Source organism: Kluyvera sp. EC_51, assembly GCF_019584505.1.
GTDB lineage: Bacteria > Pseudomonadota > Gammaproteobacteria > Enterobacterales > Enterobacteriaceae > Kluyvera > Kluyvera sichuanensis.
The window spans coordinates 1-112,888 of the sequence record NZ_VDAG01000099.1 but is presented as its reverse complement, the minus strand read 5'-3'; the positions used below and the strand labels follow the sequence as shown (position 1 = coordinate 112,888).

Below are 112,888 nucleotides of genomic sequence, written 5' to 3'. Positions count from 1 at the left end.
GCAGGATAACCCGATAGACGCACTGCGGGTGTTCGACCTGCGTGAAAGTATGGCCAACGGCGGCGGCCCGGCCTGTCTGCGTCTGCGCGTTGTGCTTACCGAAGCTGAACGCCAGGCGGTGAATCCAGCGGTAATGATGAACGACACGCTGTTCGCCACGCTGAACGATTGGGTTGATTGCTACTACCGGGACCGGCTAACTCAGGCCGATCTTGCCGACCCGCAGCTTTTGCAAGAAGGACGAGAGGCGCTTGACCGCTTAACCCAGATACTGCGTCTGGGCTCGCTCTACCCGTTCCAGCGCTAAGGAGGCGGTATGAAACAGTTTCTGGCCTTGACGCTTGCGGGGAGGCTGCCGGAGCAGCCTGAGGGCGACACGGCGCACTTCCACTGGGAGTGGCGTGAAGCTGGCGTGCTGCAACTGACGCCGCACGAGCCCTGCTCACAGGCGCTGGTGCTGTCAGCGGGCATTCATGGCAATGAAACCGCCCCGGTGGAGATCGTCGACTATCTGCTGAAGGCGCTTTTAAATGGTGAGCTTAAGCTGCACTGGCATCTGCTGGTGGTACTGGGTAACCCACCGGCGCTGCGCGATAACAAGCGCTATTTGCACAGCGATATGAACCGCATGTTCGGTGCGCGCTGGCGGCACTTCCCCGTCAGCGACGAAACCATCCGTGCTGCCAGCCTTGAGCAGACCGTCACCGCATTTTATCAGCGCTGCCCGGCTGAAGTGCGCTGGCATCTGGATTTACATACTGCTATTCGTGGCTCGCATCATCAGCGCTTCGGCGTGCTGCCCGCGCAGGAATCGCCGTGGGAACCGTCGTTTTTACGCTGGCTGGGTTCCGCTGGTCTACAGGCGTTGGTGTTTCATCAGTCGCCCGGCGGTACCTTTACTCACTTTAGCTGTGAATATTTTGGCGCGCTGGCCTGTACTCTTGAACTGGGGAAAGCCAAACCGTTTGGGCAAAATGATCTAAATCAGTTTGCGCTGGTTACGCGGCAGCTCAGGCATTTGCTGGCGGGGGAGATGGGCGGTGGCGCCGACACGGTGCCGCTGTATTATCGTGTGGTGCAGCAGATTACCCGTCGCAGCGCCGACTTCCGGCTGTATATGTCAGCGCAGACGCTAAACTTTACCCCTTTTGCTAAGGGGACGCTGTTGGCGGAAGACGGCGATACGCGTTATGTGGTGTCATCGCCCTGCGAATATGTGCTTTTCCCTAACCCTGATGTCGCATTGGGGCTGCGGGCGGGATTGATGCTGGAACGTTGTCCACCAGCGGATTAATTAAACTGGGCCGCACGCGGGGGGCGCTGCGGCTTTGATTATTTGTGCCAGGATTTATTGCGGATTATTCTTAAGGTTGTGCTTTATTATTAATCATGGCTGCTTTATACTTCTTCAAAATCTCTTCTTAATCAGCTAGTTGATTATTTTTGTTGCAACTATCCACATTTCTTCCTTAATTTCCTCATAATTGGCACGAAATCGTTTTTTACACTTTCATTGTTTTACGCACGCTCTGATTAATTGACGATAAACCCCGTAAAGTTAATCTCGTCAACACGGCGATGCGCCGTCAGAATAACTGAAAGTAAGGATTCGATGATGAAAAAATTAACTGCTCTGTTTGTTGCCTCTACGCTGGCTCTGGGCGCGGCTAACCTGGCTCACGCTGCGGACACCACTTCAGCGACCACCACCGACGCGGCGCAGCCGAACGGTACGATGATGCATCATCACAAAGGCAAAATGGGCCCACGTCATGACATGATGTTCCAGGGGCTGAACCTGACCGATGCGCAGAAACAGCAAGTTCGCGACATCATGAAAGAGGGACGCCAGCACATGAAGCGTCCGCCGCAGGAAGAGATGCGCGAGATGCACAACCTGATCGCCAGCGACAGCTTCGACAAAGCGAAAGCTGAAGCGCAAATCAACAAGATGGAAGCACAGCATAAAGAGATGATGCTGTCTCGTCTGGAAACCCAAAACAAGATTTACAACATCTTAACGCCGGATCAGAAAAAGCAATTTAATGCCAATTTTGAGAAGCGTCTGACAGAACACAAAGCGCATGAAGGTAAAATGCCGCCTGCGCCTGCTGAATAATATCTTCAGCGCACGGTCTTAAGACCGCCGGAGTTGCCCATAAACGCCATCAGGCTATGGGCAGCTCCGGCGGTTTTTTATTGCCGGTAAATCAAGAGATTACTTTTTCCAGAAATCGTCGAACACGGTAATCGGCGTGCGACGTTTGTGCTCGGTCTTCAGATACCAGCCTTCGATAGTTTTGGCGATTTCCACCGGCAGCGTTTTGCCTTCCAGATAGTCATCAATATTGTCGTAGCTGACGCCAAGCGCGGCTTCATCCGGCAGAGAAGGTCGGTCGTCTTCAAGGTCGGCGGTTGGCGCTTTCTTATAAAGGTGCTCTGGGCAGCCAAGCTCGGCCAGCAACAGTTTTCCCTGGCGTTTGTTGAGACGGAAAATCGGGTTGATGTCGGTGCCGCCGTCGCCGTACTTGGTGAAGAAGCCGGTGATGGCTTCGGCCGCATGGTCGGTACCCACGACGACGCCGTGCGTCATGCCGGCGATGCTGTACTGGGCTTTCATACGTTCACGGGCTTTTTCATTGCCGCGAACAAAGTCGCTCAGTTCGATACCGGCCTCGCGCAGCGCCTGTTCGCTGGCGAGCACCGCGCCTTTGATATTGACGGTCAGTACGCGGTCGGGCTGGATAAAGGTAATCGCGTCCTGGCAGTCCTGTTCGTCGGCCTGCACACCGTAAGGCAGACGCACGGCGATAAACTGTAGTGCGCTGTCGCCGGTTTCGGCGCGCAGTTCGTTAATCGCCTGCTGGCACAGTTTGCCGGTAAGGGTAGAGTCCTGACCGCCGCTGATGCCAAGCACTAATGATTTGATAAACGGATAGGTTTTCAGATACGTCTTGAGAAAATCTACGCTGCGGCGGATCTCTTGTTGCGCGTTAATCTGTGGTTTTGCGCCGAGTGCCTGAATGATTTCTTGTTGTAATGCCATTTACCCCTCCGGAATGTGTGTGCCAGCCTGAAAATCGCGTGTCGTTGGCCCATCAGAACAAGGTGTTAAAACTACCTCTTTGACGCTGAAACGACAAGGATCACAATTTTGACTGCTGTATATTAGTCCGATTTACCGTGGGTTACGGTAATCAATGCGCCTTGTAATTTGATAAATAGCAATATTTATTCCAGGCTTAATGGACACCAACAAAAAAGGAGAGGGAAGATGAACAAGAATATAGCAGGGCTTCTGGGTGCAGCAGCGGTAATGACCATGCTGGCAGGCTGTACCGCCTACGACCGGACCGCCGATCAGTTCACGCAACCGGTGGTCAAAGATGTGAAAAAAGGGATGAGCCGCTCTCAGGTGCTGCAGATTGCCGGTAAGCCATCCACTGAAATTAAGATGATTCATGCTCGCGGAACCTGCCAGACCTACATTCTGGGTCAAAGAGATGGTAAAACGGAAACCTACTTTGTGGCGCTGGATGACACCGGCCACGTCATCAACTCTGGCTACCAGACCTGCGCCGAGTATGACACGGACCCTGCCGCCAAGAAGTGATCCTCGTGCATTGATAGGATTCGTACGAAAGCCCGACCCGTGTGTCGGGCTTTTTTATGAGAAATGATGCTTATTTCTTGTCGCGAATTATTTTGAGTAAAGTGTGAAGGTAGTCAAAACGAGAGGTCAATGAGAGACAATTTTTGGGTCTTGAGAATTATCCGTACACAAATTGTTGCCGTATACTCATCCCATAAACAGAAGATAACTCATCTGTTACATACGAGGGTAGTGGGCACATGGAACATCGCCCGGTGATGACAGATTTCACAAGTTGAGGAAGCGTGAATGGAAAAGAAACATATCTATCTATTTTGTTCTGCAGGCATGTCCACTTCATTACTGGTCTCCAAAATGCGAGCTCAGGCTGAGAAATACGAAGTGCCAGTTATTATTGAAGCATTCTCTGAAGCATTCGCTGCAGAAAAAGGCCCAGAAGCAGATGTGGTTCTGCTTGGCCCGCAAATCGGCTATATGCTGAACGATATTAAAAAGATTCTGCCAAACAAGCCGGTTGAAGTTATTGACTCAACTCTCTACGGCAAGGTCGATGGTTTAGGTGTGTTAAAAGCAGCTGTTGCTGCAATTAAGAAGTCAGCTGCGCAGTAATTTTATTTTTAATTTTCCCGTCAAAGAGTTATTTCATAATTAATCGCCGCAATATTGATTGCGGCCTTTTAAGGGTATTTTTCTATGAGTAAAGTGATCGATTCGCTTGAAAAGGTACTCCTTCCTTTTGCTGTTAAAATAGGAAAGCAGCCCCATATCAATGCCATTAAAAACGGTTTTATTAAATTAATGCCGCTGACCCTTGCGGGGGCCATGTTCGTCTTAATTAATAACGTTTTCCTGAGCTTTGGTGAGGGGTCATTCTTTTATTCAATGGGGGTCCGCCTGGATCCATCAACCATTGCGACCTTAGACAGCTTTAAAGCCATCGGCGGTAACGTTTATAACGGTACCTTAGGCATTATGTCGCTGATGGCACCTTTCTTTATCGGCTCTGCGTTAGCAGAAGAACGTAAAGTTGACCCAATGGCAGCAGGCCTGCTGGCGGTAGCGGCATTTATGACCGTCACCCCTTACAGCGTCGGCGATGCCTACGCCGTCGGTGCAAACTGGCTGGGTGGTCAAAACATTATTTCCGGTATGATCATCGGTCTGGTTGTGGCGGAACTGTTCACCTTCGTTATCCGTCGTAACTGGGTGATTACCCTGCCGTCGAGCGTGCCGTCTTCGGTTGCGCGCTCCTTCTCGGCGTTAATTCCGGGCTTCCTGATTCTGTCTATCTTCGGGATCATCTCCTGGATCCTGACCTCTTACGGCAGCAACTTCCACCAGATCATCATGGACTCCATCTCCAAGCCGCTGGCAGCGATGGGTGGCGTGGTAGGTTGGGCGTACGTCGTGTTCAACAGCCTGCTGTGGTTCTTCGGTGTACACGGTTCCCTGGCGCTGACGGCGCTGGATAACGGCATCATGACCCCATGGGCGCTGGAAAACATCGCGCTGTACAACCAGTACGGTTCCGTTGACGCCGCGATCGCCGCTGGCCAGCAGTTCCACTTCTGGGCGAAACCGATGCTCGACTCCTACATCCTGCTGGGTGGTTCCGGTGCGACGTTGGGTCTGATTATCGCTATCTTCATTGCATCCCGTCGCGCTGACCATCGTCAGGTGGCGAAACTGGCTCTGCCATCCGGTATCTTCCAGATTAACGAACCGATTCTGTTTGGTCTGCCGATCATCATGAACCCGGTGATGTTTATCCCGTTCGTACTGGTACAGCCAATTCTGGCAGCTATCACCCTGGCGGCCTACTCGATGGGCATCATCCCGCCGGTGACTAACCTGGCACCGTGGACCATGCCTACCGGCCTGGGGGCGTTCTTCAACAGTAACGGTAGCGTTGCCGCCCTGATTGTTGCGCTGTTCAACCTGGGTGTCTCAACGCTGGTCTACCTGCCATTCGTGATGATTTCGAACAAGGCGCAGGCCACCATTGAAGAAGAAGAAAGCGAAGAAGATATCGCTGCCTCTCTGAAATTCTAATGCCAATGCGGTATGGAGCGAGCCTCCATACCGCCCTCACAAAAGGGAATAGTTATGTTTGATCTGGATAATGTGGTTGCTGAGGACGTGCAGGAAAACGATCTCGAAGAAGTGGTGATGGGCCTGATTATCAACTCAGGGCAGGCACGCAGCCTGGCATACGCCGCGCTGAAACTGGCGAAGCAGGGTGATTTTGAAACCGCGAAAGCCACGATGGAGCAATCCCGCATTGCGCTGAGCGAAGCGCACCGCGTACAGACTCAGCTGATTGAGAGCGACGAAGGCGAAGGCAAAATGAAGGTCAGCCTGGTGCTGGTCCATGCGCAAGATCATCTTATGACGTCAATGTTAGCTCGCGAGCTGGTTGCTGAATTGATCGAACTTCACGAGAAGGTACAATAGGCTTTTCCCTATGAGGCAACCAAAGATGATCACCATGGAAATCAACACCGCCCGAGAACAACAGCTCTTTAACGGTAAAAATTTTCATGTCTTCATCTACAACAAAACGGAAAGTATCAGTGGGTTACACCAGCACGATTACTACGAGTTCACTATCGTACTGACCGGCCGCTATTATCAGGTGATAAACGGTAAACGGGTCATGCTGGAGCGAGGAGACTTTGTCTTCATCCCGATGGGGTCGCATCACCAAAGCTTTTATGAGTTCGGTGCTACGCGCATTCTCAACGTGGGGATCAGCAAAGATTTCTTCGATACGCACTATCAGTCGCTGATTCCGTTTGCGCTGGTTGCTTCGCAAGTCTATTCGATCAAAAGCACGTTTCTGAGTTACATCGAGTCGGTTATTGCCTCACTACACTTTCGCGAAACGGAATTCGACGAATTTATTGAACTGGTTTCCTTCTACGTGATTAATCGCTTACGCCATCACCGGGAAGAGCAGGCGCAGGATGTGACGCCGCCGTGGTTAAAAACCACCGTAGAAGCCATGCACGATAAATTAAAATTTGGTGAAGGCGCGCTGGAAAATATGGTCGCGTTATCCGGGAAAACCCAGGAATATTTAACCCGAGACACCCAGCGCTATTATGGCAAAACGCCGATGCAGATTATTAATGACATCCGCATTAACTTTGCCAAGAAACAACTGGAAATAACCAACTACTCGGTAACCGATATTGCGTATGAGTCAGGTTACAGCAGTCCAAGTCTGTTTATTAAAACATTCAAGAAGCTGACCTCATTCACGCCAAGTAATTATCGGAAGAAACTGACAGTTATCAAATAACGCGCTACGACATTATTTCGTAGTTCTGAAACAAAGCATTTAGCTCACCGCATATTATGCGGCGGGTAAGCCACGTTTAGCTTGTGGATCTCGAGGGAGAAAAGTATGAGCCAGAAATTGAAAGTCGTTACTATTGGTGGTGGTAGCAGCTATACGCCGGAATTACTGGAAGGTTTTCTTAAACGCTATCATGAGCTGCCGGTAACGGAACTGTGGCTGGTTGACGTCGAAGGCGGCCAGGAGAAGCTGGATATTATCCACGCACTGTGCGAGCGCATGGTGGAAAAAGCCGGCGTGCCGATGAAAGTCTATAAGACGCTGAACCGCCGTGAAGCGCTGAAAGACGCCAACTTTGTCACCACCCAGCTGCGCGTAGGCCAGCTGAAAGCCCGTGAAAAAGACGAACGTATTCCGCTGAGCCACGGTTACCTGGGCCAGGAAACTAACGGCGCGGGCGGCCTGTTTAAAGGTCTGCGCACCATTCCGGTGATTTTCGACATCATTAAAGATGTTCAGGAAGTCTGCCCGGACGCGTGGGTTATCAACTTCACTAACCCGGCCGGGATGGTGACAGAAGCGGTTTATCGCCACACTGACTTCAAACGCTTTATCGGCGTGTGCAACATTCCAATCGGCATGAAGATGTTCTTCACCGACGTGCTGCGCCTGACCGAGAAAGACGACCTCTCCATCGACCTGTTCGGCCTGAACCATATGGTGTTCGTGCGTGACGTGCTGGTGAACGGCGAGTCTCGCTTTGCTGAACTGCTGGACGGCGTTGCCTCCGGTACGCTGTCGGCGAATACCGTGAAAAACATCTTCGATATGCCGTTCAGCGAAGGGCTGCTGCGCTCCCTGAACCTGCTGCCATGCTCTTATCTGCTGTACTACTTCAAGCAAAAAGAGATGCTGGCCATCGAAATGGGCGAATACTACAAAGGCGGCGCGCGCGCCCAGGTGGTACAGAAAGTCGAGAAGCAGCTCTTCGAACTGTACAAAAACCCGGATCTGAACGTGAAGCCAAAAGAGCTGGAACTGCGCGGCGGGGCGTATTACTCCGATGCGGCGTGCGAAGTGATCAACGCTATCTACAACGATAAGCAAACTGAACACTACGTCAATATTCCACACCACGGCCACATTGATAACATCCCGGCAGACTGGTCTATTGAAGTGACCTCTATTTTGGGCCGTGATGGTGCAAAACCGCACCCACGCGTGACCCATTTTGATGAAAAAGTGTTGGGCCTTATCCACACCATCAAGGGTTTCGAAGTGGCGGCCAGCCAGGCGGCGTTGAGCGGTGAGTTTAACGACGTGCTGCTGGCGCTGAACTTAAGCCCGCTCATCCACTCTGATAAAGATGCAGAGGTGCTGGCACGCGAATTGATTCTGGCCCATGAAGAATGGCTGCCGAACTTTGCTGCTACCGTGGAGAAACTGAAACAGTGACAGGAGGCATGATGGAACGTCTGTTAATCGTCAATGCCGACGATTTCGGTCTGAGCAAAGGCCAGAACTACGGCATCCTTGATGCCTGCAAGCATGGCCTCGTCACGTCGACAACCGCGCTGGTGAACGGCGCGGCTATCGACCACGCGGCGCGCATCAGCCGCCGCACGCCGGAACTCGCCGTGGGTATGCACTTTGTGCTGACCCTGGGCGAACCGCTGTCATCCATGCCGGGGCTGACCCGCGAGGGTAAACTCGGTAAGTGGATCTGGCAGATGGCGGAAGAGGGCTCGCTGCCGATGGATGAAATTGCCCATGAGCTGGAGTGTCAGTACCGTCGCTTTATCGACCTGTTCGATGCCGAACCGACGCATTTTGACAGTCATCACCATGTGCATATGATCCCGCAAATTTTCCCTCTGGTGGCCGAATTTGCGAAATCGAAAGGCATTGCGCTGCGTATTGACCGCACCATTCCATATCCCTTTGAGATCCCGGAAGGGATACGAAGCACCGCGGCATTCAGCAGCGAGTTCTACGGCGACGCCGTGACCGAAGCGCTGTTCCTGCAGGTACTGGATGCCTCTATGGCGCGCCAGGAGCAGTCTCTGGAAGTGATGTGCCATCCGGCGTTTGTTGACCGGACGATTATGGGCAGCGCGTATTGCTACCCGCGTCTGGATGAGCTGGATGTGCTGACCTCTGAATCGCTGAAGTACGCGATTGCTGAACGAGGTTATCGTCTCGGAACCTACCGCGACGTGTAAGACGTGTCTTGTGTTACCCCCTCAACCCTTGCCCGGCAGCGTTCCTGCCGGGCTTTTTTGTGTATGACGCGCCCGGGCGATTCCTGCTATCATAAGACTTTCCTGCTTTTGCCATTAATGATTGTGAATTTAACTGCTTATGAAACCGCTTCGCCAACAAAAACGGCAGATTATCAGCTATGTACCGCGTACCGAACCCGCTCCGCCCGACCACGCCGTTAAAGTCGAAGGCTTTCGCGACGTCTGGCTTTTGCGCGGCAAGTACGTGGCGTTTGTGCTGATGGGCAACGCGTTTTGTCGCTCGCAGGCGTTCTCTATTCCGGAGTCGGCCCAGCGTTGGGCAGTGCAAATGCGGCAGGAAAGGGATATCGACGCGTAACGGCGTGATACAGATATAAAAAAACCGCGGGTGAAAACCAGCGGTTTTTTTGTTGCCCGGCGAAACGATGTGACGGCGGAGCAATCCCGGAGTCGGCGTTACACCTCGTCCGGGCTACAGGCTAGCGGTGAGCTAACTCGGCGTCTTCTTCACTATTCAGCACGTCTTTGTCGGTCTGGCGCAGCCACTGGCTGGTCAGGGTACCGGCAGTCATGGAACCGCTCACGTTCAGTGCGGTACGGCCCATGTCAATCAGCGGCTCAACGGAAATCAGCAGCGCAACCAGCGTCACCGGCAGACCCATCGCTGGCAGCACGATAAGCGCCGCGAAGGTAGCACCACCACCCACGCCTGCGACACCGGCGGAGCTGACGGTTACGATGCCGACGAGCGTAGCAATCCAGACTGGATCCAGCGGGTTAATGCCTACGGTTGGCGCAACCATCACCGCCAGCATTGCCGGGTAGAGGCCAGCACAACCGTTCTGACCAATGGTGGCACCAAAGGAAGCAGAGAAACTCGCGATAGACTCCGGCACGCCCAGACGACGGGTCTGTGCTTCCACGTTCAGTGGAATGGATGCGGCGCTGGAACGGCTGGTGAAGGCGAAGGTCAGCACCGGCCAGACTTTGCGGAAGTACTTCAGCGGGCTTACGCCGTTGGCGCCCAGCAGAAGGCCGTGTACCACGAACATAATCAGCAGGCCGAGGTAAGAGGCGATAACAAAGCTGCCCAGCTTGATGATGTCCTGCAGGTTAGAACCGGCTACCACTTTGGTCATCAGCGCCAGCACGCCGTATGGCGTGAGCTGCATGACGAGGCGAACCAGCTTCATCACCCAGCCCTGCAGGGTATCGATAGCGGTCAGAACGCGCTTGCCTTTCGGCTCGTCATCTTTCAGCAGCTTCAGCGCGGCTACGCCGAGGAAGGCGGAGAAGATAACGATGCTGATGATGGAGGTTGGGTTAGCGCCTGTCAGATCGGCAAACGGGTTTTTCGGCACGAAGGAGAGCAGCAGCTGCGGTACGGTCAGGTCAGCAAGCTTACCGACGTAGTTGCTCTGAATGGCGTTCAGACGCGCGGTTTCCGCAGAACCCTGTACCAGACCTTCAGCGGTCAGGCCGAACAGGTTGGTGACCAGCACGCCGACCAGCGCCGCAATCAGCGTGGTGAACAGCAGCGTACCGATGGTCAGGAAGCTGATTTTACCGAGCTGAGAGGCGTTATGCAGACGGGCAACGGCGCTCAGAATCGAGGCGAAGACCAGTGGCATAACAATCATCTGCAGCAGCTGTACATAGCCGTTGCCGACAATGTTGAACCACTGGATGGAATCTTTCAGCACCGGATTATCGGAACCGTAGATCAGCTGTAAGGCGAGGCCGAAGACCACACCAATGACCAGGCCAACCAGCACTTTTTTAGCCAGACTCCACTGCTTATGGCGAGTCTGCGCCAGAGCAAACAGCAGTACCACGAACACGATAATGTTCGCTATTAATGGAAAATTCATCCCCGTTCTCCTGAAGTATTATCCACGGCGTTCAGCGGCAATAGAGAAAGCCGCGACGCGTGTTTTTTTAGATCAAATCCGTAAAGATTTGTCTGGATGTGAGAAGGTTAACAGAAGTGCATTAGTCCGCTTATATCCAAATGGAATGGATTATGCCAAAAGTGTGATTTCCGCTGGATTATTGTTCAACGTGGCGACCAATAAAGCGATTGAAGTCCGTCTGCAGCATATTGATCATCGACGATGACCAGCGCACCGCGCCGTTGTCCGGCAGCGACTGGGGCATAAAGACGGCGTAGGCGAACAGCGCCATGCACAGCACGCGCTCCAGTTGGTTGCCTTTGCGCGGCGCGAGAATTGGCAAACGAAAACGCCAGCGGCATGGCCAGAGCAGCGGCACGCCCGCAGGGGTAAGCATATCGGCAAGAATATGGCTGAGATAGCCCAGCACCATGCCCTGAACCGCATCGGCCGGAACAATCCAGCTGTCGGGCACTTTCAGATAGAACAGCGTCAGCGCGCCAAAAACGGCGAGCAGGCTGTGGGTGAAACCGCGGTGGCCGCAGAGTCGCGCGATGGGTTTTGAGAGCCAGCTAAGCCGCTGCCCGAGCAGCGAGCGCGGGTGATCGATATCCGGGAGCAGACAGGTCAATATCGCCGACGGCACAATATGCCACCAGTCCCCCTGAGCGAGAACTGGCGTGAGCTCGGCATTTTTAGCAAACACCGCGCAGGCGATGGAAAAGAGCAGATGACCTTCCGCCGTCATGATAAAACCCGTTATTCTGTAAATTCATACAGTATAGGGTTTTTATACAGTAGGCGGAAGAGGTTACAGTGTAACTCTTTGTCAAAAATTAGCGCGCCAGCCAGCCACCGTCGACGGCAATGGTGTAGCCATTGATGTAATCAGAGGCGGATGAGGCGAGGAAGACCACCGGGCCTTTCAGATCGTCCGGCGAACCCCAGCGTCCCGCCGGGATGCGGTCGAGGATTTCTTTGCTGCGTTCGGCGTCTTCGCGCAGCTGCTGGGTATTGTTGGTCGCCATATATCCCGGCGCAATGGCGTTAACGTTAATCTGGTGCTGAGCCCATTCGTTAGCCAACAGGCGAGTAATGCCGAGCACGCCGCTTTTTGAGGCGGTGTAGGATGGCACACGAATGCCGCCCTGGAAAGAGAGCATCGAGGCAATATTAATAATTTTTCCGCCATCGCCCTGTTTCAAAAACTGCTTCGCAACGGCCTGGGAAAGGAAGAATACCGATTTGATATTGAGGTTCATCACCTCATCCCAGTCCTTTTCGCTAAAGGAGAGGGCATCTTCCCGGCGAATAGTCCCGGCATTGTTGACCAGAATATCGATACGCCCGGCAGCGGCTATGGCGGCAGGCACAATATCGGCGATGCTTTCAGGCTGGCTGAGATCGGCCTGAATACTGTAAAGGCGTCGGCCCAGCGCTGCGACTTTTTCCGCAGTCTCCTGCGGTATTCGGCGACTAACGCTGACAATATCGCACCCGGCTTCCGCCAGTCCCAGCGCCATGCCCTGGCCCAAACCTTTATCGCACCCGGTCACGAGCGCCACTTTACCTTGCAGATTAAAAGCGTGAAGAATCATGTCGACCCCTGTATGCGGTTTTTATCGTTATGAGATGACCTACAGGGCTAAAGCATAGAAGGGTAGAATCGAATATTCAAATAAAAATAAAACAGCGTTTCATTTTTTATGATGAAGGTATCATTTGCGGGCATAATGAATGCCCGCAAATGATTATCCGAGCAGATTTTCGCGGGTCAGAAATTCCAGCGTCGGTAGCTTGACGTCCGCCAGGCTGAAACGCGGATCGAGCTGGCTTTCAGCAGCGGGCACGACAATAGAGCGCATACGCGCCGCTTTGCTGGCAATCATACCGTTGACAGAATCTTCCAGCGCCACGCACTGCAGTGGGCTAACGCCGAGTTCGGCCGCGCAGTTGAGGTAAACCAGCGGGTGCGGTTTGCTGTAATCGAGTTTGTCGGCGGAGGCCAGCGCGTCAAACTGATGGCGCAGGTCGAACATGGTCAGTACTTTTTCCAGCATATATAGCGGGGAGGCCGACGCGAGGCCCACTTTCAGCCCCTGTGCTTTGCACAGCGCGACGGCTTCGCGGACGCCCGGCAGCAGCGGACGTTTTTCTTCCACCAGTGAAATGACGCGCGAAATAATACGTTCTACGACGGTGGCACAGTCTGGCCCCGTCCACGGCTGTTGCCCAAACCAGAGATCCACCACCAGATCGATGCGCAGACCGCGGGTATCCGGAAGCTCATGACGGCGGGTGAAATCCACGCCCAGTGCGCCGAGAATTTCGTGTTCGCTCTGTTCCCACAACGGTTCTGAATCAATCAACAAGCCATCCATATCGAAAATCGCGGCACGTATTTGACGCTCGGTGGACATAACTTCCTCTCCTTTAGGGTAACAAGTTCAGCAATGGTATATCATATCGCGCGTAAAGTCGGGCGAAAGTCACCTTCTACGGATAGACTCAATATGCACGTAGCCCGAGAACAGGCGTCTTAACAAGGGGAACCCATGACGTATCAACAAGCTGGACGCATTGCCATCCTGAAGCGGATTGCCGGGTGGGTTATCTTTATACCCGCGGTGATCTCAACGCTGATTTCCGTACTCAAATTTATGTACGAGCACAGCGCTAAACAACCGGGAATCGATGCCGTCATGATGGATTTCGTGCACGTGATGGTCGAAATGATGCGTTTCAATACGCCATTCTTAAATATCTTCTGGTACAACTCGCCGCAGCCGGATTTTAACAACGGGCTGAACATCATGTTCTGGGTTATCTATGCGCTGATTTTTGTCGCGCTGGCGCTGCAGGACTCCGGTGCGCGGATGTCGCGTCAGGCGAAATATTTGCGGGAAGGGGTGAACGATCAGCTGATTCTGGAGAAGGCGAAAGGGGCGGAAGGGCTCAGTCGTGAAGCGCTGGAAGCACGAGTCGAAGTGCCGCGTCACACGATTCTGGTGCAGTTTTTCCCACTCTATATTTTGCCGATCATCATCATCGTGATTGGCTACTTTGTTTTGAAGGTGCTGGGTTTTCTTTAACGCACGCTGCTGTTTAGCCTACCAACAACAAGCCCGGCGAGTGCCGGGCTTGTTATGTTAAGCCGCTGGAATAGCGCGTGGCTTACCCTGGGGGTCAACCGCGACGTAGATAAACAGCGCCTCTGTGGCCTTGTAGCGTTGGCCAATTGGCTCCGACGATACCTTTTTTACCCACACTTCAATATTGATAGTGACCGACGTGTTGCCACGTTTTACGCAGCGTGCGTAACAGCACACCACATCACCAACCGCAACCGGGCGCAGGAAGGTCATACCATCGACCCGAACGGTGACCACGCGACCGTGAGCCACTTCCTTCGCCATAATGGCGCCGCCAATATCCATTTGCGACATTAACCAACCGCCGAAAATATCACCGTTGGCATTGGTATCCGCAGGCATCGCTAACGTGCGTAACACCAGCTCACCCTGAGGCGCGTCATGTTGTTGTGTCATGGTTCTTCTCTGTACTTACTTATGATCGTCTTGCGGCATATGGCGATAGATGTACACGCCGCTCAGCACGGTGAACACTAGCGTCAGGGCAGTTAAGCCAAACACCTTAAAGTTTACCCAAATTTCCTGTGGTAACCAGAAAGCGATATAGATATTGGCCAGGCCGCAGAGGATAAAGAACACCGCCCAGGCCAGATTCAGCCGTGACCACACGGTTTCTGGCAGGGTGAGCTCTTTGCCCAGCATGCGCTGGATCAGCGGCTTTTTCATCACCCATTGGCTCACCAGCAGCGCGCCAGCAAAGAGGGCATAAATCACCGTCACCTTCCATTTAATAAACTCATCGTTATGGAAGAAAATAGTCAGACCGCCAAACACCGCCACCAGAATAAAGGTGATCAGCGCCATTTTTTCAACTTTGCGATAGCGCACCCAGCTATAAATCAGCACCACGGCGGTGGCCACGATCAGGGCGCTGGTGGCCGCATAGATGTCATAAATCTTGTAAAAGGCGAAGAAAACAACCAGCGGTAAGAAATCCAGAAACTGCTTCATACTTCGATTCCGTAGTTCAGCGCTGCCCACCGATGGGCAGCATCAGTTTATTGACGAATAAGCATATACACGCGGAATAAATAGATCAGCAACAGCGCGGAAACAAGGTTGCTAAGGGTATTTACCACCACGGCGCCGAGGTAAGGCGTCAGCACGGCGAAGCTGGAGGCCATCAGCAGCAGCAGCGTTTTTGCCAGCATCCAACCGATAACCGCCGGTGCGATAAGACGGATATTCGCCCAGCCCAGACGCGTACTGACGCGAACGGCAGAGAACACGCCAAGCTTATCCTGCACCATGATGATTGGCGCAAAGGCCAGCACGATAGCCAGCAGTATGCCGGGCACGATAATCAGCATCATACCCATCTGGATCAGGAAGGTACTGATAAAGATAAGTACAAACAGCTTCGGCAGCACGGGCGCGCTTGCGCCAATAGCACGTAGGGCGCTGACGCGATGCCCTGCGGAGATAAGCTGGATAAGCAGCAAAATTCCGCCCGCGAGAACCGCGTTACCGATGAGCCCCGAAAAAGTTGAAGCCGCTGAGGAACGCAGCAGAACTTGCTGCTGCTCCGGCGTCATGTTCTGTACCAGATCGAACAGACCGGTGCTGCCCGCCAGGTTATCCCCAACGGCCAGCGTCGCCAGCTGATCGTCGCTAGGTGAGAAGGCATGACCGAGCACTACGGTGATAAATGAACAGAGCAAAGCAATCAGTAAGATGGTGACAAACTGATTACGGAAAAAATTACCCGTGTCACGGTATACAGACTGCGCCGTGATAGACATGCACTCTCCTTGAGTATGGCAGGTGTTGATTAGCCGGCAATTGTACCGCAAATCGTGTAGCCGTAGCACGTCCCGCGCGAGCTGGGCTAAGTATATCTTTGTAAAGAGAAACTCACGACAAGGGAGCACGGTGAGCGTGTGCCGGTTTACGCAGTACATTGTTCCAGCGTTCTTATCATTCAATGGTTGCTGTAAAAACCATGATATGGCCGTTTTTCCTGGGAAAATCATAGAATTGATATGGGTGCAAATGACGTATTTGCAGAAAATGGCAAAAATTAATCTGGATCAATAAATGTTAAATCTAATGATTTAGTGTGATCCGTGTAGGATCAAAGGTAACTCGTTATGGGTATATTTGCCGCGCTTGAAAAACCATAATGAGGAAGTGGATATGAAAAAGTTAGCAGCGGTTGCATTAATGTTGAGTACCTTTTCCGGCGGCGTCTGGGCGCACGAAGCAGGTGAGTTTTTCATCCGCGCAGGTTCGGCGACCGTCAGGCCAACGGAAGGGTCTGATAACGTATTGGGCAGCCTCGGCAGTTTTAACGTTAGCAACAATACGCAGCTCGGCTTGACCTTTACCTACATGGCCACGGACAACATCGGTATTGAGTTGCTGGCCGCGACACCGTTCCGTCATAAGGTGGGAACCGGGCCGACGGGGAATATCGCCACCGTGCACCAGTTGCCACCGACGCTGATGGCGCAGTGGTACTTTGGCGACGCGCAGAGCAAGTTGCGCCCGTATATCGGCGCGGGTATCAACTACACCACCTTCTTTGATAACGATTTTAACGATACCGGTAAAAAAGCCGGGCTTTCTGACCTGAGCGTCGACGACTCCTGGGGAGCGGCAGGGCAGGTTGGGCTGGATTATCTGATTAACCGCGACTGGCTGCTGAACATGTCGGTCTGGTATATGGATATTGATACTAACGTTAAATTTAAAGCGGGCGGGGCCAACCAGAGCGTGAGTACGCGTCTTGACCCGTGGGTATTTATGTTCTCGGCGGGCTACCGGTTCTAACTGTCCTGACAACGCTGGTCATTCTATGGTCAGCGTCTACTCTTGCCAGGAATGTTCCGCATTTAAAGTATACATTCCTTTTTCTTAGTCACCGTAAATAAAAGCTCTTACTATTGATAACGCACTATTTTATCAATGAAGTCAGTATTAACGGTGGGTGCGAAAAAGAGAACAGGAATGGCAAACAAATACCTCAATTACAACACGCGAACGGAAGCACTTCGGCAGTTAAAAGCACCGGGGGATAGTATTCTGATAGTGCCCTATAACGATGGCGGTTTTCAGCGGGAGTCGACCAGTTTAAAAGCCGCTGCCATTAAACAGAGTATGAAGATTGAGTTGAAATCTGTGCTGTTGGTGGTAGAGGGGGAATTGCCACAGCGTTTTTTACGCGTGACCAAAGTAGCGTAATCGGTGATGTGCTACTGATGGTAATAATAAGGCTCCCTTAGGAGCCTTATTATTATTTAACGATTTGGGCATTCAACACGACGCCTTTTTCTTCCACAATTCGCAGCAGGTGGCCTGCTTTTCCCCAGTCGCCGTTAGACTGCTGGCGCCAGCCTTTTTCTACCAAAAACTCTTCAGCGGCAATGCCTTTCATACCCAGAATGGTTTCTGCCTCGCCTACGATCTGACCATACTTCTTATCCGCAGCAGTTGCTGGTTTAGGCGTCGTTTTGGCAAGCGGTTTGCCTGCATTGGCGGCGTTTTGCGCCTTGGTTTTGTTGATGTCGCAGGTGACGCCTTCCGTCATCTGCGTGCAGCCGGAACGGATGAGCTGCTCGCGGTATTTGGCATTAATCGCGTGAGCCGGAGCAGAGGCCATGACGGTGAAGACCAGCGCGGAAAGCATGAATTTTTTCATTAAGGATGATGCCTGTGTTGTGTGTTTCATTATATCCATTGCCGTTCTTATACACTAAAAACTGAAGGGTATTCTGCCAATCAGTCCGTCGTAAAATAACAGCGACAACCGTATTTCATTGGTGGCTACTTCTTTTCATCGCTATAGCGGCGAGCATTATCGTACAGGTTGATGCACATCGTATGACCTCACAAAAAATCCCCCCCATCACCAGGGGGGTTGTCTACCACAGACTAAAAATGAATGATGAACAGCTTAAAAACGTTTGAGGCACATAGTGCAACAGCGCGACTAAGGCGACGATTAGGGAGTGAACTAGCGCCTTCATCGGCATAGCCACCAGGCCCTGAGAAAGCGTCAGGGTCAGGTTTAACGTCGTTAGCGATACGGTAATCACCGCCATCGTCAATGCGAACGTAATGCCCATAATCCAACCTAGCGAACAGCAAGCGCGTAGTAATACCATTTTGAAAATCCTCTACATCAAACACGCTACTGTGCTTTAGTCAGTTGTGGCGAAAATAAAAATATCGTAAACAATACCGTTTAACCGTCGAGGTTCAATTATGTCGCTAATAAACGACATATTCCGCACACGGATAACCCGTAAAAACATCAGCGTGTTTTTATATTCTCACTTAAAAGTGATTACATTGGCCTGTCGTCAGTCGATATAAATAAAAAAGCGTATTTACTCGGTTATCTCCGGATTGTTTTCCCGATACAGCACGAGCGCTTCGGTAATAATCTGCTGCTTACTTTTTCGCGTTTGGCTTGCCACATCACGAACATATTCACAAAGCTCGTCTGCGACACGCGCACTCAGCATTGTCAGCCCCGCATTCAGGCTTTCGCCACGACGTCGGCGCTGAGCAGGATAGGTTCTGGCGTGTTTCATGCAATTCTCCACGTCACCCGAGACATTATTTTTCTGCATGAAATATGAATGCGCGTAAATGACATGTCAACGTACGAATAATGGCTTAGATATTGTATTAAAAAAGTTAAGTGTGAAGAGGATTGTCTGACATGGGTTTCGAGTGAAGGGTTCGGCCGCGCGTAATGAAGTCTCAGTTATCTTTTGATGTTCGGTGTTACATTTTGAAGCAGGATTGAACGCAGGAAAAATGTGCGGTAGACCTTGTCAGGTTCTTGCACAGAAGAAAATTCAGTCTGGGCAACGCATTACGTTATGTTAAGGAGTAGGGGAATGCTCCCTAATTTTGTATGATTTATTCATCTTCGTTGCGTCGTTATTCATTATTCAATGTGAAATTATTGGCTCTGTATCCAGGTTACTAGTACGGAAATGGTCAATTTTCTCGCAACAGTTTTTTAAAAAAAAGCGGAGGCATATCGCTTTATGGACATAAGAAAAATGATCGATATTTGATTAATATCAAAAATAGATAAGCGTCTGTAATACTTAAAACGATCGGACGATGCCAAAAAAATAATTTTAGAATTAATCATTAGCGTGGAAAGCGATAGTGTCTATGGCGTGGAACCGACGTTTTTCATTCACGTTACAGTGCGCATGGCATTTCTGCAGATTTTCTACCATGCTCAAAGTATAAAGCTTACCGCGTCGCCGCTCTCACTTATAGCCAGGTAGCGTTAATGCGCAATGTCCTTATTCCCATCATCGCCGCGGCGCTTCTGCTGATTTCCGGTATTTTTATTCTCAATGCCCAGCTCTGGTATTCGCTGCGTTCTGAACGCCTGGCGGGGGCGCACTATGCGGCGCGAAATATTGCCACTATGTTGGATGAAGCGCAGGAGGCCAGCGGGGTAGCGGACGAGGTCATTGCCAAAGGTTGTGATGCCCAGGGGCAGTATCAGTTGGGCACTGAAGCGGCGCTACAGCCGCATCTTCGCACGCTGCTTATCTTTAACGATGGCAGGGTGTGGTGCTCCTCGTTGCCGGGTAATCATGTACTGCTACTGCATGTGGCGCAGATCCCAGAGAAATCGCTGCTGTTATTGTCAAAGGCGAACACGGTTGACGATCGTCCGGTGCTCCTGTTTCAGCGCCGTTATACCGGCAAACGGATCATCATCACCGTGAGTGACCGACACATTCGCGACGTACTCAATACGCCGCTTCGCGATGCAAATTATTCACTGGTGGTCGATAACCAGGTGATGGGCCTGTATGGCGATATCTATCCGCAGCCAGGGAATCTGCCCGGTCACAGCATGGTGAGCGCGGAACGTTATCCCTTTGGTATCCAGTACAACCTCCCCGTGCTGTTCAGCGCCGGGCGACTGATTCATCAAGGGGGCGGGATCCTGATTTTCCTGCTGCTGCTTTCCGGGGTTGCCGCCTATGCGCTGTATAAATACCTCAATAAAAGCACGACGCCGGAAGAGACGCTGCGCGGCGTGGAGGTGCTGGCCCGCTGGAAGCACCCCAAAGCGGGCTTTATCTCACCCTCAGTCTTTATTCCTGCGGCTGAAAAATCGGGCTTAATTGTGCCACTAACCCGCAGCCTGATGGCACAGGTAGTGGCGCATATGAATGCCATTGAGAGCAAACTACCGGAAGGTTTTCACATCGGGATTAATTTCAGCGCGTCGCACATTATAGACTCAGGTTTTGTGGCCGAGTGTTTGGCGTACAAGCAGAATTTTTCCCGTCAGGATCTGAATCTGGTAATTGAAGTCACGGAGCGGGAACCGCTGCATGTCGATGAGCATCTGATTCAGACGCTGAACATGCTGCACGAAAATGGCTTCGCTATTGCGCTGGATGATTTCGGCACCGGCTACTCCGGGCTCTCTTACCTGCACGACCTGCATATCGACTATATCAAAATCGATCAGAGCTTTGTTGGCCGGGTAAACGCCTATGAAGACTCGACGCTGATTCTGGATTCCGTGCTGGAACTGGCGCGTAAACTCTCAATCAGCATCGTTGCTGAAGGCGTCGAGACCCAGGCGCAACTCGATTACCTCAGCCGAAATAACATCACCTACCTGCAGGGATTCTATTTTTTCAAACCCGTATCCCTGCCTGAGCTAGTCAAAATTCTGCTGTCGAAGCCCAAGGTCAGGGTGGTTGTTGAATAGCCCGGACCGCTAGCGGCGTGATTCAGTGGCAATCTTGATAGCCAACCCCGTCAATACGCCACCCATCAGCCAGCGCTGGATAGTGCCAAACGAGGGGCGACGCACCAGAAACAGCGCAATGGTTCCGGCGGAGAGCGCCACCAGTGCGTTGATCGTCACGCTAATCACAATCTGCGTCATGCCCAGCATCAACGACTGCGTCAGTACGCTGCCGCTAGCGGGGTTGATAAACTGCGGCAGTAGCGAAAGGTAGACGATGGCAATTTTAGGGTTCAGCAGATTGGTCAGAAAACCCATCAGGAACAGCTTGCGCGGGCTGTGCTGGGGCAGTTCTTTAAGCTGAAACGGCGAACGTCCGCCAGGGCGCACCGACTGCCACGCCATCCACAGTAGATAGGCCACACCGGCAATGCGCAGTGCATCATAGGCATAGGGTACCGCCATCATTAGCGCGGTTAAGCCAAAGGCGGCGCTGACCATATAGAAGATAAAGCCCAGCGCTACGCCGCCGAGCGAGACCAGCCCCGCAGTGCGCCCCTGCGAAATCGAACGTGAAATCAGGTAAATCATATTGGGGCCAGGGGTGAGCGCCATGCCCAGTGAGACGAGGGCGAACGCGAGAATGTTGTGGAACTCTGACATGGGTAACTCCAGCGAGGCGAGGAGTTTTTATACTACGACGTCTCATTCATACGGGCGAGACAATTGTTGGTAGGGAGCTGCTCCCGGCGGCGCGTCGCTTGTACGGGCTACTCAGACAAAAAAAAGCCCGCATCGAATGCGGGCAAAAATACTGGAAGCAATGTGAGCAATGTCGTACCGAATACCTGAGTGATTTGCTCAACTATTCGGTAATGAGAAAGATAATATTTCTCATTTAAGATATCAACCCTATCTTTTGTGTGAAACCGCTTTTTTTTATTCGAGGGTGAAAACCGTACGTTTCTGGCTGTCATCCAACGGCCAGGCGGTAGCAACGTTTTGCAACGCCACGGGCGTAGTCGCGATGGTAAAACCACCAGCGACTGCCGCATTCAGCATCTCGCCGGTCGCCTGCAACAGTTGCGCCATCGGCAGGCTGCCAATCCCGCTGCCCATTAGCTGCAGCGGGGCAGAACGCAGCACCGCGCCGTTAAGGGCAATATCGCTTCCCGCAAGCGACCCGACCTGTACGTAGCGAATCGGTGTGTTGCCTCGGCTATATTTCGCCAGCGCGGGCAGCAGCAGTTCCGCGCTGTGCCCCCAGAGATAATCGACGACGACATCAATACCCTGGTTGGCCTGAACGGCGAATTCCGCGCTGAGGGTGGTGTCATCGCCGGTGAGCAGAATGGTGGTATCAGCGCCCAGCATCGCGAGCGCGCTGGCGTTACGCCCGGTGGCGATCACCTTTTTGGCGCCGAGATAGCGGGCAATTTGCACCGCTAGCTGCCCGGCGCTGCCGGTAGCGCCGTTTACCAGGACGGTTTCGCCAGCCTGGAAGTGCGCGCGCTTCACCAGCGCCGCCCAGGCGGACATTCCCGGGTTGGCCATCGCAGCGGCGGTGACATCATCTAAGCCATCCGGCAGCACAAAGCAGTTCTGACGGGCGACAGGCGCGTACTGCGCCATGCTGCCCCACGGTGCGGTTGGGAAGGCAAAATAGACCCGCTCGCCGGTAGGGAGCGTGCCGGTGCCGTCGATACCGACAACAAACGGCAGCGTGCCGTCAAAGCTGTAGTGTTTACCGGAGGCGCGGCTTTTCACCACGTGGCTGATGGCGGCGGTGCGGACGCGAACCAGCGTCTGCTGCTCTCCTACCTGCGGTTCATCAAAATCGGCCCATACCGGGCCCTGGGCGAGGTCAAAGACCACGGCTGCTTTCATAAGTGTGTCTCCAAAAGGTATTTATGTGTAAAATGCACATATCAGATAACGGCACTATACTCGCCTGGAGAATATATGCAATATGCACATAATAATTATGACATCACGGAATTCCACGGCGCGCTGCTGGATATCATTGGCGTGATGAACCAGCCCGCCCGCGACGAGCAGTTGTTACAGGCGGCAGGCGTGCAACTGGAACAGCTGCTGTTTCCGCTGCTGGTGGCAATAGGACGTCGTGGGCCGATAGGGGTAGTGGAGTTAGCCGATAACCTCGGGCGGGATTACACCACCGTTAGCCGTCAGGTGAAGAAGCTTGAAGCGCAGGGGTTGGCACACAAGCAGCCGAACGCGCACGACAGGAGAATTAGCGAAGTGACGCTGAGCGAGCAGGGGCAGGCGATTTTTGCGCAGATTGCGCGTGCTCGACAGAAACTGATGAATCAGGTGCTGGCGAACTGGTCGCCGGAAGAGGTACAGGCGCTGTTTACGCTGACGCGCAAATACGCCGACAGCCTGCAACAGCAATAAGCCGCCTGACGAGCGTCAGGCGGCCTGAGGCATTACGCCGATTTGGTTGCCGCTTTCATGCTGGTGACAAAGCTTGAAAGCTCATCCAGCATCGCCTGCGGGTTCTCGACGTTACGCTCAATGATTTTGACAATCGCAGAGCCCGAGATAGCCCCGGCAGCGCCAGCGTTGATAGTCGCCGTCACCTGATCCGGCGCGGAGATACCAAAGCCCTGCAGCGGCGGAGCTGCGTTGTACTCAGCCAGTTTTTCCACCAGATGATGCAACGGCAGCGCGGCGCGGGTTTCGGTACCGGTTACCCCTGCGCGGGAGAGCAGGTAGGTATAACCCCGGCCATGCTCGGCAATCTGGCGCAGCAGCTCATCGTCGGCGTTTGGCGGGCAGATGAAGATAGGCGCGACGTTATGGCGCATCGCGGCCTGACGGAACGGCGCGGAATCTTCCACCGGCACGTCGGCAACCAGCACGGAATCGACGCCGACGCGAGCGCACTCGGCGTAGAACGCATCGATACCGCGGTTGAAGACCAGGTTGGCATACATCAGCAGGCCAATCGGAATCGTCGGGTGTTTGTGACGAATCGCTGCCAGCATCTCAAAGCACTGGGTTGGCGTGACGCCCGACGCAAAGGCGCGCAGGGTTGCGTTCTGAATAGTCGGTCCATCGGCCAGCGGGTCAGAGAACGGGATCCCCAGCTCCAGTGCGTCCGCACCGGCGGCAATCAGCGTGTCGATAATCTTCAGCGACTGCTCTGGGTTCGGGTCGCCCAGGGTGACGAAGGGAACAAACGCGCCTTCCTTGCGGGCCTTCAGTTGAGCAAACAGGTTGTCATAGCGTTCCATCAGATTTCCCCTCGCGCTTTCAGAATATCGTGTACGGTAAAGATGTCTTTGTCGCCGCGACCGGACAGGTTAACGACCAGCAGCTGCTCTTTTTCTGGGTTTTCACGCATCATTTTCAGCGCGTGCGCCAGGGCGTGAGAAGACTCCAGCGCCGGGATAATCCCTTCGTGGCGGCTGAGTTCCTTGAAGGCGTCCAGCGCTTCGTTATCGGTAATCGACACGTACTCGGCGCGACCAATGCTGTTCAGGAAGGCGTGCTGCGGCCCAACGGACGGGAAGTCCAGACCGGCAGAGATAGAGTAAGACTCTTCAATCTGGCCTTCATCGGTCTGCATCATCGGCGATTTCATGCCGAAGTAGATGCCAACACGACCGTGCTTCAGCGGCGCGCCGTGTTCGCCGGTTTCGATACCGTGACCGGCTGGCTCAACGCCAATCAGGCCGACGCTGGTTTCGTCGATAAAGTCGGCGAACATCCCGATGGCGTTAGAACCGCCGCCGACGCAGGCAATCACGGCATCCGGCAGGTGACCTTCTTTTTCGCGGATCTGCACTTTGGTCTCTTCGCCAATCATGCGCTGGAACTCACGCACGATGGTTGGGAACGGGTGCGGGCCTGCGGCGGTGCCGAGCATATAGTGCGCGGTTTCATAGCTGCCAGACCAGTCGCGCAGCGCTTCGTTACAAGCATCTTTCAGCGTAGCGGAGCCGCTGTGTACCGCGATAACCTCTGCACCCATCAGGCGCATACGGAAGACGTTTGGCGACTGACGTTCGATATCTTTCGCGCCCATATAGATGCGGCACTTCAGGCCGAGCAGGGCGCAGGCGAGTGCGGAAGCTACGCCGTGCTGACCGGCGCCGGTTTCGGCGATGATCTCAGTTTTGCCCATGCGCTTTGCCAGCAACGCCTGACCCAGCACCTGGTTGGTTTTGTGCGCGCCACCGTGCAGTAAATCTTCACGCTTAAGGTACAGCGTGGTTTTGGTGCCAGCGGTCAGGTTACGACACTTGGTCAGGGCCGTTGGACGACCGGCATAGTTTTTCAGCAGGTCAGTAAACTCTGCCTGAAACGCAGGGTCTTTCTGGGCGCTGACGAAAGCCTCTTCCAGCTGGCGCAGGGCGGGCATCAGAATCTGCGGAACGTACATCCCGCCAAATTCACCAAAATAGGGGTTCAGTAAAGTGCTCATTATTGCTCCTTAATATGCGCGCAGCGTTTGAAATGCCGAGGCCAGTTTGCTGGCATCTTTAATACCCGGCTGTGACTCTACGCCTGAATTGAAATCCAGCCCGACGCAGCCGCTTTTGGCCGCTTCTACGCAGTTATCTGCGCTTAAACCACCGGCCAGAATCACGTTGCCCAGATCCTGACCTTGTAACAGTGCCCAGTCGAAACGCTGCCCGGAACCGCCCTGACCGTTGTCGAACACGTATTTATCGACGTGGTTGAGGTCACGAGGTGGCAGCGTGTCGGCGACGCTCAGCGCTTTCCAGATTTGCACGCTGGCAGGCAGTTCGGCACGCAGGGCGTCGATATAAGCCTGGTCTTCGCTGCCGTGCAGTTGAACCGCTTTCAGCTGCAGTGTCGTTGCGCGTTCCACGACCTCGGCCGTTGGGGTATTACGGAACACGCCCACGTAGGCGAGCGGGGCGCCATTCATCACGTCACGCGCTTGCGCATCGTTTACCGCACGCGGCGAGGTGGGCACAAAAATCAGGCCGCCGTAGATAGCACCGGCTTCATAGGCCGCCTGCGCATCTTGTGGGCGGGTCAGCCCGCAGACTTTGTTTTCGCCCAGCAGCACGCGGCGGACGGCGGCGTTCAGGTCATCGTAGGCCATCATCGCCGAGCCAATCAGGAAGCCGTTGGCGTAGTGGCTCAGGTCACGCACCTGCGCGTTGGTATTGATGCCGGATTCACTGATCACCGTGACATCGTGGCCCAGACGCGGCGCCAGTTGGCGAGTGCGGTTCAAATCGATAGAGAGGTCGCGCAGGTCGCGGTTGTTGATACCCACGACCTTCGCCTTCAGCGCAATCGCGCGCTCCAGCTCTTCTTCGTTGCTGACTTCGGTCAGCACGCCCATGTTCAGGCTATGCGCGACTGCCGCCAGTTGACGATACTGCTCGTCGTCCAGCACGGAGAGCATCAGCAGGCAGGCGTCTGCCTGGTAGAAACGCGCCAGGTAGATCTGATAGGCATCGATAATAAAGTCTTTGCACAGAATCGGCTGCGGCGCGATGCCGCTGACGATAGGCAGGAAGTCAAAGCTGCCCTGGAAATACTTCTCATCGGTCAGTACGGAAATTGCCGAGGCGTAGTGCTTATAAACGTTAGCAATGCGCGCCGGGTCGAAATCATCGCGGATCACCCCTTTCGACGGAGAAGCTTTTTTGCACTCCAGAATAAAGGCGGTGCGGGTGCCGCGCAGCGCATCATAGAAGCTGCGCTGGCTTGGCTGTACGTCGTTCTGGAACGAGGCTAACGGTTGTTGCTGTTTACGGGCTTCTACCCAAATCGCTTTATCGGCAACGATTTTTGCTAATACGGTCTGCATTTCTTATCCTCTTGCCGCTAATGCGGTGACGCGGTCGTAGGCTGCACCACTGTGCAGAACATCCAGCACCTGTTGTACGTTGGCTTTCAGGTCTTCGTGACCGTACAGGCGCATCAGCATGGCGACGTTGACCGCCACCGCGGACTCATGGGCCGCTTCACCTTTACCTTGTAGCAAGCGCGTCAGAATGTCACGGTTTTCTTCCGGCGTGCCACCGGCGAGTTCGGCCTGATGATAAGGCTTGAGGCCAAAGTCATCGGCAGTCAGCTGATAGCTCTTAATTTCGCCCTCATTCAGCTCAGCGACGACCGTTGGCGCGTGCAGCGACACTTCATCCATGCCGCCGCTGTGAACCACCGCCGCACGCTGATAACCCAGTACGCGCAGGGTTTCAGCAATCGGCAGCACCAGTTCCGGGCTGTAGACGCCAATCAGCGCTAACGGCGGGTGCGCCGGGTTAATCAGCGGCCCCAGCACGTTAAACAGGGTGCGGGTTTTCAGCTGCTGGCGAACCGGCATGGCGTGGCGGAAACCGGTGTGATACTTCGGTGCAAACAGGAAGCACACCCCGAGTTCATCCAGCGCCTGACGTGATTTGTCGGCATTCATATCGAGATTAATGCCGAAAGCAGCCAGCAGGTCAGAAGAGCCAGACTTACTGGAGACGCTGCGGTTACCATGCTTGGCGACCTTCAGACCACACGCCGCGGCGACAAAGGCGCTGGCGGTGGAAATGTTGATACTGTTGCTGCCGTCGCCGCCGGTGCCAACGATATCGGCAAACGGATAGTCCGGACGCGGGAACGGCGCGGCGTTTTCCAGCAGGGCGGTGGCGGCACCGGCAATCTCATTCGGGCTTTCGCCACGAATTTTCATACTCACCAGCGCGGCGGCCAGCTGCTCCGGCTTCACTTCGCCGCGCACTACGGCGGAGAAGAGCTGATGGCTTTCCTGCTGAGTCAAGGTTTCGGCTTGATACAGTTTTTCCAGAATCGGCTGCAGCGTGTTGCTCTGCTCCAGCTTTTGCAGCGCCCATGCCAGCGTTTGTTCTAGCAGACGAGCACCCTGCGTGGTCAGAATCGATTCCGGGTGGAACTGGAAACCGCAGACGCGATCCGCGTCGTGACGTACTGCCATCACCATGCCGTTGAAATGGGCGTTGATGGTTAAACCGGCCGGAATGTTGCTGCCTACCAATGAGTGGTAGCGCGCCACCGGCAGCGGGTTGCTTAAGCCGGCAAACATCGCCTGGCCGTCGTGTTCAATGCTGGAGGCTTTGCCGTGCAGAATTTCGCCTGCCTGACCAACATAGCCGCCGTAGGCTTCAACAATCGCCTGGTGGCCGAGGCAGATGCCGATAATCGGCAGCTTGCCGCGCATGCGGGTCAGCAGCTCAGGCATACAGCCCGCTTCAGACGGGGCACCGGGGCCAGGAGAGAGCATCAATACCGGGTTATCCATGGTGCCCAGACGCTCAATTAAGGTCTGTGCTGGAACGTGGTTACGGTAAATCACCACGTTGTGCCCGTTTGCGCGCAGCTGATCTGCCAGGTTGTAAGTAAAGGAGTCGATGTTATCGAGCAGCAGAATGTCAGCCATCAGAAAATCTCCTGTGCATGATGAGCGGTGGCGATGGCGCGCAGAACCGCACGAGCTTTATTACGGGTTTCGTCGGCTTCAGACTGCGGAACGGAATCCAGAACCACCCCAGCGCCTGCCTGAACGGTCGCAATGCCGTTTTCGACGAACGCGGAGCGGATAACGATGCAGGTATCGAGGTCGCCGTGGGCGGTGAAGTAACCCACCGCGCCGCCGTAGCTACCGCGACGTTTGCCTTCAGCGGCAGCAATCAGCTGCATCGCACGCACTTTCGGCGCACCGCTCAGGGTGCCCATGTTCATGCAGGCGCGGTAGGCGTGCAGCACGTCGAGGTCTTTACGCAGCTCGCCAACCACGCGGGAGACGAGGTGCATCACAAAGGAGTAACGGTCAACTTTGGTCAGGTCTGCCACGTAGCGACTGCCCGCCGTACAGATACGTGCCAGGTCATTACGCGCCAGGTCAACCAGCATCAGATGCTCGGAGAGCTCTTTATGGTCGGTACGCATTTCCAGCTCAATGCGGCTGTCGAGGTCGCGGTCCAGCGAGCCGTCAGCGCGGCGGCCGCGTGGGCGGGTACCGGCAATCGGGTAGATCTCAATCTGGCGGTTGGTCGCGTCATACTTCAGCGAGCTTTCCGGCGACGCACCGAACAGGGTGAAGTCGTTGTCCTGCATAAAGAACATATACGGGCTTGGATTGCTCTTCTTCAGCACGTCATAGGCGGCGAGCGGAGAAGGGCAAGGCAGCGAGAAGCGGCGAGACGGTACCACCTGGAAGATTTCCCCGGCGCGAATCGCTTTTTGCATCTTACGCACCACGTCACCGTACGCTTCGTCACTTTGGTTCGTTTCGCAGCGCATGGTGCTAATTTCATGCACCGGCAGCGCTGACGGCGGCTCGTTCAGCTGCTGGCGAACCTGGGCGATACGCTGCTGCAGGCGGTCTTTTTCTGATTCTGATGGCGTAAACAGGCTGGCCTGAATACGCGTGTTTTTGGTCTGGTGATCAATCACCAGCAGCGTTTCGGCCAGATAGAAGCAGTAGTCCGGGCAGCTGGTGTCGCTTTCCAGTTGCGGCAGGTCTTCGAAACCCGCGACCAGGTCATAGGCAAACAGGCCGCCGAAGAACATCGCTTCACGTTCGTTTTGCGGAACGGTCACCAGCTCTTGTAACAGGCGGAAGGCGTCGAACACTGACAGCGAACACAGGCGAGCATCTTCATCCAGCAGCGAACTCACCGCCGGGAAGCGCAGCACGCGGCAGGTTGGCTGGCGGTTGTTTTCGACGCCCGCTGGCAGCGCGGCATCCAGCAGCGGCAACAGGGAAGCGCCGTTATCGGACAGCGCCTGAATGGTGACGGTATCGCCCAGCGCGGTGATGCGCAGTGCGCTATCGACCAGCAGCAGGCTCTTTAAATCGTTTTTGCTATCAATGTCGGCTGATTCAAGCAGCAGCGTCGCCGGGCGCGCACCGCACAGCTGATGGAACAGCGCGGTGGGATTTTCACGGTAAATCGCGTCACTGGTCAGAAGCTCGAGCATAGGTTTTTGTGTTTGCATCGTTGTTCTCGCCTGTTCTGAATAATTTTTACTTAATAAAAAGCCCGCTCATTGGCGGGCCGGGTATCTGTATGCATAACGCAGACGTGATGACTCCGCCCTACTGGGAAGTACGCCACCAACCGTCGTGCAGAGCAATGATTTTATGCGTCATTTTGAGATACCTTCTACTAAGTGAACTTGCGTACTAGTTAACTAGTTCGAGAGGGCAAAGTCAACCCCTGATTTTAGAATTTCACGCAATGCCGTTATGATAGGCCGCGAATCCTTATAGGTAGTCCAATGGGAGCTGTTTTGAGCGACAACGAATACGCCATCATTTATGACCTGCATAGCCACACGGTCGCCTCCGACGGACGGCTGACGCCGGAAGCGCTGGTGCATCGTGCGCTGGAAAACCGCGTAGGCACGCTGGCGATCACCGACCATGATTCTGTCGCTGCCATTCCTGCCGCGCGAGCGGAAATCGCCCGTGCCGGTTTGCCGCTGACGCTGATTAGCGGCGTAGAAATCTCGACCCTCTGGGAAAATCACGAGATCCATATCGTCGGCCTGAATATTGATATTGCCAATCCGGCACTCACCGCGTTTCTAAGCGCGCAGATAACGCGCCGTGAGCAGCGCGGGGTGATGATCGCCGAGCGGCTGGAAAAAGCGCATATTCCCGGAGCCTGGGAAGCGGCGCTGAAGTACGCCGAGGGTGGGGCGGTGACGCGGGCGCACTTCGCGCGTTTCCTCGTCGAGCAGGGCAAAGCGAGTAATATTGGCGACGTGTTTAAAAAGTACCTCGCGCGTGGGAAAACCGGATACGTTCCGCCACAGTGGTGTACAATAAAGGAAGCTATTGATGTCATTCATCATTCGGGTGGGGTAGCGGTATTGGCCCATCCGGGGCGGTACAATTTGTCCGCCAAGTGGCTGAAAAGACTGCTGGCACACTTTAGCGAACACGGCGGCGATGCGATGGAAGTCGCCCAGTGTCAGCAGGCGCCTCACGAGCGCACTCAGCTTGCCACCTATGCCCGCGAATACGGTTTACTGGCGTCACAAGGGTCGGATTTCCATCAGCCCTGCCCGTGGATTGAACTGGGCCGCAAACTGTGGTTACCCGCAGGCGTCGAGGGTGTCTGGCAGCGCTGGGAGCAGCCGCAGAATTCAACTGAGAGGGAAGCATGAGTCAGTTTTTTTATATCCATCCGGATAACCCGCAGGCGCGTCTGATTAACCAGGCGGTCGAGATTGTGCGTAAGGGCGGCGTCATCGTCTACCCAACCGACTCCGGCTACGCGCTGGGCTGCAAAATTGAAGACAAAGGCGCGATGGAGCGTATCTGTCGCATCCGTCATCTGCCGGACGGCCACAACTTTACGCTGATGTGCCGCGACCTGTCCGAGCTGTCGACCTATTCCTACGTCGATAACGTGGCGTTTCGCTTAATCAAAAACAACACGCCGGGCAACTACACCTTCATCCTGAAGGGGACCAAAGAGGTGCCACGTCGCCTGCTGCAGGAAAAGCGTAAAACTATCGGGATGCGCGTACCGTCAAACCCGATTGCTCAGGCGCTGCTGGAAACCTTAGGCGAGCCGATGCTGTCGACCTCTCTGATGCTGCCGGGCAGTGATTTCACCGAATCCGACCCGGAAGAGATTAAAGATCGTCTGGAGAAACTGGTGGATTTGATCATCCACGGCGGCTACCTCGGCCAACAGCCGACCACCGTTATCGACCTGACCGAAGATTCGCCGGTCGTGGTGCGTGAAGGCGTCGGCGACGTTAAACCGTTCCTCTGATCCTTCCGGACCCGGCGGCTCCTCGCCGGGTACCCCTTCTATTCCAGCTGACTTATCTGCTCCAGCATCCACTGCTGCGCTTTCGCCTGTCCGCTCGCCGGGCGGTAATACACTTTCAGGGTGTAGGGCGGAATAGGGAACGGCGGCGTGTGCAGGGTGAGCTGACGGGTATCAAAAAGCTGGTGCACCCCGCGTCGCGGCAGCGTTATCGCCAGATCCGTACGGCTGACGATAAACGGTGCCGACATCACGCTCGGCAGTTCCACCACCGTACGGCGGCTTACGTGGCGCGAGGCAAGGTAGCTGTCGATGGGACGATGGTGCTCGTTCCACGGGCTGACCACCACGTGACCCAACTGCAGATAGGTTTCTGGCGTCAGCGTTTCGTTTGCCAACGGATGACCTTTGCGCACCGCCACCACGTAGTCGTCGGTAAACAGCTCCAGCGACGCTAAGCCGTGGCGAGGCTGCACGTTCTCTTCCTCAAAACCGATGGCAAAATTGACTCTGCCGGTCAGCAGTTCTTCCAGTGCGTCATATTCCCGGGAGTAGACAATCCGCGTACGAATACCGGGCGCGCAGGCCTGAAGCCGGGCGACAAGCTCGGGGAAAAATACCGCGGCGGTGTAATCGGTGGCGGCAAAGGTGAAGGTCTGGTTGCTGGTTTCAGGCCGAAAAAGGTCAGCCTGACCCAGCTCGCCGTTTAGCGCCGATAATGCTCCGGCAATGGCGGGAAACAGCGATTCGGCACGTGGGGTCGGCTGCATCTGGCTACCCTGACGGCTGAATAACGGATCGTTGAGTGAACTACGCAGGCGACTTAATGCGTGGCTGAATGCCGAAGGGCTCATGGCGAGCTCGCTGGCGGCTTCGGCCACGCGACGATGGCGATAAAGGGCGTCGAAGACCAGCAGCAGATTAAGATCCAGCAGGCGAAGATTGCGATGCATGATATTCATTTTACCGTTGAAAAGAATGCAGCGTATTCATATCACGCTGGCGCTAGAATAGCGACCATCAACTGAAAGCCGTATCTCTGGAGGCATTGTGTCACACGCTACTTTCCGTCAGGCCACCCCGTCCGACATCGACCGTTGTTTTGAAATTGAATCCGCAGCCTACCCGGCAGATGAAGCGGCGACGCGGGAGAAAATTGCCATTCGCATCGCCCGCTATCCACAGGGCTTTCTGTGCATGGAGCAGGATGGCGATATTATCGGCTTTATCAATGCAGGCTGCGCCTGGGAGGTGGTGATGTCCGATGAAGAGTTCAAAGAGCTGGTGGGCCATGACCCGCAGGCGCCGAACGCGGTGATTATGTCGGTGGTGCTGCACCCGAACTACCAGGGTAAAGGGCTTTCCACCGCGCTGATGCAGGCGTTTATCGAACATATGCGCCAGCAGGGCAAAACGGCCATCTACCTGATGTGTAAAGCGCAGTATCTGGAGATGTATAAACGCTTTGGCTATCAGTTCCTTAAAAAGTCTGACTCGACGCACGGCGGGGAAGAGTGGTTTGAAATGGTGCAGGGGATTTAGCTCGTTATCGCGGCATCAGACTTCTTTTCGCCGCAACGGCCGATAAAGTGAAACAAAAGGGCAGGAACAAGCTGCCCTTTTCTCCTAAAATTCGTGTAGTATGTGCGGTCACCATTTTGGGTGGGTAGCCTGCGTCACGAAAAAACGCCGCTGCCTGCCTCCTTATGCAACCCGGTGCTGATTTCCCGCGTTGCTGATGAAGTCTCTAAGACGCCTGTGAAGGCGACACCGGAAGGAAGCTCTATGAGCGATAAAAGCGTTAAAAGCGATAAAAGCGAAAAACTGCAAAAAGTGCTGGCACGCGCCGGCCACGGCTCCCGTCGTGAAATTGAAACGATTATTGAAGCGGGCCGCGTTAGCGTGGACGGCAAAATCGCCAAGCTGGGCGATCGCGTTGAAGTGATCCCAGGCCTCAAAATTCGTATCGACGGGCACCTCATCTCCGTCAAAGAATCCGTAGAACAAATCTGTCGCGTTCTGGCGTACTACAAGCCGGAAGGTGAGCTGTGTACGCGTAACGACCCGGAAGGTCGCCCGACCGTATTCGACCGTCTGCCGAAACTGCGTGGCGCACGCTGGATTGCCGTTGGCCGTCTGGACGTGAACACCTGCGGCCTGCTGCTGTTCACCACCGACGGTGAGCTGGCAAACCGCCTGATGCACCCAAGCCGTGAAGTTGAACGTGAATACGCGGTGCGCGTATTTGGTGAAGTGGACGACACGAAAGTGCGTCAGCTCTCACGTGGCGTTCAGCTGGAAGATGGCCCTGCGGCATTCAAAACCATCAAATTCAGCGGCGGCGAAGGCATCAACCAGTGGTACAACGTAACCCTGACCGAAGGCCGTAACCGTGAAGTTCGTCGTCTGTGGGAAGCGGTAGGCGTGCAGGTGAGCCGTCTTATCCGCGTTCGCTACGGTGATATCCCGTTGCCAAAAGGCCTGCCGCGCGGTGGTTATACCGAACTGGATCTGGCGCAGACCAACTATCTGCGTGAGCTGGTAGAACTGCCGGCCGAAACCACCTCGAAAGTGGCGGTAGAAAAAGACCGTCGCCGCATGAAGGCGAATCAGATTCGTCGCGCCGTGAAGCGTCACACCACCACTGGTGGTAATACTGGTAACAATAATAATACTAACCGTCGTTCTAGCACCCGTAATAAACCGAAAGGCTAACGACGTCAGTTCCGGCGGGCTTCCGCCGGAATACTTTCCCCGTGTTAATCTCCTCCTGTGATGCCATTCACACTTCTTTATAAAGACAAAAAACAGGAATTCCCCGGACAAAGAACGCAAAGTGATAAAATAGCCCTCGCCATATACTGTTGCCACAGATTACTCAAACAGGTAGCCCGAAATGGATACAACTCAAAAACTCTCGGCAAGCTATGTGGTTATCGGCGTTAAAGAAAAGATTGGCTACGGCTTCGGTGACTTTGCCTCTAATTTATCCTTCGGTTTTGTCTCTCTATTTTTATTATTCTTCTATACCAACATTTACGGTATTAGCGCGGTTCAGGCGAGCCTGATCTTTGTTATTGCGCGAGTCGTGGATGCAATTTTTAATATCCTGATTGGCTTTGCTATTGATAAAACCCACAGCCGCTACGGCAAGCTGCGTCCGTGGTTATTATATGGCTCTGTGCCGCTGGGTTTACTGACCGTACTGTGTTTCCTGCCGTTTGGCGGCGAGGCCAAATTCTGGTTCGCGCTCTGTTCCTACACCATCTACTGCCTGGCGTACACCGCGGTCAATACGCCGTATTCGGCAATGACCAACCGGTTAACCCAGCACGAGGCCTCACGTTCGTCGCTGTCGGTCTACCGCTTTGTGATGGCGATTGTCGGCTACCTGATTGTCTCTACTACCGCGGATATTCTGATTTCGCCGTTTGACGACAAACAGCTGGGCTACGTCTTTGCCGTCTCCTGCTTTGCGCTGCTGGCGACGTTCCTGTTCCTTGCCTGCTTTGGCATGACTAAAGAGCGCGTGGGGGAAGAGGAGGATACGCCTGCGCCGACGCTGCGTGAAATGTTCCGCGCGGTGATGGGCAATGCGCCGCTGATTAATCTGTCGTTATTTACCGTCTTCTTTTATATCGCCTACACCGTGTGGATGGCGATCGCGATTTACTTTATTAAGTACATCATCGGCAATGAAGGTTTTACCGCCTCGTTCTTTATGATTCAGTCCGCCGCCTATATTTTGGGGACGGTGGTTTCTGAGAAAATTATTGCTACGATTGGCAAAAAGAAAATGACGCTGGTGGCGCTGTTAATTGGCGTACTGGGCGTGCTGATGCAGTATTTTGTTGCCGGTAATAATATCTGGCTGATTATGACCGGGGTGTGCCTGTTCAGTATTACGCTGGGTATGGGATTTGTCGCCATGTGGTCGATGATCGCTGACACCGTAGAATATGCCGAATGGCACCATGGCGTGCGCACCGAGGGTGCTATTTACGGCTTCTTCAACTTTATTACCAAAATAGCGATGGCCATCGGCGGTGGATGCGCCGGGTGGATGCTGGATTATTACCACTATGACGCTGCCAATATTAGCGCCGACGCGCTGAGCGGCATCAATATTCTGATGACGCTATTCCCCGGCGCGATGTTTGCGATTAGCGCCATCTTCGTGGCCAGCTATTCGCTGGACGAAAAAACCTACCGCGACATCGTGCAGAAAATCAGCCTGCGCAAGCAGAACGCGCTTTAACCTCAGGGAGCCAGAGAAATGAATCGTGATTTTAAAACGCTTATTGCGGCAATGAATGCAGAAGAAAAAGTGGCGTTGCTGACCGGCAGCGGACTGTGGCGCACGGCGAGCCTGCCGCAGCATGGTATCGACGATATCGTGATGACCGACGGCACCTACGGTGTGCGTTACAGCAGCGCGCAGATAGACGGCAACGAAAAGTGGAGCATGGATGATTTTATCTCCGTGATCACCCAAACTGCCGGCCGCGCTAACGCCGAAGAACCGGCAGCGAAAGGGGGCAGTGAAGCGCTGTTCAGCGCCTCGCTACCGGCCACCTGCTTCCCTAACGGTTCAAGCCTTGCCTGTAGCTGGGATATTGATCTGGTCTATCAGATGGGCCAGGCGCTGGGGCGCGAATGCCAGCATATGGGCGTCGGGATTTTACTGGGGCCGGGGATTAACATTCGCCGCACGCCGCTGGCGGGGCGCGGCTACGAATACTATGCCGAAGATCCAGTAGTGAGCGGCGATATTGCCGCGGCGCTCATCAACGGCTTACAGGATGAAGGCGTGGGCGCCAGCCTGAAACACTTTGCGGCCAATAACTCGGAATACCGTCGCACTGAAATGGACTCCATTATTGAAGAGCGCGCGCTGCGGGAGATCTATCTGGCGGGCTTCCAGCGGGCGATTGCTAAATCGCAGCCGTGGACGGTGATGTCTTCCTATAACCGCCTGAACGGTGTGCAGACTTCACAGGACCCATTCCTGCTGACGCAGGTGCTGCGCGATGAGTGGGGCTATGACGGCCTGGTAATGTCCGACTGGTACGGTATTAAAGATCGTCCTGCGTCGCTTGTGGCAGGGAACGATCTGGCGATGCCGGAAACTCGCCGCGATAAGCAGACGCTGTTGGCGGCCATCAACGCCGGTGAAGTGCCAATGGCGGTAGTCGATAGCGCCTGCCTGCGGATGCTGGAACTGCTGGATAAAGTGCAGCGCAATCGCCGCCCAGGCATTCAGGCCGATTTCTCCGCACATCACCGTCTTTCACAGCAGTTGGCGGCGGAATCTATCGTTCTGCTGAAAAATGACGACAATCTTCTGCCGCTGCGTCCGGAAAAAACGCCGCGTATCGCCGTGCTGGGTAAACCGGCGCAGGAGCCCGTGATTCAGGGATCCGGCTGCGCAACCACGGTGCCGTATCTGCTTGACCGTCCGCTGGATGAGATTTTCGATCTTGCCGGTGAGGCATTCAGCGTTAGCTGGGCCGTCGGTGCGCCGGACGACCTGCAGAGTGATGAAGCCGCGCTGACGCAGGCGAAGGTGGCCGCGCAAGAGGCCGATGTAGCGGTGATCTTCGTCAGTACGGCAGTAGGTGAAGACGGGGAGAACGGCGACCGTCACGATCTGAATATTCTGGCGGTACACGAGCAACTGATTCGCGAAGTGGCGTCGGTACAGTCCAACGTGGTGGTGGTGCTGGCAAACAGCGACGCGGTGGTGATGCCATGGCTTGGTGAATGCAAAGCGCTGCTGGAAACCTTCTTTGCCGGGCAGGGTATGGGGCGCGCGGTAGCGGAGATTCTGTTCGGTCAGCGTAACCCAAGCGGCAAGCTGACGGTGACCGTGCCTAACACCCTGGAAGAGACGCCGGCCTGGCTGAACTACCCTGGCGAAAACCTGCGGCACCACTACGGTGAAGGGTTGTTTGTGGGTTATCGGTACTACGATAAACGCTGTCTGACGCCGCGCTTCCCGTTTGGATTTGGCTTAAGCTATACCCAATTTAGCTACCGCAACCTGTCGTTGTCAGCGGAGACGCTTGGCGCAGAGGACACGCTCACCGTTAGCTTTGATCTGAGCAACATCGGCGCGGTAGACGGCAAAGAGATTGTGCAGCTGTACGTTTCTGCCCCAGAGGGTGAACTGATCCGTGAGGTCCGCGCACTGAAAGGGTTTGATAAAATAGCCCTTGCAGCGGGTGAGACCCAACGCGTCAGCCTGCAGCTACCGATTAGCGAACTGGCCTGCTACCATCCTGGCCTTGCTGATTGGGTGATAACGCCGGGAAACTGGCAGGTACATATTGGTGGTTCTTCCCGCGACCTGCCGCTGAACGCGACGTTTACGGTGGATTGCCCGGCGCGTTACGTGCCGCTGCGCGACGATAACTCGTTGCAGCAGCTGATTCAGCAGCCGAAAGCCTTTGCTCGCGTCGTGCAGCTGATTGCTGATAAGAGCCAGTTGCCATCAGAGCAGGTACGAGAAAAGTTGATTCGTCTGGCCCCGGATCTGTTCTGCGGCCTGCTGATTGCGCTGACCGAGTTCCTGGCACTCGATATCGACCGCGATGAGCTAAACGCCGTGCTGGCTGAACCCCAATAACGGCCCACAACAGGAGAGAGCGCGTGTTCCCATTTTCAGTGACGCATCCCCATCCGGCGACACACGCCGGGCGGCAGACGGCGAATAGCGGCTATGAGCTGATTGCTTTTGACGCGGAAAAGCTGAATGTGTTTGCCGCTGAGGTTCGCTACTGCGAGCCGCACTGGCATCCGGCACCGGAGCTGATTACGGTGCTGAACGGGCGCTTTTCCCTGACCGTCGGCCAGCAGAACGTGATGCTGCAGCAGGGCGAAATGCTCTATATCAACGCCGAAGAGGTGCATGAACTGAGCGCGGAGGAGGAGGGGAGCCAACTGGTCACAGTACAGTTCTCCCCCGGGCTTTTTGATGAGCTACATCCTGCACCGCTGCTGGAGTGGCGCACTCACGCACCTGCCATGAGCGCTGCCGACCGCGTGGTTTTCCAGCGGCTGACGGCGCTTCTGGACCGCATCATTGATAATCATGCGCCGTTTCAGCGTATCGCTGCTATCTATCTGCTCCTGGACGCGCTGGTGGCTGCCGGGCAGTCTATTGAGCGAGGGGAAAGTACGCTGCGGGAAGAGGCGATGATCAAAGAAGGGATTGAGTATATTAATCAACACTTTGATCAACCGCTGACCCTCAGCGATGTTGCTGAGCATTGCGGGATGAGCTATTCGTGGTTCTCCCGACTGTTTAAAAAGGTCAGTCGGCACAATTTCAAAGAGTATCTGACGCTGGTTAGGTTGAACAAAGCTCGCACGCTACTGCGCGACACGCGGACACCGATTACCGACATCAGCCACAGCTGCGGTTTTCAGGAGCACAAGCTGCTGATTGCCGCTTTTAATAAATACTGCGGGCTGACGCCGACGGAGTACCGCAAGCGCTTTATTTCGCGCCAGAATCTGACGGAGGTCGCTCTGGCACAGGGCGAAGACTGCCTGTGCCTGCCGCTCAATCATGCGCTTCTCGACCGATTAGCGGTCAGTAATCAATCCCAATCTGCGCCTTAATACCGGCTTCAAACGCATGCTTCACCGGCCGCAGTTCGCTGACCGTATCGGCGTATTCAAGAATATCCCGGTGGCAGCCGCGACCGGTGATAATCACCGTCTGGTGATGCGGCCGGTTTTTCAGCGCGGTTAATACCTCTTCTAACGGCAGATAGTCGTACGCCACCATATAGGTCAGCTCATCGAGCAGCACCATGTCCAGCGTATCGTCGGCCAGCATCCGTTTCGCATGTTCCCAGACGGCGAGGCAGGCTTCGGTATCGCTCTCCCGATTCTGGGTGTCCCAGGTAAAACCGGTGGCCATCACCTGAAACTCGACGCCGAGCGGCTCAAGCAGGTTGCGCTCGCCGTTAGGCCAGGTGCCTTTAATAAACTGGATCACCCCAACGTTATGACCGTGGCCAACCGCGCGGGTCGCGGTACCGAAGGCGGCGGTGGTTTTGCCTTTACCGTTGCCGGTAAAGACGATAACGATGCCACGGGTATCCTGGGCGGCGGCCACGCGGGCGGCCACGCGCTCTTTTACGCGCTGCTGGCGCTCGCGGTAACGTTCATCACTCATTGTGCAATTCCTGGTTTACGCCCTGGCTGGGCATCAAAAGTCATACCGGTTTTACGGCGGCTGTCATCACCCATCAGCCACAGATAGAGCGGCATAATATCGGCAGGCGTTTTCAACTTCAGCGCGTCTTCCGTTGGGAAGGCGCTGGCACGCATTTTGGTACGCGTACCGCCGGGATTAATACAGTTCACCCGCAGAGGACGATTTTTATACTCTTCAGCGAGTACCTGCATCATCCCTTCGGTGGCAAATTTCGACACCGCATAGGCACCCCAGTTGGCGCGTCCTTCGCGGCCGACGCTTGATGAGGTAAAGACCAGTGAACCGGATTCTGCTTTCAGCAGCAGCGGCAGCAGCGCCTGGGTGAGCATAAAGGTGCCGTTGACGTTGACCTGTATCACCTGCTGCCAAACGGTGGGGTCCTGCTGGTCCATCGGTACCACGTCACCCAGAAGCCCGGCGTTGTGCAGCACGCCGTCAAGATGCGGGTAGTGCAGACTAACCTGCTGAGCAATGTGCTGGCATTCCTGCGGCGTACAGGTGAGCAGGTCGAGGGTAAACCAGCGGGCGGGCCGTAAACCTTCATGGTCTATTTCTTGCGCAACCGCACGCAGTTTTTCATCGCTGCGGCCAAGCAAAATAACGCTGGCGCCGTAACGGGCATAGGTGATTGCCGCTTCACGACCGATACCATCGCTGGCACCGGTGACCAGAATGATACGGTTTTGCAACAAATCGAGCTGAGGTTGATAGTGCACGGTGACTCCTTTATGGCGTATACCCGCCATATTTCATGTACTTTTCATGGCTTTTGGGCTTTATGCCTGAATCTGCGCGCTATTTCAATCGGCGCACGGGAGAGACAACGAGTAATTAACAATTTGCAATGATTTCATCAGCAAAAAAGTAATCTGGAATGCGCCTCGTGGCCTGATACTGCAGTCGAGACGTACTGAACGCGGTGTTGTACACTGAGCGGTAGATTCTGTGATTTTTGTACAAGGTGGATGTGTGGAATTACTTTTTCAATATGGTCTTTTTCTGGCGAAAATCGTCACTGTCGTTGTCGCCATTGCGGTGGTTGCCGTACTGATTGTCAACGTCACGCAGCGCAAACGCCAGCGCGGTGAATTGCGAATCACTAACTTAAGCGAGCAGCACAAGGATATGCAGGAAGATTTAGCCGTGGCGCTGCTCGACGCGCCGCAGCAAAAGCTCTGGCATAAGACACAAAAGAAGAAACTGAAGCTGGAAGCCAAAGCGGCCAAAGCCAAAGCGAAGCAGGGCGACACCACGGCGGCAACCAAACCGCGCGTCTGGGTTATCGACTTTAAAGGCAGTATGGATGCGCATGAAGTCTCCTCCCTGCGTGAAGAGATTACTGCCGTTCTGACCGTTGCGACTCCGCAGGATCAGGTGGTCGTGCGTCTGGAGAGCCCCGGCGGCGTCGTTCACGGCTATGGCCTTGCGGCATCGCAGCTGCAGCGTATCCGCGATAAGCAGATCCCGCTGACGGTAGCGGTCGATAAAGTGGCGGCCAGCGGCGGCTATATGATGGCCTGCGTGGCTGACAAAATTGTGGCGGCGCCATTTGCTATTCTCGGGTCGATTGGCGTAGTGGCGCAGATCCCGAACCTCAACCGCTTCCTGAAAAATAAAGATATCGACGTCGAACTGCATACCGCTGGTCAGTACAAGCGTACACTGACCCTGCTCGGTGAAAACACCGAAGAAGGACGCCAGAAGTTTCGCGAAGAGCTGAACGAAACGCACCACCTGTTTAAAGATTTTGTAAAGCGGATGCGTCCGTCTCTGGACATCGACCAGGTTGCTACCGGTGAACACTGGTACGGTACCCAGGCGCAGGAAAAAGGGCTGGTTGATGAAGTGGGCACCAGCGATGAACTGCTGCTTGGCCTGATGGAAGGGCGTGACGTTTTCGGCGTGCGCTATGCGCAGCGTAAGAAAATGATGGACCGGTTTACCGGAAGTGCGGCTGAAAGCGCTGACAAACTGATGATGCGCTGGTGGCAGCGTGGTCAGAAACCACTGCTGTAACGGTTCCTTTCTACTCTATACCTTTCTACTACTCTATGGCCCGGTAAACCAGGTTTACCGGGCCATATCAGACTGCTCAGGCGTGAGCCCTACGTTCAGTCAACCAGGTGATACTTTTCAGACAGCTGGTGGGCGAGATACTTGAACATATTAAACACCGCCGTGCTTTTCGGCGTCGGCAGGCCCTGTTCATCCAGGTAATATTCACCGCTGAAGACCAGCACGCCGTTGCGCTGTTCCACGCCGGTGGCTTCAATACCCGCCATAGTATCTTCATGCTCACGAATGAGGCGGTTTGCTTCAATAAGCAGTGTCTGACGATCGATAGGTTGGCTATTATTTGACATATTCAACTCCTCAAAATTCCTGCGCTAGTCTACGCCGGGCGCCGTCTTCGGGCAAATTTTCCCGACGTTTACCAGGGACAAGCATTTTACCTCAGAGTTGGCATGATTGGTGATTGCATGCTAATAAAGTTGCGTAACGAATTTTATCAGGTACAGTGTGACGCTTTCGGCGATCTGGCAACAGATTTGCTTGACATTCGACCAAATATTCTTCGTGCTATAGACCCTGACGAAAAAAAGTCTGTAAACTCAGCTACCTGGCTACTTGTCTCAAAAGCCAGTCGGTAAAGGGTTGATATCCATTGGTATTGCCGCAACATACAAGGCTTGTCGCCAGTGGAATGTGGAACATGTGCGATGTATTCCTGGAAGAATCAAATTAGGTAAGGTGAATATGGGTAAAGCTCTCGTTATCGTTGAGTCCCCGGCAAAAGCCAAAACGATCAATAAGTATCTGGGTAATGACTACGTGGTTAAGTCCAGCGTCGGTCATATCCGCGATTTGCCGACAAGTGGCTCAGCCGCCAAAAAGAGCGCTGACTCTACCTCCACCAAAACGGCCAAAAAGCCTAAAAAGGATGAACGAGGCGCGCTGGTTAACCGCATGGGCGTCGACCCGTGGCATGACTGGGCTGCACACTATGAAGTGCTGCCAGGCAAAGAAAAGGTAGTATCAGAACTCAAACAGTTGGCGGAAAAAGCCGACCACATCTATCTCGCAACTGACCTTGACCGCGAAGGGGAGGCCATTGCATGGCACCTGCGGGAAGTGATCGGTGGTGATGAATCACGCTATAGCCGCGTGGTGTTTAACGAAATTACGAAAAATGCGATTCGTCAGGCGTTCGAAAAGCCGGGCGAGCTGAATATCGACCGTGTTAACGCTCAGCAGGCGCGTCGCTTTATGGACCGCGTTGTGGGCTACATGGTCTCGCCGCTGCTGTGGAAAAAGATCGCCCGCGGTTTATCCGCCGGTCGCGTTCAGTCCGTGGCGGTTCGTCTGGTGGTGGAACGCGAACGCGAAATTAAAGCGTTTGTGCCGGAAGAATTCTGGGAAATTGACGCCAGCACGACCACGCCGAGCGGCGATGCGCTGCCGCTGGAAGTCACCCACCAGGGTGATAAACCGTTCCGTCCGGTCAACCGTGACGAAACGATGGCGGCGGTCAGCCTGCTGGAAAAAGCCAGCTACAGCGTCCTTGAGCGTGAAGATAAGCCGACCAGCAGCAAGCCTGGCGCGCCGTTTATTACCTCCACGCTGCAGCAGGCGGCAAGCACCCGTCTGGGCTTTGGCGTGAAGAAAACCATGATGATGGCGCAGCGTCTGTATGAAGCGGGCTACATCACCTACATGCGTACCGACTCCACCAACCTGAGTCAAGATGCGGTAAACATGGTTCGCGACTTTATCGGCGATAACTTCGGCAAAAAATACCTGCCGGAGAACCCGAATCAGTACGCCAGCAAAGAAAACTCGCAGGAAGCGCACGAAGCGATTCGTCCTTCCGACGTTTCCGTTCAGGCGGAAGCGCTGAAAGATATGGAAGCGGACGCGCAGAAGCTGTACCAGCTGATCTGGCGCCAGTTCGTGGCCTGCCAGATGACGCCAGCGCAGTACGATTCCACCACGCTGACCGTGAAAGCGGGTGATTTCAAACTCAAAGCGCGTGGTCGTACCCTGCGCTTCGATGGCTGGACCAAAGTGATGCCAGCGCTGCGTAAAGGCGATGAAGACCGTACGCTGCCGATGGTCAATCAGGGCGATAAGCTGAGCCTAGTTGAACTGACGCCAGCACAGCACTTTACCAAACCGCCTGCTCGCTTTAGCGAAGCCTCGCTGGTTAAAGAGCTGGAAAAACGCGGCATCGGTCGCCCGTCCACCTATGCGTCGATCATCTCGACCATCCAGGATCGTGGCTATGTGCGCACCGAAAACCGTCGCTTCTATGCGGAAAAAATGGGTGAGATCGTCACCGATCGTCTGGAAGCGAACTTCCGCGAGCTGATGAACTACGACTTTACCGCACAGATGGAAGACCACCTCGACCGCGTGGCCAACCACGAAGCCGAATGGAAGCAGGTGCTGGATCTGTTCTTTGGTGATTTCACCAAGCAGCTGGAAACCGCTGAGAAACCACCAGAAGAGGGCGGCATGCAGCCGAACGAGATGGTGTTGACCAGCATCGACTGCCCGACCTGCGGTCGCAAAATGGGTATCCGTACCGCCAGCACCGGCGTGTTCCTTGGTTGTTCCGGCTATGCGCTGTCGCCAAAAGAACGCTGCAAAACCACCATTAACCTGGTGCCGGAAAACGAAGTACTGAACGTACTGGAAGGCGATGATGCGGAAACCAACGCGCTGCGCGCCAAACGTCGTTGCCAGAAGTGCGGCACGGCGATGGACAGCTATCTTATCGATCCGAAGCGTAAGCTGCACGTTTGTGGTAACAACCCGACCTGCGATGGCTACGAGATTGAAGAGGGTGAGTTCCGCATTAAGGGCTATGACGGCCCGATCGTTGAGTGCGAGAAATGTGGTTCTGAAATGCACCTGAAAATGGGGCGTTTCGGTAAGTACATGGCCTGTACTAACGAAGAGTGTAAGAACACGCGTAAAATTCTGCGTAGCGGTGAAGTGGCTCCGCCGAAGGAAGACCCGGTTCCGCTGCCAGAGCTGCCGTGCGAGAAGTCGGACGCGTATTTTGTGCTGCGTGACGGTGCGGCTGGGGTATTCCTGGCGGCCAACACCTTCCCGAAATCACGTGAAACCCGCGCGCCGCTGGTAGAAGAGCTGTTCCGCTTCCGTGATCGTCTGCCAGAAAAACTGCGTTATCTGGCCGACGCGCCTCAGCAGGACCCGGCGGGCAACAAAACGATGGTTCGTTTTAGCCGTAAAACCAAACAGCAGTACGTCGCTTCTGAGAAAGAAGGCAAGGCGACCGGCTGGTCAGCGTTCTTCGTTGACGGTAAATGGGTTGAAGCGAAAAAGTAGCGTTTTTTGCCAATAGCATCACAAAGGGCCGCATTTGCGGCCCTTTTTTATAACCTCGTTATTATTTTTTGTTTCCATCTATACACACTTGCTATAAATGATATAGTGGTTATAGCCAATGCATTTCTTATGATTAAATCGTCTTTATGACCGATTCCTGAGCGCAGACTGGATACAACCGCATGAAATTACAGCAACTCCGCTATATCGTTGAGGTGGTCAATCATAACCTTAACGTCTCCTCCACCGCTGAAGGTCTGTACACCTCGCAGCCGGGTATCAGTAAGCAGGTCAGAATGCTGGAGGATGAGCTGGGGATTCAGATTTTTGCCCGTAGCGGTAAACATCTGACGCAGGTTACACCAGCGGGTCAGGAAATCATCCGTATCGCGCGTGAAGTCCTGTCGAAAGTGGATGCGATTAAATCCGTTGCCGGTGAGCATACCTGGCCTGATAAAGGCTCGCTGTACGTGGCGACCACCCACACTCAGGCACGCTATGCGCTGCCGGGTGTAATTAAAGGCTTTATCGAGCGTTACCCACGCGTATCGCTGCACATGCATCAAGGGTCGCCTACGCAAATTGCCGAAGCGGTCTCTAAAGGCAATGCTGACTTTGCCATCGCTACCGAAGCGCTGCATCTGTATGACGATCTGGTGATGCTGCCTTGCTATCACTGGAACCGTTCGATTGTCGTCACGCCGGAGCACCCGCTGGCCTCCAAAACGTCTGTCACCATTGAGGAACTGGCGCAGTATCCGCTGGTCACTTACACCTTTGGTTTTACCGGGCGTTCCGAGCTGGACACCGCCTTTAACCGCGCCGGACTGACGCCGCGTATTGTCTTTACCGCCACCGACGCCGATGTGATTAAAACCTACGTCCGTCTGGGATTAGGGGTGGGGGTAATTGCCAGCATGGCCGTCGATCCTGTTTCTGACCCTGATCTGGTTAAGCTGGATGCAGAAGGTATTTTCAGCCACAGCACCACCAAAATTGGCTTCCGTCGCAGCACCTTCCTGCGTAGCTATATGTATGATTTTATTCAGCGATTCGCACCACACCTGACGCGTGATGTGGTCGATACCGCCGTAGCGCTGCGCTCGAATGAAGACATTGAAGCCATGTTTAAAGATATTAAGCTGCCGGAAAAATAAGTCTGATTTAATTATCCGCCTCTTCCCGGAAGAGGCGGATTCACTTATATCCTTGCTCCAGCACGCCTTTTTCCCCTTCCTCATCGCGCAAAATCCTGACTAAGAATTGTTTCTATTACTCATGACGTAGCAAAAGTAGAAATAAATTTAGGGTTAGGCAAACTTCTCTTTTCAAATATCTCATTGAGCTCAAAAGATTAAATTAATCTCCATGTAATATTCGTAAAACCTCTGGATTTTTGCTTAAAATTTACTTAGGATTTATCTCAACGATGATTAGTTGTAACAATTGATTGGTGTGAAAATGATAAGTAATATCGATTGTGAGAGGGCAGTAATGGTGTCAGAAAATAACGGTTCTCGTGTGAAACGCAAAGCCTGGCTGAGCGTATTCCTCGGCTCTGCGCTGTTCTGGGTAGCGGTAGCGCTGCTGGTCTGGAAAATCTGGGGCTAACCGTGCTTACGTCTGAACGCGTCAAGCCGGTGAAGCCCTCCGCTCCGGTAGAAAAAAAACCGCAAGATGACAAAAATAGTAAGGTCAATATTCCTGATGAATGGAATCTGACCCGCGACCAAAAAGAGTTTATCGATCTCTTCAATCAGGATGAGAATAAGAAACAATAACTTTATGGTTATTTTTTACTTTCATTTTCACGCCGCCAAACGAAATAAATCCTTTCCCTGCTATTAATTCCATCCGGATGTTATTCTTAATAACCCATTGATTGAATTTATCAATCTGAGCCCTTTTCCGGCGTTATCCACTGAATGTGTTATCTTTTAAATACACGTCATCCTTCGAGTTGCTTCTGCGTTGGCTGCGTTCATTCACCTCAGTCACGTACTTGTGTACGCTCCTGAGGATTCATTCGCTTGCCGCCTTGATGCAACTCGAATGATTTAGTGTAAGGACCATGAGGAGTGTCAGAGTACTGCAATTCCCGCCATTTAAGGAGGAGCTATGTCGTCAACACTACGAGAGACCTGCAAGGATACACTACAGGTCGATAATAAAACCTACCATTACTACAGCCTGCCGCTGGCTGCTAAGACCCTGGGTGACATCACCCGCCTGCCAAAATCACTCAAAGTTCTCCTGGAAAACCTGCTCCGTTGGCAGGATGGCGATTCGGTCACCGCTGAAGATATTCAGGCGCTGGCAGGGTGGCTTAAACAGGCCCATGCCGAGCGTGAAATTGCCTATCGTCCCGCCCGCGTCCTGATGCAGGACTTTACCGGCGTGCCGGCGGTGGTCGATCTCGCCGCCATGCGCGAAGCGGTAAAACGCCTCGGCGGGGATACCCGCAAAGTGAACCCGCTGTCGCCCGTTGACCTGGTCATTGACCACTCGGTCACGGTGGACCGTTTTGGCGATGACGAGGCGTTTGATGAGAACGTGCGCCTGGAGATGTCTCGCAACCACGAACGCTACACTTTTTTACGCTGGGGGCAGCAGGCTTTCAGTCAGTTCCGCGTCGTGCCGCCGGGCACCGGGATCTGCCACCAGGTAAACCTGGAATATCTGGGGCGCGCAGTGTGGAGCGAGCAGCAGGGCGATGAATGGGTTGCCTATCCCGATACCCTGGTCGGGACTGATTCGCATACGACGATGATTAACGGCCTTGGCGTACTGGGCTGGGGCGTGGGCGGTATTGAGGCGGAAGCCGCGATGCTGGGGCAGCCGGTATCCATGCTCATTCCTGACGTAGTCGGCTTTAAGCTCAGCGGCAAGCTACGCGAAGGGATCACCGCCACCGACCTGGTGCTGACGGTCACGCAGATGCTGCGTAAGCTTGGCGTGGTGGGTAAATTTGTCGAGTTCTACGGTGACGGGCTGGATTCTCTGCCGCTGGCCGACCGAGCCACGATTGCCAACATGGCGCCGGAATACGGCGCAACCTGCGGCTTCTTCCCGATTGATGACATTACCCTGTCGTATATGCGCCTCAGCGGACGCAGCGACGAGCAGGTAGCGCTGGTTGAAGCCTATGCGAAAGCGCAGGGGATGTGGCGACGCAAGGGTGATGAACCGGTCTTCAGCCAGACGCTGGCATTGGATATGAACGACGTTGAAGCCAGCCTCGCCGGGCCGAAACGCCCGCAGGATCGCGTCGCGCTGGCTCAGGTGCCGCAGGCGTTTAACGCCACGACCGAACTGGCGGTAAACCAGGGTTCAACGGGGAAAAACGCCGTCGACTTTACGCTTAACGGCGAAACGCATGCGCTTCCTGAAGGCGCGGTAGTGATTGCCGCAATTACCTCCTGTACCAACACCTCGAACCCTAGCGTGCTAATGGCCGCTGGCCTGCTGGCGAAAAAAGCCGTCGCGCTAGGCTTGCAGCCAAAAGCGTGGGTTAAAGCCTCGCTGGCGCCAGGGTCGAAGGTAGTCTCTGACTATCTGGCCCATGCGGGTCTTACGCCTTATCTTGACCAGCTTGGTTTTAACCTCGTCGGCTATGGCTGTACCACCTGTATCGGTAACTCCGGCCCGCTGCCGGATCCGATTGAGAATGCCATCAAGCAGGGCGATTTGACGGTTGGCGCGGTGCTTTCCGGTAACCGTAACTTTGAGGGCCGTATTCACCCACTGGTGAAAACCAACTGGCTGGCCTCGCCTCCGCTGGTGGTGGCCTACGCGCTGGCCGGGAATATGCGGGTGGATCTCACTCACGATCCGCTGGGACAGGACAGCAAAGGGAACCCGGTCTACCTGAAAGATATCTGGCCGACCAGCGCCGAGATAGCCGAATCGGTGCAGCAGGTCTCTACCGGGATGTTCCACAAAGAATATGCGGCGGTCTTTGCCGGAACGCCGGAGTGGCAGGCGATCGACATTCCTGCTTCCGACACCTATGAATGGCAGGATGATTCCACCTATATCCGACTGTCGCCGTTCTTTGATGAAATGGGGGTGACGCCCGATCCGGTACAGGATATCCACGGCGCACGCGTGCTGGCGATGCTGGGAGACTCCGTCACCACCGACCATATCTCGCCGGCAGGCAGTATCAAGGCCGACAGCCCAGCAGGCCGCTACCTGCAGGACAACGGCGTTGCCAGCCGCGATTTCAACTCCTACGGTTCCCGCCGCGGTAACCACCTGGTGATGATGCGCGGCACCTTTGCCAATATTCGTATTCGCAATGAAATGGTACCCGGCGTGGAAGGGGGCATGACGCGCCTGCTACCGGGCGACAAGGTGATGTCGATTTACGATGCCGCGATGGCCTATCAGCAGCAGGGTACGCCGCTGGCGGTGATTGCCGGGAAAGAGTACGGCTCAGGCTCCAGCCGCGACTGGGCGGCAAAAGGTCCGCGCCTGCTGGGTGTCAGGGTGGTGATCGCCGAATCGTTCGAACGTATTCACCGATCGAACCTGATTGGCATGGGCATTTTGCCGCTGGAGTTCCCGCAGGGGGAAGATCGTAAAACGCTGAAGCTAACCGGTGAAGAGCAGATCGATATCGCTGGGCTGCAGCAGTTGAAGCCGGGGGCGACCATTCCGGTGCTGATCACCCGGCCGGACGGGCAGCAGCAGACGCTGGCGTGTCGCTGCCGTATTGATACGGCGACGGAGCTAACCTACTACCAGAACGATGGCATCCTGCACTACGTTATTCGTAACATGCTGGGATAAAAAAAGGGGCCGATTTCTGGCCCCAAAACGGACGATGGCAATAACAGAAGCAAAAGAAAATGAGAGCGGCACGTTGAACAGAAACCCGCCTCTCACACCCATCCGGTGTGAGAGGTTTTCTGCTTATTTAAAGGTGTAGACCACCCCCATACGCAGACGGAACTGACGTTCGGTAGAGCGGGATGAGCGGCCAATGTCGCCAAAGGTGACGTACGGCTTCCACTCTTTTTTATCCCCGAGGGTGTAGTCGAACTGCCACTCCTGCTCGTAGTCATAATGCTGGTTCCCCCACAGAATCTCATCGCCATGCTTATAGATAAATTTGTAGGTCGTGGAGAAACGGTCGAGAGTGTAGCGCAGATAAAGGTCGCCACGGTTTACGGTACGGTGTTTATTGGTGCTACAGGATTTATCCCCGTTATATCCGCAGTCGGGATCGTTGGCATAATCAGTCATTTCAAAACGGTACATCCCGCCGACCGCCCAATTTTCATTAAACGTGTACCATGGCACAAAGCCAAATTTCCATTCCGTTCTTTCATTGTTGAATTCTGGCTGAATTAATGGCGCAATTTTGAAATTACCGAAGGTAAATGATTTCGATAGTGTTAATTCCACAGCGTTAATCACCGGGTCGTTATACCATTTATCCTGTGGGTCATCACCACCGGTTTTGTATTTGGTCTCAATCGCAAAATTGTAATTGTCCGGCAGCGCTGCAGACATGTTCAGCTTGTCGTAGTGGGTACGATCGCGAACGCGATACTCATGTCGGTAATCAAGGCTGAGTGAGCGGATCGGAGAGGTATATTCTTCAGCCAGCACAACGTTGCTGGTTAATAAAACGCAACCTGCTATAAGGTATTTACCGGATAACATAACAATTCTTCCCTCATTATTATTTGAATAATGCATTACACAATGCACTCGGTTTATCCTGCGTGAGCCTGTCGATGTATTAATTGCCACTACTGGCAAGCTTTCGCTAAATGAACGCACGTAGTTAAGCATCCGCTGCGACGTTAAAACCTTTATAAAATCACCAACTATTTTGATTTTTTGTCGGGAAAGCTAAGAAATATATTTATCGTGTTAAGAATGTGAGCATGCCTGAAATTATTCATGATAACGCTGAAACCTTAGTTATTGCGTCATCCAGTAACGGGCTTTGTCATTATTTCAAAGGTTATTGCCGATACGCCCCGGCATGCTGTGAGCTGATCCTGTCAGCTAAGACTGACGGGAGAATTTGCATCCTGAGATGCCTTTGAACCGACCCGACAACTCCTGACATTGAGGACACTATGGCAAAGGGTGATGTCACTCCACTGACGTTTACATCTGAAATTGACCCCGTCACGCACGCTCGCGTGGTCCGGCTAACCCCGCGGGATCGTATTTTTCACCGCAACTACTTCTATCAGAAGTGCTTCCTGCAGGGGGGCACGCAGCTGCTGATTGGCGGCGTCGATGATGGCAACTGGAACTACTGGCTGCTGGATCTGCAACAGCATACCCTGCGTCAACTGACGGAAGGGCCGGGTGACAACAGCTTTGACGGCTTTATCACCGAAGATGACCGCGCCCTGATCTTTATGCGCCACAACCGCCATATTGTCAGGGTTGAGTTGGATACCCTACGCGAAGAGGTGCTCTACGAGCTGCCCGCGCAGTGGGTCAGCACCAGCGCCTGGGCACCGGACAGCACCGGCAGCAAGATGATCGGCATGTCGCTGTCAGCGGATACCTGGATCCCGCTGAACGACTGGAACGATTTCCAGCGGCAATATCACCTGAACCCGACCACCCGCTGCGAGGTTATCGATCTTGCCAGCGGGCATTCGGAGGTGCTGTTTGAAGAGCCGCGCTGGCTGGGCCACCCTGGCTTTCGTCCGAATGACACCAATACCATCATGTACTGCCATGAAGGGCCGCATGACCTGATTCGCAACCGCATCTGGCTGTACGATCGCCAGACCGGCCTTTCGGCGCCGGTAAGCCAGCCGGAAGTGGAAACCTTCACCCATGAATTCTGGGTGCCTGACGGTTCACGCATCGTTTTCGTCTCGCTGAATAAAGAGACGCATCAACGCCATATCTGCCAGACGCTGGCCGGCAGCGCACAGAGCGAGAAGGTGATGGAAATGCCTGCCTGTTCGCACCTGATGAGTAATTACGACGGCTCGTTACTGGTCGGCGACGGCTGCGGCACGCCGGTTGATTTAACCGATGAGGGCGGCTACACGGCGTTAACCGATCCGTGGCTCTACCTGTTTGAGCCAGGCCAAAAGCAAACACGCAAAATTACCCGTCACGACACCTCCTGGCGCGTGATTGACGGGCAGTGCCAGGCGAGCCACCCGCATCCCTCTTTTAGCCCGGATTTAAGCCACGTGCTCTACACCTCTGACCGCGACGGCCTGCCTGCCGTCTATCTGGCAGAGATTGCCCCTTTACTGAAAGGAAGCTCGAAATGAAAAAGATTGCCTTCTCGTTAATGCTCGCCTGTAGCGGCCTGCTGTGTACGGCCCCGGCGTTTGCGGACGACAGCGACACGGTGACGCTGCGTGTGGCCTGGTGGGGAGCGAACTCCCGTCACCAGAACACCCTGAAAACCATTCGCGCCTTTGAGCAGGCGCATCCGAATATCAAGGTGAAAGCGGAGTACACCGGCTGGGATGGCTTTGTGTCACGTCTTTCCACGCAGATTGCCGGGAAGAATGAACCCGATGTGATGCAGCTCGACTGGAGCTGGATTCAGGTGTTCTCACGCTCGGGCAACGGCTTTTACGACCTTAACCAACTGAGCAAAGAGGTGGGGCTGGATAACTACGCGGGCAAGCTTGGCACCGTCACCGTCAATGGCAAAGTGCGGTGTCGCTGGTGGCTCCCATTCTTTACTACAACACGGAAACCTGGAAGAAAGCCGGACTGGCTTATCCAAAAACCTGGGATGAACTCTTCGCCGCCGGACAGGTGTTTAAAGAGAAGCTCGGCGATAACTACTACCCGGCGATCGTCACCACCTCAATGGAGCTAATCAACTCGTGGATGGTGCAGAAGTACAACCAGCCGATGCTCAATGAAAAAGGCGAGTTCACCTACAGCGAAGCCCAGTGGCTGGAATTTGTACAGATCTACCAGAAACTGGTCGCCGAGCATGTTCTGCCAAGCCAGAAGTACATCCAATCTTTTGGCAAAGCGCAGCCGTTTGAGATGAAACCGTGGATCAATGGCGAATTTGGCGGCTCGAACCTGATGAGCTCGGCGGTCGCCAAATATGAAGACACCCTGACGCCGCCGGCGAAGCTGGAAGTCGGGCCCTATCCGCTGCTGCCGGGCGCTAAAGATGCGGGGTTGTTTATTAAACCATCGATGATCTTTGCTATCAGCCGTAACACGCAACACCCGAAAGAGGCGGCCATGCTGCTTGATTTTATGGTCAACCAGCCGGAAGGCGTGCAGCTAATGGGGCTGGAACGCGGCTTCCCGGTCAGTAAAGCGGCGGCGGACTTCGTGGTGAAAACCGATATGGCGCAGCCGAACGACCCGGTGATCACCGGGCTGAAGCTGGTGGAAAGCATGCCGTCGGACAACGTCTACGTCTCGCCGTACTTCAAAAATCCGGAGATCGAACAGTACTGGCTGGATCTCACCCAGCGGATCGACTACGGCAAAATCAGCGCTGAAGATGCAGCAAAAGAGTTTGAACGCACGGCGAAACGCGCGCTGCGTAAACATGCACCGACGAAGTAAGGGGAGTTCATGGAGAGGAAACAACTGCAGTTTAGCGTCGATGAAACGGTGCTGATGACCGAAAAACTGATCGATGCGCTGGTGAATATTCGCGACGAAAACGGCGCATTTCTGATGACGCTGGCCGATGGGCGCGTGGTTGACACCAAAGGGTGGGGCGGCTGGGAATGGACCCACGGTGTGGGGCTATACGGGCTCTGGCAGTACTGGCAGCAAACCCGCGACCCGCGATGGCTGGCGATTATCGAACAGTGGTTTACGGATCGTTTCCGTGAAGGCACGCCAACCAAAAACGTCAACACCATGGCGCCAATGCTGACCCTGGCCTCAGTGTATGAAGAGAACGGCTACACCCCGTGGAAGCGCTATATCGAATGCTGGGCTAACTGGGTGATGTACGAGATGCCGCGCACCGAGCTGGGCGGGTTGCAACATATGACCTTTAACTATGCGCACCATCAGCAGCTATGGGACGACACGCTGATGATGAGCGTGATGCCGCTGGCGAAAGCGGGCCTGGTGCTGAATCGCCCGGAATGGGTTGAAGAGGCCAAACGGCAGTTCCTGCTGCATTCGCAGTATCTGTGCGATGCGCCTACGGGGCTGTGGTACCACGGCTGGAATTTCGAAGGCCGACATCACTATGCCAAAGCGCTGTGGGGGCGCGGTAATAGCTGGGTGACGGTGGCGATCCCTGACTTTATTGAGATGCTTGACCTCCCGCAGGGCGACCCAGTGCGCGAGTTCCTGTTAGGGCAGCTTTCACGTCAGGTAGCCGCGCTGGCGGAACGTCAGGATAAAGAGAGCGGGCTGTGGCATACGTTGCTGGACGATCCTACCTCCTACCTGGAATCTTCCGCCTCAGCAGGTTTTGCCTACGGCATTCTGAAGGCGGTTCGTAAGCGTTATATCGATAAACGCTTCCTGGCGACCGGGGTGGCGGCGGCGGAAGGGGTCATGCGCCAGATTACGCCGCAGGGCGAGTTGGCAAACGTCTCTTTCGGCACCGGAATGGGCAAAGATCTCGACTACTACCGCAATATCGAACGCACCTCCATGCCGTATGGGCAGGCGATGGCGATGCTGGCGTTGATCGAGTATCAGAATCTGTTTATCTAAGCTGCAACGGCTCCTGGTCTCAGGACTGGAGAGCCGTACGGTGATTTATCAGGGGGAACAGCCCGTACTTGCGTACCGTGCGCGGCGGCATGCCGAAAAAGAGTTTGAAGCGATGGGAGAAGTAGTTGCTGTCGTTAAAACCGCACAGGTAGGCGATATCGGTAATGGACTGTTCCGAAGTGACCAACAGATTCATCGCATGGCATAAGCGGACGTGGGTGATGTAATCGTTGGGCGTCAGGGCGGTAATAGATTGCACTTTTCGCTCCAGCATGCGCTTTTGAATATTAAATTTCTGTGCCAGATAATCAATGCTTAATTGATCGTTTGCATAATTGTGATGCAAATAATTCAGCAAATAGATAATTGAATCTTCCTTGGCGCAGCGATGAGAGGTTTGACTCACGTGACCACGTTGTAAAAATACGGCGAGTTGCGTAAATAACGTTTCCAGCATAATGGAGCGCCAGGCTAAATCTTTGTTTAATTCTTCATTTAATAGGTTGGTATAAAATGCACTATGTACGATGGTTTGATGGGTGGCCATAAATTGTTTATTTGGCGCGAAGTCAGCTAGCAGCGTGAGCAGCGTCTCGGTGAGAAAATCCGGATGAATGAGGATATTGAGCAGTGACAGTTTTTCAACTTTCTCAAAATAATGCTCTTCATTCGGCGAGACGATAAATACCGAACCACAGCTGATAGGCCACGAAATCCCGTCAATGACGTGCATCCCACTGCCGGATGAGACGCAAACCATTTCATAAAAGTCATGGGCGTGCAGCGGACAGACATCCTGGTCAGCGATGTGCTTAATCATCAGTGATGCATTTTCAGGAAAATAGGTGGAATGACGACGCAATGCCATAGCAATAGCCTTCAGAAGAAAGATTATTTTTCGACTATAGGTTTTAATCTTTAAAAAATGAAATGTTTTTTCATTATTCTGCTGGAGTTCACAGCTAAAATTAATCAGGCAATATTAAATGTGATAAAGATCACTATGCAAACCGTTAACGCGGGTCGTTGTGCAAGATATCTTTATTATATTAGAGGAATCTATGAACGAGAATAAGTTATTAGGGCTGGCATGGATCTCACCGTACATAATAGGGCTAGTGGTGTTTACCGCTTTTCCCTTTATTTCGTCTTTTTTATTGAGTTTTACCCAGTACGATTTAATGAGTCCACCGGAATTTAACGGCATTGAAAACTATCGCTACATGCTGACGGAAGATCCACTCTTCTGGAAATCCATGGCGGTGACCTTTGTCTACGTGTTCCTGACCATTCCCGTCAAACTGGCGTTCGCGCTGGGCATTGCCTTCGTGCTCAATTTCAAACTGCGGGGCATCGGTTTCTTTCGCACCGCGTACTACATCCCGTCGATTCTTGGCAGCTCGGTAGCTATTGCGGTCTTATGGCGAGCGCTGTTCGCCATCGACGGCCTGTTCAACAGCATGCTGGGAGCGATCGGCGTAGATCCGATCAACTGGCTGGGTGAACCCTCGCTGGCGCTGATTTCCGTTACGCTGCTGCGCGTCTGGCAGTTTGGTTCGGCGATGGTCATCTTCCTGGCGGCGCTGCAAAACGTCCCGCAGTCGCAGTATGAAGCCGCGATGATCGACGGCGCGTCGAAATGGCAGATGTTCCTCAAGGTGACGGTACCACTGATTACGCCGGTAATCTTCTTTAACTTTATTATGCAGACCAGTGGTACCTTCCAGGAATTTACCGGCCCGTATGTGATTACCGGCGGGGGCCCGACCTACTATACCTACCTGTTCTCGCTCTATATCTACGATACCGCGTTTAAATATTTCGATATGGGCTACGGCGCTGCGCTGGCGTGGGTCCTGTTCCTGGTGGTGGCTGCCTTTGCGGCCGTGGCCTTCAAATCATCGAAATACTGGGTCTTCTACTCCGCCGATAAGGGAGGCAAAAATGGCTGATCTGCAAACCATGTCTGCGACCGAGCAGGAGGCCGCACGTGAAGTGGCCCGCACGCTGCGCCGCGAAAAAGTGAGTCGGTCGCTGCGTTATACCATTCTGCTGGTGGTCGGGCTGATGATGCTCTATCCGCTGGCGTGGATGTTCTCGGCATCGTTTAAACCGAACCACGAAATTTTCACTACCCTGAACCTCTGGCCGGTTCATGCCACCTGGGATGGTTTTATCAACGGCTGGAAAACGGGGACGGAATACGACTTCGGCCACTATATGATTAACACCTTCAAGTATGTGATTCCGAAGGTGATCCTGACCATTGTCTCTTCAACCATCGTGGCCTACGGCTTTGCCCGCTTCGAGATCCCATGGAAGAAATTCTGGTTTGCCACGTTGATTGCCACCATGCTGTTGCCGAGCACGGTGCTGCTGATCCCGCAGTACCTGATGTTCCGCGAAATGGGCATGCTCAACAGCTATCTGCCGCTGTATCTGCCGACGGCGTTTGCCACACAAGGGTTCTTCGTTTTTATGCTGATTCAGTTCCTGCGCGGCGTACCGCGTGACATGGAAGAAGCGGCGCAGATTGACGGCTGCAACTCCTGGCAGGTGCTGTGGTACGTGGTGGTGCCCATCCTTAAACCGGCGATTATCTCGGTGGCGCTGTTCCAGTTTATGTGGTCGATGAACGACTTTATCGGCCCGCTGATTTACGTCTACAGCGTGGATAAATATCCGATTGCACTGGCGCTGAAAATGTCCATCGACGTGACCGAAGGCGCACCGTGGAACGAAATTCTGGCGATGGCGAGCATCTCGATTCTGCCGTCAATCATTGTCTTCTTCCTGGCGCAGCGCTACTTCGTCCAGGGTGTCTCCAGCAGCGGAATTAAAGGTTAAGAGGGAACTATCATGGCTGAAGTGATTTTCAATAAACTGGAAAAGGTCTACTCCAACGGCTTCAAAGCGGTACATGGTATCGACCTTAAGATTGCGGAAGGGGAGTTTATGGTGATTGTCGGCCCGTCCGGCTGCGCCAAATCGACTACTTTACGCATGCTGGCGGGGCTGGAAACCATTAGCGGTGGGGAAGTGCGCATTGGCGAGAAGATTGTCAACAACCTGCCGCCGAAAGAGCGTGGGATTGCGATGGTGTTCCAGAACTATGCGCTTTATCCGCACATGACGGTGCGCGAGAACCTGGCGTTTGGCCTGAAGCTGAGCAAGCTGCCGAAAGAGCAGATTGCCGCACAGGTGAATGAAGCAGCGAAAATTCTTGAACTGGAGGATTTGCTTGACCGCCTCCCGCGTCAGCTTTCCGGCGGCCAGGCGCAGCGCGTGGCGGTAGGCCGCGCGATTGTGAAAAAGCCGGACGTGTTTCTTTTCGATGAACCGCTGTCGAACCTCGATGCCAAACTGCGCGCGTCAATGCGTATTCGTATTTCCGATCTGCATAAATCGCTCAAACGCTCCGGTAAACCGGCGACCACCGTTTACGTCACCCACGACCAGACCGAAGCGATGACCATGGGTGACCGTATCTGAGTGATGAAACTCGGCCATATTATGCAAGTCGATACGCCGGATAATCTCTACCACTATCCGCAAAATATGTTCGTGGCCGGGTTTATCGGCGCGCCGGAGATGAACATCAAACCGGCCAGTATTGTGCGGAAAGATGACGGTCTGCACATCACCGTTGGCCAGGACACGCTACCGCTTAACGCGCAGCAGCAGGAGAAGGTGGCGCACTACGTCGATAAAGCGGTCTGCTTTGGGATTCGCCCCGAGTACGTTCACGTCTCAACGCAGCCGTTTGCTGAAGGCGGCGGTCGGGGCACGCTTATCCGCGTTGAGAATATGGGCCACGAGTTCTTTCTCTACCTGCAGGTGGGGGATTTTGAACTGACGGCACGTATGCCTTCCGATCAGGTGAAGTCGATTCTGGATGCCGGGCTGAATAGCCAGGTATGGTTCCGCTTTGAGATGGCGAAATGCCATATTTTTGATGCCGAGAGCGAGCTGAATATTACACTTTAAGCAGAGGGAATAAAGAGGTCGCCGTTTAGTGATAAACGGCGACTATGACCTTATTTATTGAGCAAATGCCCCATCTTGGCCGCTTTGGTATCGAGATAGTGGGCATTTTTCGGGTTACGGCCCACGATCAGCGGCACACGTTCAACGATGTTGATGCCCGCTTCGGTCAGGATCTCAACCTTTTTCGGGTTGTTGGTCAGCAGACGCACGGCGTCTACGCCCAGCAGTTTAAACATATCGGCGCACAGGGTAAAATCACGCTCGTCGGCGGCGAAACCCAGCTGGTGGTTTGCCTCAACGGTGTCATAGCCCTGATCCTGCAGCGCGTAGGCGCGGATTTTATTGAGCAGACCGATGTTACGGCCTTCCTGGCGATGGTACAGCAGGATCCCACGGCCTTCTTCCGCAATGTGCGACAGCGCGGCTTCAAGCTGGAAACCACAATCACAGCGCAGACTGAAAAGCGCATCGCCGGTCAGACACTCAGAGTGAACCCGCGACAGCACCGGGGTCTGCCCGGTAATATCACCAAAAACCAGCGCGACGTGGTCGTGCCCGGTTGCCAGTTCTTCAAAGCCCACCATCAGGAAATCGCCCCAAGGGGTTGGCAGTTTGGCTTCTGCCACTCGTTTAAGCTGCATGTGATTCTCCAGATTATCTCAGCGCGATCAGCGCCTTCTGTTTTCCTTATTTTGCCACAACGTGCTTTACTTCACCTAATTGTGCGCGGGTGACCGCTCGTAAAGCGCACAAATTTGACACTTTATCCTTAGGTTGGACGATGACATTGATGCAAGAAGGAAGAGAAATGCGCACCATCGCGGGACGAACGACCATTGCCGCCGCCCTATTGCTACTGATGCCGCTGGCGGTGTGGCTTTCCGGCTGGCAGTGGCTGCCAGCGCCGAGCGGATGGGGGCTACACGCGCTGTATGCGATAACGGAAACCGTGACCCAACCGTGGGGCATTATTACCCATTTGCTGCTGTGCGCGCTGGTTATCGTGATGTTGCGGCCTGGGCGGCGCAATGCGATTATCCTGGTTCTGGTACTCAGCGCGACCGTGCTGCTGGGCCAGGGGGCGAAATCGCTGGTAAAGGAGCAGGTGCAGGAACCACGGCCTTTTGTGGTCTGGCTGGAAAAAACGCAGCAAATTCCCGTCGCACAGTTCTACACTTTAAAGCGTAAAGAAAGGGCGGCGCTGGTGAAAGAACAGCTGGCGCAACAAAATGATATTCCCGGCTTTTTACGCCATCACTGGCAAAAAGAGACCGGATTCGCCTTTCCCTCCGGTCACACCATGTTTGCGGCGACCTGGGCGCTGCTGATGGTGGGGCTGCTGTGGCCGCGTCGTCAGGTGCTGACGGTGGCGCTGGCGATGGCCTGGGCGATAGGCGTGATGGGCAGCCGTCTGCTGTTGGGCATGCACTGGCCGCTGGATCTGATGGTGGCGACGGTGATGTCGTGGCTGCTGGCAACGGTAGCCTGTTGGCTGGTGCGCTATTGGTGTGGGCCGCTGGAAAAAACGGCATAAACGCGGGCGCGGCGAAGAGAATTCAGGGGAAAGGGTTGATTTCCATCGTGGCTAACCACAGATCTAAGCCTCTCAGTGCGCTTTTCCATTTCGTCGTCGCGGTGAAGATGTTATTTTATAAGGCTGGGTGCGGTGTCGACACTGCCAAAGCCACATAACGGGAAGTCATGTGAAATACCTACTCATTTTCTTATTGGTGTTAGCGATTTTTGTCATTTCGGTGACGCTGGGTGCACAAAACGATCAGCTGGTAACCTTCAACTACCTGCTTGCTCAGGGCGAATTCAGAATTTCTACGCTGCTGGCGGTGCTGTTTGCCGTGGGCTTCGCGATTGGCTGGCTGGTCTGCGGCCTGTTCTGGCTGCGCGTGCGCGTCTCGCTGCTGCGTGCCGAACGTAAAATCAAAAGACTCGAACATCAAATGACGCCCGACGCGACGGCACCGGTAACCCCGGCCGTTCCGGCGGCGAAGGAATAATTACATGCTGGAGTTGTTGTTTCTGCTTTTACCCGTAGCAGCAGCCTATGGCTGGTATATGGGCCGCAGAAGTGCACAACAGTCCAAACAGGACGAAGCGAACCGCTTGTCGCGTGACTACGTGGCAGGGGTGAACTTTCTTTTAAGCAACCAGCAGGATAAAGCGGTTGACCTGTTCCTCGATATGCTCAAAGAGGATACCGGCACCGTGGAAGCTCACCTGACGCTGGGCAACCTGTTCCGCTCACGCGGCGAGGTTGACCGCGCTATCCGCATCCACCAGACGCTGATGGAAAGCGCCTCTCTGACCTACGACCAGCGCCTGCTGGCGGTGCAGCAGCTGGGCCGTGACTATATGGCCGCTGGGCTGTATGACCGTGCCGAAGACATGTTTAATCAACTGGTAGACGAAACCGACTTCCGCATCAGCGCGCTGCAGCAGCTGCTGCAAATCTACCAGGCTACCAGCGACTGGCAAAAGGCTATCGATACCGCCGAGCGCCTGGTGAAGCTGGGTAAAGATAAACATCGCGGCGACATCGCTCACTTCTGGTGCGAGCTGGCGCTGCAGCAAATGGGCAATGACGATCTCGATAAAGCCATGTCGCTGCTCAAGCGCGGCGCGGCGGCCGACCCGTCAAGCGCGCGAGTGTCCATTATGATGGGGCGCGCGTGGATGGCGAAAGGCGACTACGCCAAAGCGATGGACAGCCTGCTGCGGGTGATTGACCAGGATAAAGAGCTGGTCAGCGAAACCCTGGAAATGCTGCAAACCTGCTATCACCAGCTCGGCAAAGACAAAGAGTGGGAGCATTTCCTCCAGCGCTGCGTGGAAGAGAACACCGGTGCCACGGCGGAGCTGATGCTGGCGCAGGTGATGGAACAGAGTAAAGGCGGAGAAGCGGCGCAAACCTACGTGACGCGCCAGCTGCAGCGTCACCCCACCATGCGTGTGTTCCACAAGCTGATGGACTACCACCTCAACGAGGCGGAAGAAGGGCGCGCCAAAGAGAGCCTGATGGTGCTGCGTGACATGGTCGGCGAACAGGTGCGCAGCAAGCCGCGCTATCGCTGCCAGAAGTGCGGCTTTACCGCCTATACGCTTTACTGGCACTGTCCATCCTGCCGCTCCTGGTCGACCATTAAGCCGATTCGCGGGCTGGACGGCCAATAACTTCTGAAAAATAGCCCACATAGTTACAACATACTTTAATTTCCTCCTTCGTTCATGCCCTCGGCATTGTGCCTGCCCGGTCACGCAGGTAGAATGCTGCCCGTTTACCTTTTCCGCACCCCGCGTGCCCATCAATAAGAAGGTCCAGTCATGTCCGTTGCTTCATCTTCTTCTCGTGTTGTCACCACCTCTCCCGTTGTTGTTGCCCTTGACTACAATAATCGCGACAACGCGCTCGCCTTTGTTGATCGCATTGACCCGCGTGACTGCCGCTTAAAAGTGGGCAAAGAGATGTTTACGCTGTTTGGCCCGCAGTTTGTGCGTGACCTGCAGCAGCGTGGCTTTGAGATTTTCCTGGACCTGAAATTCCACGATATTCCGAACACCACCGCCCATGCGGTTGCCGCGGCGGCAGATCTGGGCGTCTGGATGGTAAACGTACACGCATCCGGCGGGGCACGAATGATGACCGCGGCGCGTGAAGCGCTGACGGCGTTTGGCGCCGATGCGCCGCTGCTGATTGCGGTTACCGTGCTGACCAGCATGGAGTCTAGCGACCTGCAAGACCTGGGCATTGCACTGTCTCCGGCGGACTACGCCTTGAAGCTGGCAACGCTGACCAAAAACTGTGGTCTGGATGGCGTGGTGTGCTCGGCACAGGAAGCCGTTCGCTTTAAGCAGGAACTGGGCCAGGCATTTAAGCTGGTGACCCCGGGCATTCGCCCAACCGGCAGCGAAGCCGGCGATCAGCGTCGTATTATGACGCCAGAGCAGGCGCTGACCGCAGGCGTAGACTATATGGTTATCGGTCGCCCGGTTACGCAATCCGCCGACCCGGCGCAAACGCTGCGCGACATTAATGCATCGCTGAATCTGGGGGCCTAATGAGCGACAACAACAGCCGTCTGGTCTACTCGACGGAAACCGGCCGTATCGATGAGCCTAAAGCCGCCGTGGTGCGTCCGAAAGGCGACGGCGTGGTGAGAATTCAGCGCCAGACCAGCGGGCGTAAAGGGAAGGGCGTTTGTCTTATCACCGGTATCGATCTCAACGACGATGAGCTGACCAAACTTGCTGCCGAGCTGAAAAAGAAATGTGGCTGCGGCGGTGCGTTGAAAGACGGCGTGATTGAAATTCAGGGCGACAAGCGCGATTTGCTCAAAACGCTGCTGGAAGCCAAAGGGATGAAGGTCAAGCTGGCAGGGGGCTGAGCCAAAGACTCCATAATACAGTCCCCTCTCCCCTTTGGGGAGAGGGAGTAAGATGTCACCCTCACTCACGGTGAAATAAAAAGGGCCCCGATTCTCCTCGGAGCCCTGATATTCGAATTGTGGTTTATTTGCCGACCTGATGGCCGATAATACCACCTACCGCTGCGCCGCCCAGCGTACCCAGCGCGCTACCGTCCGTTAACACGGCTCCACCGATTGCACCTGCACCGGCACCCAGCGCGGTATTACGGTCACGTTTGGACCAGTTAGAACATGCACTCAGCGACATTACCAGCGTTACCGCTAAAACAGCAGCCGTCATTTTTTTCATTGAAGTCATTTTTTTCTCCTGAATATTCTATTCACGGAAAAAGCCCTTTAACTATAGCAGTTGCCACCAGTACTCAGTGCATATTCCGTGAAGCTTGTTGCGCAGGTTGTAAATTTTGTTGCTAAAAGTCACGCAAGTGATAGTTACTTCCTGTTATATCGCTAACATTAATTTTACGAATTTGTGATGTAAGTTCCAGGGAAAAAGTCTTAATTCCGGCGTAGGAAAAGTCTCATAGCGAAACGGGGCAAATGGGGGGAGATAAAACGGGAGAAAACCCGACGCCAGAACAGGCATCGGGCGGGGTGACTAAGGGCGCTTGACGATATTCACGGTAAGCCCGGTTTGCTCCAGCTGCAGCTGTTTTTCCGTGGATAAATTGTCGTCGGTAATCAAACGATTGAAGTGGCTCATCGGCCCGAGCGGATACGGATGCGTAGCGCCAAACTTCGAGCTGTCGGTCAGAACGATGGCTTCGCTGCCTTTTTCCAGCACGGCGTTAACAATATCGGCGCGCATCATGTCGCGACCGGTAAAGCCGGTCTCCGGCTGCCACCCGTCAATACCGATAAACGCTTTGCTGAAATGCACCTGCTGAATGTACTGACGCGTCAGCGGGCCAACCATGCTCTCGCTCTTCTTCTGGTAGATCCCGCCGAGCAGGATAACTTCACCCGGGGTCTCTTTCAGCAGGTGCGCGATATAGCTGCTGACGGTGATGATGGTAATATCCGGCTGCTTTGCCAGTTCGCGCGCCAGCAGCGCATTGCTGCTACCGTTCTCAATAAACACCGTTTCGCCCGGACGCACCAGCGAGGCCGCAAAGGCCGCCAGTTCACGCTTGAGCGCAAAGTTGTTCATCATGCGTGTTTCCACGTCTTCGCTGTCCAGAGGAACGGCGAAACCGTGCGTACGTCTCAGATAGCTCTGCTTTTCCAGTAGATTCAGATCCTGACGAATAGTGACTTCGGAAACGCTGGTCATTTTCGCCAAATCGGCGACGCTCATTCGGCCTTTATCAATCACCAGTTGTAATATGGTTTGCTGTCGGGAATTCATAATCAATGCATCAATGTTTAGGGCGAGGGCGGAAATTGCGATTAGGCCGCCGCTCGCAGGGCGAATGGTGTCAGATTTCCCACGGGGATTTTGGCTGACCTGTGCGGCTGTCGCGTTCGTCTGCCGCGTAGGCCAGTAATTCCGCTTTGAGTATTTCAAGATTATTGATTGCGGAATGGGTGTCGCCGCCAACCAGAATATCAAGTACGGTATCAATACGTTGGGCTACCTGACGCGCATCGAGCTCGGACATAATGGGATCCTGTTGATAAATTCGATTGAAATCAATGATGCAAAATTTACCGACAAAAGAGAAGTGAAAAAATGGCTTACCTTATAACCCCGAATGCTCACTCAGCCAGCGTTCCAGCTCGGCGACGGGCATGGGGCGCGCAAAAAGGTAGCCCTGTCGTTCATCTACGCCGTGCAGCTTCAAAAACGCATCGTCAGCCGCGTCCTCGACGCCTTCCGCAATAATGCGCAAATTCAATGCTCGGGCCACGGCAATAATCGCCACTACCAGCGATTGGGAGACCGAATGGTCATGCACGCTCTGCACAAAAATATGGTCCAGCTTAATGGTATCGATAGGGAAGCGGGCCAGCTGCGACAGCGACGAATAGCCGGTGCCGAAATCATCTAAATGGATTTGCGCTCCCAATGCGCGAAACTGTTCCATCACCGCCAGCGCCTGTTCGGCGTTATCAATAAGGCAGCTTTCGGTCAGCTCGATATCAATCGGGCACGTCTCGAATCCCTGAGCGGCCATCGCCTGTTTCAGATCGCTGAAGATGGCGTGATCGACCAGTTGCCTTGCAGAGACGTTAACCGCCACGCGCAGGTGAATACCACGGTCGCGCCACTGCGCCACCTGACGAATCGCGTCCAGCATCACCCAGCGCCCCAGCGGAACAATCAGCCCCGACTCCTCGGCGTAAGAGATAAAATCCATCGGCGGAATAAGCCCACGTTCGGGCGAGTTCCAGCGCACCAGTGCTTCGAGGCTATGTACTTCGCCGTTTAAGTCCACCTTAGGCTGATAATAGATAACCAACTGGTCGCACTGCAGGGCTTTGCGCAGGTTGGTATCCAGCCACAGATACTCAAATACCCGCAGATTCATCTCCGGTTTAAAGACGCTAAAGCGCCCGCGCCCGTTCTCTTTGGCGGTGTACATCGCCGTGTCGGCGTTGCGAATCAGGCTCTCCCGGTCTTCGCCGTGCTGCGGGGCGATAGAGATGCCCAGCGAACAGCCACTATAGACCTCAATCAGGCCGATGCGGAAAGGATCGCGCAGGCGGGTCAGCACCCTGGATGCCATCGCTTCCAGTTCGCTCTGTGAGGTGTGGGTGGCAAGGACGATAAACTCATCGCCGCCCAGACGTGCGAGGGTCTGGTTCTCTTCCAGGCAGCTTAAAATCGACAGAGCCACCGACTGTAGCAGTTGATCGCCAAAGACGTGCCCGTAGGCGTCGTTCACCTTCTTGAAGTTATCGAGATCGAAATAGACCAGACCAACTTGTTCGTCAGGCTGACGGCTTTCGATGGCACTGCCGATCAGCTCATTGATGGCATGACGGTTGGGCAAGCCGGTGATAGTGTCGGTGTTCGCCAGCACCCGCAACCGTTCTTGCGCTTTGCGCTCCTCGGTAATATCGGTGCCGGAACAGATAAGGTAGATCTCGTTCTTACCGCTACCGCTGTGGACGAAGCGGTTGCGAAACAGAAAAAGGCGTGGCCCTTTGCGGGTTTTGATCCAGCGTTCCACTTCATAGGGCCCGCCGTTGCTAAAAAAACGGCTCACGTTCTCCCGCGCGGCGGCGGCTTCCGGCGCAGACATAAAAAGCTCAAACGCGGTTTTGCCGATCACGTCCTGCTCTTTTACCCCGGTGTACTCTTCGCATAGCCGGTTGAAGCGCTGAATTTTGCCTTCCCGGTCGAGAATAACAATCACCGAATTCGCTTCTGACACCACCTGTTCGGCAAACAGTAGCCCCTGCAGCAGGTCGCGGGCGACGGAGGAGGTATCAAACCAGGAAGACGCCGTACCGGCCCATTCCGTACAGCTCACCTTGCGACCAATAAGATGAATGGGCACATCATGCCCGTTGACCTGAATATTGACCGCCAGGCTTGAGGTGGTGACGCTCATGGTATGAATGCGCTGGGCATTTTCTTCGCTGAGAGGGATGGCGAGGTCGGACCCAGCGCCGGAATCGGGGTCAATGCTTAGGTAGAGGATAGGTTCGGCACGTGACAAACGCCAGTAGAGACTGGTTTCACTGGGGGTTGGGTCGAGCAGATTTTGTGCCAGAGACTTCACCATGCGTGCTCCTCGTACACCTGCATTCGAATGCGTCCGGATCCAATACCATGGTATTCAGTGTGAACGTTTTTTGAAATTTCGCGTAGAAAAAAGAGGGTAGAGGTATAGGGGCGGGCAAAAAAAACGGCCCCCGAAGGAGCCGCTTTAGACAGCAGAGAACGCTTACGCCGCAGGGCGAGCAATCACGCTGCGAGTCTCCATGCGCACTTCCGCAATGGTGACATCAATGACGTCAGTGACCTTATAAACCACTTCACCTTTGATCTGCACGGTACCGCTCTCCTGGCTGCAAACCATCTCATCACGCACGGCGTGCAGGAATGGCGCAGGGATAAAGGCAACCGCGCCGTTATCCACCAGACGTACGCGCATGCCGCCGCGGCTAACGTCGATGATCTCCGCTGCGAAACGGGTATCTTTACCCGCCTGCGGATTCAGATAACGGGCGTACAGCCAGTCAGCCACATCGCGTTCCGCCATGCGGTTCAGGCGACGACGCTCGGCCATCTGCACGGTGACATCTTCTTTCGGACGGGAAGGGTTTTCGCCTTTGATGATCGCTTTCAGCAGACGATGGTTCACCATATCGCCGTACTTACGAATTGGTGAAGTCCAGGTCGCGTACGCTTCGAGGCCTAAACCAAAGTGCGGGCCCGGCTCGATGCTGATTTCCGCAAATGACTGGAAGCGGCGAATGCGGCTGTCGAGGAAGCCGGAAGGCTGAGCGTCAAGCTCGCGGCGCAGCTTGCAGAAACCGTCCAGGGTCAGCACTTCAACCGGGTCGACGTGAACGTCGTGGGTTTTCAGCAGCGCAGCCAGCGCTTCGGTGTTGTCTGGCGCAAAGCCGGTGTGAACGTTGTAGATACCAAAGCCCAGCTTGTCGCGCAGCACGCGAGCGGCGCAGATGTTGGCCGCAATCATTGACTCTTCAACGATGCGGTTAGCAATGCGGCGCGGTTCGGCGACGATATCCAGCACTTCGCCTTTCTCACCCAACACGAAGCGGTAGTCAGGGCGGTCTTTGAAGACCAGCGCATGGGTTTTACGCCATTCGCTACGAATCTGGCAAACGCGCTGCAGCAGGGTAATCTGACGCGCGATGGCATCGGTCTGCGGCTTCCAGTCGCCGCTGTTTTCCAGCCAGTTGGAAACGTCGTCATACACCAGTTTGGCTTTTGATTCGATGTTAGCGGCGAAGAACTCAATGTTGTCTTCGATGGTGCCGTCGGCTGACAGCGTCATGCGGCAGGCCAGTACCGGGCGCACCACTTCCGCGCGCAGCGAACAGAGGTCGTCGGACAGCTCACGCGGCAGCATCGGGATGTTGAAGCCCGGCAGATAGTTGGTGAAGGCGCGAATTTTCGCGGCGTCGTCCAGCTTGCTGCCTTCCACAATCCAGGCGGTCGGGTCGGCGATAGCCACGGTCAGCAGCAGTTTGCCGTCGGCAGCTTCTTCCACAAACAGCGCATCGTCCATATCTTCGGTGCTGGCGCTGTCGATGGTGACGAAGTCGAGGGCGGTCAGATCGCGACGCTCCAGACCTTCATCCTGCATTTCGGTCGCCACGCCGTTTGGCGCTTCTTTTTCCAGGTTATGACGGGCGAGGGTCACCCACCACGGCACAAAGTGGTCGTCACCAAAGGTGATGAATTTGGTCAGCTCAGCGTAGAAGCTACGATCGCCTTTCAGCGGATGACGGCGCATTTCAGCAACGGCCCAGTCACCCTCTTTGAAATCATGTGTGACACCGCGTTCAGCGCGGCAGGGAATGGCATCTTTTAACAGCGGATGGTCAGGAACGATAGACAGTCTGTCATCCTTGCGGTGAATCTTTCCGACAAAACGGGTCAGGAAAGGCTCAACCAATTCTTCCGGCTCGGCGCTCTCTTTCTCTTTTTCAGAGTGGATGACAGCGATAATACGGTCGCCGTGCATCACTTTTTTCATCTGCGGCGGCGGAATAAAATAGCTTTTCTGCGCGTCGACTTCGAGGAAACCGAAGCCTTTTTCCGTGGCTTTTACGACCCCTTCAGCACGAGGCGTCTGGGAGTGAAGTTGCTGTTTTAGCTGCGCGAGCAGCGGGTTGTCCTGAAGCATATTGATCTATTTTCGTGGCCAAAAGAGCGGCTGACATTGTTACGCGAATCTATAGGTTGCAGCAAGCGCTCTTTCACCCTTTTACGTAACTTGTTGCGCGTTGCCAAGGGCGATGCGCAGGCGGTTTAGCCAGCCGCTCAATGCGCTCCAGGCAAGCAGCGTGATGGCATCCGGTACCGAAAGACCTTGCTCGATGACTGGTGTTAGCTGAGCGGCGCTAAACCGGTCCGGCGCACGGGTTAAAAGCTGCGTTGCCTGCGCCATTGCCCGCTCACGCGGATAGTGGTGGCTCCAGGCCTGGATAGCGCGCTCGCCGTTGCGTACCGCCTCCGGAAGGCCGCTGGCGCCTTGCCACTGACCGCTGTAGTAATGAAAACAGCTCGTGCTACCGTTGATGCGGGCCGGGATAAGCGAGGCCAGCGGCTGAAGGGGATGGGCGAAGGCGAGGGCGTCGATAAGCTCACCCAGTCCCTCCAGCAGCGTCTCCTCGGCGACCAGTGCGTTTGCCAGAACCGTAAGTTCGGGTAGCTGCTGCCAGCGTGCCAGCGCGTCACTCTGCGGCGTATTGGCCTGGTGCTGTGCGGTACTGACAAAGTCGGTATGCCACGGCGCGCTTTCACTCTGGAAGCGTTCTGCGTCAGCATCCTCCTGCACCGGCATACCGGGTATCCAGCGCACCGGGAAACCGAGATGCGCCTGGAAAATGGCGATAACGCGCGCCTGAAAGCCGACGAAGCCGACCACCTGGTTAATCAGAATAATATCGTGTGCGGTAAGCCCTACGCCGTCCAGTTGTTGACGTTCGCGCGGTGTGATCACCGACGGTGAGCTGGCAAGCTGGCGGGCATACTGGGTGATTTGCGCCAGCCGATGGTTGCTTTCGCGCGATGAATCCGGCCCCGGCAGCGGCGCCAGACGCGCGGCGTAGTGGTTACATAGGCGCTGAACCCCGGAAACCTGCGCGACGGTGAGTGCAGTACTCAAACGGTCGTAGGCGCTGAAGGTGCGCAGGCGGTTGACGGTGACCACATCCGGGAACAGCGTTTGGGCAAACGTACGGGCAACGCGCAGCCAGCGCTGATTGGCGCTGTAGAGGGCATCAGGTAACGTGAGGTCCAGTAAAAAACGGTCGTCAACGTGTGCGGCTTCGGGAACCAGCGGCATCACGTCGCTGTGTTGGGCTCTCGACTGGGTTTCGTGATACCAGTGGCTTTTGCCGTAAACGCGGCGTGGCTCCATGGGTATTCCTTGATCTATAGGTGGCGAGCCGGCGGGTATTGAGAGGGGTTGCCGGATCGTTATAGGTAAATATCCTGGCGCATGCGTGGCGAGGGAGAAAATATTGTTCGGCGATAATTAATAACTGACTGGAATAACAGAAGGGTAAGAAGCGGTGAATCGTAGCCCGCCGAACGCAGTGACGCCGGAGAAATTCCCGGCGTCGGCGTAAACGCCTTGTCCGGGCTACTGAGTGAGGTGCGTTGTAGCCCGGCCGAACGTAGTGACGCCGGGAAATCTTAAGGCCTACAGTTCGAGTTCGTTCATCGCAGCGATGCTGAAACCGCCGTCAACGTGCACCACTTCCCCGGTTATCCCAGCGGAAAGATTAGAGCACAGGAACGCCGCTGAATTACCGACATCTTCAATGGTGACGGTGCGGCGAATCGGGGTTACCGCTTCGCAGTGTGCCAGCATTTTTCGGAAATCCTTGATGCCGGAGGCGGCAAGTGTGCGAATCGGGCCAGCCGAAATCGCATTGACGCGAACGCCCTCCGGCCCCATCGCGTTTGCCATATAGCGCACGTTGGCTTCCAGAGATGCTTTCGCCAGCCCCATCACGTTGTAGTTCGGAATTGCACGCTCGGCGCCCAGATAGGAGAGGGTTAGCAGAGCAGAGCCAGGGTTCAGCATGCTGCGGCAGGCTTTCGCCATTGCCACAAAGCTGTAGGCGCTGATGTCGTGAGCGATTTTGAAGCCTTCGCGGGTCACCGCGTTGACGTAGTCACCGTCCAGCTGATCCGCCGGTGCAAAGCCGATGGAGTGGACGAAACCGTCAAACGTCGGCCAGACCTTAGCCAGTTCGGTGAACAGGGATTCGATGCTTGCATCTTCCGCCACATCGCACGGCAGGACGATGCTGGAGTTCAGAGAAGCGGCGAACTCTTCTACGCGGCCTTTCAGTTTGTCGTTCTGATAGGTGAACGCCAGCTCGGCTCCTTCGCGCTGCATCGCCTGTGCGATACCGTAGGCGATGGAGAGCTTGCTGGCGACGCCCGTAATCAGAATACGTTTACCGGAAAGAAAACCCATGGTGTTTGATCCTTCTCTTCAGTGTTAGCGGTCTTTACGCCAGGCGTCGGCGGTCAGCGCCTCGCCAAAGTGGCCTGCAATCAGGCGCTTGGTTAAATCGTGCAGCGGGGAGGCCAGCACGTCGGCGGTGCTGCCGCGTTCTACCACTTCCCCCTGGTGCATCACCAGCACCTGATCGCTAATGTGCTTCATCATGCCTAAATGCTGGGTCACGTAGATATAGGAGATACCCTGTTTTTCCTGCAGCTCCAGCATCAGGTTCACCAGCTGCGAGCGCATCGACATATCGAGTGAAGCCAGTGCTTCATCGCAGATAATCACCTTTGGGCGCAGAATCAGCGCGCGGGCCAGGCCCAGACGCTGTTTCTGCCCCGGCGCCAGCATATGCGGATAGTAGCTGACGTGGTCCGGCAGCAGGCCGACCAGGCGCAGAGTATCGATAATCTGCTTCTGGCGCGCTTCCGGTTCGAGATCGGTGTTGAGACGCAGCGGGAAATCGAGGATCTGGGAAATACGCTGACGCGGGTTCAGCGAAGTGCTCGGATCCTGGAAGATCATGCGGATACGCTGGCTGCGGAACGAGTAGTCGCCGAACTCCAGCGGATGGTCGTCAATCAGCAGTTCGCCGGTGGTCGGTTCCACCATCCCCGCCAGCATTTTTGCCAGCGTTGATTTGCCCGAGCCGTTCTCGCCGATAATCGCCAGCGTCTGCTTTTCACGCAGGGTAAAGCTCAGCGGTTTGACCGCCTGCAGCGTCTGACGGTGGAACCATCCGGTGCGGTAGCGAAAGGTCTTACTCAGATTACGCACTTCAAGCAAGGTTTCGACCATTTCACTCTTTCTCCATGTTCAGCGGGAAATGACAGGCGAACAGGTGGTTCTTCGCACCCGTCAGGCGCGGGGTTTCAATACATTTGCGTTGGGCGTAAGGGCAGCGCGGCCCCAGACGGCAGCCCATCGGCAGCTGCTCCAGCAGCGGGATCGCGCCGGATAGCGTATTCAGGCGGCTTTTATGCGGCATGGAACGGCCAAAGTCAGGAATCGCGCGGATCAGCGCCTGGGTATACGGGTGATGCGGAATGGTCACCAGCTCTTCGCTTGGCGCACTCTCCACCGTCTGCCCGCAATACATGACGTTAATCTTATCTGCCCAGTGGGTCAGCATCTGCAAATCGTGGGAGATCAGCAAAATGGTGGTGTTGTTGTTCTGGTTAAGACCGGTCAGCAGACGGAAGATCTGCGCCTGAGTGGTCGGCTCCATGGCGTTGGTCGGTTCATCGGCAATCAGCAAACGCGGCTGATTGGCCAGCGCGATGGCGATCATCACCTTCTGACACTCCCCTTCGGTCAGCTCGTAGGGGAAGCTGCGCATCGCGTCTTTGTGGTCTTTAATCCCCACGCGGTGCAGCAGTTCGATAGCGCGGCGTTTACGCCAGCCCAGACGCTGCCACCAGTGGCCTTTAAAGGTCCAGCCTGGAATGTTCTGCATCAGCTGTTCGCCGATACGTTCAGACGGATCGAGACAGGACTGCGGCTCCTGGAAAATCATCGACACGTTATGGCCGACCAGCTTGCGGCGCTCGCGGTTGGACAGGCGCAGCAGGTCGATATCATCAAAACGCATACGGTCTGCGGTCACGCGCCAGTTATCTTTGGTCACGCCGCAAATTGCTTTGGCGATCAGGCTCTTGCCCGAACCAGACTCACCGACCAGACCGCGAATTTCGCCTTCGGCCAGCGTCATGCTGACCCGGTCCACGGCCTTCACCCAGCCTTCGTTGGTCTTAAATTCGATGGTCAGATTGCGAATATCAAGTAACGGCATTATTCCACCCCCGCGTTGATGGCGCGGCGAATACCGTCGCCCAGCAGGTTAACCAGCAGGACGCTGACCATAATGGCCGCCCCCGGCAGCATCACCGTCCACGGTGCGACGTAGATAAGCTCCAGCGCGTCGCCCAGCATCGCGCCCCATTCCGGGGAGGGCAGCTGCGCGCCCAGATCAAGGAAGCCCAGCGCGGCGATATCCAGAATCGCCATCGACAGCGCACGGGTGATTTCGGTCACCAGTCCTGCGGCAATATTCGGTAAAATCGCAAACCACAGAATGTTCAGCGTCGAAGCCCCGTCGAGGCGGGCGGCGATAACGTAGTCACGCTCCAGCTCGTCGTGCACCATGCTGTAAATCGAGCGCACCATGCGCGGCAGCAACGCCAGCCAGACGGCGAACATGGCATGCGACAGGTGCGGGCCAGCAAAGGCCACCACGATAATCGCCAGCAGCAGCGAAGGGATGGAGAGCAGGGTGTCGAGAATATGGTTCAGCACCGCCGAGCGCAGGCCGCGGGTTGAGCCGGCAAAGGCACCGAGCCCCAGACCAAAGACGGTCGCCCCCAGCGTAACCACAAACGCGCCGCCAACGGTGGGTGCCGCGCCGCTCAGCAGACGGCTTAACACATCGCGGCCCAGGTCATCGGTGCCAAGGAAGAATGACACTTCACCGTAGCGCGACCATGACGGCGGCAGCAGTTGATAGCCGAGGAACTGCTGGTCGATGCCGTACGGGGCAAACCAGCCGCCGAATACGCACACCAGCACCAGCCCGATGCAGCCGTAAAAACCAATCATTGCCGTGGTATCGCCGTAAAACTTACGCCACACGGTGCGCAGGGCACCCGGCGTACGCTTCTCGAGATAGACGCTATCGTAAGGCATACCATTCCTTATGTTTCAGTGGGTTAGCCATAGCACCCAAAATATCGGAGATCACGTTAACGATGATCACCAGCGCGCCAATCACCATCACACCGGCGGAGATCGCCGCATAGTCCTGCTGGCGAATGGCGTTAATCAGCCAGCGCCCCAGGCCCGGCCAGCTAAAGACCATTTCGGTGATCATCGCCAGCGTCAGCATGGTGGAAAACTGCAGCCCCAGACGCGGGATCACCGGCGGCAGGGCGTTATGCAGCACGTGGCGGCGCAGAATGGTCAGGCGAGAGACCCCGCGCGTCGCGGCGGCTTTCACGTAGTTGGTGTCATACACCGCGATGGTGCTGATACGCATCAGGCGCACTACCTCAGTGGTTGGTGCAACCGCCAGCGTCAGCACCGGCAGCACCATATGGCGCAGGGCGCTGATGATCATTTCATGTCGCCACGGTGAGTCGGAAAGCCAGGCGTCGATCAGCGCGAAACCGGTGACGTTTTTCACTTCATACAGTAGGTCAAAGCGCCCGGAAACCGGCAGCCAGCCCAGCGTCAGCGAGAAGAACAGGGTAAGCAGCAGCGCCAGCCAGAACACCGGAATAGAAAAGCCGAGCAGCGCGAAAAAGCTGATGACCTTATCCTGCCACTTGTTGCGGGTGATACCGGCCAGCATGCCGACGGGAATGCCGACCAGCAGGGCGAAGCCAAACGCCAGGATGCAAAGCTCCATGGTTGCCGGGAATACTTCCCGCAGCTGTTCGGATATCGGCTGGCCGTTGATGCTGGAGACGCCGAAGTCCCAGTGCATCACGCTTTCAAACCAGAACACCCACGCGTTCCAGAGTGACGCGCCCTGTAGCGGCGCATGGGGCGTGAAATAGCTCAGGCTGAAGCCGACGAAGGTCAGGAAAAAGAGCGTAACCAGCAGCAGCAACAGACAACGAAGGGTGAAAATAATCATGGTTTCTGCACCTTCTCTTCTTTTTCCCGCGACACGCCCGCAAACGAGGCGTTACCAAACGGACTCAGCACCAGCCCTTTCATATCGTAGCGATAGGCCTGCAGACGCAGCGACGAAGCCAGCGGCAGCACCGGCAGTTCGCGAGCGAGGATCTGCTGGGCCTCATCGTAGGCATCAATGCGCGATGCCAGTTGCTGGGAGTCCAGCGCTTTGCGCAGCACGCTGTCGAATTCGCGGTTACACCAGTGCGTCAGGTTGGTCTGCGAGGTGATGGCCGCACAGCTCAGCAGCGGACGGAAGAAGCTGTCCGGGTCGTTACTGTCGGTCGCCCAGCCGGAGAGCGTCAGGTCATGGTTCATGTCCATCAGCCGAGCTTCCTGGAAACGGCCCTCCACCGGCACGATCACCACTTTCACGCCAATCTGCGCCATATCGGCCTGAATCAGCTCGGCGGTTTTAAGCGGGCTAGGGTTCCAGGCCTGCGAACTGGTCGGCACCCACAGGTGCAGCGTCAGTTTCTGCAAACCTAACGCTTCAAGACGACGACGCGCTTCCTTCGGGTTGTATTCGGTAATTTTAGCTTCGTTATCGTAAGCCCAGGAGGCGCGCGGCAAAATTGAAGCCGCGGTTTCCGCCGTACCGTAGTAGATCGACTGCATCAGGCGCTGGTTGTTGATAGCCAGCGACAGGGCGTGCCGCACTTCAGGGTTATTCAGCGGTGGCTTGTCGGTGTTAAACGCCAGATAGGCGATGTTCATCCCCGGACGCAGCGTCAGGCGCAGACGCGGGTCGTCGCGCAGAATGGTCAACTGGCTGGCAGCAGGCCAGGCCAGCACGTCGCATTCGCCGGTCAGCAATTTGGACAATCGCCCGGTACCGCCGGAGCCTAAATCGACCACCACCTGCGGCATCAGCGGGGTGCCACGCCAGAATGTCGGGTGGCGCTGTAAACGGATGTACTGTCCAGCCCGATACTCATCAAGCTGGAACGGCCCGGTGCCGACCGGTTGGCGGTCGAGCAGCTCCTGGTGATCCTGTTTGGTTAGCTTGTCGGCATACTCGGCGGACATCACCGAGGCGTAGTGGGTGGCCAGATGCCAGAGGAACGAGGCGTCCGGGCGGGTCAGACGAAACTCCACGGTGTGGTTATCCAGCTTGCGCACGCTCTGCACGCTATCGGCAAACTGCAGGCTGTCAAAGTAAGGGAAAGCACCGCCGTTGACGTTATGCCAGGGATGATTGCGATCGAAAATACGTTCAAAGGTAAAGACCACATCGTCGGCGTTCAGCGCGCGCGTGGGCGTAAACCAGCGGGTGGTCTGGAACTGCACGTTGTTGCGCAGGTGGAAGCGGTAGGTCGCGCCGTTATCCAGTACTTCCCAGCTTTCGGCAAGTTCCGGCACCAGACGATAGGTGTAAGGGTCAACGTCCAGTAGACGGTCGTACAGCTGAGCCGCCAGCGTGTCGACAATTAGCCCGCTGCCCGCCTTTTGCGGGTTGAAGGTGTTGACCTGCCCGCTGACGCAGTAGACAAATCCGCTGTCGCGAATATCGCCGCGAGGGGGGGCTAGCGGTTGCGGTGCGGCAATCGCCTGGCCGCAAAAGAGCCCCAATGCGGCGAGGAAGGATGGCAAATTCAGGCGCATAGTTTCGTTATATTTTCGATTGATCTGCAAAGTGTATCGCACTTACGGCTACCAGGTACAAATCTCTACGTGCAACTGCTTTAAAAGTCATCAAATCAGTGGGGTTAACTCATATAACACCAGCGCATTGCTCTCCAGCGCGTCAACCACCTGCCAATTTTCCACTACGTCTTCTTCACGCACGCTGAGCGCCGGTCGGGTTTTGTGCGCAAGCCAGGTCCAGGTCTCCTCATCCGGGCCGCTGCTGCTGTCGATGGCTTCCAGGTGAGGGAACAGCGCCCCGTTGCGCTGATCGAACAGATGCCGCTTGATCTTCCAACGGCCATTCAGCCCTTGAAGCGCGACCGGATACTGCTGGCGAAAGCGCTGAATAAACGCCTCTTCGCTGGAGAGCCACGGGTTAAAGACCACCGGATTACGCAGCAAAAGCTGATAGCGCCCGCGATGATGCAGCAGCAGGATATTTTTATCGTTGACCAGCACATCACCCTGCAGACGCCGCCAGAGCCAGAGCACCCAGAAAATAGGCCGCGTCAGCCCATGATGGTAGTACAACGCCAGGCTTGAGGTATCAAAGGTGCCGTTGCTTCGCGCTTCACCCTGCTGGCTGGAGTTAAGCCAGAAGCCGGTAAGCTGCACCTGTTCAGCGAGGCCCAACAGGTTATTCATCAGCAGTGCGCCGCGGAAAAATTCGCCGTTGGTGCGCCGGGTTGAGCCGGTCAGGGTGTTCCACGACAGCAGCCACAGCGGTAGCGCAAGGTGGTGCTGCCGCAGCGCGCGCTGGATTTGGCGCACTTTGTCGACCGGGTAGCTCTCGGCGGCGGCCAGCCGGGCACCGTCAAAAGACTGTTGCTGAAAACGCTCGTTGGCATTTGCCGAACAGGCAAGAAAATCGGCCTCTTTTAACAGCGGCGAGCTGAGAATGACATCGTCAACGATGCCGTCTTCGGTCGGCGTAAAACGGTGCCAGACCCCGAGTAACGAATCTGGAGACAAGCTTCTGATGATGGCTTTCTGCTGAGCCCAGATTTCTGCGCTGGCCTGCGGCGACCAGTGCCAGACGAACTGCCAGCTGGCAAGCGTAGACGGCGGAAAATGCTGGGCGGCGAGGGCGAGAAACTGGCGGAGCAGGTCCGGGCGTGTCGTCAGGCTGGTATGCAGTAACACGCGCCAGCCCATGCGCGCCAGAAACGTGAACACCTGCTGTAGGTTGTACCAGCAAGCGTAACCGACCATCTGCGGGTCGTCCCAGCCTTCGCTGAACAGACGGCTACTGAGAAACGGTTCATGAATATCAATCCCGACAATCGGGATCTGCGCATGCAGCGCCAGCAAGGACTGACGCACGTCATCGCGCAGCAGATCGTCAAGCTCGCGCAGGGTAATGATGACCTGGCTATGGCGCAGCGGCACGCGGCGCAGGGGCAGCGTATTTAACGCTATCTGTCGTGACTGCGGATGATGCTGGAGCGGCGGCGGGTTATCCCATGCCTGGATACCCGTGTGGTTCAGCAGCGCGTACAGCGTTTCAGCGGCCACCGGCAGCGCCTGGTCAGGCACGTTTTCCCGCGCACGCTGGCGGCTGTTCACCGTTGGCTGCTGGCGATACTGACGGGGCGTCATGCCGTGGCGGCGCTTAAACAGGTCACTCATCACCCGCGCACTGGCAAAACCCTGCTGCTGGGCAATCCGCTGCACCGGTAGGGCGGTGGTCAGCAACTGCTCGGCGGCTTTCTCCAGGCGTAATGCGGTGATGAACTGCATGAAACTGACGCCCACCTCTTTATGAAACAGGCGGGAGAGCCAGGCCTCGGACACCCGCTCGGCGCGGGCAATTTCGGCGAGTGAAAGCCGCTGGGTGTACTGCGACTCAATCCGGGCGACCACCTGACGTATGCGATGGCTCCATGTTGCTGCACCCTGCGGGGTGACGGATTGGCGTGGTTGCTGAAAATGGGTAGCCAGCAGCAGAGCAATTTCACTCATCCAGCGGTTGGCTTCTAGCCGTGTGTGCGTTTGGTGATTGATGAGATGGGTTATCAGCAGCTGGCGCATCAGCGAGCGCAGCCGGGCTTCATGTTCTAGCGTTGCATGTGGCTGAGCGGCTATCTGGTAGTCAAAACCGAAAAAATGAGCATCCAGCCGGGTGAGCCAACTGCTGGCGATGGTTAGCGTCATCAGCGTATTGGACCGTTCGCTACCAAGCTGCCAGCGCTGGTCAGGATTGATGAGCGCGAGTGCACCATCCTGCAACCTGCGCACACCGGCGGCGGTCTCCAGCGTCACCTCGCCCTGAAGGATCCACAGCAGCGTCAGCGCGGACTGCTCCTCATGAGCCTGATGGCGGACATCCTGCACGGCGACGGAAAAGTCACTTATTTGCTGCATTGGCATCTCGTTCTCCTGAGACAAAAAACAGCTGTATATTTTTTGTCATAACCAAATCGTATGAAAAATAGTCATATCATTTTCCGTCAATATAAAACAAAAACCTGCACTTTAAAGCCCTGGCGGCGGCATAAACTCGACGTTATCACCGTGGAGCCATAAAGGGATAACAAAAATGACACATCCTATTGTTGAAGCATTGCAGAGCCGTGAGGCGGAATTTATTGCGCTACGCCGTCGCTTCCACCAACAGCCAGAGATCGGTTTTCAGGAGCATAAAACCAGCGCTGAGGTGGCGAAACTATTGGCCAGTTGGGGTTATGAAGTGGACTACGGTCTGGGCGGTACCGGCGTGGTGGGAACGTTAAAAGTGGGCAGCGGCAGTAAAACGTTGGGGTTGCGCGCGGACATGGACGCGCTACCGATGCAGGAGCGCAGCGGTAAGCCGTGGGCCAGCGAAACCGACGGTAGCTTCCACGGCTGTGGTCACGATGGTCACACCACCATGCTGCTTTACGCGGCGGAATATCTGGCGCGCACCCGTGCGTTCAACGGCACGCTGCATCTGATTTTCCAGCCCGCGGAAGAGTTGCTGTACGGCAGCCGCGTGATGCTGGAAGACGGCCTTTTTGCCAAATTTCCCTGCGACCGTATTTTTGGCCTGCACAATATGCCGGGGCAGAAGCTCGGCAAAATTGGCCTGCGCGATGGTGCCATGATGGCATCGTCCGATACGCTGCATATCGATGTTCAGGGCGTCGGTGGGCACGGCGCGGTGCCTGAACATACCGTCGATGCCACCGTCGTGGCTTGCCATATTACTTTGGCACTGCAGACGATAGTGTCGCGAAATATCAGCCCGTTCGATCCGGTGGTGGTGACCGTAGGCAGCATTCAGGCGGGGCAGGCTCCGAACATCATTAACGATAAAGTACAGATGAAGCTAACGGTGCGCACCTTGAGTGAGTCGGTGCGTAAAACCGTGCTGCAACGCATTCACGATATTGCGGTATCCCAGGCGGAGAGCTTCAACGCCACAGCCTCACTTACGCACGTTAACGGCAGCCCGGTGTTACGTAACGACCCGCAGGCGAATCAGATGGTGCGCGAGGTGGCTACCTCGCTGTTTGGTGAACAATCTATCGCCACGGTTAACCCGTTTATGGGCAGTGAAGATTTCGCCTTTATGCTCGAACAGAACCCTAACGGTGCCTATTTCACCATCGGGGCGGGTGATGAGCCGGAACGCTGTATGGTCCACAACCCGGGCTATGACTTTAACGACGATATCCTGCTGACGGGGGCGGCGCTGTGGTGCGGCCTGACGGAAGATTATCTGCGGGCCTAAGTGACGCGCAACCTGAGGGCGAGCCATGAGTACCGTTTCGTTGACTGAAACGCCGTATGTCGGTACCGACCGACTGTTGGCGGGCATTGTGCTAAGCGTGTTGACCTTCTGGCTGTTTGCCCAGTCGGTTATCAACGTGGTTCCTGTCGTAAAAAGCAGTATCGATATCTCGCTGGAGACGCTCACCCTTGCGGTCAGCCTCAGTGCGCTGTTTAGCGGCTGTTTTGTGGTCGCCAGCGGCGGCCTGGCGGATAAGTTTGGCCGGGTACGCCTGACGCTTATCGGCCTGATGCTGAGCATCGTTGGCAGCGCGCTGCTGGTGGTTTCTCAGGGGCCGATGCTGTTTCTGGCCGGGCGCGTTGTTCAGGGATTGTCTGCCGCCTGCATCATGCCAGCGACGCTGGCGCTGATTAAAACCTGGTACGAGGGACGGGCGCGACAGCGCGCGGTCAGTTTTTGGGTGATTGGCTCATGGGGCGGCAGCGGTCTGTGCTCCTTTGTCGGCGGGGCGATTGCCACCGGGCTTGGCTGGCGCTGGATTTTTGTCTTCTCCATCGCCGCCGCGCTGGCTGCCTTCCTGCTGATTCGCGGCACGCCAGAAAGCCGAAGCGCCACCGCCGCGCAGCATAAGCTGGACGTTAGCGGGCTGCTGAGCCTGGTGGCGGGCCTGGTGCTGTTTAACCTGTTTATCTCCAAGGGGCATCACTGGGGCTGGACCAGCGGCCTGTCGCTGTCGATGCTGGCAGGCGCCGTGGTGGCGATGGGCTGGTTTATCCGCAGCGGTCTGCGCAAAAAGGAGGCCGCGCTTATCGACTTCGCGTTGTTTAACAACCGTTCCTACAGCGCGGCGGTGCTGTCGAACCTGATGCTTAACGGCGCGATTGGCACCATGATGATTACCAGCATCTGGCTACAACAGGGGCGACATCTGAGTCCGTTCCAGACCGGGATGATGACGCTGGGCTATCTGGTGACCGTGCTGTTGATGATTCGGGTCGGAGAGAAACTGCTCCAGCGCTACGGCGCAAGGCTGCCGATGATGGGCGGCCCGGCCATCGCGATGGTGGGGATTTTCCTGATTTCCTGCACCTTCCTGGAGACCTGGACCTATATCGTGACCGTCTTTTTCAGCAACGTGCTGTTCGGTTTGGGGTTGGGCTGCTACGCCACACCGTCGACCGATACCGCCGTCACCAGCGCGCCAGAGAATAAAGTGGGCGTGGCTTCCGGGATCTACAAGATGGGCAGCTCGCTCGGCGGGGCGTTTGGCCTGGCGATGACCGCTTCGCTCTATGCGCTGTTCCTGCCGCACGGGATGGCGAAGGCGGCACAGTATGCGCTGTGGTTTAACTGCACGCTGTGCCTGGGGGCGATAGTGGTGAGTGCGCTACTGCTGCCGCGTCGACGTCAAAGCTGATGCTTTTTCAACAGCGCGCGCAGTTGGTGGTAGGTTAGTCCCAGCAGTTCGGCCGCCTGTTTTTGGTTGAATCGGGCCTGTTGCAGACTTTGCTGCAACAGGCCTTTTTCTTGTTCAAGCTGGAACTGGCGCAGATCCAGTGGCAGCGTCGGGCCGACGTTTTCCCCTGCAGGCTCAGCATGAACCGACGGTTGGCGGCGGAACGGGTCGATAATAATATCGTCCAGCGGTTCATCAATGGAGCCGTGGCGGTAGACCGAACGCTCCACCACGTTTTTCAGCTCACGGATATTTCCCGGCCAGCGGTAGTGCAGCAGCGTTTCTCGGGCGCGTTCGGTAAAGCCGGGAAACAGCGGCAGACCCAGTTCACGGCACATCTGAATCGCGAAGTGTTCCGCCATCAACATAATGTCGCTCTGACGTTCGCGCAGCGACGGCAGCAGCACCACGTCAAAGGCCAGCCGGTCGAGCAGGTCGGCACGGAAGGTGCCTTCCTCGACCAACTGCGGCAAATCCGCATTGGTGGCGCACACCAGGCGTACGTTGACCTGCAATGGCTGGCTGCCGCCGACGCGTTCAAGCTCGCCGTATTCAATCACGCGCAGCAGTTTTTCCTGCACCAGCATCGGCGCGGTGGCCAGTTCATCGAGAAACAGCGTGCCGCCGTCGGCGCGCTCAAAACGCCCCGGGTGACGTTTTTGCGCCCCGGTAAATGCCCCGGCTTCATGACCAAACAGCTCGGAGTCGAGCAGGTTTTCGTTTAACGCCGCACAGTTAAGCGAAATAAATGGCCCCTGCCAGCAGGAGGAGAGGTAGTGCAGGCGGTTGGCGATAAGCTCCTTGCCCGTCCCGCGCTCGCCGATAATCAGCACCGGTTTGTTCAGCGGCGCCAGTCGGGAAACCTGCTCCAGCACCTCAATAAAGCGGTTCGCTTCGCCGAGGAGAGTATCTTTGTTATCTGCCATGATGAAATTCGCCACATGTTGGTGTAATTCGCCATTTCACTGTAGGCGTTTAACGGCTGAAATTCAATCACCTCTTTGATAATCAATAAGATAAAAAGTTGGCACGGAAGTTGTAATAGTCATTACGCAGGGCTCAGCCCGATACACAGAACTAAGAGGATTGAACAATGGGTATTTTTTCTCGTTTTGCCGACATCGTGAACGCCAACATCAACTCGCTGCTTGAGAAAGCGGAAGACCCACAGAAGCTGGTCCGCTTGATGATCCAGGAGATGGAAGACACCCTGGTGGAAGTGCGCTCCACCTCTGCCCGCGCGCTGGCAGAAAAGAAAGACCTGTCCCGTCGTGTGGAACGTGCGCAGGCGCAGCAGGTTGAATGGCAGGAGAAGGCCGAACTGGCGCTGCGTAAAGAGAAAGACGATCTGGCGCGTGCGGCGCTGATTGAAAAACAGAAGCTGACCGACGTTATCGGCACGCTGGAACATGAAGTGACGCTGGTGGATGAAACCCTGGCACGCATGAAAAAAGAGATCGGTGAGCTGGAGAATAAACTCAGCGAAACCCGCGCTCGTCAGCAGTCTCTGGCGCTGCGTCATCAGGCGGCGAGTTCATCCCGCGATGTGCGTCGCCAGCTGGACAGCGGTAAACTGGATGAAGCGATGGCCCGCTTTGAGTCCTTTGAACGCCGCATTGACCATATGGAAGCGGAAGCCGAAAGCCATCGTTTTGGCAAAACGCCATCGCTGGACCAGCAGTTTGCCGAGCTGAAAGCCGATGACGAAATCAGCGAGCAGCTGGCGGCGCTGAAAGCCAAAATGAAGCAGGACAACGAATAATCATTCCGGCGGCACCGACCGTGCCGCTGCTCATAATATATAAGGAGTTTCTATGAGCGCGCTTTTCCTCGGCATTCCCCTGACGTTGTTTGTGCTGTTTGTATTGCCGATTTGGCTGTGGCTTCACTATAGCAATCGCTCCCGCTCCGGCGAGCTGTCACAGGGCGAGCAGCAGCGGCTGATGCAGTTGACCGATGACGCGAAGCGGATGCGCGAGCGTATTCAGGCGCTGGAAGCCATTCTGGATGCAGAACATCCAAACTGGAGGGACAAATAATGGCGCTGGATTTGAACAAAAAGCTGTGGCGTATCCCGCAGCGAGGCATGGTGAAAGGGGTCTGCGCCGGTATTGCCGAGTACCTCGACGTACCGGTGAAGCTGATTCGTATTATTACCGTGCTGGCGATGCTGTTTGGTCTGTTTTTCTTTGTCGTCGTCGCCTACGTGATTTTGACGTTTGCCCTCGACCCGATGCCGGAAGGGGCGATGAACAACCCGCATCAACCCTCCAGCCGCGATTTGCTGGATACGGTGGATGCTGAATTAGCCGCTGGCGAGCAGCGACTGCGTGAGATGGAACGTTACGTGACATCTGACACTTTTACCCTGCGCAGCCGGTTCCGTCAGCTCTGAGCAAGAGGTCACTGATGAATAATAAATGGCAGCGGGCAGGCCAAAAGGTGAAGCCCGGTTTGAAAATCGTTGGCAAGTTGGCGCTCCTGACGGCCCTGCGTTACGGCCCGGCAGGCGTAGCCGGATGGGCGGTGAAGTCCGTCGCCCGTCGCCCGCTGAAAATGTTTCTGGCGGTGGCGCTGGAACCGCTGTTGTCCCGCCTCGCCAAACGTTATTTCCCCATGGCAAAATAGGGCTATCGGCGTAGCGAGGAGTGTCTGATAAGCAATGAAGCGACTCAAAAATGAATTCAATGCGCTGGTCAACCGTGGCGTTGACCGGCATCTTCGTCTTGCCGTGACCGGCCTCAGCCGCAGCGGCAAGACCGCCTTTATCACCGGCCTGGTGAATCAGCTACTCAATATTCATACCGGCGCGCGCCTGCCGCTGTTGAGCGCGGTGCGCGAAGAGCGCCTGCTCGGCGTCAAACGCATTCCCCAGCGCGATCTCGGTATCCCGCGATTCACCTACGACGAAGGGCTGGCGCAGCTATACGGCCAGCCGCCGTCCTGGCCGACGCCGACGCGTGGGGTAAGCGAAATACGTCTGGCGCTGCGCTATAAATCGAACGACTCGCTGCTGCGTCACTTTAAAGAGACCTCCACGCTCTATCTGGAAATTGTCGACTACCCTGGCGAGTGGCTGCTCGACTTACCGATGCTCAACCAGGACTACCTGAGCTGGTCGCGCCAGATGACCGGGCTGTTGACCGGCCAGCGTGCCGAGTGGTCGGCAAAATGGCGGCAGCTGTGCGAAGGGCTGGATCCGTTTGCACCCGCTGACGAAAACCGGCTGGCGAAAATCGCTCAGGCGTGGACCGACTACCTGCACCAGTGCAAGCAGGAAGGGCTGCACTTTATTCAGCCGGGCCGCTTTGTGCTGCCTGGCGACCTGGCCGGTGCCCCGGCGCTGCAGTTTTTCCCGTGGCCGGACGTGGACGCCATCGGTGAGTCAAAGCTTGCTCAGGCGGACAAACACAGCAATGCCGGAATGTTGCGCGAGCGCTTCCATTACTACTGCGAAAAAGTGGTGAAGGGGTTCTACCGGGATCACTTCCTGCGCTTCGACCGCCAGATTGTGCTGGTCGATTGCTTACAGCCGCTCAACAGCGGCCCGCAGGCGTTTAACGATATGCGCCTGGCGCTGACGCAGCTGATGCACAGCTTCCATTACGGGCAGCGTACCCTGTTCCGCCGTCTGTTTTCGCCGGTTATCGACAAGCTGCTGTTTGCCGCCACCAAGGCGGATCACGTCACCGTCGATCAGCACGGCAATATGGTGTCGCTGCTGCAACAGCTGATTCAGGACGCCTGGCAGAACGCGGCCTTTGAAGGCATTACCATGGACTGTCTGGGGCTGGCTTCGGTACAGGCAACACAGAGTGGGCTGATTGAGGTTAACGGCGAGAAGATCCCGGCGTTACGCGGTCATCGCTTAAGCGACGGTCAGCCGCTCACCGTCTACCCAGGCGAAGTCCCGGCGCGTCTGCCCGGGCAGGCTTTCTGGGATAAACAAGGTTTTCAGTTTGAGGCCTTCCGTCCGCAGACGATGGACGTTGACCAGCCGCTGCCGCATATCCGTCTGGATGCCGCGCTGGAGTTTTTGATTGGAGATAAGCTGCGATGAACGACGCCTATAAACCACGCATTGATTTTGACGGCCCGCTTGAGGACGTAAAAGCAGAACAGTTTAAAACCTCGCAGGCGTTTGATGACGTTACGGCGGAAAAATTCGCCCTGGTCACGCTCGATGAAGCGCCGGAGCAGGAAGGGCAGGTGGAAGCCACCCTTGACGCCGCGCTGCGCCCGAAACGCAGCCTGTGGCGCAAAATGGTCACCGCCGGGCTTGGCCTGTTTGGCATTAGCGTCGTCGCTCAGGGCGTACAGTGGACGATGACCGCCTGGCAAACCAACGACTGGGCGGCGCTCGGTGGCTGTGCTGCCGGGGCGCTGATTGTTGGTGCGGGTGTCGGTTCGGTGGTCACCGAATGGCGCCGACTCTGGCGCTTGCGCCAGCGCGCGGAAGAACGCGATGAAGCGCGTACCCTAATGCACAGCCACAGCGTGGGCAAAGGACGCGCGTTCTGCGAGGGGCTGGCGCGTCAGGCGGGGCTGGATCAGTCGCACCCGGCGCTACAGCGCTGGTACGCCGCCATCCACGAAACCCAGAGCGACCGCGAAGTGGTCAGCCTGTACGCCCATCTGGTGCAGCCGGTGCTGGACGCACAGGCGCGGCGCGAAATCAGCCGCTCGGCGGCGGAATCGACGCTGATGATTGCCGTCAGCCCACTGGCGCTGGTGGACATGGGCTTTATTGCCTGGCGTAACCTGCGCCTGATTAACCGTATCGCGAATCTCTACGGGATTGAGCTTGGCTACTACAGCCGTCTGCGCCTGTTCCGCCTGGTGTTGATTAACATCGCCTTTGCCGGGGCCAGCGAGCTGGTGCGGGAAATCGGTATGGACTGGATGTCGCAGGATCTCGCCGCGCGTCTGTCGACCCGTGCGGCGCAGGGGATTGGTGCCGGTTTGCTGACCGCACGTTTGGGGATCAAAGCGATGGAACTGTGTCGACCGCTGCCGTGGATCGACAACGACAAGCCGCGCCTGGGTGACTTCCGCCGCGAACTTATTGGGCAACTGAAAGCGACGCTGCAGAAAGGAAAATCGGCGGCGCAGCGGGATAGTTAACGAGATAAAATATGGTTATGCGAAAATTGTATAACCTATTTCTATACTTATCTTTACTGAAAGTGACAACCAGCGCTACTTTAGCTGAATCGTCCACAACACGTTCATTTTCAGGAAGTCCCGATGACCAAAAAACTGCTGCCGTTACTCGTGCTGACCGCGCTGTCAGCTTCCGCTTATGCCGCTACGCCACCGAACACGCTGGTCGTGGCTCAGGGTCTGGACGATATTGTCAGTCTGGACCCGGCGGAGGCCAACGAGCTCTCCAGCATCCAGACGGTGCCAAGCCTCTACCAGCGTCTGGTTCAGCCTGACCGCAACGACCCGGCTAAAATCACGCCGATTCTGGCGGAAAGCTGGCAGGCGGATGCGGCGAAAAAAACGCTGACCATCAAGCTGAAAAACGACGCCAAATTTGCCTCCGGCAACCCGCTGCGCCCGGAAGATGTGATCTTCTCTTACACCCGTGCCGTCACGCTCAACAAATCTCCGGCGTTTATTCTTAACGTCCTCGGCTGGGAGCCAGGCAACATTGCCAGCCAACTCAAGAAAATTGATGACCATACGCTACAGCTAAGCTGGACCGCTGACGTCAGCCCGTCGGTGGCGCTGAATATTCTCTCCACCCCTATTGCCTCGATTGTGGATGAGAAGCTGGTGGCAGCCAACGTGAAGGGCAATGACTTCGGCAACGAATGGCTGAAAATGCACTCGGCGGGCAGCGGTGCGTTCAAAATGCGCGTCTACCAGCCGCATCAGGCTATCGTGCTGGAAGCCAACGACACTTCGCCAACCGGCGCACCGAAGCTGAAAAGCGTGATCATTAAAAACGTGCCGGATCCGGCCTCCCGCCGCCTACTGATCCAACAGGGCGATGCTGACGTGGCGCGCGACCTTGGCGCCGATCAGATTGACGCCCTGCAGGGTAAACCGGGCTTACAGGTGTTAAGCATTCCGTCTGCCGAGCAAAACTACGTGGTGTTCAACACCGCGAATACCGCCAACCCGCTGCTGGCGAACCCGGCGTTCTGGGAAGCGGCGCGCTGGTTGGTGGACTACAACGGCATTACCAAAGATCTGCTGAAAGGGCAGTACTTCGTGCATCAGAGCTTCCTGCCGGTCGGTTTCCCGGGCGCGCTGGACAACACGCCGTTTAAATTTGACCCGGCCAAAGCCAAAGAAATTCTGGCGAAAGCGGGCATCAAAGATGCCCACTTTACCCTCGACGTGGAAAACAAACCGCCGTTTATCACCATTGCGCAGTCGATGCAGGCAAGCTTTGCTCAGGGCGGCGTGAAGGTGGATCTGCTGCCAGCAGCAGGCAGCCAGGTTTACGCTCGCGTGCGCGCGAAGCAGCATCAGGCGGCGATTCGTCTGTGGATCCCGGACTACTTTGACGCGCATTCCAACGCCAGCGCCTTTGCCTTTAATGACGGTAAATCCAGCACCGTGGCGGGGCTGAACGGCTGGAAAATCCCTGAGCTGAATAAAGCCACGCTGGCGGCCGTCGCCGAACCGGACGTCGCAAAACGCCTTGACCTGTACAAAAAAATGCAGGAAGAGCTGCAGCGTAATTCGCCGTATGTCTTTATTGACCAGGGCAAAACGCAGATTGTGGTTCGCGACAACGTGAAGGGCTACCAGCAAGGGCTGAACGCCGATATGGTCTGGTACGACCGCGTGACCAAATAGTCCGTCAGATAACCCTGGCCCGGCGGCGTAAACCGTCCGGGCCATTGTCGTTTTCTCGTTGATATACGGAAATACCCATGCCCGCCGCTTTACCGAATCCCACCGCGCTGCGAACGCGTCGGTTACTGTCTGCGCTTTTTCAGGGCTTGCTAACACTCGCGCTCACGCTGCTGGGGCTGTTGCTTGTCACCTTTGCGCTCTCTGCGCTTTCACCCGTTGACCGCGTGCTGCAAATTGTTGGCGACCACGCCAGCCAGTCGACCTACGATCAGGTTCGCCATCAGTTGGGCCTTGACCGTTCTCTACCGGTACAGTTCTGGCACTATCTGGTTAACCTGTTCCATGGCGATCTCGGCACCGCCAGCGCCACCGGGCAACCGGTGCTGCACGATCTGCTGGCCGCCTTTCCTGCGACGCTTGAACTCGCCACGCTGGCGCTGGTTATCGGCGCGGTGTTCGGCGTGATTGCTGGCGTCCTCTGCGCCCGCTACGCGGGTTCCCCCTGGGATTTTGCCGTACGAACGCTGACGCTGTTGGGTAACTCGGTGCCGATTTTCTGGCTCGGGCTGCTGATGCTGGCGCTGTTCTACGCGAAGCTGCAGTGGAGCCCTGGCCCCGGTCGGCTCGACGACATCTACCAGTTCACCATCGAACCCAAAACCGGTTTTGCGCTGATTGATACCTGGCTTTCCGGCGACAAAGAGGCTTTCCGCAACGCGTTCAGCCATCTGGTGCTGCCGGTGCTGCTGCTGGCCTACTATTCGCTGGCCAGCATCACGCGCCTCACGCGTTCCGCCTGCCTGAGCGAGATGAACAAAGAGTACATCCTGCTGGCACGCGCCAAAGGGGCAGGCGAGATGAGCATTCTGCTGCGTCACGTGCTGCCGAATATCCGCGGCACGCTGCTGACGGTCATCGCGCTGGCCTATACCTCAATGCTAGAGGGCGCGGTGCTGACCGAGACGGTGTTCTCCTGGCCGGGGATTGGCCGCTACCTGACGACGGCGCTATTTGCTGGCGATACGGCGGCAATAATGGGGGGAACGCTGCTGATTGGCGTTTGTTTTGTATTGATTAATAACCTCACCGATGTGCTGGTGCGGCTGACCGACCCGAGGGTTCGCTGATGCCATCATCTCTGTTTTTGCGCCGATTACTGCGCTCGCCAGCGGCCTGCTGCGGGCTGATTATTATTGCCCTGCTGGTACTGACGGCGCTGTTGGCGCCGTGGCTCGCCCCAATGGATCCTAACTGGCAGGACGCCGCCGTGCGCTTGCAGATGCCGAGCGCGTTACACTGGCTCGGCACCGACAGTTACGGGCGCGACCTGCTCTCAAGGCTGATTTACGGTACTCGTCCGGCACTGGGGCTGGTGGCGCTGGTGACGGTGATTACGCTGCCGGTCGGGCTGTTGATTGGCATTCTTTCCGGCTATTACGGCGGCTGGCTGGAGCGCATTCTGATGCGTTTTACCGACGTGGTGATGTCGATGCCGCGCCTGATTCTGGCCTTTGCCTTCGTGGCGATGCTGGGCCCAGGGTTGGTTAACGGCGCGTTAGCGCTGGCGCTGACCACCTGGCCTGCCTATGCACGACAGGCGCGCAGTGAAATCCAGCGTCTGCGGCATAGCGACTATTTAGCCGCCGCCGAAATGATGGGGATTCGCGGCCTGCGCCTGCTGATCGGCCATATTCTGCCGCTGTGTCTGCCGTCGGCGATCGTACGTCTGGCGCTGGACCTGGCGGGGATCATTCTGGCCGCTGCGGGTTTAGGCTTCCTCGGCCTGGGCGCACGCCCGCCGATGGCGGAGTGGGGGGCGATGATTGCCGATGGCATGCAGGTGATCTTTGATCAGTGGTGGATTGCCGCCGCACCAGGTGCGGCGATTCTGATTGCCAGCCTGGCGTTTAACCTGCTGGGCGATGGTTTACGTGACGTTCTGGAGCCGCAACATGACTGAGCAACGCCTTTCCGTACAGGGGCTGAATATTGATTATCCCCGCGCGCGGGTGGTCAACAATATGAGCTTCACGCTCGGCAATGAGCGACTGGCGCTGGTGGGGGAATCCGGCTCCGGCAAGTCGATGACCGCGCGGGCGTTGATGGGGCTGGTGCGCAAGCCGGGTATCGTCAGCGCCGACCGTCTCAACGTGCTTGGCCATGATGTGCTCTCCCTGAATGCGCGCGGCTGGCGTGCGCTGCGGGGCAACGACATCGCCATGGTGCTGCAAGACCCTCGCTATGCGCTGAACCCGGTGAAAACGGTACGTGAGCAACTGGAAGAGGCGCTCACTCTCCATCAGCGGCTGAACCGCCGCGAGCGGCAGGAAAAGTGTGAGTCCGCGGTGCTGGCGATGGGGCTCGACGTGGCGGTGCTGAACCGCTATCCGGGCGAACTGTCCGGCGGCATGGGCCAGCGGGTGATGATTGCCATTGCGCTGATTAACGACCCTAAAGTCCTGATTGCCGATGAACCCACCTCGGCGCTGGATGCCCGTCTGCGTAATCAGATCCTCGAGCTGCTGGTGGCGCAGTGCGAACAGCGGCAGATGGCGATGCTGCTGATTAGCCACGATTTACCGCTGGTGGCTCAGCACTGCGACCGGGTACTGGTGATGTATCAGGGTAACGGCGTGGATGAGATGGCGGCACGCGATTTACCGCAGGCCACGCACCCTTACACCCGCACCTTGTGGACCTGCCGCCCGAACGCGCAGACCTATGGTCAGATGCTGCCGACGCTGGATCGCAGTCAGAACTTTGAGGAGACGGCGCATGGCGATCGTTGATATTCAGGCGTTACAGGTGACGTTTGGCGAGAAAACGGCGGTGTCGGCGGCCAGTTTCCACGTCAACGCTGGCGAAACCTTCAGCCTGATTGGGGAATCCGGCTGCGGGAAATCGACCATTCTGCGGGTTATCGCTGGGCTGCAGCGCGAGTGGGGCGGGCTGGTTTCGCTGTTCGATAAACCGATCACCCCCGGTGCACGCTTCCAGGGTGAACTGCGCCGCAACGTGCAGATGGTTTTCCAGGACCCGTACGCTTCGCTACATCCGAACCATACGTTGTGGCGTACGCTGGCCGAGCCGCTGAGTATTCATGGTGAAACGGACATTGAAGCACGAGTGCAGACGGCGCTGGAGCAGGTGGGGTTGCCCGCCGATGCCGCCAGCCGCTATCCGCATCAGCTTTCCGGCGGCCAGCGTCAGCGCGTGGCGATTGCCCGCGCGCTGCTGCTGCGGCCAAAAATCCTGCTGCTCGACGAACCCACCTCGGCGCTGGATATGTCGGTGCAGGCGGAGATCCTGAACCTGCTCAACCGCTTGAAGCAGGACCACGGTATGACCTATCTGCTGGTGAGTCACGATGCGGATGTGATTGCGCATATGTCCGACCGCGCGGCCTTTATGGCGGGTGGGATGATTCAGCGTTTCTTCGACCGTAACGCGCTGGAGCGTGGCGAGCATCGAATGGGGTAATTTTTAACATCCTGGCACAATCTGCCCCCTCTCCCTTTTTAAGGGAGAGGGTTGGGGTGAGGGTTAATCCACCGCCGCTACAATCATCTCATTACGGATTGGCTATCGTGCCGTCCCCTCACCCTAGCCCTCTCCCCAGAGGGGCGAGGGGACCGTTAAGTGCGGTTTATTAATTGAACGCATAACTTTACGGCACAACGCCCATTTTTCCGCCATACTGTCAATAATTGTTGACACTCATCTTCACGCCAGCGAATAAGTGTCTTATTATTCATACGTCTTTGGCTTATAAGGGTGAACACTCCCATGCGTCTTGAAGTCTTTTGTGAAGACCGTCTCGGTCTGACCCGTGAACTGCTCGATCTTCTGGTGCTGCGCGGCATTGACCTGCGCGGTATCGATATCGACCCTGTTGGCCGAATCTACCTTAATTTTGCGGAGCTGGATTTCACCAGCTTCAGCAGCCTGATGGCGGAAATCCGCCGCATTGCGGGCGTGACCGACGTTCGTACCGTCCCGTGGATGCCCTCCGAACGTGAACATCTGGCGCTGAGCGCGCTGCTGGAAGCGATGCCGGAGCCGGTATTGTCGCTGGATACGCGCAGCAAAATCGAACGCGCTAACCCGGCGAGCTGCCAGCTGTTTGGCATGAGCCAGGATAAAATGCGCAACCACAACGTGGCGCAGCTAATTAGCGGCTTTAACTTCCCGCGCTGGTTCGAAAGCGACGAAGTGGAGTCTCATGCCGAACACGTGGTGATCCACGGGCAGAACTTCCTGCTGGAAGCCACGCCGGTCTACCTGAGCGGCGAAAACGACGCCCGTGTGCTGGCCGGGGCGGTGCTAATGCTACGCTCCACGCTGCGTATGGGCCGCCAGCTGCAAACCATGACCACCCAGGACGTTAGCGCGTTCAGCCAGATTGTGGGCGTTAGCCCGCGTATGCGTCAGGTGGTGGATCAGGCGCGCAAGCTGGCGCTGCTGACTGCGCCATTGCTGATCGTCGGGGAAACCGGCACCGGTAAAGATCTGCTGGCCCACGCCTGTCACCTGGCAAGCCCGCGTGCAGCGAAGCCGTACCTGGCGCTGAATTGCGGCTCCATTCCGGAAGATGCGGTTGAGAGCGAGCTGTTCGGTGATGCCGCTGAGGGTAAAAAAGGGTTCTTCGAACAGGCTAACGGCGGCTCGGTGCTGCTGGATGAAATTGGTGAAATGTCGCCGCGCATGCAGACCAAACTGCTGCGTTTCCTCAACGATGGCACCTTCCGCCGCGTAGGTGAAGATCATGAAGTGCATGTCGACGTTCGCGTTATCTGCGCCACCCAGAAAAACCTGGTGGAGCTGGTGCAAAAAGGGCTGTTCCGCGAGGATCTCTACTATCGCCTTAACGTGTTAACCCTTAACCTGCCGCCGCTGCGCGATCGTCCACAGGACATCATGCCGCTGACCGAACTGTTTGTGGCGCGCTTTGCCGATGAGCAGGGGATCTCCCGTCCGAAACTTTCTGCCGATCTCAATACCGTACTCACCCGCTACGGCTGGCCGGGCAACGTTCGCCAGCTGAAGAACGCGGTGTACCGTGCGCTGACCCAGCTCGAAGGCTACGAACTGCGTCCGCAGGACGTACTGCTGCCGGATCACGATGTATCAAGCGCGGCGGTAGGGGAAGAGGCGATGGAAGGCTCGCTGGACGATATTACTCGTCGCTTTGAACGTTCGGTGCTGACGCAGCTTTATCGCAGCTATCCAAGCACTCGAAAACTTGCCAAGCGTCTGGGCGTATCGCACACGGCGATTGCCAATAAATTGCGGGAATATGGCCTGAGCAACAAGAAGGGCGAAGAGTCATAAAAAAACAGCCTCTGAAAAGAGGCTGTTTGTCTTTTGCGGTGCGGTGATTACGCTTTCAGGGCAGCCAGTGCCGCATCGTAGTCTGGCTCGTTGGTGATTTCGTTCACCAGCTCGCTGTAGACCACGTTGTCGTTTTCATCGATAACCACAACAGCACGTGCCGCCAGACCTTTCAGTGCGCCGTCTGCGATGCCTACGCCGTAGGTCTGCAGGAATTCTGGAGCACGCAGGGTAGACAGAGTAACTACGTTGCTCAGGCCTTCTGCGCCGCAGAAGCGAGACTGCGCGAACGGCAGGTCGGCGGAAACGCACAGCACCACGGTGTTGGCCAGCTCGCCAGCCAGTTGGTTGAATTTACGCACAGATGCCGCGCAGACGCCGGTATCGATGCTTGGGAAAATGTTCAGAACTTTACGTTTGCCCGCGAACTGGCCGAGGGTGACGTCTGACAGATCTTTTGCCACCAGCGTAAACGGTTGAGCTTTATCGCCCGCCTGTGGGATAGAACCTTGAACAGCAACGGGATTGCCCTGGAAATGTACGGTTTGCGACATGATTATCTTCCTGTTTACATATAGTTAACGTCAACCCTAGTGTATGACAACAGGCGTTAACACGGCAAACCCTATTTACGCCTGATTATAAGGAGCAAAAATGAGAAAGCTGCGAGTCTTTGAAGAAGCCTGGCCACTGCATACCCCTTTCGTTATCGCACGCGGCAGCCGCAGTGAAGCGAAGGTGGTGGTGGTTGAGCTGGAGCAGGATGGCGTAAAAGGGGTGGGCGAGTGCACGCCGTATCCGCGCTACGGCGAAAGCGTCGCTTCGGTGATGGCGCAGATCATGGCGCTGGGCGAACAGCTGGAACAGGGGTTAACCCGCGAACAGTTGGCCACGCTGCTGCCGGCCGGGGCCGCGCGAAATGCGATCGACTGTGCGCTCTGGAGTCTGGAAACCCACCTGTTGAAAAGTGACGTTGTCACGCAGCTGGGTGTTCGCCTACCTGACACCCTTACGACTGCCCAAACGGTAGTCATTGGCACCCCAGAACAAATGGCCGCTAGCGCAAAGGCCCTGTATGAAAGCGGTGCCCGATTGCTCAAAGTGAAGCTGGATAACCATTTTATTTGTGAAAGGATGGTGGCGATTCGCGCTGCCGCGCCGGATGCCACGCTGATTGTTGATGCCAATGAATCCTGGCACGGCGATGGGCTTGCCGCGCGCTGCCAGCTGCTGGCGGACTTGAACGTCGCGATGCTCGAACAACCTTTACCGGTGGGCGAAGACGAGGCGCTTAGCCACTTTATCCATCCGTTGCCGATTTGTGCCGATGAAAGCTGTCACACTCGAGAAGATTTACCCGTGCTGCGCGAGCGCTATGAGATGGTGAATATCAAGCTCGATAAAACCGGAGGTTTGACTGAAGCATTGGCGCTGGCCGCCGAGGCCAAAGCGCAGGGCTTTGCGCTGATGCTCGGCTGCATGCTGTGTACCTCGCGGGCCATTGAAGCCGCGCTACCGCTGGCACCGCAGGTTCGCTTTGCCGACCTCGACGGCCCGACCTGGCTTGCCGCCGATGCCGAGCCAGCGCTACGTTTTACCTGCGGTGAGCTTCACTTGTGATGCGTTGACTGCCAGTGCAGCAGCGCCGTCATCGCCGCCAGATACTTCTCACTGGCCTCGTCGGAGGAGACCGGAGGGAACTCGGCGGTGATGCAGTGCAGGCCGATATCGGCGCACCAGCTACCAAACGACCCTGGCGTTTCATAACCGACGCTGCTGACCAGTGGCAGGCTGAACGCCTCGGCAAGCCATTGCCCCAGCTCGCTGTGACGGCTGTCCTCAATGCAGGCCAGCGGATCGTGGAACGACACCACCCACGCTGGGTTAATCTGATGAATCAGCTGACACAGCGCCCGGCTCTCCGGTTCGGACCCGGGGCGGCTACCGGTCTGCAGCACCACGTCGCGTTGTTCCGCCGCGCTGTTCCAGCGGTACACCGTGTCGCCCGCCTTCCAGTTTGCCGACGGGAAGTTGCGGTTCAGATCCACGCCGTTTGCGTTCGCCCGCAGACCCAACTGACAGCCGTCCGGGTTTACCGCCAGCACCACGTGGTGGCGGCGAAGGTCCGGGGCCAGCGTACGTAGCGCGCAGGAAAGGGTGACGACCGAGGAATTTTCGTCGCCGTGCGTGCCGGCAATGATCAAACCGCTCTGCGGGCCTGCCAGAGGGGCGGGAAACCAGATGAGCGGAGCCCCAAGCAGAGAACGACCATAGTGTTGTGTTCCGGGCGGGAACGCGCCGCGCTGGGCGCGAGGGCGGGTGGATGACATACGCTGAGTCCTGATACGCAATGGGGATATTGAGCAGTGTTGTGCAAAAATCGCCGCGAATCAAATAGTTTCCCTGATAGATATTGCTGGTGACATATCAAGTTTATGTGACATGTTATTTGCAATTACCGCGACTGAAACAAATAATATTTTCATCAAGTTGTGTGGGTTTGCCAATTTTAAGGGGATGACATGAAGTTACCGTTCACCTTGACCTGTTGCGCCGTCTTGCTTTCAGGTCTGAGTTCTATCGCCGTCGCGGCCGACGTTCCCGCTGGGACGGTGCTGGCGAAGCAGCAGGAGCTGGTTCGTCATATTAAAGATGAACCCGCTTCATTAGACCCCGCAAAGGCGGTGGGGTTGCCGGAGATTCAGGTCATTCGCGATCTGTTTGAAGGGCTGGTGAACCAGGATGCCAACGGCAATATCATTCCAGGCGTCGCCACCCGCTGGCAGACGAACGATCAGCGTATCTGGACATTTACCCTGCGCAATGATGCAAAATGGTCCGACGGTACGCCGGTCACGGCGCAGGACTTTGTTTACAGTTGGCAGCGTCTGGTTGACCCGAAAACCACCTCGCCGTTTGCCTGGTTTGCCGCGCTGGCTGGTATCACTAACGCTCAGGATATTATCGACGGTAAAGCCAAACCGGAGACGCTGGGCGTCACCGCGGTGGATGCCCACACCCTGCGCGTTCAGCTGGATAAACCGCTGCCGTGGTTTGTGAACCTGACCGCCAACTTCTCGCTCTATCCAGTCAATAAAGCCAACGTCGAGAGTGATAAAAACTGGACGCGTCCAGGTAAGCTTATTGGCAACGGTGCCTACGTGCTGGCAGACCGCGTGGTGAATGAAAAGCTGGTAGCGGTACCGAACAAGCACTATTGGGATAACGCGAAGACGGTTATTCAGAAAGTCACCTTCATCCCGATAAACCAGGAGTCCTCCGCCACCAAACGCTACCTGGCGGGTGATATTGATATCACCGAATCCTTCCCGAAAAACCAGTATCAGAAGCTACTTAAGGAGCTGCCGGGCCAGGTCTATACGCCGGCACAGCTGGGCACTTATTACTACGCGTTCAACACCCAAAAAGGGCCAACCGCCGATGCGCGTGTGCGTCTGGCGCTGAGCATGACCATCGACCGCCGGATTATCGCTGAGAAGGTCTTAGGCACCGGTGAGAAACCGGCATGGCGCTTCACTCCTGATGTGACTGCTGGCTTTAAGCCGCAGACCTCAGAGATGGCGCAAAGCAGTCAGGCCGAACTGAACGCACAGGCGAAGATGCTGCTGCAGGCGGCAGGCTACGGCCCAAATCGCCCACTGAAGCTGACGCTGCTGTACAACACCTCGGAAAATCACCAGAAAATCGCGATTGCGGTGGCATCGATGTGGAAGAAAAACCTCGGCGTTGACGTGAAGCTGCAAAACCAGGAGTGGAAAACCTATATCGATAGCCGTAACACCGGTAATTTCGACGTGATTCGTGCTTCGTGGGTAGGGGACTACAACGAGCCGTCAACCTTCCTGTCGCTGCTGACCTCCACCAACACCGGCAACATTTCCCGTTTCAGCGACCCGGCGTATGACAAGGTGATCCGCCAGGCGACGCTGGAGAACACGGCCGAGGCGCGTAACGCGGACTACAACACCGCCGAGAAAATTCTGGCCGAGAAAGCGCCTATCGCGCCTATCTACCAGTACACCAACGGACGGTTGATCAAGCCGTGGGTAAAAGGCTACCCGATCACCAATCCGGAAGACGTGGCTTATACGCATACGATGTATATCGTGAAGCACTAGTTGAATACATGCTCCTGATAACCTTCGTTAACCTCATCTAAAACTAGAGCTGGCGCGGATTACAGCGCCAGTACCTAAAATTAATGCTGATAGCTTATAACAAATAAAATTAGCCTCAAGCCGGCTACTAAACCGAATTCAAGCCCCGTTAAGGGGCTTTTTTAAATCTCAGGCAAAGGAGGTAAAACGGGTGACCGAAGCCACCCCGAATTTTAGTAACAAGTCCCACCTTTATGGTGAGAACCTGTGCCTCCATGCGGATGTGTGCCTTTAGGGCAGGCCATCGTAGAAGCTGAGATCATGCCGAAAGCGGCAACCAGTAATAGTGCTATTATCTTTTTCATTCATTAACCTTACCGAAAAATGTAATGCGATGGTGCAGGACCGTTTTGTAACGGTTAGTTGTTATTTCAAGTAGTATTTAACTGAGAAACTGGTCTTAAATCCTCAGTGGATAGGCCATTTAAATGTTATTTTTATTTATCAAGATTTCTCATTTTTGAAAATTGAAATATAGCCCTGTATGAGAAATATTAACTAATTGCAACCATATTGATTACAATTGTGATAGTACGATTCACCTTGTGAGTTCGTTCCTGAAATAATTCGATTACCTCCACCCATATTGGTCTGTGTTTCGTTCCAACTCTCACCATTTGCGGCTGTGCCGTTAGTGTAAGTGCTATTTCCTATGGTATTGGAGGTCTGAGACCAACTGGTACCGTTCGCCGAGTTTCCATTTACTATGGTGGTATTACCCATACGATTAACAGTGTAGGTATTTCCATTGTTATCATAACAAGTCGATAACGCATCGGTGCCAATGCATTGTGCATTTGCACCATATGATGCGAAAGCGAGCAGTAAAACTAATAGTTTTTTCATTTTATTAACCTTGTTTGAAGAATAAGTCATGATTATATATCTGTTGAGAATGTGACTTAAATAATATATTGGATGTAATTATGACAGTAACTACGTATTCCTGGTATTTATCACTCGGTGCGGGAGTCATCGAATATAGCCAGATGGTACGGTCGGCCCAGTTCGGTGATGGTTATGAATAGGTATCCGAACACGGGTTGATGATGTGCACGATACTGCGATTACGCGCAACCAACGGATAGGATGAAAACATCAGACATTTGCTCAGGTTAAGCAATAAAATCGACTTTATTGCAGATAAACAGCGTTTAATCTCAAAAAACGGTAATCTTTAACCCTATTAATGGTTGGACTTTCCATCGGCAGAGTCTTATCTTGGGAGGAAACATACGAGGTTATCATCATGAAAGACGTAGTGGATAAATGCAGTACCAAAGGGTGTGCAATCGATATTGGCACCATCATTGAGAATGATAATTGTACCAGCGTTATTGAGCGTATCTTCCCATCGGAAAATGAAGCCGAGCTCGCCGTCGCTAAGATTAAGAAACTAGCCGCAGCAGCGTCATCGGATGAAGACGCTGCGGTGACTTATCAGGTTGTGAAAGCCGATAACGACGTGAAGCTGACTGCTTCAGTGACGTTCTCTTGCCAGGCTGAAATGATTATTTTCGAACTATCATTGAGATCGGCATTCTAAGCGTAGCGTTCCCGTCATTCTCATCGGGAAGCGTCTTTCAGAAAGACAGGTAAGGCGGAAACGCTTACCTGTCTTTTTGCGTTATAATTCGCTTAATTTACAGGCTGGCAGCTTGCGATAGCCCACAATAATCCAGATTACCGTCATCACCGCAGCGGCAAATGCCACCGTTCTCAAGCCCTGCGTCATGTCCGACTCCGCATTCAGAAGTAACCCAAAAATGGCTACACCGCTGACGCCCCCCATTTGCCTGGCGCAGTTAAAAAACGCTGACGCTGAACCGGCGGATTGATGAGACGCTTGCGACAGTATCAGGTTGGTCATTATCGGCATGGCAAAGGAGGTTCCGCTACCGAGGAGGACCATGGGAATAAAGAGTTGGTATGCGCTCCACGCTGGCGAAACGAACATCACAATGATAAACCCCAGCATACTGATCCCGCTGCCCAGAAGAGACAGCCTCCTGATGGAATACCATGAAGAAAACCATTTCGATGAAAAATTTATCAGCGCGGTGACGGCCATCATCGGCATAAAGGCAATCCCGGTATCCAGCGCGGACAAATGCAGCTGATTCTGGAAGAAAATACTGAAGATAAATACCGCGCCATAGAAAACCAGATTGCACAGGAAGCCGACCATGACCGCACTCGGGATATATTTACTGGAGAGCACGTCCCGGGCGATGACCGGATTCGGTGAATGTTTATCCATGCGTCTATTGGACACCAGCAGCAGTATCCCCAGCACGAGTGTGGTCAGAATAATGGGGCTGCTCCAGCCGTATTGTCCCGCTTCGGTGAGCGTAAATGTCAGCAGGGCCAGGCTTGCAGCGATAAAAGATTGGTTCAGAAAATTAATGCGTACAGGGGCAATTGGGCTAACCGGCGCCAGGGACTGAATAAGTGCGATACTGACGAGCCCCAGCGGAAAGTTAATAAGAAAAATGCTTTTCCAGCCGCAGTATTTAATTAACACACCGCCGACAACAGGGCCTGCTACCAGTGCCAGAGAGCCCGCGGCGGCCCACATGGCAATAGCCGCCGATCGCTCACGGGCATCGGCGAAATATTGCCGAAGCAGCGTCAAAGAGCTTGGCAGCAGTAACGCTGCGCCAATGCCCTGGACTCCCCGCATAAGGTCAAGCCAGTAAATCGTCGGGGATAGGACGCAGCAAACCGAGGCGAAAATGAAGATGGTGACCCCGGTGATAAAGGTTTTTTTAGAACCAAACCGATCGACCAGGCTTCCTGAACTCAGCATCAGCGCGGCGAAGACAAGGGCATAGGCATTAATGACCCACTCCAGGTCAGACACGGTGGCGTCATAGGCCACTTTAAGCGAATGCAACCCGACGTTCACGATACTGACATCAAGCTGAACAAGCACGATTCCCAGGCAGGATGCAAAGGTAAACAGGCGCTTTTGCGCCGTCGTTTGACTGGCCATATATTTCCCATTTCATTACGGTGCTGCCGGCGTTATCCGCAGACAGGGTTAAAACGACTACTGAGTATCAGGTCTTCCTGATGAAGAGCAGTAAAACTTACCGTAAAAGGGTATCGCCATCTTTCGAGATTATTAATAATCAATAATCCATATTTATTTAGTCAAAATCTTATTCTGGCCCTTTTGAATGAAAAGCATGCAGAGGATACACTGGGCCTTCGAGGTACGCCGCGCGATGCGCTGTGGGGGACTCGCCATAGATTCGCTTGAATGCGGTGCAAAACGTACTCTCAGCAGCATACCCTAATCGCCAGGCCAGTTGTTTTACCGGTTCTTTGGTCAGTCGAAGCGCTCTGCTGGCGATGTGCATCCGCCAGCGAGTCAGATAATTCAACGGTGAAGTTCCTGCCGACTCGGTAAATCGTCTGGAGAAACCTGCGCGCGACATCCCTGAAATTGCGGCTAGCTCTGCAAGCTGCCACGGCTTTTCCGGCTCGGCATGTATCGCTACCAGGGCCGCGAGGATCCGACTATCGCGTAGCGCACCCAGCCACCCGTCCAAGGCCTGCTCTTCCGATAAAATCCAACTTCGGATCCCTTCAATCATGACCAGTTGCATCAGATGGTTGCCAGCGAGTGACGCGCCCGGACGCAGTGACATATTTTCCTCGTGGAGTCGCGCCATCAGCCAGTTGAGGGTAGAGGAGGATTCTGAACCGGTATTGATGGGAATAATCACCGGGAGGGCGTCCAGCAGTTGCCCGGCACCAGTCTGGTCGATCTCCATCTTTCCGGCCAGCAATAGGCTTTCGTCGCCGCCATAGTCAGCGATACCATTGCGCTTCTGATAAGGGACCTGTTCAGAATTTATGGGCTCGAGTTCAGGGTCAGAGGCCATAATAAAAGGGGCCGAACGCGTAAGAATCACCCCGTCTCCCGCGGTGAGTTTTCGCCAGGCTGATTCACTTTCCAGCCGGAACCACAATGTACCTTTGCGCAGCGCGATAAATTTCATCCCGGAAAAACCGGGGTAGCGCATGGACCAGCACTCACCGGCTGACTGCCCGCTGGTGATATAACTGCGGGCGGAAAGAAGCTGCAGTACGTCTGATAAAGGGTCCATGACGGCCTTCTCCATAAGCTAAAAAACGGCATGATAGGGTAAAAAGAGTTAGCGGGGCCACTCTAATGGTCATTTCTCATTGCCCATGAGCGGCATTAGCACTTCCATATTAATAAGAATGAAGCGATGATTGCAGTCATAGTCATTAGTAAGGCTTCTTAATGATGGAAAACTTTAATGAGCTGGCCGCGTTTGCGCTGGTTGCCAGTGAACGTAGCTTCACCCGAGCGGCCGCTAAAATGGGAGTGTCGCAATCGGCATTAAGCCAGACAATCCGGAATCTTGAGGCGAGACTGGAAGTGCGGCTATTGACGCGTACGACTCGCAGCGTTTCGCTGACGGAGGCTGGCGAGTTTTTGCTCAGTAGTCTCGGGCCTAAACTCGATGAAATTGTTCATGCTGTGAATATGCTAAAGGGGATGCGACAAAGACCGGCGGGTACGGTCAGGATTGCTGCAGCGGCCCATGCCGCGATCTCAGTGATTGAACCCGGCCTTCGACAACTGCTAAGGGATAACCCGGACATCCACGTTGAAATCTCGGTTAATGACTCTCTGGAAGACATCGTTGCGGAGCGCTTTGATGCCGGAGTCAGGCTGGGGGAGCAGGTTGCCAGGGACATGATCGCGACGCGGATAAGTCCGGACATCCGTATGGCGGTTGTAGGTTCTGCTGATTATTTTTCACGCTATCCTGAACCCCAGGTACTTCAGGATCTGACCCGCCATAACTGCATCAATTTACGTCTTCCGACCTACGGTGGGCTGTATGCCTGGGAGTTTGACCACAATGGCGATACCTTAAGTGTGAAAGTGGAAGGGCAGCTGATCGTAAACAGCCTGGAACTCATGCTCAATGCGGTACGAGTCGGAAGCGGACTCTGCTGTATTCCAGAGGATGTTGTGGCAAATGACATCAGAGAAGGGACGCTGATACGTGTGCTGGAGGCCTGGAGCCCGCTCATGCCGGGGTATCATTTGTATTACCCGGACAGACGTCACCATTCCCCCGCATTTTTGCTGGTGCTGGATGCGCTAAAGAACCAGCGTTACCCACCACGTTGAGTGTTCCTCGAATGAGAGTACGGATGAATATCCCGCAAAGCGAATCGGCCAGCGTACTGGCCGTAGGGCATTACAACTCTTGCGCTGTCGGGCGGAAAATAATTTCGCTGACCCCAACATCTTCCGGCTCGTTAATCGCAAATGCCACCATTCGGGCATAGGTCTCAGGCGGTACGCCTACGTTTTCAACGTACTCCCGGTTTGCTGCCTGGACGTCTTTATCCGAAATATGCTCCAGTAGTTCGGTTTTAACTGCCCCTGGCGAGATGAGCGTCGCGCGAATGTTATCTGCCGCTGCCTCCTGACGTAGACCTTCAGTCAATGCCCGTACGGCAAATTTGGTCGCGGAATAAACGGCTGAGCTCTGGAAAACCAGATGGGCGGCAACGGAGGCCGTGTTGATAATATGGCCTGATTTCTGCGCCTTCATATGAGGTAGAACCGCGGCGATACCGTGCAGAACGCCCCGTAAATTCACGTCAATCATCTGATTCCATTCATCCACATTACCCTGGTCAAGACGAGAAAGTGGCATTAACCCTGCGTTGTTGATCAGTACATCAACCCGACCGAACGTGCTGATGGCTTTCTGGATAAGCGCCTCCACATCAGCGAGTTTCGTGACATCGGTTGCGACAGCGATAGCGTCTTTACCGCGCTGCTTTAATTCGTTAGCGATAGCGTCGATGCGGTCAGCTCGACGAGCGGCCATCACCACTTTCGCGCCTTTGTCGGCGAGATGGCGTGCGGCTGCTTCGCCCATACCGCTAGAAGCTCCGGTGATGACAATCACTTTGCCCTGGATCTTATCTGTCATTTTACGCTCCTGATAGGTGGATGATGAGTAAACGTGTGTGCCGCAGACGGCTTTGCATTCAGCCTTTTATACGGCCTATCGTGTTAAGCAGGACTCATCCTATCAGGGTGAAATTCATTCGATAATACCCGTAATTTTCTAACATAAATAAGTACAACTAATTAATGGTCCGCCGTTTGCTAAATATCGCCATGGTAAGCGAAGCGTGATAACCGTCGTACCACTGATACACATCCGGATTAATGAATTTACTGCATAAGTCAAATCACGGATTGCCGACTAATCCTCATGATGTTTCTGTCCTAAAATCAGCTTTTAACCTGCCGGGAGCCGTACCGTGGAATATTCCGTTTTAAGTAACAACCTCAAGATGCCGATGCTGGGCTTTGGCGTTTTTAAGGTCACCGATAAAGAAGAATGCAAGCAGTCGGTGTTAACCGCTATTCGCACGGGCTATCGTCTGATTGATACCGCCGCCGTCTACGGCAACGAAGACGCCGTGGGTGATGCCGTTCGTGAAGCGATTGCCGAAGGTCTGTGCACCCGCGAAGAGCTGTTTATCACCTCTAAGCTGTGGGTACAGGACATGGCAAATTATGATGCGGCAAAAGGCGGTATTGACGCGTCGCTAAAAAAATCAGGCTTAGCCTATTTTGATCTCTATTTGCTTCATCAGGCGATGGGCGACTATTTCAGCGCCTGGCGCGCGCTGGAAGAGGCGTATGCGGCAGGAAAACTGAAGGCCATTGGCGTCTCGAACTTCTATGCCCACGTGTTAACCAACTTCTGTGAAACCGTCAGCGTTAAGCCGATGGTAAACCAGGTCGAGCTTCACCCTTATTTTGCACAGCCTGAAGCGCTTGAGACCATGAAACGCTACAACGTTCAGCCGGAAGCCTGGGCACCATTAGGCGGCGGCAGACATCAGGCACATGAAGATAAAATGCTGCAGGGGATTGCCGAGGCACATCAAAAAACCGTTGCCCAGGTGGTCCTGCGCTGGAACGTGCAGCGTGGCGTCACGGTGATCCCTAAATCGACCCGCCAGGAACGTATTGCAGAGAATTTTGCTATCTGGGATTTCTCGCTGACCGATAGTGAAATGGCGCAGATTAGCGCGCTGGATTTAGGCTACGTGGGCGAGGCGGTGAAGCATTTTAATCCGGAATTTGTACGCGGCTGTCTTGGGGTAAAAATCCACGATTGAACAATGCCATCGTTAATGCGTGTTCTGCCGGATGGCGCTGCGCCTATCCGGCCTACAACGTGATGTTTAACTGAACCATCACGCTTGGTGCGCCTTGACCATATATCCCTGTTCAGACCAGTACTGAAGAAGTTCAGTCTGTCTGATGGACGTTGTTTTCCCGGTCCAGACATATAAGGTTTGCCCAGGGAACAGCTCCGGGCGCGGCGATGAGACAAATTCCGGTATGACAGTGAGGTGCCAGCCTTCCTGAGACAGGCGCCATGCCTCAAGCCAGAGGCCGGTTCTGTCTTCGATGTCCCATGCCATTATCAGCGCTTCCTTACCTGGCTTACGACGAGAATCACTCAGTGATGCCGCTGCCAGTTCAGCTAGAATGCCTTCCAGCATCCCCGAGACCATTTTACCGGTCTGATTATCTAGCGTCAGACGCTGACGGACCGGATTAATAATGTTATCGATCAATTTATGTACGTTATGTTCGCGCGTCAGCATCACCAGTTTTGCCCGGAGTTTTGCGGGGGAGGCTAATCTGAGTACGGTCATTAGATTCTCTTGCAAGGCATGGGCGTTGTCAGCGGGAACGGATTTTTCTGCATCCAGCAGCGCTTTAATCTTCCCGACCGATGTGCCGCTTTTAATCAGAGCCTTAATTTCTTCGATACGCTGAATATCTTCTTCATCAAAAAGACGGTGCCCACCCTCAGTACGCTGAGGTTTGAGCAGACCATAACGTCTTTGCCACGCTCGCAGTGTGACCGGGTTGATTCCGCATCTCTCGGCAACTTCACCAATGCTATAACTCGACATATTTCCCCTATTAGCACTGTCCTGATGAAGGCGGTGTTAAGCGACCATTAAGTCTATTTAAGATACAGCACTGAGTTAAATATTTACTCAATGCCCGAAGAGGGGTCAAACTCCTGGGGCATATTTCAGAATCTCGTCCATGACTCAATGGATTATTGAACCGTCAGATTTCGGCATTATACCTCTTTTCTGGCCACGCAATATCCGGAATTCTATTGCATTCGGGCGCTGAAAAGAGCGTCCCCTGGAAGTGCTCAATTCCTGCGGACTCAAGCCACATCCACTCTTCTGCGTTTACGACGCCGTCGACGGAGAGCCGGATTTCAAGCGATGAACAGCATTTGATAATGGCATGAATAATAGCCTGCCGAGGGCCACTTTTGTGGACATCCATGATCAAATCCTGGCTGATTTTTATACGGTCAGGCTGAAAACGTGCCAACAGCTGTAGACCCGCAAAGCCCGAGCCGAAATGGTCGATAGCCACACTTATCCCAGCAGCTTTAAGCCCTTTAACTGCTCCGGCGAATTCATCAAACCGTGAGATGATTTCGCTTTCGGTGAACTGGACCTCAATCTGCTCGGGAACCAGGCCATTCGCGGCAATTTCGGTAAGTAGAAAATCTACGGCGCCAGGTTCTTTTACCAGCGTCATGGGCATCAGACTGACTGACAGTACGCCGCAACATGCCAGAAGCTGTGCACCCGCGCAAAAAGCCGCTTTTTTGGCCATCAGGTCAGCCTGATAGATGTCGCGATCAGTCAAATTATGGGCAGATACGGCTTGGTCAGAACTGCGCTGCCGCGCTTCTAGCGACACAATTTCCCGGGATAGCGGGTCAATCAATGGTTGAAAGCCTATCTCTTCGGCTATACCAGAGCAGGCAGTACGATCGCTGATGACGTTGGGTACAAAATGCCAACTGTCGGCGGGGGGGATCTCATAAACACTGTCTTTACCGTCTGTCAGCACGAAGGTTCTGACGAATTGCAGCGCGCGATCGCTGTAGGTCAGCTGGTACCGACTGGTCCCCTTATCTAATACCGCCTGCAAAACATCATCCTGATCGTGTTTACGTAAATCAAATAGCTCCATCCCGGCTTTTCCAAAACGCCGGGCTGGGGCGTAGTCACACATCAGCTCTACAACATTGTAATGTCTGACATCTTTGCAGATTTGTTGGTAGATAGTTTTGACGGAATTCTCTGGGCCCTCTAAGAGCTGTAAAAAGTGAAGCCCATTAAACAGCAGAATTCCGGTAACGCTTTCATGCTCGTTCTTGAGATTGGCCGCGGAGATCATCGTCTCGACGTCCCTGAAAGGAACGGAGTCGCATAATCGACTGCGGTAGATAAGCGTGGTGAGCATAGCGTGTCCAATGACAAAGTGGGGGGAAGAAAAGGCTAACAGATAAGTGCTTCAAATGCTTATTTTATAAACACATTTTTCACAATTAGTTAACTATGAAAAAGTGGGTTTGCCCATTCTTGTACAAGTTTTTTAAGGCTGTTGATTAACTGTACAGATGCATATGTATTTCAAAAACAATAAAGTTTCCTATCTTTTTGATTTTAAAGCATAAGCATTTTTTGCTAATTGTTGCGCAATAAATCTGTACACATTTTTTGTATAAGTTTGCTAAGTTTATTTAACGAAAGCATTACCCCCTGCCAATAACCGGAGAGACAATGCAGAAATCACTTCCATGCGCCGATTCGGCAGCTGCGATTACCCGCTACTTTGCTAAGGCGGAGTTACCGACCCAGCACCTGATTCTTGGTGAGATAGTGGCTGAAATTTTACATGATGGGCGCAGCCTGAATCGTAAAGCGATTTGCACAAAACTGCTCTCCCGGCTTGATAAAGTTCAAAACACCGATGAGGAAGCACACTGCAATCGTCTGATTGGAATGCTGTTTGACTAAATCATTTCTGTGAGGCCGGAAATATAAGTAAGACACCCATGCTATGAAGACGCAAATCAAAACGCAGGTACGTAACGAACTTATCGGACAGGGCATACTGGCGCTACTGAGCCAGAAAAGTCCGATATCCGAATACGCGCTGCTTATGCAACTACGCAAAATACAAAAAATGGAGACCGATCCAATACGTCATGAAGCTTTGCAGGAGTTGATCGCTGAACTCTCAATAAGCGTCAAAAAATTCACGTCAGATACTGGAATGATACGCCGGGAAGACGGTGAGGTTGTCAGTGAAGAGAAACCCGGTAACGAAAAGAGACATCACACAGTTTTGCACAAAATGAATAAATTACATTAACTTACCTCTCAGGAAAATAACGATGCAGACTCAACCATTTACTGTTGCGTTGTCTGACAAAACGCTCGAAAACTTTTTCGCTCGCTCTGGTGATACGATGGCAGAGGAAACTAAACTGTTAGGCGATCTGGCACAGGAGATGCTTGACGCACGTATGCCATTAACGAATAAGAACCTGATTGTTTGCCTTATTAAATCACTCGAATGTGCTGAAGGGGTTGTTCAGGCTGATATTATTCGCAAAACTCTGGAGATTGTTGTGAGTCATACTTCCGATGATTTTTAATCACCTGTACGCGTTGTCATCGAAGAAACTACGTAGCAAAAATATAAAATGCAATAAATATCCGGAGCCTAAAATGAAGCGAGTGAAAACAGCAGATATCTGGGTCAGTGATGTTTACCTACAGCGTGGGCTTGAGACATTGCTTGATAAGTCGTTCTCAGCGCCAGCACGTAAACGCTTTGTCTTTTTTACTATCGAAAACTATTATGCCGTTAAGGCACAGAATTATGATTTATCTACCCATCGTCTGGTATTACTGACACAGGGAGATATGTATTATTTTCTCAGCGATTTTAAAATGTTCAGGCTTAATGCCCGCAGCGATCTCTCTACCCTGCAACGTAGCATCAAAGATATTGCCGCGGATGGAGAAAAAGTCAGGAAAAGAACTGAGAAAATAGTGCTAACGGATAGAGACAAGGTTTTCATTGAACAATTTAGTTCGGGGAAAAGCGTGCAAGAAATTGCCATGCTTAATAAACTCCATTACAAAACAGTCTATCAAAATCGACAAAAATTAATTGCAAAATTAGGTTGTACCAATCTCGTCAACTTCTTTACAACGCTGAAAAGCGATGTATTCAAACGATGGGTGGTTTCAGCATAGTAACAGGTTGGTTTTTAGCTCCCCCAATCAATAACATTTATCACGATATCTAATGGAGTGGATGTCGTGTGGAATGTGATTACTTCGTTATACTGAATGAATCATTGCGTACTGCATTAATACATTAACGTTTTTTGGGAGTAAAGGATAATGGTCAACCCCACGTTATTACAATGCTTTCATTGGTATTATCCAGATGGCGGTGAGCTGTGGCGTGAAGTTGAAGAACTGGCTCCGCACTTGAATGAGATTGGCATTAATATGATTTGGTTGCCTCCAGCGTACAAAGGCGCGTCAGGTGGCTACTCGGTAGGGTACGATAGCTACGACTTGTTCGACCTTGGCGAATTCGATCAAAAAGGGTCTGTTCCCACTAAATACGGTGATAAAGCGCAGCTCCTTTCCGCCATTTCTGCATTAAAAAAGCATGATATCGCGGTACTGATGGACGTGGTACTGAATCATAAAATGGGCGCAGATGAGAAAGAGCGTATACAGGTCCAGCGCGTTAATGAGCAAGACCGCACACAGATTGACGAAGAAGTGATTGAGTGTGATGCATGGTCTAAGTACACCTATCCAGCGCGCGCGGGGCAATATTCTCAATTTATCTGGGATCATAAATGTTTTAACGGTATCGACCATATCGAAAGTCCTGATGAAAACGGCGTTTTTAAAATCGTAAATGACTATAGCGGTGAAGGCTGGAACGATCAGGTCGATGACGAAATGGGTAACTTCGATTATCTGATGGGTGCCAACACTGATTTTCGTAACCACGCTGTGACCGAGGAGTTGAAGTTCTGGGCCCGATGGATGATGGAACAAACACGGTGCGACGGTTTTCGTCTCGATGCGGTCAAACACATTCCTGCCTGGTTCTACAAAGAGTGGATTGGGCACGTGCAGGAAGTGGCGCCAAAACCACTTTTTATTGTGGCGGAATACTGGTCACACGAGGTGGGTAAACTACAGAACTATATTAGCCAGGTTGATGGTCAGACACTTTTGTTTGATGCGCCTCTGCAGATGAAGTTCCACGAAGCTTCCCGTCAAGGAAAAGACTACGATCTGAGCCAGATTTTCACGGGCACCCTTGTTGAAGCAGATCCTTTTCATGCCGTAACCCTGGTGGCAAATCACGATACCCAACCTCTTCAGGCCCTGGAAGCGCCGGTTGAAGCCTGGTTTAAGCCCCTGGCTTACGCCTTAATTCTGTTGCGCGAAAATGGGGTCCCCTCGGTGTTTTATCCCGATCTTTTTGGTGCCTCTTATGAGGACACCGGCCGGGATGGCAATGCCTACCACATTGATATGCCGGTTATTCACCAGCTACATGAGCTGATTGACGCGCGACAGCGTTTTGCACACGGGGTCCAGACGCTGTTCTTCGATCATCCGAACTGTATTGCATTTAGCCGCAGCGGTACCCAAGAGGCACCGGGCTGTGTTGTTGTGATGTCCAACGGTGATGATGGCGAAAAAAATATTACGCTGGGCGAAAACTATGGCAACAAAAGCTGGAGAGATTTCCTTAAGAACCGAGAAGAAACGGTGTTGACCGATGCGACAGGAACAGGGACTTTTACTTGCCAGGGGGGCAGCGTCAGCGTATGGGTGATGGAGGATGTACTGTAAAACTGGCGCTTACTCCACTCTCTGACGCCTCATTGTTTCGTGGTTAATCAGGCGCTTTTTAGCGCCTGTTTTTCAGCACTCTATCTCAGTTATCGCAGCAACTCGGCAAACTTCGCCAGCCACTGCGGATGCGCCGGCCAGGCCGGGGCGGTGACCAGATTACCATCGACATACGCTTGATCGATGCCAATCTCCGCATATTCTCCGCCGCTTAGCCGCACTTCCGGGGCGCAGGCCGGATAGGCGCTACAGGTGCGTCCCTTCAGTACGCCAGCGGCAGCCAGCAGTTGCGGGCCGTGGCAGACGGCGGCGATGGGTTTGTTCGCCACATCAAAAGCCTGCACCAGCTTAATCACCGCCTCATATAGCCGTAGATACTCAGGCGCACGTCCGCTGGGGATCAGCAGCGCGTCATAATCCGCTTCGTTGACGCTGGCAAAATCGGCGTTGAGCACAAAGCGGTGCCCTGGTTTTTCGCTATAGGTCTGCGCGCCGTCAAAATCATGAATAGCCGTCATGATGTAGTCGCCTTTCGGCTTATCCGGGCAAACCGCGTCCACCTGGTGACCAATCATCTGCAGTGCCTGAAAGGGCACCATGGTTTCATAATCCTCGGCATAATCGCCTACCAGCATCAGAATCTTTTTACCTGCCATAACCCGTCCTCGTTGAGTAAAGATGACTAAGATATAGCCTGGTGGCGGGGGGATAGCGAACCGCAAAGCGCGCGCGGCGTCACGGATATGACGATGTATTATGTGGCGGTGAAAAAGGGCGGCCTGACGCCAGCCGCCCATTGTCGGTCAGGCACCAAATCCGCCGTCGATGGTGTGCATTGCCCCGGTGACAAAGGCGGCTTCCGGCCCTGCGAGCCAGGCGACCATACCCGCCACCTCTTCAGGGCGACCGTGACGTTCAACCGCCATAAAGCTGTGCATCACCTCCTTCAGCGGCCCGTACTCAGGGTTGGCATCGGTATCAATGGGGCCGGGCTGGACGACGTTGACGGTGATCCCTAATGGGCCAAAATCACGAGCGAGGCCCCGTGCCAACCCTTGTAACGCTGATTTGCTGACCGCATACGCGGCGAGGCCGGGAAGCGGCATACGGTCACCATTCACCGAGCCAATCACGATGATGCGCCCGCCTTCGGGCATTCGACGCGCTGCTTCAACGGCGGCATGATAGGGGGCATGGATATTGATGCGAAAAAGACGGTCGACGGCATCGCTGTCCTGTTCGAGCGCATCGCCGAAGAGAATGATCCCGGCGTTGATCACCAGAATATCCAGCGGGCCGCTGTGATGAACCAGCGCAATAACCGCATCGCGATCGGCGCTATCTGCCCGTTCGGCGGTGCTACCCGTTTCGGCTGCCAGACGTTCTGCTGCCTCTTGCGAACCGGAATAGCTGAATATTACCGACGCACCGTCAGCGCGAAAGCGCCGGACAATCGCCGCGCCAATTCCGCGACTGCCGCCGAGAACCAGTACCGATTTGTTCTGAAATACCGTCATCACTACGCCCCTCATATTCGAACCGAAACGATGAACTTCAACCCGGCAGGCGAGGCTGCCAGCATGGAGTATAGTTCTGCTCATTCACTCGCGTTGGGCGCAGCGGACTGGTGGTCGTGGAGAACGGTAATCGCGGAGATTCCCCGAGGTCGCGTAGCCCGGTCGAGCATCGGTACAAACCGGAAACATAGGTAACACTTTAGACCGGATACATGGGTAACAGTTATAACTGGCATAGAAGAGGAGACTCGCTATGCCCTGGACTGAGACCCGACCTATGCAACG

The 112,888-nt window shown here is 54.9% G+C and carries 109 protein-coding genes, 3 pseudogenes and 1 other annotated feature (1 of these 113 cut by a window edge); of the genes and pseudogenes, 64 read left to right on the top strand and 48 right to left on the bottom strand.

Going from position 1 to position 112,888, the window contains the following annotated elements; genetic code table 11:
• From astB to spy, 3 genes are all read left to right on the top strand, one after another.
• Nucleotides 1-307, top strand: partial view of an N-succinylarginine dihydrolase gene (astB, locus tag FHC49_RS18970; protein ID WP_220440585.1) — the 3' portion only. The gene continues 1,019 nt to the left of window position 1, outside the view; only the last 307 of its 1,326 coding nucleotides appear in the window; its start codon lies beyond the left edge, outside the window; the stop codon is at nucleotides 305-307.
• A gap of 9 nt (nucleotides 308-316) precedes the next feature.
• Nucleotides 317-1,294, top strand: coding sequence for a succinylglutamate desuccinylase (astE, locus tag FHC49_RS18965; RefSeq protein ID WP_220440584.1), 978 nt, complete (start codon nucleotides 317-319; stop codon nucleotides 1,292-1,294).
• 318 nt (nucleotides 1,295-1,612) lie between these two features.
• On the top strand, nucleotides 1,613-2,119 hold the full coding sequence (gene spy / locus FHC49_RS18960) for an ATP-independent periplasmic protein-refolding chaperone Spy (protein ID WP_220440583.1): 507 nt from the start codon (nucleotides 1,613-1,615) through the stop codon (nucleotides 2,117-2,119).
• A 99-nt stretch (nucleotides 2,120-2,218) separates the two neighbouring features.
• On the opposite strand, the gene nadE is transcribed toward spy, so the two are convergent.
• Entirely contained in the window at nucleotides 2,219-3,046 is an 828-nt protein-coding gene (nadE, locus tag FHC49_RS18955) for an ammonia-dependent NAD(+) synthetase (protein ID WP_220440582.1), read from the bottom strand.
• Nucleotides 3,047-3,274: 228 nt separating this feature from the next.
• Between nadE and osmE the strand changes: the two genes are divergently transcribed.
• The 8 genes from osmE (at nucleotide 3,275) to cedA (ending at nucleotide 9,515) form a co-directional block, all read left to right on the top strand.
• Entirely contained in the window at nucleotides 3,275-3,613 is a 339-nt protein-coding gene (gene osmE / locus FHC49_RS18950) for an osmotically-inducible lipoprotein OsmE (protein ID WP_220440581.1), read from the top strand.
• 288 nt (nucleotides 3,614-3,901) lie between these two features.
• Nucleotides 3,902-4,222, top strand: a complete 321-nt coding sequence (locus tag FHC49_RS18945; RefSeq protein ID WP_035897020.1) for a PTS sugar transporter subunit IIB — start codon at nucleotides 3,902-3,904, stop codon at nucleotides 4,220-4,222.
• Between the two features lie 84 nt (nucleotides 4,223-4,306).
• Nucleotides 4,307-5,665, top strand: a complete 1,359-nt coding sequence (gene chbC, locus FHC49_RS18940) for a PTS N,N'-diacetylchitobiose transporter subunit IIC (RefSeq protein WP_185665997.1) — start codon at nucleotides 4,307-4,309, stop codon at nucleotides 5,663-5,665.
• A 54-nt stretch (nucleotides 5,666-5,719) separates the two neighbouring features.
• Nucleotides 5,720-6,067 (top strand): PTS N,N'-diacetylchitobiose transporter subunit IIA, encoded by a 348-nt coding sequence (gene chbA / locus FHC49_RS18935; RefSeq protein ID WP_035897022.1) that lies wholly within the window; start codon nucleotides 5,720-5,722, stop codon nucleotides 6,065-6,067.
• Between the two features lie 25 nt (nucleotides 6,068-6,092).
• Nucleotides 6,093-6,917 carry a transcriptional regulator ChbR gene (chbR, locus tag FHC49_RS18930; protein ID WP_220440580.1) on the top strand — a complete coding sequence of 275 codons (825 nt, stop codon included), beginning with the start codon at nucleotides 6,093-6,095 and terminating at the stop codon, nucleotides 6,915-6,917.
• A gap of 105 nt (nucleotides 6,918-7,022) precedes the next feature.
• On the top strand, nucleotides 7,023-8,369 hold the full coding sequence (locus FHC49_RS18925; RefSeq protein WP_185665999.1) for a 6-phospho-beta-glucosidase: 1,347 nt from the start codon (nucleotides 7,023-7,025) through the stop codon (nucleotides 8,367-8,369).
• An 11-nt stretch (nucleotides 8,370-8,380) separates the two neighbouring features.
• Nucleotides 8,381-9,136: a chitin disaccharide deacetylase gene (gene chbG / locus FHC49_RS18920; protein ID WP_185666000.1), complete on the top strand. Its 756-nt coding sequence runs from the start codon at nucleotides 8,381-8,383 to the stop codon at nucleotides 9,134-9,136.
• Nucleotides 9,137-9,275: 139 nt separating this feature from the next.
• The gene (gene cedA, locus FHC49_RS18915; protein ID WP_220440579.1) at nucleotides 9,276-9,515 is read left to right on the top strand and encodes a cell division activator CedA; all 240 of its coding nucleotides are present in this window, start codon (nucleotides 9,276-9,278) and stop codon (nucleotides 9,513-9,515) included.
• Between the two features lie 121 nt (nucleotides 9,516-9,636).
• Here cedA and FHC49_RS18910 read toward each other — a convergent pair whose 3' ends face one another.
• The 4 genes from FHC49_RS18910 to hxpB form a co-directional block, all read right to left on the bottom strand.
• The gene (locus FHC49_RS18910; RefSeq protein WP_185666002.1) at nucleotides 9,637-11,028 is read right to left on the bottom strand and encodes an L-cystine transporter; all 1,392 of its coding nucleotides are present in this window, start codon (nucleotides 11,026-11,028) and stop codon (nucleotides 9,637-9,639) included.
• A gap of 178 nt (nucleotides 11,029-11,206) precedes the next feature.
• On the bottom strand, nucleotides 11,207-11,797 hold the full coding sequence (locus FHC49_RS18905; protein WP_185666003.1) for a metal-dependent hydrolase: 591 nt from the start codon (nucleotides 11,795-11,797) through the stop codon (nucleotides 11,207-11,209).
• Between the two features lie 88 nt (nucleotides 11,798-11,885).
• Entirely contained in the window at nucleotides 11,886-12,647 is a 762-nt protein-coding gene (kduD, locus tag FHC49_RS18900; protein WP_220440578.1) for a 2-dehydro-3-deoxy-D-gluconate 5-dehydrogenase KduD, read from the bottom strand.
• A 153-nt stretch (nucleotides 12,648-12,800) separates the two neighbouring features.
• Entirely contained in the window at nucleotides 12,801-13,469 is a 669-nt protein-coding gene (hxpB, locus tag FHC49_RS18895) for a hexitol phosphatase HxpB (protein WP_185666005.1), read from the bottom strand.
• Between the two features lie 135 nt (nucleotides 13,470-13,604).
• On the opposite strand from hxpB, the gene FHC49_RS18890 reads away from it, so the two are divergent.
• The gene (locus FHC49_RS18890; RefSeq protein WP_220440577.1) at nucleotides 13,605-14,141 is read left to right on the top strand and encodes a YniB family protein; all 537 of its coding nucleotides are present in this window, start codon (nucleotides 13,605-13,607) and stop codon (nucleotides 14,139-14,141) included.
• A 57-nt stretch (nucleotides 14,142-14,198) separates the two neighbouring features.
• Here the strand turns inward: FHC49_RS18890 and yciA are convergent, their stop codons facing one another.
• From yciA to FHC49_RS18875, 3 genes are read right to left on the bottom strand one after another with little or no spacing between them, the layout of a single operon-like run.
• Nucleotides 14,199-14,597, bottom strand: coding sequence for an acyl-CoA thioester hydrolase YciA (gene yciA, locus FHC49_RS18885; protein ID WP_185666007.1), 399 nt, complete (start codon nucleotides 14,595-14,597; stop codon nucleotides 14,199-14,201).
• A 15-nt stretch (nucleotides 14,598-14,612) separates the two neighbouring features.
• Nucleotides 14,613-15,152 (bottom strand): septation protein A, encoded by a 540-nt coding sequence (locus FHC49_RS18880; RefSeq protein ID WP_185666008.1) that lies wholly within the window; start codon nucleotides 15,150-15,152, stop codon nucleotides 14,613-14,615.
• Nucleotides 15,153-15,199: 47 nt separating this feature from the next.
• Nucleotides 15,200-15,943, bottom strand: a complete 744-nt coding sequence (locus FHC49_RS18875; RefSeq protein ID WP_220440576.1) for a YciC family protein — start codon at nucleotides 15,941-15,943, stop codon at nucleotides 15,200-15,202.
• Between the two features lie 394 nt (nucleotides 15,944-16,337).
• Here FHC49_RS18875 and ompW point away from each other — a divergent pair, with 394 nt between their 5' ends.
• Both ompW and FHC49_RS18865 read left to right on the top strand, forming a co-directional pair.
• Nucleotides 16,338-16,973, top strand: coding sequence for an outer membrane protein OmpW (gene ompW, locus FHC49_RS18870; protein WP_185666010.1), 636 nt, complete (start codon nucleotides 16,338-16,340; stop codon nucleotides 16,971-16,973).
• Nucleotides 16,974-17,150: 177 nt separating this feature from the next.
• Entirely contained in the window at nucleotides 17,151-17,384 is a 234-nt protein-coding gene (locus FHC49_RS18865) for a hypothetical protein (protein WP_185666011.1), read from the top strand.
• A 286-nt stretch (nucleotides 17,385-17,670) separates the two neighbouring features.
• On the opposite strand, the pseudogene FHC49_RS24470 reads toward FHC49_RS18865, so the two are convergent.
• The 3 genes and pseudogenes from FHC49_RS24470 to FHC49_RS18850 all read right to left on the bottom strand — a co-directional run.
• Nucleotides 17,671-17,841, bottom strand: a pseudogene (locus FHC49_RS24470) (hypothetical protein); the annotation flags it as partial.
• A 223-nt stretch (nucleotides 17,842-18,064) separates the two neighbouring features.
• A complete protein-coding gene (locus FHC49_RS18855; RefSeq protein WP_220440575.1) occupies nucleotides 18,065-18,307 on the bottom strand; it encodes a hypothetical protein in 243 nt (80 codons plus the stop codon).
• Nucleotides 18,308-18,532: 225 nt separating this feature from the next.
• Nucleotides 18,533-18,739, bottom strand: a complete 207-nt coding sequence (locus tag FHC49_RS18850) for a hypothetical protein (RefSeq protein ID WP_185666380.1) — start codon at nucleotides 18,737-18,739, stop codon at nucleotides 18,533-18,535.
• Between the two features lie 722 nt (nucleotides 18,740-19,461).
• Here FHC49_RS18850 and FHC49_RS18845 point away from each other — a divergent pair.
• Nucleotides 19,462-20,913, top strand: coding sequence for a cyclic diguanylate phosphodiesterase (locus FHC49_RS18845; protein ID WP_220440574.1), 1,452 nt, complete (start codon nucleotides 19,462-19,464; stop codon nucleotides 20,911-20,913).
• Nucleotides 20,914-20,922: 9 nt separating this feature from the next.
• Here the strand turns inward: FHC49_RS18845 and FHC49_RS18840 are convergent, their stop codons facing one another.
• Nucleotides 20,923-21,555: a LysE family translocator gene (locus FHC49_RS18840; protein ID WP_185666013.1), complete on the bottom strand. Its 633-nt coding sequence runs from the start codon at nucleotides 21,553-21,555 to the stop codon at nucleotides 20,923-20,925.
• Between the two features lie 276 nt (nucleotides 21,556-21,831).
• Nucleotides 21,832-22,779 (bottom strand): zinc-binding alcohol dehydrogenase family protein, encoded by a 948-nt coding sequence (locus FHC49_RS18835; protein WP_220440573.1) that lies wholly within the window; start codon nucleotides 22,777-22,779, stop codon nucleotides 21,832-21,834.
• Nucleotides 22,780-22,854: 75 nt separating this feature from the next.
• Between FHC49_RS18835 and FHC49_RS18830 the strand changes: the two genes are divergently transcribed.
• A complete protein-coding gene (locus FHC49_RS18830) occupies nucleotides 22,855-23,310 on the top strand; it encodes a MarR family winged helix-turn-helix transcriptional regulator (RefSeq protein ID WP_220440572.1) in 456 nt (151 codons plus the stop codon).
• A 32-nt stretch (nucleotides 23,311-23,342) separates the two neighbouring features.
• On the opposite strand, the gene trpA is transcribed toward FHC49_RS18830, so the two are convergent.
• Genes trpA through FHC49_RS18805 form a run of 5 tightly spaced genes read right to left on the bottom strand, consistent with a single transcriptional unit; the run spans nucleotide 23,343 to nucleotide 29,874 of the window.
• Nucleotides 23,343-24,152, bottom strand: a complete 810-nt coding sequence (gene trpA / locus FHC49_RS18825) for a tryptophan synthase subunit alpha (protein WP_220440571.1) — start codon at nucleotides 24,150-24,152, stop codon at nucleotides 23,343-23,345.
• Nucleotides 24,152-25,345, bottom strand: a complete 1,194-nt coding sequence (gene trpB, locus FHC49_RS18820) for a tryptophan synthase subunit beta (RefSeq protein WP_220440570.1) — start codon at nucleotides 25,343-25,345, stop codon at nucleotides 24,152-24,154. The genes trpA and trpB overlap by 1 nt, the downstream gene beginning before the upstream one ends.
• A gap of 9 nt (nucleotides 25,346-25,354) precedes the next feature.
• Complete coding sequence (trpCF, locus tag FHC49_RS18815; RefSeq protein ID WP_220440569.1) at nucleotides 25,355-26,713, bottom strand: bifunctional indole-3-glycerol-phosphate synthase TrpC/phosphoribosylanthranilate isomerase TrpF; 1,359 nt, start codon at nucleotides 26,711-26,713, stop codon at nucleotides 25,355-25,357.
• Nucleotides 26,714-26,716: 3 nt separating this feature from the next.
• Nucleotides 26,717-28,312 (bottom strand): bifunctional anthranilate synthase glutamate amidotransferase component TrpG/anthranilate phosphoribosyltransferase TrpD, encoded by a 1,596-nt coding sequence (trpD, locus tag FHC49_RS18810; protein WP_220440568.1) that lies wholly within the window; start codon nucleotides 28,310-28,312, stop codon nucleotides 26,717-26,719.
• Nucleotides 28,312-29,874 carry an anthranilate synthase component 1 gene (locus tag FHC49_RS18805; RefSeq protein ID WP_220440567.1) on the bottom strand — a complete coding sequence of 521 codons (1,563 nt, stop codon included), beginning with the start codon at nucleotides 29,872-29,874 and terminating at the stop codon, nucleotides 28,312-28,314. Before FHC49_RS18805 ends, trpD begins: the two co-directional genes overlap by 1 nt.
• A 34-nt stretch (nucleotides 29,875-29,908) precedes the next feature.
• Nucleotides 29,909-30,001: a sequence feature (Trp leader region), on the bottom strand.
• A 167-nt stretch (nucleotides 30,002-30,168) separates the two neighbouring features.
• Between FHC49_RS18805 and FHC49_RS18800 the strand changes: the two genes are divergently transcribed.
• Both FHC49_RS18800 and FHC49_RS18795 read left to right on the top strand, forming a co-directional pair.
• Nucleotides 30,169-31,050: a PHP domain-containing protein gene (locus FHC49_RS18800; protein ID WP_220440566.1), complete on the top strand. Its 882-nt coding sequence runs from the start codon at nucleotides 30,169-30,171 to the stop codon at nucleotides 31,048-31,050.
• Nucleotides 31,047-31,667 carry an L-threonylcarbamoyladenylate synthase gene (locus FHC49_RS18795; RefSeq protein WP_185666021.1) on the top strand — a complete coding sequence of 207 codons (621 nt, stop codon included), beginning with the start codon at nucleotides 31,047-31,049 and terminating at the stop codon, nucleotides 31,665-31,667. Before FHC49_RS18800 ends, FHC49_RS18795 begins: the two co-directional genes overlap by 4 nt.
• Nucleotides 31,668-31,705: 38 nt before the next feature.
• Here the strand turns inward: FHC49_RS18795 and FHC49_RS18790 are convergent, their stop codons facing one another.
• Nucleotides 31,706-32,617, bottom strand: a complete 912-nt coding sequence (locus tag FHC49_RS18790) for a LysR family transcriptional regulator (protein ID WP_185666022.1) — start codon at nucleotides 32,615-32,617, stop codon at nucleotides 31,706-31,708.
• Nucleotides 32,618-32,714: 97 nt separating this feature from the next.
• On the opposite strand from FHC49_RS18790, the gene FHC49_RS18785 reads away from it, so the two are divergent.
• The 5 genes from FHC49_RS18785 to FHC49_RS18765 all read left to right on the top strand — a co-directional run bounded on the left by FHC49_RS18785 (nucleotide 32,715) and on the right by FHC49_RS18765 (nucleotide 39,290).
• A complete protein-coding gene (locus tag FHC49_RS18785) occupies nucleotides 32,715-33,206 on the top strand; it encodes a GNAT family N-acetyltransferase (protein WP_220440565.1) in 492 nt (163 codons plus the stop codon).
• A gap of 243 nt (nucleotides 33,207-33,449) precedes the next feature.
• Nucleotides 33,450-34,379, top strand: coding sequence for a 23S rRNA pseudouridine(2605) synthase RluB (gene rluB / locus FHC49_RS18780; RefSeq protein WP_185666024.1), 930 nt, complete (start codon nucleotides 33,450-33,452; stop codon nucleotides 34,377-34,379).
• A gap of 181 nt (nucleotides 34,380-34,560) precedes the next feature.
• On the top strand, nucleotides 34,561-35,922 hold the full coding sequence (locus tag FHC49_RS18775; protein ID WP_185666025.1) for an MFS transporter: 1,362 nt from the start codon (nucleotides 34,561-34,563) through the stop codon (nucleotides 35,920-35,922).
• An 18-nt stretch (nucleotides 35,923-35,940) separates the two neighbouring features.
• On the top strand, nucleotides 35,941-38,292 hold the full coding sequence (locus tag FHC49_RS18770; protein ID WP_220440564.1) for a glycoside hydrolase family 3 C-terminal domain-containing protein: 2,352 nt from the start codon (nucleotides 35,941-35,943) through the stop codon (nucleotides 38,290-38,292).
• A gap of 23 nt (nucleotides 38,293-38,315) precedes the next feature.
• Nucleotides 38,316-39,290: a helix-turn-helix domain-containing protein gene (locus FHC49_RS18765; RefSeq protein ID WP_185666027.1), complete on the top strand. Its 975-nt coding sequence runs from the start codon at nucleotides 38,316-38,318 to the stop codon at nucleotides 39,288-39,290.
• On the opposite strand, the gene cobO is transcribed toward FHC49_RS18765, so the two are convergent.
• Nucleotides 39,262-39,852, bottom strand: coding sequence for a cob(I)yrinic acid a,c-diamide adenosyltransferase (cobO, locus tag FHC49_RS18760; RefSeq protein WP_185666028.1), 591 nt, complete (start codon nucleotides 39,850-39,852; stop codon nucleotides 39,262-39,264). The two genes, FHC49_RS18765 and cobO, sit on opposite strands and share 29 nt — an antisense overlap.
• On the bottom strand, nucleotides 39,849-40,610 hold the full coding sequence (locus FHC49_RS18755) for a YciK family oxidoreductase (RefSeq protein WP_220440563.1): 762 nt from the start codon (nucleotides 40,608-40,610) through the stop codon (nucleotides 39,849-39,851). The genes cobO and FHC49_RS18755 overlap by 4 nt, the downstream gene beginning before the upstream one ends.
• Before the next feature lie 253 nt (nucleotides 40,611-40,863).
• Between FHC49_RS18755 and sohB the strand changes: the two genes are divergently transcribed.
• Nucleotides 40,864-41,910, top strand: a complete 1,047-nt coding sequence (gene sohB, locus FHC49_RS18750) for a protease SohB (protein WP_220440562.1) — start codon at nucleotides 40,864-40,866, stop codon at nucleotides 41,908-41,910.
• A 95-nt stretch (nucleotides 41,911-42,005) separates the two neighbouring features.
• Here the strand turns inward: sohB and FHC49_RS18745 are convergent, their stop codons facing one another.
• Nucleotides 42,006-42,257, bottom strand: a complete 252-nt coding sequence (locus tag FHC49_RS18745) for a YciN family protein (protein ID WP_035892923.1) — start codon at nucleotides 42,255-42,257, stop codon at nucleotides 42,006-42,008.
• Nucleotides 42,258-42,651: 394 nt separating this feature from the next.
• Here FHC49_RS18745 and topA point away from each other — a divergent pair, with 394 nt between their 5' ends.
• From topA to acnA, 5 genes are all read left to right on the top strand, one after another.
• On the top strand, nucleotides 42,652-45,249 hold the full coding sequence (topA, locus tag FHC49_RS18740; RefSeq protein WP_220440561.1) for a type I DNA topoisomerase: 2,598 nt from the start codon (nucleotides 42,652-42,654) through the stop codon (nucleotides 45,247-45,249).
• A 182-nt stretch (nucleotides 45,250-45,431) separates the two neighbouring features.
• Nucleotides 45,432-46,406: an HTH-type transcriptional regulator CysB gene (gene cysB / locus FHC49_RS18735; protein WP_185666032.1), complete on the top strand. Its 975-nt coding sequence runs from the start codon at nucleotides 45,432-45,434 to the stop codon at nucleotides 46,404-46,406.
• Nucleotides 46,407-46,743: 337 nt separating this feature from the next.
• Nucleotides 46,744-46,860, top strand: coding sequence for a YmiA family putative membrane protein (locus FHC49_RS18730; protein WP_220440560.1), 117 nt, complete (start codon nucleotides 46,744-46,746; stop codon nucleotides 46,858-46,860).
• 2 nt (nucleotides 46,861-46,862) lie between these two features.
• Nucleotides 46,863-47,030, top strand: a complete 168-nt coding sequence (locus tag FHC49_RS18725) for a hypothetical protein (protein WP_185666034.1) — start codon at nucleotides 46,863-46,865, stop codon at nucleotides 47,028-47,030.
• Nucleotides 47,031-47,367: 337 nt separating this feature from the next.
• Complete coding sequence (acnA, locus tag FHC49_RS18720; protein ID WP_220440559.1) at nucleotides 47,368-50,043, top strand: aconitate hydratase AcnA; 2,676 nt, start codon at nucleotides 47,368-47,370, stop codon at nucleotides 50,041-50,043.
• A 123-nt stretch (nucleotides 50,044-50,166) separates the two neighbouring features.
• Here the strand turns inward: acnA and FHC49_RS18715 are convergent, their stop codons facing one another.
• Nucleotides 50,167-50,922 (bottom strand): oligogalacturonate-specific porin KdgM family protein, encoded by a 756-nt coding sequence (locus tag FHC49_RS18715; protein WP_185666036.1) that lies wholly within the window; start codon nucleotides 50,920-50,922, stop codon nucleotides 50,167-50,169.
• 425 nt (nucleotides 50,923-51,347) lie between these two features.
• On the opposite strand from FHC49_RS18715, the gene FHC49_RS18710 reads away from it, so the two are divergent.
• The 3 genes and pseudogenes from FHC49_RS18710 (at nucleotide 51,348) to FHC49_RS18700 (ending at nucleotide 54,918) form a co-directional block, all read left to right on the top strand.
• A complete protein-coding gene (locus FHC49_RS18710) occupies nucleotides 51,348-52,520 on the top strand; it encodes an oligogalacturonate lyase family protein (RefSeq protein WP_185666037.1) in 1,173 nt (390 codons plus the stop codon).
• Nucleotides 52,517-53,799: pseudogene (locus FHC49_RS18705) on the top strand (ABC transporter substrate-binding protein). Before FHC49_RS18710 ends, FHC49_RS18705 begins: the two are co-directional and overlap by 4 nt.
• 9 nt (nucleotides 53,800-53,808) lie before the next feature.
• Complete coding sequence (locus tag FHC49_RS18700; protein ID WP_185666039.1) at nucleotides 53,809-54,918, top strand: glycoside hydrolase family 105 protein; 1,110 nt, start codon at nucleotides 53,809-53,811, stop codon at nucleotides 54,916-54,918.
• 19 nt (nucleotides 54,919-54,937) lie between these two features.
• On the opposite strand, the gene FHC49_RS18695 is transcribed toward FHC49_RS18700, so the two are convergent.
• The gene (locus FHC49_RS18695; protein WP_185666040.1) at nucleotides 54,938-55,786 is read right to left on the bottom strand and encodes a helix-turn-helix domain-containing protein; all 849 of its coding nucleotides are present in this window, start codon (nucleotides 55,784-55,786) and stop codon (nucleotides 54,938-54,940) included.
• Nucleotides 55,787-55,979: 193 nt separating this feature from the next.
• Between FHC49_RS18695 and FHC49_RS18690 the strand changes: the two genes are divergently transcribed.
• The 3 genes and pseudogenes from FHC49_RS18690 (at nucleotide 55,980) to FHC49_RS18680 (ending at nucleotide 58,905) form a co-directional block, all read left to right on the top strand.
• Nucleotides 55,980-56,870, top strand: a complete 891-nt coding sequence (locus tag FHC49_RS18690; protein ID WP_035892909.1) for a carbohydrate ABC transporter permease — start codon at nucleotides 55,980-55,982, stop codon at nucleotides 56,868-56,870.
• Nucleotides 56,863-57,765 carry a carbohydrate ABC transporter permease gene (locus tag FHC49_RS18685; protein WP_220440558.1) on the top strand — a complete coding sequence of 301 codons (903 nt, stop codon included), beginning with the start codon at nucleotides 56,863-56,865 and terminating at the stop codon, nucleotides 57,763-57,765. Before FHC49_RS18690 ends, FHC49_RS18685 begins: the two co-directional genes overlap by 8 nt.
• 12 nt (nucleotides 57,766-57,777) lie before the next feature.
• Nucleotides 57,778-58,905 (top strand): annotated as a pseudogene (locus FHC49_RS18680) (ABC transporter ATP-binding protein).
• 50 nt (nucleotides 58,906-58,955) lie between these two features.
• Here the strand turns inward: FHC49_RS18680 and ribA are convergent.
• Nucleotides 58,956-59,546: a GTP cyclohydrolase II gene (gene ribA / locus FHC49_RS18675; RefSeq protein ID WP_185666043.1), complete on the bottom strand. Its 591-nt coding sequence runs from the start codon at nucleotides 59,544-59,546 to the stop codon at nucleotides 58,956-58,958.
• 167 nt (nucleotides 59,547-59,713) lie between these two features.
• Between ribA and pgpB the strand changes: the two genes are divergently transcribed.
• The 5 genes from pgpB to yciH all read left to right on the top strand — a co-directional run bounded on the left by pgpB (nucleotide 59,714) and on the right by yciH (nucleotide 63,302).
• The gene (gene pgpB / locus FHC49_RS18670) at nucleotides 59,714-60,439 is read left to right on the top strand and encodes a phosphatidylglycerophosphatase B (protein WP_185666356.1); all 726 of its coding nucleotides are present in this window, start codon (nucleotides 59,714-59,716) and stop codon (nucleotides 60,437-60,439) included.
• A gap of 169 nt (nucleotides 60,440-60,608) precedes the next feature.
• Nucleotides 60,609-60,917, top strand: a complete 309-nt coding sequence (locus FHC49_RS18665; protein WP_185666044.1) for a LapA family protein — start codon at nucleotides 60,609-60,611, stop codon at nucleotides 60,915-60,917.
• A 4-nt stretch (nucleotides 60,918-60,921) separates the two neighbouring features.
• The gene (gene lapB / locus FHC49_RS18660) at nucleotides 60,922-62,091 is read left to right on the top strand and encodes a lipopolysaccharide assembly protein LapB (protein WP_185666045.1); all 1,170 of its coding nucleotides are present in this window, start codon (nucleotides 60,922-60,924) and stop codon (nucleotides 62,089-62,091) included.
• A 150-nt stretch (nucleotides 62,092-62,241) separates the two neighbouring features.
• The gene (pyrF, locus tag FHC49_RS18655) at nucleotides 62,242-62,976 is read left to right on the top strand and encodes an orotidine-5'-phosphate decarboxylase (RefSeq protein ID WP_220440557.1); all 735 of its coding nucleotides are present in this window, start codon (nucleotides 62,242-62,244) and stop codon (nucleotides 62,974-62,976) included.
• On the top strand, nucleotides 62,976-63,302 hold the full coding sequence (yciH, locus tag FHC49_RS18650) for a stress response translation initiation inhibitor YciH (protein WP_185666047.1): 327 nt from the start codon (nucleotides 62,976-62,978) through the stop codon (nucleotides 63,300-63,302). The genes pyrF and yciH overlap by 1 nt, the downstream gene beginning before the upstream one ends.
• Before the next feature lie 124 nt (nucleotides 63,303-63,426).
• Here the strand turns inward: yciH and osmB are convergent, their stop codons facing one another.
• From osmB to FHC49_RS18585, 13 genes are all read right to left on the bottom strand, one after another.
• A complete protein-coding gene (osmB, locus tag FHC49_RS18645; protein WP_035896313.1) occupies nucleotides 63,427-63,642 on the bottom strand; it encodes an osmotically-inducible lipoprotein OsmB in 216 nt (71 codons plus the stop codon).
• Between the two features lie 300 nt (nucleotides 63,643-63,942).
• Complete coding sequence (locus FHC49_RS18640; RefSeq protein ID WP_220440556.1) at nucleotides 63,943-64,692, bottom strand: DNA-binding transcriptional regulator YciT; 750 nt, start codon at nucleotides 64,690-64,692, stop codon at nucleotides 63,943-63,945.
• 70 nt (nucleotides 64,693-64,762) lie between these two features.
• The gene (locus FHC49_RS18635; RefSeq protein WP_035896315.1) at nucleotides 64,763-64,945 is read right to left on the bottom strand and encodes a hypothetical protein; all 183 of its coding nucleotides are present in this window, start codon (nucleotides 64,943-64,945) and stop codon (nucleotides 64,763-64,765) included.
• 81 nt (nucleotides 64,946-65,026) lie between these two features.
• Nucleotides 65,027-67,018, bottom strand: coding sequence for a cyclic di-GMP phosphodiesterase (gene pdeR / locus FHC49_RS18630; RefSeq protein ID WP_220440555.1), 1,992 nt, complete (start codon nucleotides 67,016-67,018; stop codon nucleotides 65,027-65,029).
• Nucleotides 67,019-67,180: 162 nt separating this feature from the next.
• On the bottom strand, nucleotides 67,181-69,115 hold the full coding sequence (locus FHC49_RS18625) for an exoribonuclease II (protein WP_220440554.1): 1,935 nt from the start codon (nucleotides 69,113-69,115) through the stop codon (nucleotides 67,181-67,183).
• A gap of 81 nt (nucleotides 69,116-69,196) precedes the next feature.
• Nucleotides 69,197-70,354 (bottom strand): carboxymuconolactone decarboxylase family protein, encoded by a 1,158-nt coding sequence (locus FHC49_RS18620; RefSeq protein WP_220440553.1) that lies wholly within the window; start codon nucleotides 70,352-70,354, stop codon nucleotides 69,197-69,199.
• Between the two features lie 285 nt (nucleotides 70,355-70,639).
• A complete protein-coding gene (fabI, locus tag FHC49_RS18615; protein ID WP_185666052.1) occupies nucleotides 70,640-71,425 on the bottom strand; it encodes an enoyl-ACP reductase FabI in 786 nt (261 codons plus the stop codon).
• A 24-nt stretch (nucleotides 71,426-71,449) separates the two neighbouring features.
• Entirely contained in the window at nucleotides 71,450-72,256 is an 807-nt protein-coding gene (sapF, locus tag FHC49_RS18610; protein WP_106928998.1) for a putrescine export ABC transporter ATP-binding protein SapF, read from the bottom strand.
• Between the two features lies 1 nt (nucleotide 72,257).
• The gene (sapD, locus tag FHC49_RS18605; protein ID WP_185666053.1) at nucleotides 72,258-73,250 is read right to left on the bottom strand and encodes a putrescine export ABC transporter ATP-binding protein SapD; all 993 of its coding nucleotides are present in this window, start codon (nucleotides 73,248-73,250) and stop codon (nucleotides 72,258-72,260) included.
• Nucleotides 73,250-74,140, bottom strand: a complete 891-nt coding sequence (gene sapC, locus FHC49_RS18600) for a putrescine export ABC transporter permease SapC (protein ID WP_185666054.1) — start codon at nucleotides 74,138-74,140, stop codon at nucleotides 73,250-73,252. The genes sapD and sapC overlap by 1 nt, the downstream gene beginning before the upstream one ends.
• Nucleotides 74,127-75,092 carry a putrescine export ABC transporter permease SapB gene (sapB, locus tag FHC49_RS18595; RefSeq protein WP_220440552.1) on the bottom strand — a complete coding sequence of 322 codons (966 nt, stop codon included), beginning with the start codon at nucleotides 75,090-75,092 and terminating at the stop codon, nucleotides 74,127-74,129. Before sapB ends, sapC begins: the two co-directional genes overlap by 14 nt.
• Complete coding sequence (sapA, locus tag FHC49_RS18590) at nucleotides 75,089-76,738, bottom strand: ABC transporter substrate-binding protein SapA (protein ID WP_185666056.1); 1,650 nt, start codon at nucleotides 76,736-76,738, stop codon at nucleotides 75,089-75,091. Before sapA ends, sapB begins: the two co-directional genes overlap by 4 nt.
• Nucleotides 76,739-76,828: 90 nt before the next feature.
• Nucleotides 76,829-79,126, bottom strand: coding sequence for a helix-turn-helix domain-containing protein (locus tag FHC49_RS18585; RefSeq protein WP_220440622.1), 2,298 nt, complete (start codon nucleotides 79,124-79,126; stop codon nucleotides 76,829-76,831).
• A 175-nt stretch (nucleotides 79,127-79,301) separates the two neighbouring features.
• Here FHC49_RS18585 and FHC49_RS18580 point away from each other — a divergent pair, with 175 nt between their 5' ends.
• Nucleotides 79,302-80,474, top strand: coding sequence for a M20 aminoacylase family protein (locus tag FHC49_RS18580; protein ID WP_220440551.1), 1,173 nt, complete (start codon nucleotides 79,302-79,304; stop codon nucleotides 80,472-80,474).
• Between the two features lie 25 nt (nucleotides 80,475-80,499).
• Nucleotides 80,500-81,891 carry an MFS transporter gene (locus tag FHC49_RS18575; RefSeq protein ID WP_220440550.1) on the top strand — a complete coding sequence of 464 codons (1,392 nt, stop codon included), beginning with the start codon at nucleotides 80,500-80,502 and terminating at the stop codon, nucleotides 81,889-81,891.
• Here the strand turns inward: FHC49_RS18575 and pspF are convergent.
• Complete coding sequence (gene pspF, locus FHC49_RS18570) at nucleotides 81,882-82,856, bottom strand: phage shock protein operon transcriptional activator (protein WP_185666059.1); 975 nt, start codon at nucleotides 82,854-82,856, stop codon at nucleotides 81,882-81,884. The two genes, FHC49_RS18575 and pspF, sit on opposite strands and share 10 nt — an antisense overlap.
• A gap of 167 nt (nucleotides 82,857-83,023) precedes the next feature.
• Between pspF and pspA the strand changes: the two genes are divergently transcribed.
• The 12 genes from pspA to tyrR all read left to right on the top strand — a co-directional run bounded on the left by pspA (nucleotide 83,024) and on the right by tyrR (nucleotide 94,077).
• A complete protein-coding gene (gene pspA, locus FHC49_RS18565) occupies nucleotides 83,024-83,692 on the top strand; it encodes a phage shock protein PspA (protein WP_185666060.1) in 669 nt (222 codons plus the stop codon).
• A gap of 52 nt (nucleotides 83,693-83,744) precedes the next feature.
• Nucleotides 83,745-83,969, top strand: a complete 225-nt coding sequence (gene pspB, locus FHC49_RS18560; RefSeq protein ID WP_035894063.1) for an envelope stress response membrane protein PspB — start codon at nucleotides 83,745-83,747, stop codon at nucleotides 83,967-83,969.
• Nucleotides 83,966-84,325: an envelope stress response membrane protein PspC gene (gene pspC, locus FHC49_RS18555; RefSeq protein ID WP_185666358.1), complete on the top strand. Its 360-nt coding sequence runs from the start codon at nucleotides 83,966-83,968 to the stop codon at nucleotides 84,323-84,325. The genes pspB and pspC overlap by 4 nt, the downstream gene beginning before the upstream one ends.
• Nucleotides 84,326-84,339: 14 nt before the next feature.
• Entirely contained in the window at nucleotides 84,340-84,558 is a 219-nt protein-coding gene (pspD, locus tag FHC49_RS18550) for a phage shock protein PspD (RefSeq protein WP_185666061.1), read from the top strand.
• A gap of 34 nt (nucleotides 84,559-84,592) precedes the next feature.
• Nucleotides 84,593-85,990 carry a YcjX family protein gene (locus FHC49_RS18545; RefSeq protein WP_220440549.1) on the top strand — a complete coding sequence of 466 codons (1,398 nt, stop codon included), beginning with the start codon at nucleotides 84,593-84,595 and terminating at the stop codon, nucleotides 85,988-85,990.
• Nucleotides 85,987-87,054 (top strand): YcjF family protein, encoded by a 1,068-nt coding sequence (locus FHC49_RS18540; protein ID WP_220440548.1) that lies wholly within the window; start codon nucleotides 85,987-85,989, stop codon nucleotides 87,052-87,054. The genes FHC49_RS18545 and FHC49_RS18540 overlap by 4 nt, the downstream gene beginning before the upstream one ends.
• Nucleotides 87,055-87,177: 123 nt before the next feature.
• On the top strand, nucleotides 87,178-88,746 hold the full coding sequence (locus tag FHC49_RS18535) for an ABC transporter substrate-binding protein (RefSeq protein WP_220440547.1): 1,569 nt from the start codon (nucleotides 87,178-87,180) through the stop codon (nucleotides 88,744-88,746).
• Nucleotides 88,747-88,823: 77 nt separating this feature from the next.
• A complete protein-coding gene (locus tag FHC49_RS18530) occupies nucleotides 88,824-89,873 on the top strand; it encodes an ABC transporter permease (RefSeq protein WP_223883117.1) in 1,050 nt (349 codons plus the stop codon).
• Entirely contained in the window at nucleotides 89,873-90,706 is an 834-nt protein-coding gene (locus FHC49_RS18525; RefSeq protein WP_220440546.1) for an ABC transporter permease, read from the top strand. Before FHC49_RS18530 ends, FHC49_RS18525 begins: the two co-directional genes overlap by 1 nt.
• On the top strand, nucleotides 90,699-91,535 hold the full coding sequence (locus tag FHC49_RS18520) for an ABC transporter ATP-binding protein (RefSeq protein ID WP_185666066.1): 837 nt from the start codon (nucleotides 90,699-90,701) through the stop codon (nucleotides 91,533-91,535). Before FHC49_RS18525 ends, FHC49_RS18520 begins: the two co-directional genes overlap by 8 nt.
• Nucleotides 91,522-92,226, top strand: coding sequence for an ABC transporter ATP-binding protein (locus FHC49_RS18515; RefSeq protein WP_185666067.1), 705 nt, complete (start codon nucleotides 91,522-91,524; stop codon nucleotides 92,224-92,226). Before FHC49_RS18520 ends, FHC49_RS18515 begins: the two co-directional genes overlap by 14 nt.
• A 306-nt stretch (nucleotides 92,227-92,532) precedes the next feature.
• Nucleotides 92,533-94,077 carry a transcriptional regulator TyrR gene (gene tyrR, locus FHC49_RS18510; protein WP_185666068.1) on the top strand — a complete coding sequence of 515 codons (1,545 nt, stop codon included), beginning with the start codon at nucleotides 92,533-92,535 and terminating at the stop codon, nucleotides 94,075-94,077.
• 47 nt (nucleotides 94,078-94,124) lie between these two features.
• Here tyrR and tpx read toward each other — a convergent pair whose 3' ends face one another.
• Nucleotides 94,125-94,631 (bottom strand): thiol peroxidase, encoded by a 507-nt coding sequence (gene tpx, locus FHC49_RS18505; protein ID WP_064545896.1) that lies wholly within the window; start codon nucleotides 94,629-94,631, stop codon nucleotides 94,125-94,127.
• 100 nt (nucleotides 94,632-94,731) lie between these two features.
• Between tpx and ycjG the strand changes: the two genes are divergently transcribed.
• Nucleotides 94,732-95,697 (top strand): L-Ala-D/L-Glu epimerase, encoded by a 966-nt coding sequence (ycjG, locus tag FHC49_RS18500; protein ID WP_220440545.1) that lies wholly within the window; start codon nucleotides 94,732-94,734, stop codon nucleotides 95,695-95,697.
• On the opposite strand, the gene mpaA is transcribed toward ycjG, so the two are convergent.
• Nucleotides 95,688-96,407, bottom strand: a complete 720-nt coding sequence (mpaA, locus tag FHC49_RS18495; protein WP_220440544.1) for a murein tripeptide amidase MpaA — start codon at nucleotides 96,405-96,407, stop codon at nucleotides 95,688-95,690. The two genes, ycjG and mpaA, sit on opposite strands and share 10 nt — an antisense overlap.
• Nucleotides 96,408-96,599: 192 nt before the next feature.
• Here mpaA and FHC49_RS18490 point away from each other — a divergent pair, with 192 nt between their 5' ends.
• Both FHC49_RS18490 and FHC49_RS18485 read left to right on the top strand, forming a co-directional pair.
• A complete protein-coding gene (locus FHC49_RS18490; protein WP_185666071.1) occupies nucleotides 96,600-98,216 on the top strand; it encodes an ABC transporter substrate-binding protein in 1,617 nt (538 codons plus the stop codon).
• A 1,288-nt stretch (nucleotides 98,217-99,504) separates the two neighbouring features.
• Nucleotides 99,505-99,801 (top strand): DUF406 domain-containing protein, encoded by a 297-nt coding sequence (locus FHC49_RS18485; protein WP_220440543.1) that lies wholly within the window; start codon nucleotides 99,505-99,507, stop codon nucleotides 99,799-99,801.
• An 81-nt stretch (nucleotides 99,802-99,882) separates the two neighbouring features.
• On the opposite strand, the gene FHC49_RS18480 is transcribed toward FHC49_RS18485, so the two are convergent.
• On the bottom strand, nucleotides 99,883-101,250 hold the full coding sequence (locus FHC49_RS18480; protein ID WP_220440542.1) for an MFS transporter: 1,368 nt from the start codon (nucleotides 101,248-101,250) through the stop codon (nucleotides 99,883-99,885).
• Between the two features lie 169 nt (nucleotides 101,251-101,419).
• A complete protein-coding gene (locus FHC49_RS18475; RefSeq protein ID WP_220440541.1) occupies nucleotides 101,420-102,373 on the bottom strand; it encodes an AraC family transcriptional regulator in 954 nt (317 codons plus the stop codon).
• A 161-nt stretch (nucleotides 102,374-102,534) separates the two neighbouring features.
• Here FHC49_RS18475 and FHC49_RS18470 point away from each other — a divergent pair, with 161 nt between their 5' ends.
• Complete coding sequence (locus FHC49_RS18470; RefSeq protein ID WP_220440540.1) at nucleotides 102,535-103,437, top strand: LysR family transcriptional regulator; 903 nt, start codon at nucleotides 102,535-102,537, stop codon at nucleotides 103,435-103,437.
• Between the two features lie 70 nt (nucleotides 103,438-103,507).
• On the opposite strand, the gene FHC49_RS18465 is transcribed toward FHC49_RS18470, so the two are convergent.
• A complete protein-coding gene (locus FHC49_RS18465) occupies nucleotides 103,508-104,254 on the bottom strand; it encodes an SDR family oxidoreductase (protein ID WP_220440539.1) in 747 nt (248 codons plus the stop codon).
• 337 nt (nucleotides 104,255-104,591) lie between these two features.
• Between FHC49_RS18465 and FHC49_RS18460 the strand changes: the two genes are divergently transcribed.
• Nucleotides 104,592-105,461 (top strand): aldo/keto reductase, encoded by an 870-nt coding sequence (locus FHC49_RS18460; protein WP_220440538.1) that lies wholly within the window; start codon nucleotides 104,592-104,594, stop codon nucleotides 105,459-105,461.
• Nucleotides 105,462-105,539: 78 nt separating this feature from the next.
• Here the strand turns inward: FHC49_RS18460 and FHC49_RS18455 are convergent, their stop codons facing one another.
• Together FHC49_RS18455 and FHC49_RS18450 are read right to left on the bottom strand one after the other, a co-directional pair.
• Nucleotides 105,540-106,271 (bottom strand): MerR family transcriptional regulator, encoded by a 732-nt coding sequence (locus FHC49_RS18455; protein ID WP_220440537.1) that lies wholly within the window; start codon nucleotides 106,269-106,271, stop codon nucleotides 105,540-105,542.
• A gap of 163 nt (nucleotides 106,272-106,434) precedes the next feature.
• Complete coding sequence (locus tag FHC49_RS18450) at nucleotides 106,435-107,640, bottom strand: diguanylate phosphodiesterase (RefSeq protein WP_220440536.1); 1,206 nt, start codon at nucleotides 107,638-107,640, stop codon at nucleotides 106,435-106,437.
• A gap of 320 nt (nucleotides 107,641-107,960) precedes the next feature.
• Between FHC49_RS18450 and ycgZ the strand changes: the two genes are divergently transcribed.
• The 5 genes from ycgZ (at nucleotide 107,961) to amyA (ending at nucleotide 111,086) form a co-directional block, all read left to right on the top strand.
• On the top strand, nucleotides 107,961-108,197 hold the full coding sequence (gene ycgZ, locus FHC49_RS18445; RefSeq protein WP_220440535.1) for a regulatory protein YcgZ: 237 nt from the start codon (nucleotides 107,961-107,963) through the stop codon (nucleotides 108,195-108,197).
• Between the two features lie 43 nt (nucleotides 108,198-108,240).
• Nucleotides 108,241-108,555 carry a hypothetical protein gene (locus tag FHC49_RS18440; protein ID WP_220440534.1) on the top strand — a complete coding sequence of 105 codons (315 nt, stop codon included), beginning with the start codon at nucleotides 108,241-108,243 and terminating at the stop codon, nucleotides 108,553-108,555.
• 22 nt (nucleotides 108,556-108,577) lie between these two features.
• Nucleotides 108,578-108,841 (top strand): biofilm development regulator YmgB/AriR family protein, encoded by a 264-nt coding sequence (locus tag FHC49_RS18435; RefSeq protein ID WP_220440533.1) that lies wholly within the window; start codon nucleotides 108,578-108,580, stop codon nucleotides 108,839-108,841.
• 73 nt (nucleotides 108,842-108,914) lie between these two features.
• Nucleotides 108,915-109,448: a LuxR C-terminal-related transcriptional regulator gene (locus tag FHC49_RS18430; RefSeq protein WP_220440532.1), complete on the top strand. Its 534-nt coding sequence runs from the start codon at nucleotides 108,915-108,917 to the stop codon at nucleotides 109,446-109,448.
• Nucleotides 109,449-109,598: 150 nt separating this feature from the next.
• A complete protein-coding gene (gene amyA, locus FHC49_RS18425) occupies nucleotides 109,599-111,086 on the top strand; it encodes an alpha-amylase (protein WP_220440531.1) in 1,488 nt (495 codons plus the stop codon).
• Nucleotides 111,087-111,175: 89 nt separating this feature from the next.
• Here amyA and FHC49_RS18420 read toward each other — a convergent pair whose 3' ends face one another.
• Complete coding sequence (locus FHC49_RS18420; RefSeq protein ID WP_220440530.1) at nucleotides 111,176-111,742, bottom strand: DJ-1/PfpI family protein; 567 nt, start codon at nucleotides 111,740-111,742, stop codon at nucleotides 111,176-111,178.
• A gap of 147 nt (nucleotides 111,743-111,889) precedes the next feature.
• Entirely contained in the window at nucleotides 111,890-112,603 is a 714-nt protein-coding gene (gene bdcA, locus FHC49_RS18415) for an SDR family oxidoreductase (RefSeq protein ID WP_220440529.1), read from the bottom strand.
• Nucleotides 112,604-112,888 lie beyond the last annotated feature (285 nt).

What these genes read in the sequence shown, in the direction of transcription:
- topA (WP_220440561.1), top strand. Translation starts at nt 42,652, where the DNA reads ATGGGTAAAGCTCTCGTTATCGTTGAGTCCCCGGCAAAAGCCAAAACG.
- FHC49_RS18695 (WP_185666040.1), bottom strand. Translation starts at nt 55,786, where the DNA reads ATGGCATTGCGTCGTCATTCCACCTATTTTCCTGAAAATGCATCACTG.
- pspA (WP_185666060.1), top strand. Translation starts at nt 83,024, where the DNA reads ATGGGTATTTTTTCTCGTTTTGCCGACATCGTGAACGCCAACATCAAC.
- chbG (WP_185666000.1), top strand. Translation starts at nt 8,381, where the DNA reads ATGGAACGTCTGTTAATCGTCAATGCCGACGATTTCGGTCTGAGCAAA.
- FHC49_RS18710 (WP_185666037.1), top strand. Translation starts at nt 51,348, where the DNA reads ATGGCAAAGGGTGATGTCACTCCACTGACGTTTACATCTGAAATTGAC.
- FHC49_RS18880 (WP_185666008.1), bottom strand. Translation starts at nt 15,152, where the DNA reads ATGAAGCAGTTTCTGGATTTCTTACCGCTGGTTGTTTTCTTCGCCTTT.
- lapB (WP_185666045.1), top strand. Translation starts at nt 60,922, where the DNA reads ATGCTGGAGTTGTTGTTTCTGCTTTTACCCGTAGCAGCAGCCTATGGC.
- FHC49_RS18850 (WP_185666380.1), bottom strand. Translation starts at nt 18,739, where the DNA reads ATGAAACACGCCAGAACCTATCCTGCTCAGCGCCGACGTCGTGGCGAA.
- mpaA (WP_220440544.1), bottom strand. Translation starts at nt 96,407, where the DNA reads ATGTCATCCACCCGCCCTCGCGCCCAGCGCGGCGCGTTCCCGCCCGGA.
- yciA (WP_185666007.1), bottom strand. Translation starts at nt 14,597, where the DNA reads ATGACACAACAACATGACGCGCCTCAGGGTGAGCTGGTGTTACGCACG.
- nadE (WP_220440582.1), bottom strand. Translation starts at nt 3,046, where the DNA reads ATGGCATTACAACAAGAAATCATTCAGGCACTCGGCGCAAAACCACAG.
- FHC49_RS18465 (WP_220440539.1), bottom strand. Translation starts at nt 104,254, where the DNA reads ATGACAGATAAGATCCAGGGCAAAGTGATTGTCATCACCGGAGCTTCT.
- trpB (WP_220440570.1), bottom strand. Translation starts at nt 25,345, where the DNA reads ATGAGCACTTTACTGAACCCCTATTTTGGTGAATTTGGCGGGATGTAC.
- FHC49_RS18845 (WP_220440574.1), top strand. Translation starts at nt 19,462, where the DNA reads ATGCGCAATGTCCTTATTCCCATCATCGCCGCGGCGCTTCTGCTGATT.
- FHC49_RS18875 (WP_220440576.1), bottom strand. Translation starts at nt 15,943, where the DNA reads ATGTCTATCACGGCGCAGTCTGTATACCGTGACACGGGTAATTTTTTC.
- FHC49_RS18805 (WP_220440567.1), bottom strand. Translation starts at nt 29,874, where the DNA reads ATGCAAACACAAAAACCTATGCTCGAGCTTCTGACCAGTGACGCGATT.
- FHC49_RS18545 (WP_220440549.1), top strand. Translation starts at nt 84,593, where the DNA reads ATGAAGCGACTCAAAAATGAATTCAATGCGCTGGTCAACCGTGGCGTT.
- FHC49_RS18910 (WP_185666002.1), bottom strand. Translation starts at nt 11,028, where the DNA reads ATGAATTTTCCATTAATAGCGAACATTATCGTGTTCGTGGTACTGCTG.
- cobO (WP_185666028.1), bottom strand. Translation starts at nt 39,852, where the DNA reads ATGAGTGATGAACGTTACCGCGAGCGCCAGCAGCGCGTAAAAGAGCGC.
- FHC49_RS18865 (WP_185666011.1), top strand. Translation starts at nt 17,151, where the DNA reads ATGGCAAACAAATACCTCAATTACAACACGCGAACGGAAGCACTTCGG.
- FHC49_RS18455 (WP_220440537.1), bottom strand. Translation starts at nt 106,271, where the DNA reads ATGTCGAGTTATAGCATTGGTGAAGTTGCCGAGAGATGCGGAATCAAC.
- osmB (WP_035896313.1), bottom strand. Translation starts at nt 63,642, where the DNA reads ATGACTTCAATGAAAAAAATGACGGCTGCTGTTTTAGCGGTAACGCTG.
- FHC49_RS18840 (WP_185666013.1), bottom strand. Translation starts at nt 21,555, where the DNA reads ATGTCAGAGTTCCACAACATTCTCGCGTTCGCCCTCGTCTCACTGGGC.
- FHC49_RS18715 (WP_185666036.1), bottom strand. Translation starts at nt 50,922, where the DNA reads ATGTTATCCGGTAAATACCTTATAGCAGGTTGCGTTTTATTAACCAGC.
- pspF (WP_185666059.1), bottom strand. Translation starts at nt 82,856, where the DNA reads ATGGCAGATAACAAAGATACTCTCCTCGGCGAAGCGAACCGCTTTATT.
- hxpB (WP_185666005.1), bottom strand. Translation starts at nt 13,469, where the DNA reads ATGTCCACCGAGCGTCAAATACGTGCCGCGATTTTCGATATGGATGGC.
- FHC49_RS18485 (WP_220440543.1), top strand. Translation starts at nt 99,505, where the DNA reads ATGAAAGACGTAGTGGATAAATGCAGTACCAAAGGGTGTGCAATCGAT.
- pdeR (WP_220440555.1), bottom strand. Translation starts at nt 67,018, where the DNA reads ATGGTGAAGTCTCTGGCACAAAATCTGCTCGACCCAACCCCCAGTGAA.
- rluB (WP_185666024.1), top strand. Translation starts at nt 33,450, where the DNA reads ATGAGCGATAAAAGCGTTAAAAGCGATAAAAGCGAAAAACTGCAAAAA.
- sapF (WP_106928998.1), bottom strand. Translation starts at nt 72,256, where the DNA reads ATGGTCGAAACCTTGCTTGAAGTGCGTAATCTGAGTAAGACCTTTCGC.
- FHC49_RS18890 (WP_220440577.1), top strand. Translation starts at nt 13,605, where the DNA reads ATGACGTATCAACAAGCTGGACGCATTGCCATCCTGAAGCGGATTGCC.
- acnA (WP_220440559.1), top strand. Translation starts at nt 47,368, where the DNA reads ATGTCGTCAACACTACGAGAGACCTGCAAGGATACACTACAGGTCGAT.
- FHC49_RS18480 (WP_220440542.1), bottom strand. Translation starts at nt 101,250, where the DNA reads ATGGCCAGTCAAACGACGGCGCAAAAGCGCCTGTTTACCTTTGCATCC.
- FHC49_RS18925 (WP_185665999.1), top strand. Translation starts at nt 7,023, where the DNA reads ATGAGCCAGAAATTGAAAGTCGTTACTATTGGTGGTGGTAGCAGCTAT.
- amyA (WP_220440531.1), top strand. Translation starts at nt 109,599, where the DNA reads ATGGTCAACCCCACGTTATTACAATGCTTTCATTGGTATTATCCAGAT.
- ycgZ (WP_220440535.1), top strand. Translation starts at nt 107,961, where the DNA reads ATGCAGAAATCACTTCCATGCGCCGATTCGGCAGCTGCGATTACCCGC.
- FHC49_RS18470 (WP_220440540.1), top strand. Translation starts at nt 102,535, where the DNA reads ATGATGGAAAACTTTAATGAGCTGGCCGCGTTTGCGCTGGTTGCCAGT.
- FHC49_RS18640 (WP_220440556.1), bottom strand. Translation starts at nt 64,692, where the DNA reads ATGAATTCCCGACAGCAAACCATATTACAACTGGTGATTGATAAAGGC.
- FHC49_RS18580 (WP_220440551.1), top strand. Translation starts at nt 79,302, where the DNA reads ATGACACATCCTATTGTTGAAGCATTGCAGAGCCGTGAGGCGGAATTT.
- FHC49_RS18540 (WP_220440548.1), top strand. Translation starts at nt 85,987, where the DNA reads ATGAACGACGCCTATAAACCACGCATTGATTTTGACGGCCCGCTTGAG.
- FHC49_RS18475 (WP_220440541.1), bottom strand. Translation starts at nt 102,373, where the DNA reads ATGGACCCTTTATCAGACGTACTGCAGCTTCTTTCCGCCCGCAGTTAT.
- FHC49_RS18945 (WP_035897020.1), top strand. Translation starts at nt 3,902, where the DNA reads ATGGAAAAGAAACATATCTATCTATTTTGTTCTGCAGGCATGTCCACT.
- sapD (WP_185666053.1), bottom strand. Translation starts at nt 73,250, where the DNA reads ATGCCGTTACTTGATATTCGCAATCTGACCATCGAATTTAAGACCAAC.
- FHC49_RS18770 (WP_220440564.1), top strand. Translation starts at nt 35,941, where the DNA reads ATGAATCGTGATTTTAAAACGCTTATTGCGGCAATGAATGCAGAAGAA.
- tyrR (WP_185666068.1), top strand. Translation starts at nt 92,533, where the DNA reads ATGCGTCTTGAAGTCTTTTGTGAAGACCGTCTCGGTCTGACCCGTGAA.
- FHC49_RS18830 (WP_220440572.1), top strand. Translation starts at nt 22,855, where the DNA reads ATGCAATATGCACATAATAATTATGACATCACGGAATTCCACGGCGCG.
- FHC49_RS18435 (WP_220440533.1), top strand. Translation starts at nt 108,578, where the DNA reads ATGCAGACTCAACCATTTACTGTTGCGTTGTCTGACAAAACGCTCGAA.
- FHC49_RS18525 (WP_220440546.1), top strand. Translation starts at nt 89,873, where the DNA reads ATGCCATCATCTCTGTTTTTGCGCCGATTACTGCGCTCGCCAGCGGCC.
- FHC49_RS18730 (WP_220440560.1), top strand. Translation starts at nt 46,744, where the DNA reads ATGGTGTCAGAAAATAACGGTTCTCGTGTGAAACGCAAAGCCTGGCTG.
- FHC49_RS18520 (WP_185666066.1), top strand. Translation starts at nt 90,699, where the DNA reads ATGACTGAGCAACGCCTTTCCGTACAGGGGCTGAATATTGATTATCCC.
- pspB (WP_035894063.1), top strand. Translation starts at nt 83,745, where the DNA reads ATGAGCGCGCTTTTCCTCGGCATTCCCCTGACGTTGTTTGTGCTGTTT.
- FHC49_RS18420 (WP_220440530.1), bottom strand. Translation starts at nt 111,742, where the DNA reads ATGGCAGGTAAAAAGATTCTGATGCTGGTAGGCGATTATGCCGAGGAT.
- sapC (WP_185666054.1), bottom strand. Translation starts at nt 74,140, where the DNA reads ATGCCTTACGATAGCGTCTATCTCGAGAAGCGTACGCCGGGTGCCCTG.
- ompW (WP_185666010.1), top strand. Translation starts at nt 16,338, where the DNA reads ATGAAAAAGTTAGCAGCGGTTGCATTAATGTTGAGTACCTTTTCCGGC.
- FHC49_RS18855 (WP_220440575.1), bottom strand. Translation starts at nt 18,307, where the DNA reads ATGGTATTACTACGCGCTTGCTGTTCGCTAGGTTGGATTATGGGCATT.
- cedA (WP_220440579.1), top strand. Translation starts at nt 9,276, where the DNA reads ATGAAACCGCTTCGCCAACAAAAACGGCAGATTATCAGCTATGTACCG.
- FHC49_RS18905 (WP_185666003.1), bottom strand. Translation starts at nt 11,797, where the DNA reads ATGACGGCGGAAGGTCATCTGCTCTTTTCCATCGCCTGCGCGGTGTTT.
- FHC49_RS18745 (WP_035892923.1), bottom strand. Translation starts at nt 42,257, where the DNA reads ATGTCAAATAATAGCCAACCTATCGATCGTCAGACACTGCTTATTGAA.
- FHC49_RS18690 (WP_035892909.1), top strand. Translation starts at nt 55,980, where the DNA reads ATGAACGAGAATAAGTTATTAGGGCTGGCATGGATCTCACCGTACATA.
- FHC49_RS18685 (WP_220440558.1), top strand. Translation starts at nt 56,863, where the DNA reads ATGGCTGATCTGCAAACCATGTCTGCGACCGAGCAGGAGGCCGCACGT.
- FHC49_RS18575 (WP_220440550.1), top strand. Translation starts at nt 80,500, where the DNA reads ATGAGTACCGTTTCGTTGACTGAAACGCCGTATGTCGGTACCGACCGA.
- FHC49_RS18440 (WP_220440534.1), top strand. Translation starts at nt 108,241, where the DNA reads ATGAAGACGCAAATCAAAACGCAGGTACGTAACGAACTTATCGGACAG.
- spy (WP_220440583.1), top strand. Translation starts at nt 1,613, where the DNA reads ATGATGAAAAAATTAACTGCTCTGTTTGTTGCCTCTACGCTGGCTCTG.
- FHC49_RS18790 (WP_185666022.1), bottom strand. Translation starts at nt 32,617, where the DNA reads ATGCATCGCAATCTTCGCCTGCTGGATCTTAATCTGCTGCTGGTCTTC.
- FHC49_RS18585 (WP_220440622.1), bottom strand. Translation starts at nt 79,126, where the DNA reads ATGCAGCAAATAAGTGACTTTTCCGTCGCCGTGCAGGATGTCCGCCAT.
- sapB (WP_220440552.1), bottom strand. Translation starts at nt 75,092, where the DNA reads ATGATTATTTTCACCCTTCGTTGTCTGTTGCTGCTGCTGGTTACGCTC.
- astE (WP_220440584.1), top strand. Translation starts at nt 317, where the DNA reads ATGAAACAGTTTCTGGCCTTGACGCTTGCGGGGAGGCTGCCGGAGCAG.
- FHC49_RS18835 (WP_220440573.1), bottom strand. Translation starts at nt 22,779, where the DNA reads ATGAAAGCAGCCGTGGTCTTTGACCTCGCCCAGGGCCCGGTATGGGCC.
- FHC49_RS18700 (WP_185666039.1), top strand. Translation starts at nt 53,809, where the DNA reads ATGGAGAGGAAACAACTGCAGTTTAGCGTCGATGAAACGGTGCTGATG.
- FHC49_RS18490 (WP_185666071.1), top strand. Translation starts at nt 96,600, where the DNA reads ATGAAGTTACCGTTCACCTTGACCTGTTGCGCCGTCTTGCTTTCAGGT.
- trpA (WP_220440571.1), bottom strand. Translation starts at nt 24,152, where the DNA reads ATGGAACGCTATGACAACCTGTTTGCTCAACTGAAGGCCCGCAAGGAA.
- ribA (WP_185666043.1), bottom strand. Translation starts at nt 59,546, where the DNA reads ATGCAGCTTAAACGAGTGGCAGAAGCCAAACTGCCAACCCCTTGGGGC.
- sapA (WP_185666056.1), bottom strand. Translation starts at nt 76,738, where the DNA reads ATGCGCCTGAATTTGCCATCCTTCCTCGCCGCATTGGGGCTCTTTTGC.
- yciH (WP_185666047.1), top strand. Translation starts at nt 62,976, where the DNA reads ATGAGCGACAACAACAGCCGTCTGGTCTACTCGACGGAAACCGGCCGT.
- tpx (WP_064545896.1), bottom strand. Translation starts at nt 94,631, where the DNA reads ATGTCGCAAACCGTACATTTCCAGGGCAATCCCGTTGCTGTTCAAGGT.
- ycjG (WP_220440545.1), top strand. Translation starts at nt 94,732, where the DNA reads ATGAGAAAGCTGCGAGTCTTTGAAGAAGCCTGGCCACTGCATACCCCT.
- kduD (WP_220440578.1), bottom strand. Translation starts at nt 12,647, where the DNA reads ATGATTCTTCACGCTTTTAATCTGCAAGGTAAAGTGGCGCTCGTGACC.
- FHC49_RS18430 (WP_220440532.1), top strand. Translation starts at nt 108,915, where the DNA reads ATGAAGCGAGTGAAAACAGCAGATATCTGGGTCAGTGATGTTTACCTA.
- fabI (WP_185666052.1), bottom strand. Translation starts at nt 71,425, where the DNA reads ATGGGTTTTCTTTCCGGTAAACGTATTCTGATTACGGGCGTCGCCAGC.
- trpCF (WP_220440569.1), bottom strand. Translation starts at nt 26,713, where the DNA reads ATGCAGACCGTATTAGCAAAAATCGTTGCCGATAAAGCGATTTGGGTA.
- bdcA (WP_220440529.1), bottom strand. Translation starts at nt 112,603, where the DNA reads ATGACGGTATTTCAGAACAAATCGGTACTGGTTCTCGGCGGCAGTCGC.
- FHC49_RS18450 (WP_220440536.1), bottom strand. Translation starts at nt 107,640, where the DNA reads ATGCTCACCACGCTTATCTACCGCAGTCGATTATGCGACTCCGTTCCT.
- FHC49_RS18515 (WP_185666067.1), top strand. Translation starts at nt 91,522, where the DNA reads ATGGCGATCGTTGATATTCAGGCGTTACAGGTGACGTTTGGCGAGAAA.
- chbR (WP_220440580.1), top strand. Translation starts at nt 6,093, where the DNA reads ATGATCACCATGGAAATCAACACCGCCCGAGAACAACAGCTCTTTAAC.
- chbC (WP_185665997.1), top strand. Translation starts at nt 4,307, where the DNA reads ATGAGTAAAGTGATCGATTCGCTTGAAAAGGTACTCCTTCCTTTTGCT.
- pspD (WP_185666061.1), top strand. Translation starts at nt 84,340, where the DNA reads ATGAATAATAAATGGCAGCGGGCAGGCCAAAAGGTGAAGCCCGGTTTG.
- FHC49_RS18775 (WP_185666025.1), top strand. Translation starts at nt 34,561, where the DNA reads ATGGATACAACTCAAAAACTCTCGGCAAGCTATGTGGTTATCGGCGTT.
- chbA (WP_035897022.1), top strand. Translation starts at nt 5,720, where the DNA reads ATGTTTGATCTGGATAATGTGGTTGCTGAGGACGTGCAGGAAAACGAT.
- FHC49_RS18635 (WP_035896315.1), bottom strand. Translation starts at nt 64,945, where the DNA reads ATGTCCGAGCTCGATGCGCGTCAGGTAGCCCAACGTATTGATACCGTA.
- pgpB (WP_185666356.1), top strand. Translation starts at nt 59,714, where the DNA reads ATGCGCACCATCGCGGGACGAACGACCATTGCCGCCGCCCTATTGCTA.
- FHC49_RS18625 (WP_220440554.1), bottom strand. Translation starts at nt 69,115, where the DNA reads ATGCTTCAGGACAACCCGCTGCTCGCGCAGCTAAAACAGCAACTTCAC.
- trpD (WP_220440568.1), bottom strand. Translation starts at nt 28,312, where the DNA reads ATGGCTGACATTCTGCTGCTCGATAACATCGACTCCTTTACTTACAAC.
- cysB (WP_185666032.1), top strand. Translation starts at nt 45,432, where the DNA reads ATGAAATTACAGCAACTCCGCTATATCGTTGAGGTGGTCAATCATAAC.
- FHC49_RS18795 (WP_185666021.1), top strand. Translation starts at nt 31,047, where the DNA reads ATGAGTCAGTTTTTTTATATCCATCCGGATAACCCGCAGGCGCGTCTG.
- FHC49_RS18620 (WP_220440553.1), bottom strand. Translation starts at nt 70,354, where the DNA reads ATGGAGCCACGCCGCGTTTACGGCAAAAGCCACTGGTATCACGAAACC.
- FHC49_RS18530 (WP_223883117.1), top strand. Translation starts at nt 88,824, where the DNA reads ATGCCCGCCGCTTTACCGAATCCCACCGCGCTGCGAACGCGTCGGTTA.
- pyrF (WP_220440557.1), top strand. Translation starts at nt 62,242, where the DNA reads ATGTCCGTTGCTTCATCTTCTTCTCGTGTTGTCACCACCTCTCCCGTT.
- osmE (WP_220440581.1), top strand. Translation starts at nt 3,275, where the DNA reads ATGAACAAGAATATAGCAGGGCTTCTGGGTGCAGCAGCGGTAATGACC.
- FHC49_RS18535 (WP_220440547.1), top strand. Translation starts at nt 87,178, where the DNA reads ATGACCAAAAAACTGCTGCCGTTACTCGTGCTGACCGCGCTGTCAGCT.